We start from the raw sequence: 111,849 nt of genomic DNA on the forward strand, positions 1-111,849 counted from the left end.
GCGGACCACCACCACACCGGTCCGCAACCACAAAGCCCACCGACCCCGCAAGGTCGACCATGTTTCCTAGGGCATCTGTAAAGCATCACCTGGGATCAATCCGTCAAGCATCAGGTGGGACTAGACATCGCTGGGTAGTTCAGCGCTGCATGCTGAGGAGGGCGCGCATCGTTTCGGCAGGGGTTATGCAGCGGAAGCCGGTGTCGTCGTCGAGCATGTCGGCTGAGGCGTCGTTGAAAGTGGAGGGTGTGCAGCGTAGGAACGGGCTGGTGAAGGCGCTGCCCTTCAGTTCGTGGCGGCCGGGGGTGGGTTCGGTAGAGCACCATTCCCAGGTGTTGCCGCACATGTCGTAGATGCCGTAAGGGCTGACACCGGAGGCGTAGCAGTCAACGGGGGTGGTGCTGCGGATGCCGTGTTCGCGGCAGTTGACCTTGGCCGGGGTGCGCTGGCTTCCCCAGGGGTAGATGTCGCCTCGGGTGCCTCGGGCCGCTTTCTCCCATTGGTGGCTGGTGGGAAGGCTCTTGGCGGACCACTGGGCGTAAGCTGCGGCGTCGTGCCAGGTTACGAAAACAACCGGGTGATTGAGCAGGTCGGCGGATGGCTCGCCGTTCTCCCAGTGCTGCGGCGGCTTGTGGTCCGTGGCGGCCACAAAGCGGGCGTAGTCAGCGTTGGTGGTCGGGAAGACGTCAATGTAGAAGCCGGGCACGTAGACGGGCTCATTGTCAGCACCAGAAAAGAACACTCCAGCCTCGACAAGGGCCATGAGCTTGCCGTCGATCGGGTGGCGTACCTGGTGCTCGTCACCAACGGGGATGTCGGTTTCGGAGGAAGAATTCGAGGGGCTCTCAGCAGAGGACAACGAGTGCTCCTGTGTTGACGCGGTCGGCACGGTGAGACCGATGCTCTCGGCAAATCTGGCCTTCTCCTCGGGGGTACAGGCTTCAAGGAAGGTATCCAAGGCGCGCTGGTTAACCGGGCGGGGAGCGATCTTCTCGCCTCCGGCCTCCCACTTGGAGACCATCCGTTCACTGACTCCTAGCTTGGCGGCGAAATCTTGGAGGGTATGGCGGCCTGCGTCGCGTAGTGCGCGGATCTCTAGGCCGGTCCATCGCTGCACGGTGATGCGCATCTGGGGGGCTCCGTTGGGGAACGGGTCGTCAGAGTGCTTCGGGCGGGATTTCTTCGTACTCCTTGCGGAGCGTGTCGAAGATGGCGTGCTCGGCGGGGAACTCCACATCGTTGACGACCGTGATCGCGCGTACGCCGACGGTCGTGTTGGTGGCGAATGCCGCTTGCATGCGGGGCAGGTCGGAGACGTTGACCGGGCCGAGCGAGGTTCGGTCATGGACCTGCTGGAGCAGGCGCATGGTGACGCCTTGAAGTACTTCGGCGTTGGGCCATATGACCTGGTCGCCGTCGAAGAAGCCGATGTTCCAGGTTGCGCCTTCGGAGACGAAGCCGTCGTAGTCAGTGAAGAGCGAGTCGTCAAAGCCGTCTAGCTGGGCGTTGCGGCGATGCCAGATGGCGCCGAACAGGCCGACGTGCTTGACCTCGGGTAGATCGCGGAGGTAGGTCGCTGTCTGCACGCGTTGCGGCGGCATGGGCAAGGCGCCAGCAGGACGAGTGGTGACGAGCACGTTGGGCTCGGCGTCGGCGCCGGGGCGGCCAAGCTCAAGGTCAGGGTCGTAGACGGTCACGCGGGTAACGAAGGAACCTCCCCGGCCCGAGATCGCCTGACGGATGAGCTCGCGGACGTGTTGGCGGTCCAACTCGGCGCCAAAGAGCGTGCGGCAGTCGCGGACGAGCCGTTCAAGGTGGTGGGAGAACCCGCGAATTCGCTGGTCGTCCACGCGCATCGACGTGAAATGGCCGTAGTTGACCAGGGCGAGCGATTTCAGCTCATCCGTTGTAACTGGGGCACCGTTGAGTTCCGCCATGGATCCAGTTTGTCAGTTGGCTGGGGCGTGTCCACAACCCCGGACGCATTGGTCCTGGTCAGGAACGTGGGTGCGGTGAAAGTTCAGTGCTGAGGCGGTGCCGGGGCGTGGGAAAGCGTTCGTTCAGCGACGAGCCTAATCAGCATGAGCAACGACCAGCAGGTTGACAACTGCCGCCATTGCAGCGGGCGGGGCTGGAAGTTCATCAGCGCTCGGCGGGGTGTCCTTGTCGGTCTACCTCGTCCGGCTCTGGGGCCGGGGCCTGAGCGGGTTGATTGCCCGTGGTGCAGGCCGGGGCGGCGGGCTTCGGCGGCGTGATGAAGCTGCGGGACCGGTGACGGCGGGCGGGTTGCTGATTTACGGCCTGACCCCCGTGCGGGCCGTTGGGTGCGTGCCTTTCCCGCGTCACCGGTCCCGCTTCCCTTCCTGGAGGTATGGACGATGAACACGACGGCGGGTCTGGGGCCTGCGGCTGGCAAGGTCAGGGACGAGCAGGATCGTCGCATTCTGGGTGAGCTTCGGGCGGATTTCGCGGGTTGGCGGATCTGGCGTGCTCGGCGCAGTAGTGACGGCCTTCCGGGTGAGTGGCTGGCGACGCTGCATGACCCCCAGGTTGGGATCACGCCCACGGTCATGGAGCGAACCCCGGACGAGCTCCGCGCGGCGCTGCTGCGGGAGGCGAACCTCGCGCAAGCAGGGCACACGCACAGCTACCTGTGAGCCTGCGCCCCATCACGACAACAAGGAGGAGAGACGGGCATGAGTGTTGAGCGCAGGCGCCGGACGAGGTTCGATGCACCGGAAGTGAGCGACCCTCGGCGTGAGCACCTGCAAGAGCTGTGCCGGGCGATCACCGCGTATCCGAAGCTGGCTGCTGGGGTGGTGGAGCGCTACGGCGTTGCGGTGGTGAACGTGACCTACCTCAGCGCGGCCGGTGGGCCGGTCCTGGCTCAGGACATCGGCTGTGATCGGTTCGGCGATACCTGGTGGTTTGTGTGGGCGAACGACGGGGCCAGGATCGCTCCGGTCTCGGAGTTGGAGGCGGCGGTCCGGGAGATCGCTTACGAGATGGGGGCCGACTCGTGATCGGCTTGGGGAGTGAGCTGTTGCCGATGGCGGCGGGGCTGCTCGGCTACGGGGCGGTCTGCCTGGTGTCCGGGTTGGTGTGGGGCTTCCTGCTGGGCGGTGGCTGACATGGCCAGGTCAGCCCGCCACAGGAAAGCGCAAGGACCACGGCGCAGGAACGTGGGTCGCCTGGACGGGGCTGAGGGGATGCTGACGCTTGTGTGCGGCATCAGCGAGGGCCTAACGGGCCTGAATCCGTCGAGCGGGTTTCCCTTCGTGCATCTGATCGCTGTGCCTTACACACCGGCTGGGACCCGTCAGGCACGGAAGCTGATGGCGAGCTATCTGCGTGTGCCGGGGATGGTGGTAGGTGAGGTGAACCGGTCCCCGGACCTGGACCGGCTGCCCTTCTCAGTTGACCTGGTCGGCGTCGACCGGATCGTGTTCACCCTGGAAGGGCACCACTTCGAACGGGCGGCTGATCCGGGCTGGGTGCAGTTCGCCCGCGAAACCGGCGCGTGCTGCCTGGAAGTCGTCGCCCGTCCCTGGCCCTGGGAGTCCGCGCGGCGACACGACCCCCGATACACCAAGTTGTTCCTCAACGATCCCCAGACCCGGCCACGCGCGGGCGTCATCATCCCCATCCCACGTGCCCAGTCCTGATCCCACGTGCCACCTATGCCACCGTGACGAGGACCGCGACGACGGCGAACGCCGTAACGATCGGAACCGCCAGCTTCGGATCTTTGTGGACCGCGTACGCGACCACCAGGGCGATGAAGATGACCAGCAGCGTCGGTGTGCTGATTGACAAGGTGTCCGACGGCTGCGAGCCGTCCAGGAACGGGCGTACGCTCATAGCGAGCTCGACCTCCATGCAGGGGACTCGGGTTCGATCCAGACGGCCCCAGGTGCACCACCACCAGGGGCCGTCGCATTTCTGTCACGGCCTAACCGGGCCGTCTGCGAGCGGTTCACAGAATATGGACGGGGAGCGTAGTTGTCTCCCAGGTGCGGTCCGCTGAAGTACGGGATTGCCCCACTTCCGGGGTAGGTTCACTCCCACGCGGGGGAAAATCCTCTACCTGGGGCACTCCTTGCCAGAGGCCCGTGACCTGCGGATTCAGCTAGCGCGTTGGATTCGGCGCGGTGATTAAGTCATTTAGAGGGTGGAAAATATGCCCATACCCTTGAGAAATCCTCTCGGTGACGATGAGCGTCACCGGATTCGCCAACTCCCGTACCGGATCGCGAACGGAAATCGGCTGCTCGGGCTCCGGTGACCACCGACATGAGCGGGCTGCCGTCCAATGCCGTAGGCACCCCTAGGGCGAGCAACGCGAGTTGGCCGGCGGCCTGCGCCCGTTGACCGAAAGCGTTGACAGCGGAAAGTAGGAGCTGGTGGTGGATAGGGGCGTGCCGCATCCGTAGGCGGCGGCTATCCTCCTGCTAGTGCACTCATGCACTCAAGTAGCGGAGTCGTCAGGCGGTCGAGATGTCGAACCTGGAGTTTGAACCCCCGAAGTACGCGCGTGTCGTGCTGGAGCTGCGGCGGCGTATCGAGAACGGGGACTACCCACCTGGCTCGACGCTGCCGTCTGAGACGCAACTTGTGCGGGAGTTCGCGGTCGGCCGGACCACCGTGGTGCGGGCCTTGCAGATGCTTCAGCAAGACGGGTGGATCGAACGTGAGCACGGGCGCGGCTCGTTCGTGAAGGGTGTGCCGGGCACGGAGCGCGGCACCCGTCCGGGCCTGGCCGTCCTGGACCAGCCCGAAACGCGGGACACAGTAACCGTGGTCGAGGTCGGCGAGGCAGAACCCCCGCCGCCGGTCGCGGCCGTGCTCGCCGGTGGTACCCGGGCGGTCATGCGGCGGTGGGTGGATACCCGGGACGGCGTTCCCTCGGAGCTGGTGACATGCTGGTTCCCGCCAGAGCTGGCCTACGGCACCGATCTTAGCCAGGCGGCTCCGCTGCCAGTCGGCGTGCGCGCTCACCTGCGCACGGTCAAGGGCCTGCGCCTGGACCACATCACCGAGCGGCTCACCGCCCGGCTTCCCGACGCGGACGAGAGCAAGACCTTGAAGATCCGCAAGACAGAGCCCGTGATCGGCATTGTGGCCACCGTGCATGACGCGACCGATGCGGCGCTCTTCGTTGTCGAGGTCGTGATGCCGGGCGCCGTCCACGAGTTGGAAGACGTCTACCAGGTCACCAACTGACTCTCTCGAAAGTGTGACCCAGGTCACACCACTCCACCACTTGTCCGGACGAGCGTGCGATGTATTCTCATTACATGAACTCGTCCGGACAAGCGGTCGGGTGGTCGAACGGAAGAGGTGATCGTGCATGGCGATTCTGGGTCGGATCCCGGTGGAGTTCGGTGCGGTGTTCCCGCACGGGGTGTACGCGACAGGTGCGGCTGAGCCGCAGACCAACTTCGAGACCAAGCGGCAGGAGATCGACAAGGTCACGAACCTGCCGGTGTGGGTGGTGGACGTCTACGACGCCGACCCCGAGGCGGGCGGCAAGTCGGCGGCGATCCGCGTCAAGGTCATGGCGAAGGTGTGCCCGGTCCTGCCCGAACCGGCGTGGGGTCCGTTCCGCCCGGTGGAGTTCTCCGGCCTCACGCTCACGCCGTATGTCGAGGAGATGGGCCGCGACAACAACGGCAACATCCGGACGCGCGTGGCCTACTCCTTCCGCGCAACGGGCGTCGGCCCGGTCGGTGGCGCGAACAAGGCTGCTCGTCCGGCTAAGGACGCGGCCTGATGGCGGCGCCGAACGCGGGTCGGATGTCGGCGCTGTCGCTACCGGTCGGCCAGAACGCGGCCACTCAGTTCCGCTCGTTCGCGGCTCGGACGCCGTTGCTGACGGTGTCGGCGGGCGGGGTGCTGGTCACCCTGACGCTCCCCGAGCGGCTGCGGGCCGAAGACGTGGAGTTCGCGCGTGGGCTGGCTGAGCAGGCGGCGGCATACGCGGTGGAGGTGGAGCGGCTGTTCCGCTCGGGCCGTCGTCTCTCGGGCAAGCGGCGGGCTGCCTGATCTGGGTGGGGCGGCTGGAGCTGGTCCCTCCGGCCGCCCCGCTTGTTCCTCTCCCCTCGAAATCCCTCAAGCGAAGAGGTGTCTTCATCATGGCATGGGAGTTCCGCAAGGTCGGGCCGGGCGAGAACGTCGCGGTCGAGGCCCAGAAAGATCCGTTCTCGATGCCCAAGTGGGCGCCTCCGGTGTGGCACATGCCGGAGGTCCTGGTTCTGCTCGTCAACCTGGTCCGGGGCCTGGTCGCCCTGGTCGGCTTCACCGTCCGCAACATCGTCCCCGTCTCGGTCCTGTCTGGGCTGGGCTGGCTCGGCTACGCCTACGGCTGGCGGGTCCCCGTCCTCGTCCTGGCCTTCGTCTTGGTGTGTCTGGGGACCTGGGTGCTGGCGGACTGGGACTCGTTCGTCCGGGGTGTGGTCCGTCCGGCTCGCGCCAGGTGGCGGTATCTGGCGGTGTACCGGCGGGACTGGCAACCGGTCCTGGTCACGGCCGGGCTGACCAAGACGCACAAGGGCCGCGAATACCTGCCCGCAATCAAGCGCGTCCGCTGCGGACCAACCTCTGATCGGGTCCTGGTCCGCATGCTCAAGGGCCAGGCACCCGGCTCATGGGAACAGGTCGCGGTCAACCTCGCGCACGGCTTCGGCGCTCAGCTCGTCCGCGTCCGCCAGGGCACCGGTAACCGGTGGTCCTGGGCTGATGGTCGGCCGGTCCGGCGGACGGTCCCGCGCCCCGGTTCGGTGTGGCTGGAGTTCGTCCGCAAAGACGCCCTGGCCTCCCTCGTCCCAGCCTTCCCCTTCCAAGAGCGCACGGAGGTGGACCTCAAGGCGTTGCCGGTCGGGCGGCGGGAAGACGGTGCGCTGTGGCGGCTGCGGCTGCTGGGTACCCATGTGCTGATCGCGGGGGCGACGGGGGCCGGTAAGGGGTCGGTGCTGTGGTCGATCGTCCGCGCGCTGCTGCCCTGGATGCTGGCGGGCCTGGTCGAGGTGTGGGCGATCGACCCCAAGCGGATGGAGCTGGCCTACGGGCGGGCGCTGTTCGAACGCCACGGCCGCTACTCCGATGATCCCAAGGGCGGCATGGTCGAGCTCCTCGAAGCGGCGGCCCAGGACATGAACGCTCGCGCCGCACAGTTCGCCGGTCACACACGCTCGTTCACCCCGACCCATGAGCACCCGTTCCGGGTGGTGATCGTGGATGAGCTGGCGTTCCTGACCGCCTATTGCCCCGATCGGGATCTGCGGCGGCGGGCCGAGTCAGCGATGGCGATCCTGGCCTCACAGGGCCGCTCGGTCGGGTACTGCCTGATCGGCGCTCAGCAGGACGCCCGAAAAGAGGTCAACAACCTGCGCAACCTGTTCCCCGACCGCATCGCCCTTCGCCTGGACGAATCCGAGCAGGTTGACATGGTCCTCGGTGACGGGGCGCGGGACCGTGGCGCGCTGGCCGATCAGATCTCCTCCATCCCCGAGATCGGCGCTGGGGTCGGCTACATCAAGCTCGAAACCACCCCCGACCCTGTGCGGGTCCGGGCCGCCTACGTCTCTGACGACGACATCCGCGACATGGTCGCGCTCGGTGTCCCTGAGGTCGGGGAGGCAGCGTGAACGTCCCCAAGATTCAGCGACGTGAGCGGGCTGCCGTCCAATGCCGTAGGCACCCAAAGGGCGAGCAACGCGAGTTGGCCGGCGGCCTGCGCCCGTCAACTCCAAGCGATGGCGACGCCGAATCCATCGACGGTCAGGTGATCGCATGACCGCGCGCAAGCCTCGTCCGGAAGTCGGCAACTGGGTCGAGATCACTAGCGGACCAGACAAGGGCACGCACGGCCGAGTGACTGCCATCGACAAGACCGATGGGCGCACGGTGGTCCAGGTCCGTGCGGCCAAGCAGAAGAAAGCACGGCCCTACCCGCTGCGGTCGGTGACCGTGCGCGCCGTGCAGCTCGCCTTCGACGTCCCGGGGGAGGCATGACCGAGACCCAACCGGCCGCGCCGGTCAAGACCCTCCCGCCGCTCGCCCAGGGCGTGGTCGAGGCGGTCGCCATTGACCATGGGGTGTGCATCCGCCCGGTACCGATGCGGCGCGTTGACCTGGAGACCGGAGAGTCAGAGGTCGTGTCGGTGCCGTGCGGGCACACGCGCGCTTCGGTGTGCCCGCCGTGTGCGGAGAACAAGCGGCGCATCCGCGCGCAGCAGTGCCGGGAAGGCTGGCACCTGGAGACCGAACCGATCATCCAACGCGCCGACCCGGACGCCACGCAACGGCACCTGGTCGAGCTGCGGGCACAGGCCCAGGGGCGGCGTGATGTTGCGGCCGAGAGTGGCGCGGCCGATGGCGAGGGGGTCGAGTTCTGGGATCGGCTGATCCGGGACCTGGAGAACGAGATCGAACGGGCCGGGGTGGCGGGCACCCTGAAGACCGCTACCGACGATGATGACGGCGGGCGGCGTACCCGCTCCACCCGGCGGCGCCAGGATGTGCCGGACCTGCCTCGGCGGCCGGTCGAGAACCGCACGGTGGGCAAGGCGTACACGGCGCCGGATGGCAAGACGTTCCGGCCGTCGCTGTTCCTGACCCTGACGCTGGACTCCTACGGCCGGGTCCGCTCGGACGGCACCCCGGTTGACCCGGCGACCTACGACTACCGGCGGGCGGCTCGTGATGCGTTGCACTTCGGCAAGCTGATCGATCGGTTCGTGCAGAACCTGCGGCGGTTCGTCGGCTATGAGGTGCAGTACTTCGCGGCCGTTGAACCGCAACGGCGGCTGGCGCCTCATCTGCACATGGCCATTCGCGGGACGATATCGCGCGCTGAGCTTCGTCAGGTGGTGGCGGCGACCTATCACCAGGTGTGGTGGCCCTCGACTGATCGCGTCGTCTACCAGGGCGACGGTCTACCGGTCTGGGATGACTCGGCCGGAGACGACGAGCAGGGCGGCTATGTCGATCCCGATACGGGCGCGGTGCTGCCGACGTGGGATGACGCGCTCGACAAGCTCGGCCAGGACGATGACGCCGAACCGCTGCATGTGGTGCGGTTCGGCCGTCAGGTGGATGCCCAGGGGGTCATGGCGGGCGGCGCCGACAGTAACCGGTGTATCCGGTACCTGACCAAGTACCTGGTCAAGAGCGTCGCGGAATGCCATGAGGCGGAGACCGACAGGCAGCGTGCTCATGTGGATCGGCTGGCTGAGGCGCTGCGGTATGAGCCGTGCTCGCCTACCTGCTCCAACTGGCTGCGGTACGGCGTGCAGCCCAAGAACGCCCGTAAGGGCCTGGTGCCTGGGTTCTGCAAGGGCAAGGCACACCGGCGTGAACACCTGGGCTACGGCGGCCGTCGCGTGCTGGTGTCGCGCAAGTGGTCCGGCAAGACCATGGCCGATCACAAAGCCGACCGCACAACTTGGGTGCTCGCCCGGCTGGCGGAGGCCGGTATTTCGGCAACCGGTCCTGCGGCGGGTGATCGACGGTTCCTGTGGGAACGGGCCGGGCCTGGTGACCCGGACGTCAAACCGGTCACGCATCGGTTGCTGCTGCTGATCGAGGAACGCACCCGGCGACGCGACCAGCTCGCCCAAGCCCTCAACGACACTTCGGCAAATGGGGAGGCAGCGTGAGCATGCGGCGGGACGATCTCCTCACCGTCGATCAGGTGCTCGAAGAACTCGGCGGGATCTCCCGGCGGACCTTCTACCGCTGGCGTGAGATCGGCCATGCTCCCGACGCAATCCGACTGCCTAACGGCGAACTGCGCATCTGGCGTAGCGAACTCATGAGCTGGCTCAACACCCTGAGGGATGCAGCATGACCATGTCTCGTAAGGTCCGGTTCTGGGAGATCCGTCAGAACACCTCCAGCAAGCGCAAGAAGACGTACGAGGTGCGGTGGAAGGTTGACGGTCGGGAAAGGTCCCGCACCTTCGCGGGGAAGACACTGGCCAAGAACTTCCTTCTTGACCTTGAGCTTGCCGCCAAGCGGGGTGAAGAGTTCGAGGTCGAGTCCGGGCTTCCTGAGTCGATGCTCAAGGCCAAGAAGTCTGCGACCTGGCTGGAGTTCAGCTTGGCCTATGTCGATATGAAGTGGCCGTACGCGGCTCCGAACAGCCGGGACGGGCTCACGGAGACTCTGGCCACGGTGGCGCCCGTTCTCGTACGTGACGACGCTCCAGAGGCACCGGAAGCAAACGTCATGCGTACCGCACTCCGCGCGTACTACCTCGCGCCCAAAGATCGGAAACGGCCTCGTCCGGCCGAGATCTCGGAGGCTCTCAGCTGGCTGGAAAAGTCTTCGCTCACGCTCGATGAGGTGTACGAGCGGCGGAACGTCCGGGCCGCTCTGAACGCGCTCACGCTCCGCTTGGACGGTTTGCCTGCGGCGGCCTCGACGGTGGCTCGAAAGCGTGCCGTCCTCTACAACGCCTTCGAGTACGCGGTCGAGCTGGAGGAGTTTGAGCGCAACCCGATCGACAAGGTCAAGTGGACGGCGCCGAAGCTCGCCGAAGAGGTTGACTGGCGAGTGGTGATCGGCCCTCGGCAGATGCGGGAGTGCCTGACGGCCGTCACCTACGTCGGTAAGCGGGGACGGGGTCGGCGCCTGCGTGCCCTGTACGCCTGCATGTACTACGCGGCGCTTCGCCCTGCTGAGGCTGTGGCGCTGCACAAGGATGACTGCCATCTTCCGGCAACGGGCTGGGGGCGGCTGGTCCTCACTCGGTCTCTGCCTGAGACCGGATCCCGGTGGACGGATAGCGGCTCGACTCACGAACAGCGTGGGCTCAAGCTCCGTCCGGCGAACGAGATCCGCACGGTTCCGATCCCCCCGGTCCTGGTGGAGATCCTCCGGGAGCACATGGCGGAGTTTGGGACGGCTGAGGATGGACGGATCTTCCAGACTGAGCGGGGCGGCATCGTCGGCTCGACAGCCTATGGCGACGTCTGGGCGGCGACTCGGGCTCTAGCGCTCATGCCTGACCAGGTTGTCTCTCCCCTGGCTCGGCGGCCGTATGACCTGCGCCACGCGGGCGTTTCGCTGTGGCTCAACTCCGGTGTTCCGGCAACCGAGGTCGCCGAACGGGCTGGCCACAGTGTCAAAGTCTTGCTCCAGATCTACGCGAAGTGCATCGACGGCCAGCAGGACAGGGCAAACAAGCGGATCGACGATGCTCTCGACGACTGACAGGCCGTACAGTGAAGGGGCTCCGGTTCATCCCGGGGCCCCTTGCTCGTTTCGGCTCCGACGTGCGGAAACGCTTCGGATTCCATCCCGTGGATATCCCGCGACCACTGACAAATGGCTGCGCACGGTGGCATCTAGCTGCACATGCCCGATCTTGGAACGAGGACGGCCCCCGACCATATCGCCTGGTCAGGGGCCGTTTTCAAGGGTGTGGCGGGTGCAGGGTTCGAACCTGCGTAGGCTAAGCCGACGGATTTACAGTCCGCTCCCATTGGCCACTCGGGCAACCCGCCGTGGCGTCGCTCTCGCGACGGCAATGGAAAGAATAGCGGACACCGGCGGTGCTCGTGACATCGGCGTGGGCGGTTGTGGATCAGGCGGCGAGGCCTGTCGTCTCGCTACGCTCGGGGGACTACCAGAAGAAGCAGACGAGAATGGTGTCCCATGGGTGACTCATCGTTCGACATCGTGAGCAAGCTGGACCGGCAGGAGGTCGACAACGCCCTGAACCAGGCCGCCAAGGAGGTGGCCAACAGGTTCGACTTCCGGAACGTGGACGCCGGGATCAAGTGGTCCGGCGAGGCCATCGAGGTCCAGGCCAATACGGAGGAGCGGGCGAACGCCGTTCTGGATGTCCTCAAGGACAAACTGGTCAAGCGGAGCATCTCGCTGAAGGCCATCGACCCGAGCGAGCCCAAGCTGTCGGGGAAGGTCTACAAGCTGACCGTGGCCCTGAAGGAGGGCATCGCCCAGGAGGACGCCAAGAAGATCGGCAAGATAATCCGGGATGAGGGGCCGAAGGGGATCAAGGCCCAGATCCAGGGTGACGAGCTGCGGGTGAGCTCGAAGAAGAAGGACGACCTCCAGGACGTCATCTCGCTCCTGAAGGGCAAGGACCTCGACGTGGCCCTGCAGTTCGTCAACTACCGGTGACTTAGCGCGGAGCGCGCCGGCCGTCTTCCCCCGCAGAAGGCGCCCGGCGCGCCCGCACTACTTATGACGGGGGAAGGCGCCCGGAGGTTCAGTCCGATTTTCAGACGAGGGCTGGAGAACGCCGTCAGGGCGAGATCGAGCACGCGGGCCAGGGCCGCGACGGTGAAGAACGCGGGCGCCGCGTTCCATCTTGCGCAGGGTGCCGAGCGAGATGCAGCCACTGCGGCCGCGCCGCGCTTGACGCGGTCACACCATGGCTGGAGCCCGTGGTGACTTAGTGGGCACGCAGGCGCGAGGCCCCGCTGGCACCCGGGCTGAGGGCTTCCCTGACCATCGCGATCGAGCCGATGTTCCATGAGGGCGGAACGGCACGTGCGTCCTGCCTCGGTCACCACTGTGCATGGCGCTTCGAGCATTCGGTCGCCATCACTGCGGACGGCCCGATGGCCCTGACTTGCAGTAGTCGATGACTACTGTTAGTAGTTACCGGGTGATCTACGGGAAGGGCCCGTCACCCCGGAGCGACCCGTTCGCCCGAGGCAACCAGATCACCGAATTCGGGGGAGACCATGCTCAGCAAGAAGCTGTTCGCGTCCCTGACTCTCAGCGCGTTCGCCGTCGGTGGTGCGATGGCCATGGAGGGAGTGGCGCAGGCAAGCGCTGCCGAGACCGCGACGGCGGTGGCCGCCGTGCCCATGTGCAAGTTCAAGGTCCGCAACAAGCCCGCCCGTGTGCAGGTGCGTAAGGCCGTGAAGAAGGGTGATCGCCTCAGTCTCGGCAAGCCGATCGGTTACATGAAGGCGCAGGAGATGACCATCGGCACCTGCAAGCAGTACGACGGCTGGCACGTCATCGGCGGTCGCGTAGCCGGCAAGAAGCAGGTGGTGGCCGGCGCCATATGGCACGCCCACGTGGCGAACGTGGGCAGGGCGTAGCGAGACCTGGCTTGAACACCGCCATCTGATGCCCGGCGACCTCATGGTCGCCGGGTATCACGCACGTGTGGTCAACGGGAGAGGCCGGCCATCCGCTCCAGGCGGGCGATGCGCTCGGCCGTCGGTGGGTGAGTGGAGAAGAGCTTGCCCATGCCGCGGCCGCGGAACGGGTTAGCGATCATGAGGGAGCTGGTGGTGGCCAGTTCGGGGTCTTGCGGGAGCGGCATCGCCTTCGTACCGGCGTCGATCTTGCGGAGCGCGCTGGCCAGGGCGAGCGGGTCGCCGGTGAGCTGCGCGCCCGCGGCGTCGGCGGCGAACTCGCGGGTGCGGCTGATCGCCATCTGGACGACCGCGGCGGCGATCGGGCCGAGGATCATCATCAGCAGGGCACCGAGGAGGCCGGGGCCGTCATCGTCGTCGGAACGCCCGATCGGCAGGAAGATCGCCAGGTGGGACAGGTAGGTGATGACGGTCGCGATCCCGGCGGCCACCGACGAGATGAGGATGTCCCGGTTGTAGACGTGCGACAGCTCGTGGCCGAGCACCGCCCGCAGCTCCCGCTCGTCCAGCATCTGCAGGATGCCGCGTGTGCAGCAGACCGCCGCGTTGCGCGGGTTGCGCCCGGTGGCGAACGCGTTGGGCTGCATGGTCTCCGACACGTACAGCCGGGGCATCGGCTGCCGCGCCGAGGTCGCCAGCTCGCGGACCAGCCGGTAGAGCACCGGCGCCTCGACCTCGCCGACCGGATGGGCGCGCATGGAGCGCAGCGCGATCCGGTCGCTGAAGAAGTACGCGATGCCGTTGGTGACCAGCGCGATGACGAGCGCGATGAAGAGGCCCGCGTTGCCTCCCAGCACCCAGCCCACCGCGAGCATCAATGCGGACAGCGCACCGATCAGAGCCGCCGTCTTGACGCCGTTGAACTGCACTTCTGTCCAGCCTCCCCGTGTTCCGTCCCCCTCTAAAAACGGTTTGACCTGCCCGAATGTTCCACGGTCAGAGGTCATCAAACGCGGGCCAGGCTTGCAGGTGAGCGCGGGGCGGTCAGCTCACTGAGGTCACCGTTTGCAGGACGACCTGGGGCGCCACTGACAGGACGACGGCACCGGCGGCGGTCGCCGCTATCGCGGCGCGCACGGGGAAACCTCCTGGTCCGGCGGCGATCAGGTACGGACGGCCCTCAGGTGCGGCGAACAGCCGGACGGCCCAGACCAGGTAGTAGTAGAGCCCGATCACGGTGTTGATCGCCATGACGACCGCCAGCCACGTGACGTCGCCTGCGACCACCGCGCGGAACACCACCACCTTGGCGAAGAGCCCCATCACACCCGGCGGCAGTCCGGCCAGGCAGATCAGGAAGAACGCGAGCGCCGCACCGATCGCCGGGCTGCGCCGGGCTAGCCCGCGATAGTCGTCCAAGGAGTCCCACTCGGCGCCGCCATATTCGGCGTATCCCTGGTGCATCCGCGCACGGAAACCGATGACCACGGCGAACGCACCGAGGTTCATCACCGCGTAGAGCGCCACGTACGCCGTCGTGGCGGCGACCGCCTCCGGCAGGCGGTGCGTGCCGACCGCCAGCGGCGCGAGCATGTACCCCGACTGGGCGACCGACGACCAGGCCAGCAGGCGGATCGCGGTGCCCTGCCGCAGGGCCATCAGATTGCCGAGGGTCATCGTCAGCGCGGCGAGCAGCGCGACCACCGGACCCCAGACGTGGGCGTACGCGGGGAAGCCGAGCGCCAGCACGATCGCCAGCCCGGCGAACCCGGCCGCCTTGGAGACCACCGAGAGGAACGCGGCGACCGGCAGCGGCGCGCCCTGGTAGACGTCGGGCGCCCAGAAATGGAACGGCACCGCGGCGACCTTGAAGCCGAAGCCCACCAGCACGAGCACGATGCCGACGCCCACGACCGGGTCGTACTCGCTGGGGAGTTTGTCCAGCGCGAGGGCGATGCGATCGAGGTGCATCGCGCCGGTCGCCCCGTACACCAGGCTGATCCCGAACAACATCAGCGCCGCCGAGACGACCGAGATCAGGAAGAGCTTGAGCGCCGCCTCCGAACCCGTGCCGCTGTACCTCTTCAACGCGACGAGCGCGAACACCGGCAGCGACAACGTCTCCAGCGCCACGACCAGCAGCACCAGATCACGCGCGGCCACCAGGCTCAGCGCCCCGACGATCGCCGAGAGCAGCAGGAAGTGGTACTCCCCCACCGGCATCTCAGCCTCGGCGATCTCACGCAGCGACAGCAGTACGACGATGACGGCGGCGGCCAGCACGACCCCTTGGAAGAGGAGCGTGAAGTCGTCTGCCACGTACGAGCACGACCGCGGGCCGTTGCCGCGCAGATCACCCGGCAGGCAGAACGTGGCGCGACGGTCGCCGAACGCCAGCAGCACGACGCTGAGCAACGCCACCGCGAGCGCCCCGCCGCTGAGCAGGCCGATGAAGCGGCGCGGCACGTCGAACGCGTCGGCCAGCAACACCACGATCGCGGTCACCGCCACGATCAACGCCGGCGCGACGGCGGCGTAGTCGATGCTCTGGATCACCTGGCCCATGACATCACCCGGCCCATGATCAGCCACCTCCCAGCAGTGCCCGCACGGGGGCGGTGGTCACTTCGAGCAGAGCCTTGGGCCACAGGCCGACCAGCAGCGTCAGCACGATGAGCGGCGTCCACGCCGCGTACTCGTACCTCGAGATCCCGGCCACCGACCGCGCCGCCACCACCTCGGACGGCGGCCCGTGAGTGATCTTGGCGAGCATGCGCAGGAAGTAGGCGGCGGTCAGCACCGCGCCGAGCCCGCCGATCGCCATGAACGTCACGAACGTCTCGCGCGGCAGGTCACCGTGCGGCTTGTACGCGCCGAGCAGCGCGAGCATCTCGCCCCAGAAGCCGGCCAGCCCGGGCAGCCCCAGGCTCGCCACCGAGGCGAACGTGAGGATCGAGGCCAGCCTGGGGGCCTTCGCCAGCATCCCGCCGCCGAGCGCGTCGAGATCACCGGTGCCGTACCGCTCCTTGACCGCCCCGGCCAGGAAGAACAGCAGTCCCGTGATCAGGCCGTGCGCGATGTTGCCGAACAGCGCCGCGTTCAGCCCGACCGGTGTCAGCGTCGCGATGCCCAGCAGCACGAAGCCCATGTGCCCGACCGACGAGTACGCGATCATCCGCTTGAGGTCGCGCTGCGCCAGGCAGGCGAGGGCTCCGTACACGATCCCGATGACGGCGAGCAGTCCCAGCCAGGGCGCCCAGAACTCGGCCCCTTCCGGCGCCCCGGGCACCGCGATCCGGACGAAGCCGTACGTGCCCATCTTGAGCAGCACTCCAGCCAGCAACACCGAGCCGACCGTCGGCGCCTCGGTGTGCGCGTCGGGCAGCCAGGTGTGCAGCGGCCACATCGGCGCCTTGACCGCGAAACCCAGCCCCATCAGCAGGAACGCTGTGATCTGGATGCCGTGGGTGACCCCGGCGCCCTGCCGCGTGGCGAGCTCGGTCATGTCGAGCGTGCCCGCGTTCACGGCTATGAGCAGCATGCCGACCAGCAGCAGGCCGGAGCCGAGGAGCGTGTAGAGGATGAACTTGTACGCGGCCGCCCGGCGCCCCGCACCGCCCCACAACGCGATCACCACGTACATGGGGATGAGGACGACCTCGAAGAACACGAAGAAGAGCACGAGATCGAGCGACACGAACGTGCCGAGCAATCCCACCTCGAGCACCAGCAGCAACGCAGTCAACAATCGCGCCGAGCCGCCGGCGGGCGGGTGTTTGATCGTGTAGAGGAAGCACAGGAACGTCAGCAGCGCGGTCAGCACGACCAGCGGCAGCGAGATCCCGTCCACGCCGAGGTGGAAGCGCAGCCCGACGGACGGCGCCCACTCCTCGTTCACGCCGAACTGCATCCGCGTCGGGCTGCCGAAGTCGAACGCGGCGAGGGCGACGGCGGCGACCAGCAACGTCACCCCGGAGACGGCCACTCCGTACCGGCGCACCGCCACGTCACCGGGCAGGAAGCGCCCCGCCGGCAGGAGCAGCAGCAGCGCTCCGGCGAGCGGTGCCCCCACCATCAGCAGGAGGATCACAGGAAGATCACCACCCCGGCGACGATCACGACGGTCCCGGCGAGGACGCCGGTGAGATAGGCCTGCGGGTTGCCGTTCTGCGGCAGCCGCGCCAGCTCGCTGAGCCGCCGCGCCGCCCGCGCGGTGCCGACCACCGCGGCGTCGATCCCCCGGTCGTCGAACGTGACGACATACCGGGCCAGCGCCCGTACGGGCCGCACGATCACCGCGTCGTACACCTCGTCCACGTAGAAGGCCCGCAGGAAGACCGGCCGCGCCGGACCGAGGACGCGGGCGGGGTCGAGCGCCGGGTCGCGGTTCCAGACCAGGAACGCCGCGCCCGCCCCGGCGATCACGAACAGCAGCGCCAGCACCGCCGAGCCGACGTGCGGCCGCAGCTCCGCCTCGCCGCCGCCGAAGAATCCGATGAGCGCCGACGGAACGGCGAGCACGGTCACCGTGCCCGCCATCAGCATCGGCGCCTCCTTGAGCTCGTAGGCGCCCTGACCTCGGTTTTCACCGAAGAACGTCATCAGCCACAGCCTGGTCGCATACGCCGCCGTCACCGCCACGGTGACCAGCAACCCCACATAGACCAGCCAGTCGGCGGCCGACGCGTCACCGCGTGTGGCGGCGTGCTGAGCGGACTCGATGACCGCGTCCTTGCTGAACCAGCCGCTGGTGGGCGGGACGCCGACGAGCGCGGCGAGGCCGACCGTCATCGTCCAGAAAGAGATCGGCATGCCCTGCCGCAACCCGCCGTAGTCGCGCAGCATGTTGGAGCCGGTGACCACGATGACGCAGCCAGCGGCGAGGAAGAGCAGTGCCTTGAACGCGCCGTGCGTGAGCAGGTGGAAGATCGCGCCGTTCTTGGCTCCCACCGCGAGGCCACCGGCCATGACGGCGAGCTGGCTGACGGTGGAGTAGGCGAGCACGCGCTTGATGTCGTCCTGTGCGAGCGCCGCCAGCGCGGAACCCAGCATCGAGATGACGGCGAGGATGCCGAGGACGGTGAGTGCCGCAGGCGCCGCGACGAAGACGTCGTAGACGCGGGCGACGACGTAGATGCCCGCCGCGACCATCGTCGCGGCGTGGATGAGGGCGCTGATCGGCGTCGGGCCCGCCATCGCGTCCGGCAGCCAGGTGTGCAGCGGGAACTGCGCGCTCTTGCCGGCGACTCCGGCGAGCAGCAGCAGCGCCGCCACCGTGACGGTCGTGTGCGGCATCGACGGCGCCTCGTCCAGCACGCGTTCGATCGAGAACGACCCGGCGCCGATGCCCAGCACGAAGATGCCGAGAAGGAAGCCGACGTCACCGAGCCGCGTCACCAGGAACGCCTTGACCGCCGCCCGCGAGTTGGCCCGCTCTTCCCAGTGGTGGCCGATCAGGAAGTACGAGCAGACGCCCATGATCTCCCAGCCGACGTACAGCAGGAGAAGGTCGCCCGCGAACACGACCAGCAACATCGCGGCGGTGAAGAGCGAGATGAACGCCGCGTACGACGAGTAGCGCGGGTCCTTGCTCATGTACGCGACGGAGTAGACCTGCACCGCCAGCGCCACACAGCAGACCATGAACGCCACGACGGCCGACAGCCCGTCGATCTGCAGGCCGAGCTCGATCGGGACGGTGCCTGTGGGGATGCTGGTGAGGACGCCGGTCCGGTCGCCCGGGTCGCCCCACACGGTGAGCCCGATGATGGCGGCGAGCACGGTCGACACGGCGATCGGCACGCATGCGATGAGCGCCGGGCCGTTCTTGAGGAACGAACGTTCGGCCTCGGTGGCGGCGCCCTGCCACGCCTCAGCGCCCGCCTCCGGCCCGCCGCCCGGCACGGGATCGGGCGCGGGTGCGGCGGTGGTGCGTGCGCCGAGGAGGCTGCTGAGGCGCGGTCCGAGCAACATCCCGGCGAACGCGGCGAGGAACGGCAGCAGGATGACCGCCGAGGCGAGCCCGATCACGTGGTGCTCCCCTCGGAGTGCACGACGGGCGCGCCCTCCCCGTCCCTTACAGCTTCGCCTTCACCCTCGTCGCGAACGTCCTCGCGAACGCCGTCGCCGGTCTCCTCGGCGAGCGTGCGCAGCCGGTCGACGTCGATCATCTGGCGGTTGCGGTACACCAGCAGCACGATCGCCAGGCCCAGCCCGACCTCGGCGGCGGCGATCACGATCGTGAACAGCGTCAGCACCTGGCCACCGTGCAGCCGGTCGCGCCACCAGATGTCGAACGTGACGAGGTTGAGGTTGACGGCGTTGAGCATGAGCTCGACCGACATCAGGACGAGGATGGCGTTGCGGCGCGCGAGCACCCCGTACACGCCGATCGAGAACAGCAGCGCGGCGACCACCAGCGGATAGGCGAGGTGCATCAGCCGTCTCCCTCTCCGCGGCGGCCGTCTCCCTCTCCGCGGCGGCCGCGTCCCGGGCCGAGACGGCCGCCCACCGGGCCGATGTCCGAACGCGACAGGACGATCGCCCCGACGAGCGAGGCCAGCAGCAACACCGACAGGACTTCGAACGGCAGCACCCACGTACGGAACACGCTGGCACCGAGCTCTTCCGCCGATCCGCCGCCCGGCTTCAACGGGGTGTGCGCGTCACGGAAGCCCATCACCAGCACGCTCACGAGCACGGCCGCCGTCGCCACCGCGACCCCGGCCGCGACCCAGCGGTTGCCGGAGTCGAGGTCCATGGACTGCCCGATCGGCGCGCGGGTGAGCATGATCCCGAACAGCAGCAACACCACGATGGCGCCGACATAGATGAGCACCTGCACCCACGCGACGAACTCCGCCGTGAGGACGAGGTAGCCGCCCGCCAGCGCGCCGAACGACACCACCAGCCACAACGCCGCGTGCACCAACTGCCGGGTGGTCACAACGAGCAGCCCGGACCCGACCGCGACGATCCCGAGGAGCGTAAAAACGATCTCCTGTCCACTCACGTAGATCCTCCGGGAGTCCGTCTGGGACGGGCGGCCGCCTTCTCCGCGGTGGCGACCTCCTTGGGCGGCTCCGCACCCGGATCATGGGCCTGGGGCGGCGGCACCGTCCACATCCACTCCCGCAGCCGGTCCTTCTCGTGAGTGAGCTCGTTGATGTCGTATTCGGCGTACTCGAACTCCGGGGACCAGAACAGCGCGTCGAACGGGCACGCCTCGATGCAGATGCCGCAGTACATGCACAACGCGAAGTCGATCGCGAACCGGTCGAGCACGTTCCGCGTCCGCGCGCGGCCACCACCCTCCGCCGGCAACGTCTCCTTGTGCGAGTCGATGTAGATGCACCAATCGGGGCATTCACGCGCGCACAACATGCAGACGGTGCAGTTCTCCTCGAGCAGCGCGATCACGCCCCGGCTGCGCGGTGCCAGGTCAGGCTGCACTTCCGGGTACTGGCGCGTGATCGAACGCCGCGTCATCGTCCGCAACGTGACCGCGAGCCCTTTGGCCAGTCCGCTTCCTGGTAGCCGTCCCACGCGCCCCATGATTCCTTACGAAGCGCCGCGGGGGAACGCGCAGGGAACGGAAGCCGGGTCACGTTCGTCCAACCAATCGTGAGCTACGGCGTCGACGGCCCGTACGACCCCGGTGAGGATGACCCGCCGGTACGACGGCCACGCCCGCACGCCGGGCGGCCCTACCATCACCCCGGACGCCCTCCCTATCCACCCGGATGGCGACCTCCGTACCCGGTGCCTCCCGTACCGCCGATGCAGCCGACACCGCCCATCCCGCCGCCTCCGCCGGACACTCCGAGCGGGGTCCTGTGGGCATTCGTACCCTTTCTGACCTTTGGTTTTGGCACACCCTTCTCGTTCATGTACGCCGCCGTCCGGCGCGGCTCGGCGAAGCTCGGGGCGACCGCGGCGGGCTACGGCATCGGGCTGGGCATGGCATTGATGCTGGCGAACCTGGGCGACGCGGTGGTGGGCGCGCTCGGCGGCTTCATGATGATGATGTTGTGGATCGCGGGCACGGTGCACGCGTTCGCCGTCCGGCCGTCGGTGTTCCCGCGCTCGGGCCCGCGAAGCCGTCAGAACGAGTACGCCATCCACGTCGCGAAGTACCGCCGGATGCTCCGCGAGGACGCCCGGCAGCTCGTCGCCGAGGATCCCGCGCTGGCGCACGAGCTGCGCATCGGCCGTCCCGATCTCCCGCGCGCGTACGACGACGGCGGGCTGATCGACGTCAACCACGCCCCGCCCGCCCTCCTGGGCACCCTGCCCGGCATCACCACCGAGCAGGTCGAGCGGATCATCCGCCGCCGCGAGGACCAGGGCGGTTTCATCTCCGCCGAGGAGCTCGCGGTGGACGCCGACCTCCCGCCCGACCTCCTCCCGCACCTGACCGAGTTCGCGATCTTCCTGCCGTGACCGGGACGCCTGGCGCCGGGCTTCAGGCGAACGCGACCTTGAGCACGCCGGTGAGGGCGAGCTGTGCCAGCGATAGCGGCACCAGGTAGGCCCAGGCGAGCTTCTGGAGCTGGTCCTCGCGCATTCGCGGGTAGCTGACGCGCAGCCAGATCACCAGGAACGCGAGCACGAAGACCTTGAGGAGCGTCCAGAGCCAGCCGAGCTCGGTGTCCAGGAACGGGCCCTTCCAGCCGCCCAGGAACAGCACGGTGGTCAGCGCGCAGAGCACGATGATCCCCGCGTACTCCGCCAGAAGGAAGAGAGCGAAGCGCAACCCGCCGTACTCGGTGTACGGGCCGAAGATGATCTCGGAGTCGGCGACCGGCATGTCGAACGGCGGCCGCCGCAGCTCGGCGAGCCCGGCCACGAAGAAGACGACCGCGCCGACCGCCTGCCATGGCAGCCAGTACCAGCGCCACTCCTCGGCGATGCCGGAGAGCGACAACGTGCCCGCCGCCATCGCGACGGACGAGGCCGCGAAGACCATCGGCAGCTCGTAGGACATGAGCTGGGCGGCGACCCGCATGCCGCCGAGCAGGGAGTACTTGTTCGCGCTGGCCCAGCCGGCCATGATCGCGCCGATCACGCCGACGCCCATGACCGCGAGCGCGAAGAAGAGCCCCACCCCTAGATCGAGCACGACCTGGCCGTCCGGGCCGACCGGCACGACGATGAGGACCAGCAGATACGGGACGAGCGCCACGCCCGGGGCCAGCTTGAACACCCAGCGGTCGGCCGCCTGCGGGATCACGTCCTCCTTCTGGACGAACTTCACCCCGTCGGCGACGAGCTGCGCCCAGCCGTGGAAGCCGCCGGCGTACATCGGCCCCAGCCGACCCTGCATGTGCGCCATGACCTTGTGCTCGGCCTGCCCGACCAGCAGCGGCAGCAGCGCGAACGCGCCCGCGACCAGCGCGAGCTTGACGACGATCTCAAGCATCCGGCTCCGCCTTCCTGGGTGCGGCGCCGGGACCCCAGTCATCGGGCACCCCGGGCGGGCGCACCCGGCGGCGGCTCGGCGCGCCGTGCCCCGACTCGCCGGGTTCCTTGGCGCCCGGCCACGGCTTGGCGACACGGGCGGCGAGCACGAACTCCTTGCGCAGCGGATGCCCCTCGAATCCATCCGGCAGCAGCAACGGCAGCGGGTTGGGGTGGCCCTCGAAGACCACGCCGAACATCTCCTGCGTCTCGCGTTCGTGCCAGTTGGCACCCCGGTAGACACCCGTGGCCGTCGGCAACACCGGCGCCTCGCGCGGGATCCGCGTACGGATCAGCAGATGGTGGCGCCTCTCCAGCGAGTAGACGTGGGCGACGATCGCGAAGCCCTCGGCCAGCTCGTCGACGCCGGTCAACCAGTCGAAGAAGCCGCAGGACAGCTCGTCCCGGGCGAACGTGAGGGCTTCGATCCACACCTCCGGCGGCACGCCCACAGCCAGCCCACCGAACGTCTCCTCGGTGGCCACCTCATCGCCGAACCGGTCGGTCCAGGCGGCGGTCAGCTCCGCGCTCACCGCTCCGACCGCCCGATCTCGTCGTCACCCTCATGATCGGCCAGCCCCGGGATGATCGACGGATCGTGCTCCCGCCGCCCAGACCGCCTCCGATCGTTGGGGCCCGCGGCTTCAGGCTCGACCGGCGTGACCGGCCGTGTCTCGTCCTCAGGCCCAGGCACGTCGCGTTCGCTCGCCACAGGCACAGGCCGCGTCTCATCGTCCGGCGCAACCGGGACAGGCCGCGTTTCGTCGTCAGGAGCAGGCGCCGACTCGGATCCAACAGTCGTGACCGGGAACGTCTTATCGTTCGGCCCCGGCGTCTCTGGCTCCACGCTCGTAACAGGCCGAGTCTCGTCATCGGCCCCAGGCGCGTCGCTTTGCGGAACAGCCACTGGGCGCGTCTCGGCGTCCGGGCTGGGGGCGTCACGCTCCACCTGCGGGACCGGGAGCGTCTTGTCGTGCGGGCTCGGGGTCTCCGACTCCACGGTCGAGACCGGGCGGGTCTCGGCGTCCGGGCTGGAGGCGTCGGGCTCCACAGGCGGGACCGGAAGCGTCTTATCGTTCGGGCTCGCGGTCTCCGACTCCACGGTCGAGACCGGCCGGGTCTCATCATCGGGCCCGGGTGCCTCACCTTGAGCCGTGGGAACCGGGCGGGTCTCGTCGTCCGGGCCGGGGGCGTCGGACTCCACTGGCGGGACCGGGAGCGTCTTGTCGTTCGGACTCGGGGTCTCCGGCTCCACGGTCGAGACCGGGCGGGTTTCGTCGTCGGGGCCGGGTGTTTCGGGGCGCTGGGCGGGTTCCTCGTCGTGGAAGAGGTTGTCCGGGACGTGGGGCAAGGGCGGGGGCTGGAGGGGGCGGCGGAGGACGGTGGCCGATAGCGGTCGCGGCGGTGGCGGCGGGGTGACGGGGTCGGCGGAGCCGTTGTAACGCTCGCCGAGCGACTCGGCGGCGATCTTCTCCTGGAGCCGGATGATGCCGTGCAGGAGCGCCTCGGGGCGGGGTGGGCAGCCCGGGACGTAGACGTCCACCGGGATGATCTGGTCGACGCCCTTGGTGACGCAGTAGGAGTCCCAGTACGGCCCGCCGCAGTTGGAGCAGGCGCCGAACGAGATCACGTACTTGGGCTCGGGCATCTGCTCGTACAACCGCTTGACCGCGGGGGCCATCTTGTCGCTGACCGTGCCGGAGACGACCATCAGGTCGGCCTGGCGCGGGCCGGGGGCGAACGGAATGACGCCGAGCCGGATGAAGTCGTGGCGGCTCATCGACGTGGCGATGAACTCGATCGCGCAGCAGGCCAGCCCGAAGTTGAAGACCCACAGCGAATAGCGGCGGCCCCAGTTGAGCACGAACTTGATCGGCTTGGGTGCCAGCCGCGACAGCGGCCCGACACTTGGCGGAGGCAGGTCGACAGTGCTCACATAAGCATTCTTACAGGCCGTGCCGATCTCGCCATCGCCTCAGGCCCACGAATCGCCTCAGACCCACGAGAGCACACCCTTCTTGCCCGCGTACGCGAGTCCGGCGGCGAGGAAGCCCAGGAAGACGAACATCTCGCCCAGGGTCGTCATGCCGTAGCCGGGCGCCGAGAAGACCGTCGCCCATGGGAAGAGGAACACCGCGTCGACCGCGAAGACCACGTACAGATACGCGAACACGTAATAGCGGACGTAGGACTGCGCCCAGTTGTCGCCAACGGGATCGACGCCGCACTCGTAGGTGGTCAGTTTCTCGGCCGTGGGCCGGTGCGGCCGGAGCAGCCGGTTGGCCGCCAGACCGCCGCCCACGATGCCGCCGCCCACCAGCAGCAGCACCACCAGGACGACATACGAGTCGAAATAGTCCGCCACGATGTCCTTCCAACCTCGCGGAGCGCGTCCCGTCAAGTATCTCCCATGGGAAGATCCGACACACCCGAGCCCATGGGCGTAAATGGCCACACACAAAGTCCGACGGGTGCTGCACACTAGAGGTGATTTGGGGTCACTTGACCTGGAAGGACGTGACCGGATGAGCAATCCTCCACCGCCCCCGGGCTGGGAACCCCCGGGCGGTTCCTCCTGGCCACCTCCACCGCCTCCGGGGCAGGGTGGACCTCCTGGTCCTGGACCAGGCGGACCAGGTGGTCCTGGAGTGCCGGGTGGGCCCGGCGGATTCGGCGCGCCGCCCCCACCGGGGCCGGGCATGCCTCCTCCCGGTGGTTACGGCGGGCCGGGAACACCACCTCCGTTCTTTCCGCCGCCCGGCGGGCAGCCACCGCGCGGTTCGAGCCGCGGCCTGGTGATCGCCCTGCTCGGCGGCGCCGGGCTGGTCTTCGTGGTCGTGATCGCCCTCGTGCTGGCGTTCACGGTCTTCAAAGAGGACAAGATGACGCCCTCGGAACGGCTGTCCGCGGCGGCGACCTCGGTCTCGACCGCGCGGGCGCTGACGTTGAAGGGCACCCTCTCCGGCGGCGGCGACACGCTCCAGGGTGAGATGAAGGTCACCAAGGGCGGCCGCGCGGTCGGGGAGGTCTCCTGGGACGGCGACAACGTGACGATGTTGTCCGCCGACGGCAAGCTCTTCGTCAAGGCACCCAGGACGTACTGGTCGACCAAGGTCACCTCGTCCTCGGCGATGCTCAAGGACGGCGACCAGTGGGGCAAGGTCAGCTCCAGCGACCTGAGCCTGGACGTCGACAAGGACCTCACCCCGGCCGCCCTCTCGCGGGCGCTGCGGACGGCCTCCGTCTACAAGAACACGCTCAGGGAGACCAAGACCACCGTCCAGGGCCGCAAGGCGCTGCGGATCGGCACCTCGTCGGTGACCTTCTACGTCACCGACTCCAAGACGCCCGAGCTGCTGCGCTACGAGAGCTCGTTCCCGCGTGTGCAGGTCGACGTCACCGCGCACAGCGCCGCGGCCTCCACCACGACGGTCAGCGAGATCCGCAGCATGATGGGCGAGCTCAAGGACGCGTTCGACAGCGAGGCGCGGGTGACGCTGATCGACACCAAGAAGGGCCTCTGCACGACCAACAGCTCCAGCTGCCGGGTCCGCGGTCAGGTCCGGCCGCCGGTGCTCACGTCCGGCTCCACCAAGATCGAGATCAAGTTCAAGCTGACCGCGGGCTCCACCACGGGCCGCAGCCTCGGCGACTGCTCGACCTCGGTCAACGTGTCCTCGTCCAGCCCGACCTGGGCCGAGTGCCGGGTCACGAGCAGCGCTTGGTCGAGCTGGTCGCGCAGCGGCCAGACGCGCTACTACACGCAGGCGGAATACCGCGTGCAGGGGGTCACCGACTCCGACATCCAGGCCCTCCAGAGCGGTCTCGACCGCGAGTGATCTGACGTCCACCGGGGCCGACGAGTGCCGGACGATGCCCAGTCCTGCTGCGCAGGCGGGTATCGTCCGGCAATCTATGTCTGGCGCCGGTGCCGCTATGTCTGGCGCCGGTGTGGCTGTCCATGTCTGGCATCGGTGTGGCTGAATCGGTTGTCGTGAGCGGAGTTCTACTGCGTGAGCGTTGAATATGAGGAGTCGTCTGTGACGGGTCCTCTTCCCCCCGTACCGCCCACGCCCCAGGAATCCCCCGCCCAGGGCGCGGCGGCCAAGGGCAGCGGCAAGAGCCGGCGGACCCTTGGGTTGCCGGTCCCCCGGGTGGTGCTTGCGGGCGGCCTCGCGGTGCTGCTCCTCGTGGTCGCCGCCATCGCCTACGTGGTCTTCTCCGGAGAGGACGGCTCGACCGGCGAGACCCGCGGGAAGGGCAGCATCGCCGTGAAGTGGTCCGAGCAGGCTGCGCAGCAGCTGCGGGCGGCGCCCGGCTTGCAGTACGACGGCACGCTGTCGGCGGACGGCCAGCCCGTCCAGGTGCGGCTCAGGGTAACCCGGGCCGGATCGGCCTCCGGTTCGCTGACCGTGGGCGGCCAGCGGGCCGACCTGGTCTCGGTGGACGGCCGGACGTTCGTCAAGGCGAGCGTGGCGTTCTGGCGCTCGTACGGCGGCGAGAGCTCGCACCCGGAGAACTACGCCGGCCGCTGGAGCAAGGCGCCGGCCACGCTGTTCCGGCTGAACGTGGCGGACGTGCTCGGTGCGGGCGCGATCGCCGACCTGCTGGCCAGGACCACCGCCCAGCCCGCCAGGGAGACGATCGGCGGCACGGCCGCCTACCGGCTCCGCACGCAGCGGGCCGACTACTTCGTGACCGAGGCGGCCCCGCACCGGCTGCTCCGCGTTCATCCGGCGGGTCCTGGTGATCCGCGGCTCTCGGCGACGGCCCTGGCCGCAACCGGCCCGCTTCTCGCCGAGTTGCGCCCGCGGGTGGCGGCGCTGGGCGGCGCGGCCGATCCCGGTCTGCGGTTCCGGCCGGGCAAGCTGACCTTCAGCAACTGCGAGGACAACATGAGCGGCTGCACGGTGCGGGTGCCCGCGTCGCTGACCTCGCCCGACGGCGCCGTGCCGGCCGATGCACGGGCCGCGCTCCGCGCGACGATCGTCGCCGAGGGGCGGCGGCTCGGCTCCTGCACCGGGTCGGGACCGGTTCCGGACAATCGCGAGCTGGTGTTGCGCTGCACGGTCGGCGGTCGTGCCTGGAGGGCGTGGATGAGCCGGGTGCGCGACACTCCCGGGGCGCATCCGTACGGAGCGACCGCGCGGGTCGTCGGCGAGGCCGTGGCCAGCGCCGACGTCGCCGGGCTTCTCCGCAAGATCGACCGGGAGCGCTGACGGGTCTGCGGCCCCCAAATCAAGGGGCCGGTGAATCCGAACGGAATTCGTGCTGTCTATAGTGCGGTGCGTGAACTCCGTGCCCCAGGCAAGTCCCGGCACCTCGGCGAACCTTCCGCGGCTCGTCCGGCGACTCCATGTCGACCTGTGCCGCTTGGCCAGCTGCCTGTGTTCCCCTGAGCGTTCTCCCTGAGCGTTTCTCCCTGGGCCCATGAACTCGGGTTTCCGATGAACCCAGGGGAGGCCTAGGTCGTACCTCTGGTTAGGACCTGCCCGAATCCGGCGAGGACGCGTGAACCTCTGGTCAAAGTGATACGTCTTGTGTTACGGGGTCAGACCTCCCTGGAAGAGGGATGTCACATGACGGGCGGAACATCGGCCACGGCTGATCCTCTTAACTGCGGCCGAACGGTGACCACGCCGGACGCAAGCCTGCCTTTGGCGTCACGGCGCATGATGGCCGTCACGCCGGCCTCGGCAGCCCCCAACCCCCCGGAACAAGCAGTACATACCGGACATACCATGAAGGTAAGCCTAAGTAGCATCACGGTTCTGGGAGCCTCCCCCGGGACCGGTGCTGCGCGTCGAGGAGGTCTTCCTCTGTGACCAAACAGGTCCAGCAACTCGACCGCGTCATCATCCGCTTCGCCGGTGACTCCGGTGACGGCATGCAGCTGACCGGTGATCGCTTCACACAGGAGACGGCGGCGTTCGGCAACGACTTGTCGACGCTTCCCAACTTCCCCGCCGAGATCCGCGCCCCGGCAGGGACCCTCCCCGGCGTGTCCAGCTTCCAGTTGCACTTCGCCGACCACGACATCCTGACGCCCGGCGACGCGCCCAACGTCCTGGTCGCCATGAACCCCGCCGCCCTCAAGGCCAACGTCGGGGACCTGCCCCGGGGCGCCGACCTGATCGTCAACACCGACGAGTTCTCCAAGCGCGCCCTGGCGAAGGTCGGCTACGCCGGCAACCCCGTCGAGGACGGGTCGCTCAGCGAATACCACGTGCACGCGCTGCCGCTGACGTCGATGACGGTGACCGCCCTCGCCGACTTCGACCTGTCCAAGAAGGACGCGGAGCGGGCCAAGAACATGTTCGCCCTCGGGCTGCTGTCGTGGCTCTACCACCGGCCCACCGAGGGAACGATCGCGTTCCTGGAGAAGAAGTTCGGCAAGAAGCCCGAGATCATGAAGGCCAACATCGCGGCCTTCCAGGCGGGCTGGAGCTTCGGTGAGACCACCGAGGCCTTCTCGGTCTCGTACGAGATCAAGCCGGCCGAGCAGAAGCCGGGCCTCTACCGCAACATCACCGGCAACGTCGCGCTCTCCTACGGGCTGGTCGCGGCGGGGGTGCAGAGCGGGCTGCCGATCTATCTCGGCTCCTACCCGATCACCCCGGCCTCCGACATCCTGCACGAGCTGTCCAAGCACAAGCGCTTCGGGGTGCGGACGTTCCAGGCCGAGGACGAGATCGCCGCGGTCGGTGCCGCGCTGGGCGCCTCGTTCGGCGGTTCGCTCGGCATCACCACCACGTCCGGGCCCGGCCTGGCGCTCAAGAGCGAGACCATCGGCCTCGCCGTCGCCACCGAGCTGCCGCTGCTGGTGATCGACGTGCAGCGGGCGGGCCCCTCCACCGGCCTGCCGACCAAGACCGAGCAGGCCGACCTGCTGCAGGCCATGCACGGCCGCAACGGCGAGGCGCCGGTGCCGGTGATCGCGCCCCAGTCGCCCTCGGACTGCTTCGACGCGGCGCTGGAGGCGGCTCGGATCGCGGTCGAGTACCGCACTCCGGTCATCCTCCTCTCGGACGGCTATCTGGCCAACGGCTCCGAGCCGTGGCAGCTGCCGGACGTGGACACCCTGCCGAAGATCCACCCTGGCTTCGCCGAGCCGAACCAGGAGGACTTCCAGCCGTTCAAGCGCGACCCGGAGACCCTGGCTCGGCCGTGGGCGATCCCGGGCACGCCGGGGTTGGAGCACCGGATCGGCGGCCTGGAGAAGGCCGACGGCTCGGGCAACATCTCCTACGACCCGTCCAACCACGACCGGATGGTCCGGCTCCGCCAGGCCAAGATCGACGGCATCGCGAACAACATCGCCCCGCTCGCTGTCGATGACCCGTCTGGCGAGGCCAAGGTGCTGGTGCTCGGATGGGGCGGCACCTACGGGGCCATCTCCGCGGCCGTACGGCGCATTCGCAAGGCCGGCAACACGGTCGCGCAGGCCCACCTGCGCCACCTCAACCCGTTCCCGGCCAACATCGCCGAGGTACTCCGCTCGTACGACAAGGTGATCCTTCCGGAGATCAACCTGGGTCAGCTGGCGCTGCTGCTGCGCGGCCGCTACCTCGTCGACGTGATCAGCTACAACCAGGTCCGTGGCCTGCCCTTCAAGGCCGAGGAACTCGCGGGCGTCATCCAGGATGTGATTGACAGTGAGTGACAACTCCGTGAACGGCGTCAACGGCCATGGCGGCGACTCTTCCAACGGCGCTGCCATCGGCACCGCCAACGGCACCGGGCGGACCGCGCTCTCGCTCGTGCCCAAGACGGACCAGAAGCAGACCCTGAAGGACTTCAAGACCGACCAGGAGGTGCGTTGGTGCCCCGGCTGCGGTGACTACGCGATCCTGGCGGCGGTCCAGTCCTTCCTGCCCGAGCTCGGCCTCCGCCGAGAGAACATCACGTTCATCTCCGGCATCGGCTGCTCGTCGCGTTTCCCGTACTACATGAACACGTACGGATTCCACTCGATCCATGGGCGCGCGCCGGCGATCGCGACCGGCCTCGCCACATCCCGCCCCGACCTGTCGGTCTGGGTGGTGACCGGTGACGGGGACGCGCTGTCGATCGGCGGCAATCACCTGATCCACGCGCTGCGCCGCAACGTCAACCTGAAGATCCTCCTTTTCAATAACCGGATCTACGGGCTGACCAAGGGGCAGTACTCGCCCACCTCCGAGATCGGCAAGATCACCAAGTCGACCCCGATGGGCTCGCTGGACGCGCCGTTCAACCCGATCTCGCTGGCGATCGGCGCGGAGGGCACGTTCGTCGCCCGCACGATCGACTCCGACCGCAAGCACCTGCAGTCGGTGTTGCGGGAGGCCGCCCAGCACGAGGGCACCGCGCTCGTCGAGATTTACCAGAACTGCAACATCTTCAACGACAACGCGTTCGAACCGCTGAAGGACGCCGAGGTCCGCGACGACATCACGATCCGGCTTGAGCACGGCCAGCCGATCATCTTCGGCGCCGACCAGCAGAAGGCTTTGCGGCGTACGCCGGGCGGTTCGTTCGAAGTGGTGAACGTGGCGGACGTCGACCCGGCGGAGATCGCGGTGCACGACGCGCACAACCCGGATCCGTCGCAGGCGTTCGCGCTGTCGCGGCTGGACTCACCCGCCTTCGAGCACACCCCGATCGGCGTCTTCCGGAACGTCGACCGCCCGTCGTACGACCAGGAGATGCGCGCCCAGATGGACGACGCCGTCGAGCAGCAGGGCAAGGGCGACCTCGCCGCACTGCTCGGCAGCGGCGACACCTGGCGGATCGACTAGCAGGGCGGATCAGCTGGCAGTCGCCGGCATGCTCACACATTGATAAAAGCGGATGTATGAACGAGGTCGACAACCGCATGATCACGCCAGTTCTCGCGCGATCATGCGGTTGTTCGCGTTCCAGGCTGGTGGGCCGGGCAGGACGCGACTAAGTTGCCGTTCGTTACCGCCGTCGCCGGCTGGACGACTGCTTGGACGATCGATGATCATGCACACGGGGAGATGAACGATGCGGGTCGTTCCGCGCCGGACCAAGGGTCGCCAGCGCCCGGAGGCCGTGGAGCCGCCGGTCAAGGACGGCGGCACCCTCGCCGGGGAGGAGGCGGCGCGAACACCCCCGAAGCCTCCGGAGAAGGCGCCCGAGGCCCCGGAGCCTACGGAAGGTGCCCCGGAGCCTACGGAAGGTGCCCCGGAGCCTACGGAAAAGGCGCTTGAGCCTACGGAGAAGGTGCCTGAGCGGACGGCCGTCATGCCTGCTGCCGCAGCTGCAAACGAACCCGTGCCGCCCCGTTCGGGAAAGTTGCCGAAACAGACCCGGGCCACCAGGCGGGCCGCCAAGAAGGCGGCCAAGAAAGGGGTTGGCGCGCCCAAGAAGGAAGCTGGCGCGGGCAAGGAAGCCGCGCCGCTCCCGGGGGCTGCCGCGGCCGGTGCGGGCACCGAGGCAACCGACGATCCAGACCAGAAGCGACGCGCGCGATCCGTGGCGCGCCAGCACCAGGCCGCGCAGGTCAAGCGGGACCGGAGTGGCAAGACGCGGCCGCAGACCGCGACGGTCCGCGAGAACCGGTCCGCCCTGCTGGTCATGATCCTCACCCTCGGGCTACTGATCGCGACGGTGGCCGTCACCGGTGGCCTGATCGCCTCGTCCATGCGGACCCGCCCGGTCACGCTGGCGGCGCCGCTGCACATCTACCCGGTCGCGGCGACGGTCCCGGGCCAGTGCCAGGCGGGTACGCAAGGAATCAGCTGGCCCACCGCCACCGGCCCGACCTGCTACGTGCTGACCCAGGGCATCGCCATCCGGCGCGTCGCCGACCTCCGGCTCCAGCGCAGCAAGGCGAAGGGGGCGTACGACGTGGCGCTGACCCTGCGGACCACCGACCGGAAGGCGTTCGCCGACCTGACGCGGGCGATGGTGGGCAAGGACCTGGCGTTCGTGGTCCGCGATCGCCTGGTCACGGTGCCCCGCGTCGAGATGCCGATCTCCGACGGCAAGGTCGTCATCACCGGCACCAACTCCAAGGGAGACGCCGACAAGCTCCTGCGCGAGCTAAAGGGGAAGTGACCCGCCTCAAGAGCCGGCGTCAGCACTCGGACAGGCGCTCACCCTCCGGCTGCGGTCGAGGCTCCGGCCGGGGCGGCCGGCTCGGGGCGATCGCCGCCGTCCGGCTTGGCGTGCTTGGCGGTGGCTCCGCGCAGCGGTAGCTCCTTGAGCAGGATCACGGCTAGGAATCCGAGGATCGCGATAGGGATGCCGACCGTGAAGACCGACTCCAGGGCCTTGGTGAAGGAGTCCAGGACGAGGCCCTTGAACGGTTCGGGCAGGGCGTGCACCTGGTCGGGCGAGCCGAGGCTCGTACCGCTGGCGGGCGCGGCGACGTGCGCGGAGGCCATCGCGTCCTTGAGCTCGGCGGTGAGCCGGTTGGTGAGGATGGCGCCGAACGCGGCCACGCCCATGGCGCCGCCCAGGTTGCGGAAGAACGAGACGCCCGCGGTCGTCGCCGCCAGGTCGGCGGGGGCGGCGGCGTTCTGCGCGGCGAGGATCAGGATCTGCAGCGTGAGGCCGAGCCCGATGCCCAGCACGGCGACGTCCGCCCCGATGACCAGCTTGCTGGAGTCGGTGTGCAGCTGCGAGAGCAGGAACATCGAACCGCCCACGAAGACCAGCCCGAGCACCGGGAAGATCTTCCAGCGGCCGGTCCGGGTGACGATCTGGCCGGAGCCGGTCGAGGTGACGAACATGCCGATGACCAGGGGCAGCGTCATCAGGCCGGAGGCCGCCGGGCTCATGCCCTTGACGATCTGCAGGTACTGCGGCAGGTAGATCATGCCGCCGAACATCGCGCTCCCGATGCACAGCGAGGCGATGCCGGCCAGCACGAACGTCCGGTTACGGAAGAGCCGCGGCGGAAGGATCGGCTCACTCGCAAGCCGTTCGGCGAAGATCGAGGCCACCAGGAGCAGGGCGCTGATCGCGCCGAGCACGTACGTCCAGTTCGAGTGCCAGTCGAACTCCTGGCCGCCCAGGGAGAGCAGCAACATGAGCGCGGTGGCGCTGCCGGTGATGGTGAACGCGCCGAAAATGTCGATCCGGGTGTCCCGCCTGACCCGGGGCAGCGTGAGCACTTTCTGGATCACCAGGAACGCGATCACCGCGAGCGGGATGCAGACGTAGAAGCACCAGCGCCAGCCCAGGCCGTCGGTGTCCACGATGAACCCGCCGAGCAGCGGCCCGGCCACGGTGGCCACGCCGAACACCGCACCCATGTAGCCCGCGTAACGGCCGCGTTCGCGCGGCGGGACGACGTCGCCGAGAATGACCTGGGCCAGCGCCGAGAGGCCACCGACGCCCAGGCCCTGGAACGCGCGGGCCGCGATGAGCTCGGCCATGTTCTGCGACATCCCGGCGCCGATCGAGGCGAGCACGAAGATCAGCAGGGCGCTCTGGAACATCAGCTTGCGGCCGAAGATGTCCGACAGCTTGCCCCAGAGCGGCGTCGAAGCCGTCATGGTCAGCAGCGACGCGCTGGCCACCCAGGACAGCTGGTCCTGGCCGCCGAGATCACCCACGATCGTCGGCAGCGCCGTGCCGACCACCGAAGTGGAGATCATCGCGGTCAGCATCGCCATCATCAGCCCGGCCAGGATCTCCAGGATCTGACGATGCGTGTAGACCGGCCGCGCCTGGTCGTGGGTCGCCGTCGTCCCCGGATTCTGGCTCGCCACGCCTGCCTTCGACACCCCTGCCCCCTCACTAACCTATTAGCTGTGTTTTGCACATATCGTATGTAGTCACGTGTTTACTTGCAACCGAGGGATACTGGAAGAGTGCTGAGGCAGCCTGATCAGGAGCGGACGGACCCGGCTCGGGCCAAGCGGCCGAAGCGTGACCGGGAGGCGACCCGGCGACGGCTGCTGGTGGCCGCCCGCGACCTCTTTCGCGAGCACGGCTACGACCACGTCTCGGTACGGATGATCGCGGCCGCCGCCGGTGCCAACGTGGCCCTGGTCAACCGCTACTTCGGCTCCAAGGCCGCCCTCTTCGGGGAGATCCTCGCGGGCGAGTCCGCCCTGGAGAAGGTCGTCCGCGGTGACCCTGCGGATCTCCCCCGCCGCCTCGCCGAACATGTCGTACGCCAGGCGCGGCGCGACCCTTCCAGCCCCGTGCTGCGCATGCTCGACCGCTCGATCGGCAACCCGGAGATCCTCCCGATCCTCCAGCAGCACATGGAGAAGATGCTGGTCACCCCCCTGACCGAGCAGCTCACCGGTCCCGACGCCCGCGCCCGCGCCACGCTGGCCGCCATGATCATCATGGGCGGCGGCCCGGTCCGGCGCCTGCTCGGCCTGGACGACCTCCGCACCGCCGACCCGGCCGACCTGATCGACCGCCTGACCGTCATGTTCGACACGGCCCTGTCCCCCGGCATCAGGGTCTCTGACGGCTCAGACCCGGACCGCTAAAGCTCAGTACCGGACCGCTAGAGCTCGTTGGCATTTGGCGCCGTTCTACACCTTGTGGCGTAAGGAGGAGCCGGGTCGTACGGCAGCGGGCGCAGGCGGGCTCCACACCGGGGCGGAGGATCGCCCTCCTATGGCCGCATATGGTTATTGACCATGAGGCTGTGCCACACAAGGCAGGGAAGCCGCATGCGAGCGCGCTACCTGAGCATGGAGCGAACCGCGGGCGGAGCTCCAAGTAAAGATCGCGAAGCGATGTCCAGCGCGCCGCTTTCGCCGTGCGGGTCCGGGCCGGAAGGCAGGGTCTCCAGGTCGTGAAGGTGACGAGCACATTTGAACGGCTGCGGAAGCGGTGGGACAGGGCGGGTCGTACAGCTCGGCGGGTGACCGCGGCGAGTGGCGCGATCGTCCTCGTGGGCGGCGGTGGCCTGGCCTGGGGCGTCGCTGCGAGCGGGGACGCGCCTGTACGGACGCTGCAACAGCGCATCCAGGTGATGGACGGCCCGAAGGACGACCAGCGGGTGACGTTGGACACCACGTTCTACCGTCCGGTCGGCCGCGCCAAGGGCCCGGCGATCATGCTCGGGCACGGCTTCGGCGGCTCGAAGGACGACGTCCGGTCGGAGGCCGAGGACCTGGCGCGCGACGGGTATGCCGTGCTGGCCTGGTCGGCCCGCGGGTTCGGCAAGTCGACCGGCGAGATCGCGCTCAACTCCCCCGACTACGAGGTCAAGGACGTCCGGCAGCTGATCGACTGGCTGGCGAAGCGGCCCGAGGTGCAGCTCGACGGGCCGGGCGACCCGCGAGTCGGCATGGCGGGCGAGTCGTACGGCGGCGCCATCGCGTTGCTCACCGCCGGGCACGACAAGCGGGTGGACGCGATCGCCCCGCAGATCACCTGGAACAACCTGGCAGACGCGTTGTTCCCCAATGCCACCGGCGAGGGCCCCAGCAAGGGCGTCTTCAAGAAGTTGTGGGCGGGGATCTTCTTCTCCAGCGGCATGGGTGAAGGCCCCGCGGCACAGGAGAACGCCTGCGGGCGGTTCATGCCTGCCGTGTGCGACATGTACCAGGAGATCGCTGAGACCGGGCGGCCCACGCCTGCGGCGGTCGAGATGTTGCAGCGGTCAAGCCCGGCCGCCGTCGCAAGTCAGATCAAGGTCCCCAGCCTCATCGTCCAGGGGCAGTCCGACTCGCTCTTCCCCCTCGACCAGGGTGACGCCAACGCCAGGGCCATCGCTCGCAACGGCGCCCCGGTCTCGGTCGTCTGGTTCCAGGGCGGGCACGACGGCGGAGACCCCGAGACGGGCCGCGTACGGGGTCTCGTACGCGACTGGTTCGACCGTTACCTCGAACGCAAAGCGCCCTCAGGCGGCACGGACAACGACGGGTTCACGGTCACGCGCGCCGGAGGCATCGATTCCTCGACGCAGTCCGTGGTCATCGAGGCCGCCGGCACCCGCACGTACCCGGGACTGGCCGCAGGCACCCGCACCCTGGCCCTCACCGGCCGCGAACAGACGATCCACAACCCGGCGGGCGGCTCGCCCGCCTCGATCTCGGCGCTGCCCGGCCTCGGCGCCCTCGGGAGCCTCGGCGACCTGGGCGGCGCGGGGCTGACAAGCCAGCTGCCGGTCGACATGCCCGGGCAGTCGGCCACGTTCGACACGGCTGCGCTCGCCGACCCGGTCAAGCTCACCGGCGCCGCCACCGTCCGGATCAAGGTGACCGGCAAGGGCGACGTTCCGCTGTTCGCCAAGCTGTACGACGTCGCACCGGGCGGCGCGACACCGGCGCGGCGACTCGCCGCTCCACTGCGCGTGGAGAAGGCCGACGCGGGCCGTGAGGTCACCGTGTCGCTGCCCGCCATGGACTACCGGTTCGACCGTGGTCACCGCCTGCGGCTCGTGGTGGCCACGACCGACATGGGCTTCGCGACGCCGCCGCAACCCGCCTCGTTCAAGGTCGCGGCGGTGTCCGGGCTGACCGTGCCGACCGTTCCGTCACTGCACACGACGGCCGCGCCGCTGCCCACCTGGATCTGGGTCCTCCCCGCCGTCGCGCTCGCGGTGGCCGCCGGGATCCTGGTCACCGGCCGTGGCCGGCGCGGAAGGACGGCCGAGACGTTCGACCCGGCACGGGCCGGCGTACCGCTGCAGATCATCGGCCTGACGAAGGCGTACAAGAACGGCCATCTCGCCGTCGACGACCTGAGCTTCAGCGTCGAGAAGGGACAGGTCCTCGGGCTGCTCGGGCCGAACGGCGCGGGCAAGACCACGACGCTGCGCATGCTCATGGGCCTCATCCACCCGGACGCCGGCGAGATCCGGATCTTCGGGCGCCGGGTGACGGCGGGCGCGCCGGTGTTGTCCCGGCTGGGCTCGTTCGTCGAGGGTCCCGGGTTCCTGCCGCACCTGTCCGGCCGCGACAACCTCGATCTCTACTGGCGGGCCACCGGACGACCGGCGGACGAGGCACACCTTGACGAGGCGTTGAAGATCGCCGACCTCGGCAGCGCGCTGGACCGCGCCGTCCGGACGTACTCGCAGGGCATGCGGCAGCGCCTCGCGATCGCCCAGGCCATGCTGGGCCTGCCCGACCTGCTGGTGCTGGACGAGCCGACCAACGGCCTCGACCCGCCCCAGATCCGCGAGATGCGCGACGTGCTGATCCGGTACGCGGCGGAGGGGCGGACGGTCATCGTCTCCAGCCACCTGCTGTCGGAGGTGGAGATGACCTGCACGCACGCCGTGGTCATGTCGCGCGGCCGGCGGGTCGCCGCCGGGCCGGTGGCCGAGATCGTCGGCTCCGGCCGCCGGCTGGAGGACGCGTTCCTCGAGATCATCAGCACCGGGAACGGCTCAGGCGCCGAGAACGGCTCGGGTACCGGGAACGGCTCGGGCGTCCAGAACGGATCGGGCACCGAGGGCACCGCGAAGGTCGCGGGCAACGGAAAGGGGGAGGCGTGATGAGCACGACCACGGCGCTCAACGGCCGCCAGGACGCCGCCGCCCCGGAGACCGGGCCCGGCTATGACAAACGGCGGACGCTGCCGCTGCGCGTGGAGATCGTCCGGCAGTTCCGCCGGCGGCGCACGCTCGTGGCGTTCGGCATCCTGCTCGTCCTCCCCTGGATCCTGGTCGCCGCGTTCAAGCTCGGTGGCGATCCGGGACCCGACGGCATCCCCAGCCTGGTGGACGTGGCGACCTCCAGCGCCCTCAACTTCGCGTTGTTCGCGCTCTTCGTCTCGGTGGGCTTCCTGCTGGTGGTCGCGGTGGCGCTGTTCTGCGGTGACACCGTGGCGAGCGAGGCGGGGTGGTCATCGCTGCGCTACCTACTGGCCGCGCCGGTCCCGCGGGCGCGGCTGCTGAGGCAGAAGCTGATCGTGGCGCTGGGATACGCGGCGGTGGCGGTCGTGAGCCTGCCCCTGATGTCGCTGGTGGCGGGCACGGTCGCGTTCGGCTGGGGATCGGTGGAGCTGCCCACGGGGGGCTCGGTCGCGGTCTCGACCGCCCTCGGCCGGATGGGCATCATCGTCGGGTACGCGCTGATCAGCCAGCTCGTGGTCGCCGCGCTCGCGTTCCTGCTGTCGGTCACCACCGACTCGCCCCTGGGTGCGGTCGGCGGGGCGGTCGGGCTCGTGATCGTGAGCAACATCCTGGACGCGGTCACCGCGCTGGGTGACTGGCGTGACTTCCTGCCGACGCACTGGATGTACTCGTGGATGGACGCCCTGCAGCCTGAGATCCAGTGGACGGGCATGGCGAAGGGCACCGCGATCTCGATGTCCTACGCGCTCATCCTGTTCGCGCTGGCCTTCCGCCGCTTCCGCACCCGCGACGTCGTCTCCTGACAGCGCCGGCCGAAGCCGTGACAGGCGCCGGCCGAAGCCGGGTCGTTCAGCCGGACGGAGCGGGTCGTTCAGCCGGACGGAGCGGGTCGTTCAGCCGGACGAGGCCGGGGCGTTGAGCCCGGACGGAGGCGGGCCGTTCAGCCCGTCTTCGTCCGGAGCGCGGGCAGGATGTCGTCCGTCGTGCAGACCGTGCCGAGCAGCGGGAAGATCTTCTCGACCGCGAAGTCGTGCATCTCCGCGCTGAACGAGGCCATGGCGTCGCGCGCGAACAGCAGGTCGTAGCCGTAGTCGCTCGCCGTACGGGCGGTGGACTCGACGCCGGCGTTGGTCATCAGCCCGCACATGACGACGGCGCTGATGCCCTGGCCCCCCAGCTTGTCGTGCAGCTCGGTCTCGTGGAACGCGTTCCACGAGCGCTTGGTGATCAGCAGATCGCCCGGTCCGGGCTCCATCTCGCTGACCAGCTCGTTGCCCGGCGGCTGCTCGGGGACACCGGGTCGTTCCGTCTGGACGATCACCACCAGGCCGCCGTTCTCCCGGAAGCCCTCGGCCAGCCGCATCGCCTGCCGGACGACGTTCGCGCCCGTGGAGGGGCCGGTCTCCATGCCCACGATGCGGACCTGGAGATCTATGACGATGAGCGCCGTACGCGGTGCGTCGATGGTCAAGTCAGTCATGTAGCGGCATTCTAGAGAGCGTGTCGGAAGCCCAGACCGTACGAGAGATAGCACTCTCTCTTCCTGGCGCCCAGGAAAAGCTGGCCTGGGGGCAAGTGACCTTCCGCGTCACCAAAGGCATCTTCGCCAGTCTGTCGGACGACGAAACCTCGATGGGGTTCCGCTTTCCCAAAGATGAGCGGACCGAAATGATCGCGGCGGAGCCCCGGAAGTTCTTCGTTCAGCCAGGGCATGACGACAGGTACAACTGGTTTCGGGTGCATCTGGCCGCGCTGGACGACGACGAGTTGCGCGACATCATCGTCGACTCGTGGCGGCAGCTGGCCTCCAAGCGGCTCGTGGCCGAGTACGAGGGCGGCTGAACCGGCACTGGCCAGGTTCGGCCGCACCATCTCCTCCTCTTCCGGAAGACACCGAACGTACACACGCGGATACGCATGGCGATATCCGCTTCCGTAAATTCGGTCGAAGAGGTCGAGGTTGTCGCATAAGCTCAGCGAACCTCACCGAGGGCGCCACCGTCATACAGAGTGAGGGCGACATCGGCTCGATACGCGGGTTAACTCCGCCCGCAACGGGGGAGATGATCACCATGGCACGGCAGCAGCTCATCAAGCGCCCACGACCCCCACGTCAACCGAGCCCGCTCGACCTCCGGACGCCAACCGGTCGTCTTCTGCCTTACTGAGCGCCTCTTGACGTACTGACGCCATAACGACAGCTTCCTCCGCCTCGCGAGCGGAGTCAGACAGGACGCAGGGCCCCCTCGATGGCGAGGGGGCCCTGCGGCGTTCTGTCACCGGTGTCCGAGCACATTGATCACATGTCCGTCGGGATCCCGGACGAAGAACCTGCGCACGCCCCAGGGCTCGTCGCGCAGCTCGTACACGATCTCCGATCCGGCCGCCAGCATCGCCGCGTACGCGACGTCCACATCCTCCACCTCGATGCTCACGGCGGGCTGTGGCGCCGGCTCATCGTGCCGTATGAGGATGATCTGGGCCGTGGGGTTGTCCGGTGCGGCGAGCGTGGACACCCATCCCATGTTCATGACCTCCTCGAATCCCAGCCGCGCGTAGAACGCGCGCCCGGCCTCGAGATCGGCGGACCGCAGATCGGGCACCGCCCGTCGGATCGTCATCTCACACCTCCAAGATCGTTTTGGATGCTTGTCGAGCTTCGTACCATGATCGGGTGGAACTCCGGCAGATGAGGTACTTCGTGGCGGTGGCCGAGGAGCTTCATTTCGGACATGCGGCCGGGCGGCTGCACATCTCCACGCCTACCCTCAGCCAGCAGATCAAGGCCATGGAACGCGAGATCGGCGCGCCGCTGCTAATCAGGCACAGCCGGGGCGTACGGCTGACGCCCGCGGGCGAGGTCCTCCTCCGTACGGCCCGGGAGACGCTCCGGACGGCCGACCACGCGATCAGGGAGACCCGGCGGGCCGCGGGGGTGGCCGGACCGATGTTGCGTTTCGGCTTGCTGAACGGAGTGCCTCCCTGGTTGCCGGAACGGGTCGAGGAGCTGGTGACCGAGCTGGTCCCCGGCGGCCGGATGACGATGCGCGGCGGCACGACCGCCGACCAGCTGCGGATGCTGGCGAACGGCGAGGTCGATCTTGCGCTGATCCGCGTTCCGGCGACCTGCCCACCGGGCGTTCGGCACATGGAGATCGCCACGGAGGAACTCGGCGCGCTGATGTCCGGAGACAGCCCGCTGGCGGCCAAGGAGTTCCTGGGGCCTGGAGACCTGGCGGGACGGGAGCTCATCCTGTTCGCGCGCGAGTTCGCGCCCGAGGTGCACGACGCCCTGGTTGCCGGCGTCAGGACGATGACCGCCGAGGTCACGATCAGCGAGAGCGCCATGCCCCATGCCCAGCTGCGATCCGTTCTCCCGCTGCGCCCGGAGGCGTTCAGTCTCAGCTCGGTGCGCGCGGCCGCACCGCCGGAACTGGTGTGGCGCCCGTTCCAGGGCCGGAGTATGACCATCGCCTACGCGGCCGCCTGGCGCTCTGGCGCCCGCAACCCCGCACTTCAGGCAGTGCTTCCAGCCCTGATCGGGAGTATTAGCAAGGGGCTAATGAACGTTTGATAACGCGTCGTGGACGGACGATCACCCTCAATGATGTCGTGATCTCCATGACCGAACACATCGTCATCGTCGGAGGCAGTTCCGGAATGGGACTCGCCCTCGCCGAAACCATGATCGCGCGGGGTGCCGAAGTCACCGTCGCCGCCCGCTCCCCCGAACGCCTCGCCGCGGTCCGTCAACGCCTGTCCGTCCACACCGTCCCCATCCACACCGTCCCCGTCGACATCACCCGTGAAGAAGACATCGAACGGCTCTTCCTCGCGACGGGTCCGGTGGACCATGTGGTGACGACCGCGGTCGACGTCAACGACGCCTACCGTCACGTCCAGGACCTCGACCTCCAGGCCGCCAGGCGAGTGATCGACGCCAAGCTCCTCGGCGCGCTCCTGCTGGCCAAGCATGCGGTGATCCGCCCTGGCGGCTCACTCACCTTCACCTCGGGCGTCGCCGCCGAACGCCCCAGTCCGGGCGGCTCGGTGATCGCCGCTGTGAACGGCGCGCTCGCCTCGTTCGCCCGCGCGCTGGCCCTGGAACTCGCCCCGGTCAGGGTGAACGTGATCTCGCCCGGCTGGGTCGAGACCCCGATGTGGAACGCCATCGCCGGCGACGCCGCCCCAGAGCGCCTGGCCGCCATGGCCGAACGCCTGCCGGTGGGGCGCATCGGCCGCCCCGAGGACATCGCCGACGCCGTGCTGGCGCTGATGCGGAACGGCTACATCACCGGCACGGTCCTGGAGGCCGACGGCGGCCACCGCCTGGTCTGAGGATCACGCACGAGCGAGCAATACGGACATGCGTCACATGCCCTTGGTGGTCCGTCTCAAGATCCACATACTGGTGCCATGCTCGAGACGGAACGCTTGATCCTGCGCCCCCTGGTCGGCGGCGACTTCGACGACTACGCCGCGATGATGGCCGATCCCGATGTGGGGGGCGGCCTTGCCGAGCCGGTCGGCAGCTCCCCCGAAGACGCCTGGCGCAGCCTCGCCACGTTCATCGGCCACCGCGAGATCCGCGGCTACTCGCACTGGGCGGTCGTCGAGAAGTCCACGGGTCGCTTCGCCGGCCGCGCCGGGCCGTGGAGCCCGCACGGATTCCCGGGCCTGGGCGTGGGCTGGTGCCTCGCCCGCGAACACTGGGGCAAGGGATACGCCACCGAAGCGGCCCGTGCCTCGCTCGCGTACTGCTTCAGCGCCCTGGACGTGGACGAGGTCATCTCGTTGATCGTGCCCGGTAACACGCGTTCGATCGCGGTGGCCGAACGCATCGGCCACCGCCACCTGCGCGACACCGAATACCGCGGCAAACCCGTCCACATCTACGGCCAGCAGCGGGCATCAGCGGGAGCCCGCCCAGACTGAACGGAGGGGGTGGGTGTCGTAGACGATGGTGAGACGGGCGATCTTCCAGTCGTCGTCGAAGTCGATCACATCCACGCAGTCGAACGTGGTGGGACTCCCGTTGGCGAGCGTCCAGTCGTACCGGAAGCGCACCGCCACGCGACGCGGATCGGTGTTCGAGGTGAACGTGTCGATGGGTGTGATCTCGGAGCGTTCGGTGTCCTCGAACAGGCCCGTATAGAAGTCGGCCGCGGTCATCTGCCCGTACAGCGGCGACTCGATCACCGCGTCGCCGTTGAAGAGGGACAGCACTCCGTCGAGGTCACCCGCCACGAGCTGTTCCAGATAGGCAGCCACTCTGTCTTCAGGCATTCCCAATCCTCGAAAGAAACGTCGCCCGATCGACCACTGCACGTTCGATCCGGCCCTCACCGATCACGGTCCCATGCTCGTCCACCGCCTTGACGGCGAAGGCCAGCCGCCGGCCGTCGGCCTCGACGAGCTCGGCACTGATCGTCAACCGCGTCCCGACCGGGCTCGCCGCCCGGTGCTCCAGCTCGACCCGCGTACCGACGGAGGTCTGCCCCTCCACCAGCACGGGTGAAGCCTTCAGGGTCGCCGCCTCTGCCCATGCGAGCAATCGGGGCGTGGCCAGCACCGGGACGTCACCGCTCCCGACTCGTTCCGCGGTGTCGTCCCGTTCCACCACAACGACCATCTCGGCGCGGCTCATTCCAACCGCCCGGAAGCACGGAGGTCGTCGAAGATGATCTGATCGACCGGCGAGACCCGCTCACGATCGGCGTACGACAGCCAGACGACCTCGTCGATCCCACTACTGGCCTCAAGCGATCCGGAGTAGTCGCCGGTATAGCAGGTCATCCGTACCATCACGCCGTCCGCGTGCCCGTGCGCCTGCGCCTCGTACACCCCGAGGAGCTCGACGGAGTCCGGGGCGAGCGCCACCGTCAACTCCTCCTCGATCTCCCGGAGCAGCGTCTGCTGGTCGGTCTCCCCGGGTTCCCTCTTACCTCCAGGCAAGTAATAAGTGTCCTTGCCCCGCGACCGCGTGCTGAGGACCTTGCCGCCTTCCAACCGCACCCACGCAACCTTGTCGATCATCCCCCATTCTTACCTGCGAGGGCGCGTGCGGGCTACAAGGGCGAGAACCGTCCCGGAATATGAATGCAAGACAAGCGCGAGATTCAATCCATGGCGAACGAGTTCGCGAAGCACCTTCATATTCGCTGAGATATTTCTCTAACCGCCAAGGGTAGGTGCCTTCAGGAGCACACGGGAACACCACCTAGATGAACATCCCCAGGTTCGTCTCGGCAATCACCTTGATCACTCTTACCTCTTGCGCCGTCAATTCGACACCCGGCGATGGAGCCGGCCTGGCAATACGGCCGGCCAAGGCGGCGATGATAGGGGATGCGGTCGATATCACCGACAAGTACCGGGACATCGCCCTGCAGGTGACACTGACCAAGGTCATCGATCCAGCACCACCAAGCAGGCCGACGACCGGAAAGCGCTTCATAGCAGCACGGTTCCGCATGAAGAACAACGGCGCAAAGGAATACAAAGAAGCGCCGGGTGCGCGCCTGATAGACAAATCAGGTGAGGCGTACGACAGCACGTTCAACGTCGGGTGCAAGGAGCTCGGGAGCCGCAAAATCCGCCTTACGAGTGGCGAGATGCAGATCGGCTGCATAACGTTCGAGGTGGACAAGGACGCCAAGCCGGAACGAATCCGCTTCGGCGCCCCATCTGGTTTCAGCACCGCAGTGTGGCGAATCAAATAGCTGGGCCGGGCTGCGTGTTCTTGGCAACGATCCGGGAGCCGCCCACCCGCACCTGAACATCCTTGCCCTTGTCAATGCGGCGAGCGCCATCGATCTTGCCCCGAACGACGCTCACCGTCAGCAGTCCACGAGCCAGGGGCCACGAGGGTGAGCCACAGGAAGAGGATGTTGGGAGCACCCACGAATCTGTTATCGTTGGCCCGGTCAACGTTGGCACGACCAGCGTTTTCTCTGCCCGTGCCAACCCGTAAGGAACCCCATGACCGGCACCACCCACGACACCGACCTCACTCAGCTCCAGCGGCAGTTCCAAAAGCTGAGCGATCGCGTCGAGATCACTGACCTGGTCCGCCGGCTCTATCGGTGGCTGGACGAAGGCATCGGCGACCCGCGATCCCTCTTCGCCGACGACGCCCGCGCCGATAGCCCCGGCGGCCAGGTGCAGGGCATCGACCGCGTCATCGCGCTGGCCACTCGCAACCACACACCCGACCAGCATCAGCAACACCTGGTCACCAACATGTTGGTCGAGTTGGACGGCGACCACGCCACCCTCTACACCAACATGCTGCTCACCTTTGCGCCCAGCACTCCCGAACCCGGAACGCTCGCCCCCGAAGCCACCGCCCAGATTGGTGGACGCTCGCGTTTCGAGGCGACCCGAACGGCCGAAGGTTGGCGGCTGTCCATGGTCCACCATCGACCGATGTGGTTCTCCGGCTCCCTGGAGGGCGTCACGCCCCCACCGCCAAATGCCTCATGAGACGCGGTTCGGGCAGCAGGTGAGGCGAAGCACGCCGACCCACCCCTGTAGAACGCGACGAGCGAGTCCTCTCAACGCGCGGGGATGGTGCTCAACGTTGTGATGATGTCTTCCCAGCGGGGCATGGGCTCGGCGGGATCGAAGAGCACGTGGACGCCCATGGAGCGGAGGGCGTCCAGATTTGGCTTGAACGCCACGTGACTGGCCAGTTCGGCTTTGACCTGCGGGACCGCCAGCGTTGGGACACCCATACCGACGAGCTCACAGAGCATGCCGACAGCCACTGTGTCCGCGATGCCCAGCGCCCACTTGTTGATCGTGTTGAACGTGGCCGGGGCGACCACGACGGCGTCAGCAGGAGGCAGCCCGTTCGACGTCTCGTGCGGCAGCCGGAAGTCGGTCCGCACCGGCCCGGTCAGAGCTGCCAGCCGTTCGACGTCCAGGAACTTGACCCCCATCGGGGTCGCGATCACCCGGACGTGCCAGCCCGCATCCTGCGCCAGCCGCACAAAGGTCACCAGATCGGACGCCGCCGGAGCGCCGCACGCGATCGCGTAGAGGACCTTCGTCATCGCCGTGACCCCGTCAGCCTTCTTGGTCGTCAGTTGGTGGTGGAGTGATGCCGTGGCCTTCGAACCAGAGGCGACCGCGCCGGGCCTCGCGGATGGCGACGAAGACGGGCGGGATGAAGATGCCGCCCACGAACATGCCGATCGCGATCCTGTAGTGAACGGTGTCCACCGATTTGCGGGCGTCCCCGACGAAGGCGTACTCGCTCTTCGGATCATAGAGGATCTCGATCGTCTCACCGAGCTTCGGCCTGGTGGCCCAATCCAAGGCTTGCGCCCCAACTCGCGTCCGCAGTCTCGTACAGCCGCCCAGCGCGACCGTCGCCTACTTGCATCATGCAAGCTCCTTGGATTAGCGTCGCGCTAGCAGATGCACGACAGCGATGATCTTCGGCTCTCTGTGGTCCGTGCGGCGGTCGTCCGTCGGGGGTGCCGCCGAACGCGCCGTCGTTCACCTTCACCACAGCTACCGGCTGCACACCGAGAGCGAGCATCCCCGCATGAGAACCTCAACGGTCCAGATACGCGGCTTCCAGGCAGAGATCACCGACGCGCAGATCGCTGATCTGCGCGACCGGCTGGCCCGTACCCGCTGGCCGGAGCGGGAGACAGTGGACGACTGGTCGCAGGGCATCCCACTGAGCTACACCCGCGAGCTATGCGAATACTGGGCCGACGAGTACGACATCCAGCGGCTGGCCGACCGCCTGAATGCGTTCCCCCAGTTCCACGCCACAATCGGCGATCTGGGCATCCACTTCCTGCACGTCCGCTCCCCGCATGAGCAGGCCCGTGCGCTGATCATGACGCACGGCTGGCCGGGCTCGGCCGTGGAGTTCCTGGACGTGATCGGTCCCCTGACCGACCCCGAGTCGCACGGCGGCTCAGCGGCCGACGCGTTCCATGTGGTGGTCCCGGCGCTGCCCGGCTTCGGATTCAGCGACAAGCCGTCCCGGGCCGGTATCGGGATCGAGCGGATCGCCAGCGCCTGGCACGAGCTGATGGGTCACCTCGGATACCCGCGCTACTACGCGCAAGGCGGTGACTGGGGCTCGGCGGTGACCACCGCAATGGCCGCCCGCGCCTTTGAGGGCCTGCTGGGGGTGCACCTGAACGTCGCGGTGGTCTCACCAGAGGCGCTTTTTCAGCTCGGCGAGCCGACCGAGCAGGAGCAGGAGATGCTGGCAAGGGCGCAGCGATTCTGGGCCGAGGAGAGCGGCTACTCCGCCGAGCAGTCCACCCGTCCGCAGACGATCGGGTACCCGCTCACCGACTCCCCAGCCGGCCAGCTTGCTTGGGTCATGGAGAAGTTCTACGCCTGGACGGACTGCGGCGGTCACCCGGAGAAGGCTGTGTCGCGGGACAAACTGCTGGACAACGTCATGATGTATTGGCTGACGAACAGCGCCGCATCGTCAGCCCGGATCTACTGGGAGAACGCCCAGTACCTCAAGACCGAGCCTGAACGACCAGTGCGGATCCCAACCGCGTACACGCAGTTTCCTGAGGAGATCTTCGCGTTCAGCGAGCGTTGGCTCAAGACGCGGTTCAGCGACCTCCGCTACTACCACGCCGCCGAGCGTGGCGGGCACTTCGCGGCCTTCGAACAGCCCGAGATCTTCGCCCGTGAGGTTCGCGCCGGCATCGCTTCACTAGCGGCGTGACCGATGTCGGGGTGCGTACCCAGCAATCCGGCCGTTCGTCGAGGCAACCTCAAGGAGGAGTAGAGGATGAGCACCCAGCAAGCGCCGCTGAGCAAGGGGAGGGCGAACCTCGTCCTTGCCACGCTCTTCCTCGGAATGTTCGTCCTCGGCAGTGCCGAGCTGCTCGTGGTCGGGGTGCTGAAGCTGATCGCGGCCGACCTCCGGGTCTCCATCCCCGCGGCCGGCACGCTGGTGACCGCCTACGCGGCGGGCCTGGCCATCGGCGGACCGATCCTGACCGCATTGGCGATCAAGCTGGACAGGCGGCTCGTCCTCGTCGGCTCCCTCCTCCTGTTCGTCGTGGCCAATGCGGTCGCGGTGCTGACCACCGACTACGGCCTGTTCCTCGCCGCACGTGTCGGCGCCGGCGCGTTCCAGGGCCTGTTCATCGCCGGCGCCTTCGCGGCCGGGACGGCAGTCGTGCCACCCGAGCGCAGGGGCCGGGCGATGTCGGTGGTCTTCTCCGGTGTCGCGGTGTCGGCGGCGCTGGGCGTGCCGCTGGGCACGCTGGTCGGCCAGGCGCTGGGATGGCGCGGCTCGTTCGTCGCGATCGTCGTGCTCAGCGTGATCGCATTGATCGCCGCGCTGGTCGTGGTGCCGTCCGTGCCGAGCACGGGTGGCGGCGCGGGTGACCAGGCCCGGCACGCGTTCGCCCCGCGGGTGCTCGCGGTGCTGCTCCTGGCCGTCCTGGTGTTCGGGGCGGTGTACTCGGCGCTGACCTACATCGTCCCGTTCCTTGAGAGCGTCACCGGCGTCTCCGGCGCACTGATCAGCGCGTTCCTCCTGGCATACGGCGCCGCCACGGCGACCGGCTCGTTCGCAGGCGGACGGTTCGCCGATGCCAACGCTGCGCGCACCTTGGTCGTCGGGACCACCGGCGCAGTGGCAGCCCTGCTGGCGCTGTACCTCGTCGGCGCGCTGGCGTTCCCCGTGATGCTGGGACTCGCGGCACTGGGCCTGTTCGTCGGCGGAATGGCGCCCTCACTCCAGTATCGGGTGGTGAGCCTGGCCGGCCCCGGTGGCTCGCTCGCACAGTCTCTGCCCGCCTCCGCCGCCAACGTGGGCGTAGCGTTCGGCTCGATCGCCGGCGGGAGGGCGATCGAGACCTTCACGACCTCGGCCGCTGTGCTCACCGGCCTCGTGGTCGCCGTGATCGCCGCCGTGGTCGCATGGGCAACCGGCTTCCTGAAGCCACCGATGGTCGAAGAAGCGGTGAATCCGTCGCCCGAGCAACCCTTGACCGCGATCAAGCCGTAGGTCGGCATCCTTCACCAGCCAGGGGGGAATTCGTCAGGGCACCGGGTCCACCACCAGCGGAGCTCTCGCCCCTCAGCCAGAGGGCGGTAGTAGTACGACAGCTCCGTTCCGCCATCCTCGTGCGTAACGGCTCGATAGCGTGCGTCGAGCCGCCCTACACAGCGATCGATCTTGGTGCGCAAGGCTGGCGGCATGGCGTCGAGGAGCTCCTCGATCCCGTCTCTGACGGTGAGGATGTTCATGTACTCGTACACCATGTAGTAGTCCTGGTGACGCCAACCCTGCTCCATGCGGAAGATCAGAAGCTCCCAGAAACGCAAGCAGTTGAGGACGCCGTAGAGAGCCTCGTCGGCCTTGAAGCCCCGTCCTTCGTTCTCCCGTGCCAAAACTTGCAGATCAAGGAGCGCGATCGTCTGCCTGTCTTCATGAGTGAGCGCACAGACCAGGCGGTCTGTCTCCTCCGCGCTCACTCGGCCGGAGCAACTCCGATCGGGCAGGACAAGCCGGTGCCGCCTAGGCCGCAGTAGCCGTTGGGGACTTTGTGGAGGTACTGCTGGTGGTAGTCCTCGGCGAAGTAGTACTCGGTGGCTGGGGTTAGTTGGGTGGTGATGGGGCCGTAGCCGGCTGAGGTTAGGACGTTTTGGTAGGCGTCGCGGGAGGCTTCGGCGGTTTTTTGCTGGGCTTCGTCGCGGTAGAAGATGGCCGAGCGGTATTGGGTGCCTACGTCATTGCCCTGGCGCATGCCTTGGGTGGGGTCGTGGGCTTCCCAGAAGACGCGCAGGAGGTCCTCGTAGGAGACCTTGGCGGGGTCGTAGACGACACGGACCGCCTCGGTGTGGCCGGTGCGGCCGCTGCAGACCTCTTCGTACGTGGGGTTGGGGGTGTAGCCGCCCTCATAGCCGACGCTTGTGGAGAGGACACCCGGGGTCTGCCAGAACTTGCGTTCAGCGCCCCAGAAGCAGCCCAGGGCGAACTCGGCGATCTCTGCTCCGTCGGGGTACGGGGGCGCCAGGGGGCCGCCCAGGACCTCGTGGCGCGGCGGCACCGGCATGGGCTCGTCGCGGCCCGGGAGAGCCTTGTCGGGGGTGATCATCTCGGTCTTCGCGAATCCGAACACGTCTTCAGGCTACGCGGTGGGCCAGAAGGTAGGACCGGGTGGTCTCGACCTCCGTGGGGTAGTGGTGGCGTTCGATGTAGGCATCTATGGCGAAGTTTGCTTCTTCCAGGGCGGACTCGATCTCGGGCCGCAAGTAGAACTGGAAGTCGAGCGACACGGGGTGTTCCCACATCTCGTCCAAGTGCCGGACCTCGTCTCCCAGGTGGAATGAGATCAGGGCTACCCCGCCGGGTTTGAGGACTCGGTGGAACTCAGCGAAGGTGGCCGGAATCTCGGGTGGTGGGATGTGGATGATCGAGTAGAACGCGACCATGCCGCCCCACGCCTGGTCGGGGACGTGGAGTTCGCACATGTCCGCGGTGTGGAAGCCGATGCCGGGGTGGGTGGATGCGGCGATCTCCACCATGCGGGGTGACAGGTCGATGCCGAGCGTAGGGACGCCGCGTTCATGGAGGTAGCGAGCCACGTGGCCGGGGCCGCAGCCGAGGTCGGCGACCGGGCCCAGGCCGTTGACTTGAGCGACGACGAGGTCGAGCAGCGCGCGGTCGAGCGGCTTGCCCGAGAGTTCGTCCATGAACCGTTCGGCGTAGGCCTCCGCGATCTCGTCGTAGCTGTCGCGCGTGCTCATCGGATCCCCCGTCATGACTGTGTCTGTTTTGACTAATTACACACTGATACTGTGCAGCTTGTGGTGAACCGTCGCGGAATGCTCTTCGGCATTACGGCCTACGTCCTGTGGGGCCTCTTCCCCCTTTACTGGCCCTTGCTGAAGCCGGCGGGCGCGATGGAGATCCTCGCGCACCGGATCATGTGGTCCCTGGTCGCGGTGTTCGCCATCCTGGCCGTCCGCCGCAACTGGGCCTGGATCCGGAGCCTCACGCCCCGCAAGCTCGGCATCCTGGCGGTGGCAGCGGTGGTCATCACGGCCAACTGGGGCACGTACATCTACGCGGTCAACACCGGGCACACCATCGAGGCGGCCCTCGGGTACTTCATCAACCCTCTGATCAGTGTGCTCCTCGGTGTGGTGATCTTCCGCGAACGGCTCCGCCCCTGGCAGTGGCTCGCCGTGGGCCTGAGCGTGGTCGCCGTCGCCGTACTGACCGCCGACTATGGCCGGTTGCCGTGGATCGCACTGGTGCTGGCCTTTTCGTTCGGTACGTACGGGCTGTTCAAGAAGTTCGCCAACATGCCGTCGGCGGAGAGCCTGGCGGTGGAGACGACCCTGCTCTTCCTCCCAGCCCTCGGGTTCGCCTTCGTGCTCCAGGCCCAGGGTGACGCCGCGTTCGGCCACGAGGGCGCCGACAACATGGCGCTGCTCGCCGCCGGCGGGATCGTGACCGCGATCCCCCTCATGCTCTTCAATGCCGCCGCGGTCCGGATCCCGCTGAGCACGATCGGCATGCTGCAGTACCTCGCTCCGGTGCTGCAGTTCCTCATCGGCCTGCTGGTGCAGCACGAGGAGATGCCGCCCAGCCGCTGGGCGGGCTTCCTCCTGGTGTGGGCCGCGCTGATCATTCTGACGACCGACGGTGTACGCGCTGGACGCCGCACCCGGCGCGAGGCCCGGCTGGAACGGATCACACCCGATCCCGTTCCCGAGTCGGCCTGACCGGAAGCCGGCCAACTTTCTTGCGTTTCCGCGCATCTCTATTGTGAAACACCGCAGAGCCACTAGAGTGCCGGACGTCACACCCCCCGCCACCTTGATCCGAGGAGTACCCTTGCGTCTGCTCAGCCTCAGCGCCTTGGGAGCGGCCCTCATCTCGGCCGGTCTCGTCGCCCCTGCATTGGGCGAGGCGACGGTCGGCAGCGCGAACGGGGTCAAGACCACCCCGAGCGTCGCCCGACCCGGACAGCGGGTCGACCTGACGGTTCCGGACTGCTCAGCCGGCCGTGCGCGCCACTGGGCAGCCTCCAAGGCCTTCGCCAAGGACGTGACGCTGGGCGGCAAGGCCGACAGCGGCCACGGCACCGCCACCGTCAAGCACGGCCTCAGCTCCGGCACCTACGACATTGTCGCTCACTGTGACGGCCGCAAGGTCTCCGGACGGCTGAAGGTCTCGACGAAGCGCTCCTGGCCGGTCCTCGTTCCCACCGGCCTGAAGCGCCCCGAGGTCACCCTGGGCAAGTAACACCCGGCACCCCAGCCCCATTCGAATGCTTATTCGAATGGGGCTCTTTTCGTGCATCAAAGCCCTTTACAAGTAATTACACAATCCCGCGTAAAGGCCCGAGTGCACACAAGATCCAATCCCGCCGCCGCTCGGCCGCCAAGATCCTCAACCCTGACTCGTCTCAAAAAGCGAGACAAATGCGCAGTCACGTAGCGTGATTACGATCGGCAACACGGACCGGCGACAAAGGGCGACGAGAGTGACGAACGCCACTCTCGTCAATGTGAATTTTCTACGATCTCAGCCCTTGAACATTCATGTTTGATCATGTGATACTTCCGTCAAATCCCCACATAAGGCACAGTCGTTAAGAAATCGCAAGGAATGCCCACCTGAGCCCAGCCGGTCTCATCGTCCGCCCATCCCACCCGGTGTACTCATCTCCGCCTAGTTTCACACTGAGGGACAGTCGAGAATGTCCACCGCTGTCATGGCATCCATGCCAGGAGGCCTGAGCCTCCGCCTGCCTTCCGAAGACACGCGCCCTCCACCTGAACCCCCCGTTCACAACGGCCCCGGCCACCGCGTTCGGGCCCCCGCCACAGCACCGGCACTCGGCTGACGACCGAGGTTTCATCCAAGCAACTTGTTCAACGCCGACCGCCCTGATCAGGGACGGCCGGTCATCGGCCTGCGCGAATTTCACCCTTGAGCGCATCGGTGGTCGAGTCACCGGATCACCGCAGGCCGCGGGCAAAGGAGAGCACGGAATGGCCGTCGACCACGAAATACGTTCTGCACGAAAAGCCATCGGCCTCCCCGCCCGCCGCGTCGTTCCCCGGCTCGTCCGCGATCCGCTCAGCACCCTCGAAGAGATCAATCGCGAGGCCGCCGGTGAGATCACCCGGCTGCATCTCGGTGCGTTCCGCCCGTACCTCGTCACCCGACCGGAGCACATCCAGCACATCCTCAGAGACAACGCGGACAACTACCGGCGCGAAGGCCTGATGTGGAAGCCCTTGAGCAGGCTCGTCGGCGAACCTTCAGGAGCGGACCCGGCCTGGCCGCTGAAGCGCCGGATCTTCCAGTCCATGCTCACCGGCAAGAGCATCGAGGCGGTCACCGACGACATGGCCGCGACGATCGCCTCGAACGTGGACGAGCTGGGGCAGCGCGTCGGAGCCGGCGTTCCGGTCGACACCGCGGACGAGCTCACGCGAATCGTCTACCGTGCGATCCTCCGCATCTTCATCGGTGACAAGCTCTCGCTCGCCGACGCCGACCGGCTCGGCGAGGCCATCATGGTGGCGACCACCTCGTCGTTCCGTTCGCGGATGCTCCTCCCCTTCGTTCCGCACGCGATCCCGCTGCCCGGGGACCGTGCTTTCCACCGGGCCGTGCAGGCCGTGGACGACATCGTGTTCCCGATCGTCCGCGAAACGCGCCGGCTGCATGCGGAGGGACTCGAAACCCCCGGGCGCGACATCGTGTCGTTGATGTTGCAGGCCAGGGACGCGGACGGAGCCGGTCTCGACGACCAGGGAGTCCGTGACGGCGTCGTCTCACTGTTCGTCGCCGGTACGGAGACGACGGTGACCGCGTTGAGCTGGCTCTGGGTCGTCCTGGCCGAGCGCCCGGACGTGGCCGACACCTTGCGCGACGAGATCGACCGAGTTGTCGGGACGGACGCGCCCGGCCGCCGGCACCTGCCTGAACTGCGATACACGAAGATGGTCCTGCAGGAGCTGCTGCGGATCTACTCCGTTGGCTGGATCATCCCGCGCACCGTCGTGGCGGACGACGTCATCGACGGCGTGCGGCTCCAGCGTGGTGCAATCGTCGCGGTCAGTCCTTATCTCACCCACCGTGTTCCGGACGTGTGGCCGGAACCGGAGGTCTTCGATCCCGAACGCTTCGCGCCCGGCCGAACCCGCCATCGGTTCTCCTACCTCGCTTTCGGCGCCGGACCGCATCAGTGCGTGGGCAGCGTTTTCTTCACGGTCGAGGCACAGCTGATCGTCGCGAGCATGATCAGCCAGTTGCGTCCCGCGCTCGACGGGCCACCCGACATCAAGCCGCAGGCAGGGCTGACCCTGAAGCCCCGACGCCCCATCCGGATCGTGTTCCAGCCGCCTGAGAGCAGGTAGCGCGACATGAGCACACCCGTCAGCCCCTTGCAGGAGGACGGCATCCAGATCGCCGCCGAGCACGGCCGGATCTGTGCCCTGGCCACGGACTGCCAGCGCGACCTGCAGCAGTGCACCGCCGAACACCAGTCGCTGTTCAGCGGCAACCCCTTCGACCCTCGGCTTGTCAGCGGAGTCGCCCTGGCCAACGCGTTCGGATCTCCGTGGGCCACGGCCGACGAGCTGCGCATCGCCTGCCGTTCATCGCTCTGGGTCTTCGCAGCCGACTGGCTGGTTGACTATGTCGCGAAGTCGCGGGAAGAGGTAGACGCCCTGGCCCACGGATGCCTCGCCGTGGCGGACGGATCTCCTCCGTCGCCGGAAATTCCCCTCACCGTGTTCCTGGCGCAGATCCGGGACGATCTGGCCGCCGCCCCAGCCTTCGCCTCGCTCCACCCCAGGTGGTGTACACAGCTCGAGCGCTATCTGACCGCGATGGCCACCGAATGGGACTGGCAGGCCGCCCGGAGCAACGGCGGAGCGCCTCCACCCACATTCGACTCATATCTCGACAATGCCGACAACTTTGGCTCCACCTTCGTCAACGTCTCGCACTGGATCATGACCTGCGAGCCCGACTCACTGGAGCACTTCGATCGCCTCTGGTCCGCCAGCGGCATCGTCCAGCGGGTGCTCCGGCTGCTCAACGACCTGGCCACCGCCGAACGCGAAGTGACCTGGGGTGATCTGAACGCGCTCGCCCTCGGGGTAAGCCGCGAAGCCGTCCGGCGACGCATCACGGCGCTGGTCGCTGAATTCCGCGATCTCGCCGCGTCCCTGCGCGCGGACTGCCCACGGGAAACCGCCTACCTAGAGCGCCAGATCGGCTACAGCACCGGGTTCTACAGCCGTACCGACTACTGGGGTGACCTGTGAGACGGCTGGAGGCCACCGAGACCACGGCCGGTCCCGGAACACACAAGACCGGTATCGCCACCCAGGCCGACACCAGCACCGAGGCCGGCACCGTCACCGAACCCGACATCGTCACCGAGGCCGACGCGCTCGTCGCAGGGCTCGCCGCCCAGCCCTGGGGGCAGGTCTCGTCCTCGCTCTACGAGACCGCACGGCTGGTCAGCCTCGCCCCCTGGCTCCTCGGACATGGTGAACGGCTCGGTCATCTGCTGGCCGCGCAGCGTGCCGACGGCGGATGGGGCGGCCCGGACGGCTACGGGCTGGTCCCGACGCTGAGTGCGACCGAGGCGCTCCTGTCGGTGCTCCGTCATGGCGCTGGAGGAGCCGACCGGCGCGTCCTCGGCAAGGCTGCGGAGAAAGGGCTCTGGGTGCTGTCCGGCTGGTTGGACGGGACCTCCAGCCCCACTCCGCCGGATATGCCCGCGATAGAGCTGATCATGGCTTCGCTGATCGAGTCCATCAACCTGCATCTCGACGCTTTGACCTCCCCTACCGCAACGGGTCCCGCCGCGGCCCCCACCGGGCTGTGCGCGTGGCCGACTGCGGCGCGGCTCCCCAACCACCCCGGCTGGGACGCCGCCTGGCTAAAGCCGGTCCGTGCTGTTCTGGCCACTGGCCAGAACGTCCCAGAAAAGATGATCCACGCCCTGGAAATCGCCGGCCCAATGGCACACCGCTTCCGCGCCGCCCAGCCCGGTCCGCTGACCGGGGTGATCGGAGCTTCGCCCGCCGCGACGGCGGCCTGGCTCGGCCCAAACGAGCCCTCTGCGGCAGACCCTTCGCGTCGTTTCCTGGAGGCGGTGGTGGAGCGCTACGGCCCCGCGGTCCCGTGCGGTGTGCCCGTCACGGCCTTCGAACGTTCGTGGGTCCTGAGCGTGCTCCACCGCGCGGGCATCAAGGTCTCCGTCTCCAACGACATGCTCACCGGCCTTTCCTCGATGTTCGGACCGAACGGGACTCCGGCCGGAGAGGGACTTCCGGCGGACGCCGACACCACGTCCGTAGTCGTCCACACGCTGGCCGCGCTGGGTGTCCCCCGTTCGCCCGACATCCTGCTCAATTATGAGTTGGACACGCACTTCTGCACCTGGCCTGGCGAGCAGGGTTCCTCAGTGAGCACCAACGCCCACGTGCTCGACGCCTTCAGCCAGTACGTGGCGTGCCGTCCCGAAACCGCCCCCCGATACGCGGCCGCCATGGCGAAGACCCGCGCATGGCTGCGGGGGCAACAGCGGGACGGAAGCTGGACGGACAGGTGGCACGTTTCGCCCTACTACGCGACGTCATGCGCCGTGCTGGCACTGACCGGGTCCGGGGCCCAGAACGGTCGGGAAGGCAGCGGCAACCGGGAAGACGCCCACCATGTACGAACAGCCGTGCACTGGACACTGGCGGGGCAGCAGACGGACGGTTCGTGGGGCGTTTGGGGCGCGACCGCCGAGGAGACCGCGTACGCGCTTCAGATTCTGCTCGCCACACCTCCTGCGCCTGAGGACGCCGTTGCCGTGACGAACGCTGTCGCGCGGGGCCGGGCCTGGCTCCTCCACGCCCTCGACCTGTCGGAACATCCGGCTCTATGGCACGACAAGGATCTTTATCTTCCCAGCGCAATTGTGCGGGCGAACGTCCTGGCTGCGCTGCGCCTCACTCATAACCAGATAGTGAGGTCGTGAGTCAATCGCGGCGAGATGATGGAAGCGTGAATTATGCCACACGGTGCTCACCACCGCTCGTGGCCAGAATGACGTCAATTTTGCACCTTTAGGCAAAGCGGCGTTGCTAAGGTACTTCCTGCGTGGAGCAGTCCACCCCCGGACGCTCCGCGCTCCCCCCACCAAGGGCTGGCAACCGTTCATCCACCACGGGATTGCGGGTCCGACCAAACTCCCAGGACGGGTCAATGCGCTTCCGCAACTCACGCCTGCGGACCAAAATCGCCGCTCTGCTCCTCTCACTCGCGGCTCTCTGGGCCTTCGCCGCTTGGGTGACGCTGCGCGAGGGACTGGGCCTGCTCTGGGCCAGCACCCTCGACGAGAAAGTCAGCCGGCCGACGGTGAGCCTGGTGACCGCGCTTCAGAAGGAACGCCGACTTTCGCTGATCTACCTGGGCAATCCAGGCATTGCGCAGCGAGAGGCGCTCAATGCGCAGCGAATGCGCACGAATGCCGAGGTCACGAAGGTACGCAAGTCGGTGTCCGGGGGTGACGTCTCGCTGGCGGGCAGCGACACGCTCGAAAGACGCATCAGGGAAATGCTCCATGAGCTTGACGCCCTCAATCCAGACCGAGGCGCGATCGACTCACGGCGAACGGACAGGCTCCGAACCGCGGAGAGCTACAACGGCTTGGTAGATGCGGCCTTTCGAGTCTTCGGCTCGACCGGCGCGGTACTCAATGACGAGGAGATCTCCAAAGACAGCCGGACGCTGACCGCCCTCATCAGAGCCAAGGAGATCCTGTCGCGCGAGGACGCGCTGCTCGCCGGCGCGATCGCGGCGGGCCGCTACGACCCCGGCGAACTTGCGCGGTTCACCCAGATCGTGGGCACCCAGCGGTTCCTCCACGCCGAGGCGGCGGTCGAGCTCCCCGGAGCCGACCTTCGGCGTTACAAGCAGGTCATGACGGGTCCGGCGGGACTGCGTCTCCGCAGTCTTGAGGACCGCACGATCCAGCAACGCACGGCCCGCCGCCCTCCGGTCGAAGCCTCTGAATGGCAGGCGACGACGGCGCCGGCGCTCGAGCAGCTGGAGAAGGTCGTACTCGACGGCGGTGACGACCTCGTGGAGCGTGCACAACCGGTCGGCATCGGCATCATGGTCCGGCTGTTGCTGGCCGGTGGCCTCGGGCTGCTGGCGGTCATCGCGTCGATCGTCGTGTCGATCACGACGGCGCGAGCGCTGGTGCGGCAGCTCGAACGGCTCCGGAACGCGGCTCTGGAACTGGCCGAGCGGCGACTGCCAGGGGTGGTCGAGCGGCTGGGACATGGCGAGGAAGTGGACGTCGCCAAGGAGGCTCCGCCGCTGGAGTTCGGCTCGGACGAGATCGGGCAGGTGGGACACGCGTTCAACGCCGTCCAGGAGACCGCGATCCGGACCGCCGTCGAGCAGGCCGAGCTGCGGCGCGGTATCCGGGACGTCCTGCTGAGCCTGGCCCGGCGTACGCAGACCCTCGTGCACCGGCAGCTGAGCATGCTCGACCAGATGGAGCGCAAACGCGACATCGACCCCAAGGACCTGCAGGAGCTGTTCCGGCTCGACCACCTGGCCACGCGCATGCGGCGGAACGCCGAAAACCTCATCGTGCTCTCCGGCTCCATCCCAGCGCGTGGCTGGCGGCGTTCGGTGCCGATGGTCGACGTCGTCCGGGCCGCGGTCGGCGAGGTCGAGGACTACACGCGGGTACAGGTCCTGCCGATCGGCAACGTCGAGCTGACCGGACGCGCGGTCGGCGACGTCACCCACCTGCTGGCCGAGTTGATCGAGAACGCCGTGACGTTCTCGCCGCCCGACACGGTCGTCCAGGTCGGCGGCCACGCCGTGGCCAACGGATTCGCGCTCGACATCGAGGACCGCGGGCTCGGGATGGGCGACGAGAAGATAGCGGAGCTGAACCAGCGGATCGCCGACCCGCCGGAGTTCAACCTGCAGAGCTCGGTGCAGCTCGGCCTGTTCGTGGTCGGCAAGCTGGCCGAGCGCTACAACCTGCAGGTCTCGCTCAAGCGCTCGGCGTACGGCGGCACCACCGCCGTCGTCGTGATCCCGCGCGAGCTGGTCGTGGACGGATCCGAGGCTGACGACGAACGGAAGTCCACCGCCACGACCCAGAACGGGCTGGAGGTACGCCAGCCCGCCCTGACCGCCGCCACGGCGGCCCCGGAGACAGCGAAGGGACCCGCGCTGGTTTCGGTGATCTCCACCCCGCCGGCCACCTCCACCTCGCCGGCCACCTTTGCCGAGGAGGCCCTCGAAGATGAGGAAGCTCTCGGTGACGATGAACCGGCCCCGGAACTCCCCTCGGAGGCGGACGTCCCCAGCACCCCCGGTGGGCTGCCGGTGCGGGTTCCGCAGGCGAGCCTGGTGCCCGCTCTGAAGGCCGAAGAACCGGCCCCCGCGCCGGAGCCGGAGGATGAGCCCGGGCGATCGCCGGAGGAGATTCAACGGATCATGGGCTCGTACCAGCGCGGCACGGTACGGGGGCGGACTGTGGCTGCGGCCAAGGGCGCGGCAGAAGGCGAGGACGAACAGTGACGCAGAAGACGGGTTCGGCGGCGGACTTGAGCTGGTTGCTGGACGATCTGATCGGCCGCTTGCCGCATGCCAGGCACGCGGTGGTCCTGTCCGCTGACGGACTGCTGATGGCCTCGTCGCGCGACATGAGCCAAGACGACGGCGAGCATCTCGCGGCGGTGGCGGCCGGCATCCAGAGTCTCGCGAAGGGCGCCGGGACGCGCTTCGGCGGCGGTCCGGTGCGGCAGACGATCGTCGAGATGCAGTCGGCGTTCATGCTCGTCAGTGTGGCGGGGAAGGGTGCCTGCCTCGCGGTGCTCAGCGATGAGGAGTCCGATGTGGGACTCATCGCGTACGAGATGGCGGTGCTCGTCACCAGCATGGGTGATCACCTGACGAGCCCGTCGCGAACGGAAGAACAGGCCTCGTCATGATGCCCCCCGAGGAGCCGCCGCCCCACGAGCGATGGCTCGACGACAGCGCCGGTCCGATGGTCCGGCCGTACGTGATGACCAGTGGCCGGATCGAACCCACGCGCGGCAAGTTCGACCTGATCACGCTGGTGGTGGCGGTGGCCCCGGAGGCGGCAGGCGAGGTGGGGCTGGGTCCCGAGCATCTGGCGATCACGCGGCTGTGCCAGTCGGTGATGTCGGTGGTCGAGCTCACCGGCCATCTCGACCTGCCGGTGGCCACCGTCCGGGTCCTGCTGGGCGACCTCCTCGACAAGGGCCTCATCACCCTGCAGGAACCCCAACCGGAGGCGGACATGCACGACATCACTCTCTACAAGGCGGTGATCGATGGTCTCCGGGCCCTCTAACGAGCGCCGGCTCCCGACGGCGGTCAAGATCGTGATCGCGGGCGGTTTCGGGGTGGGCAAGACCACGATGGTCGGCACCGTGTCGGAGACCGCGCCGCTGCGGACCGAGGAGATCCTCACCGACCAGGGCGTGGGCGTCGACGACGTGTCCGGCGTCGAGAGGAAGCAGACCACCACGGTCGCGATGGACTTCGGCCGCATCACGATGCGCGACGAGTACGTGCTCTACCTCTTCGGCACCCCGGGCCAGGAACGTTTCTGGTTCATGTGGGACGAGGTGTCGCTGGGCGCGCTCGGTGCCGTCGTGCTCGCCGACACGAGACGCCTCTCGGAGTGCTTCCCGTCGGTCGACTACTTCGAGCGCCGAGGCACCCCGTTCATCGTGGCGGTCAACTGCTTCGAGGGGGCCCGCCGGTTCGACCTGGAGGAGATCCAGCAGGCCCTCAACCTGGGCCCGAGCGTGCCGGTCATGCTCTGCGACGCCCGCAGGCTCGACTCGTGCAAGGAGGTCCTGGTCAACCTGGTCCTCCACGCCATGAAGGTCCGCGGCCTCCCCTCAACCGAGCCGCAGAATGCCTGACGACGACCGTCATGTGCACCGCGAGCGCGCGGCGCTGAGCGGAGAACGAGCCGAAGGCGATGTTCTCCGCGAAGATCGCGAAGCGATGTCGCGCTCGCCGCTTTTGCGGTTCGGGTCCGAGCCGCCAGGCGAGGGCCCGAGGCCGCGAAAGCAATAAGCACTGCGCCTAGCCGGTGCGGGAGACGACGTAGTCGCAGAGGCCGGTGAAGGCGGCGCGGACGGGGATGTCGGGGAGGGTCTCCAGCTCGGCGCGGGCGTCTTCGGCCCAGCGGCGGAGGTCGGTGCGGGCGCGGTCCATGGCGGGGTGGGCGCGCAGGAGCGCGAGGGCCTCGGCGTGCAGGGCGTCGTCGGTGAGGTCCTGGGCGAGGAGCTCGCGCAGCCGGGCGTCGTCGGGGCCCGAGCCGTTGCCGGCGAGGACGAGGTGCATCGGCAGGGTGCGGATGCCCTCGCGCAGGTCGGTGCCCGGGGTCTTGCCCGACTGCTCGGCGTCCGAGGCGATGTCGAGGATGTCGTCGGAGAGCTGGAAGGCGACGCCGATCTTTTCGCAGGCGGAGGTGATGGTGTCGACCACGTGCGGGGGGGCGCCGCCGAGGAGGGCGCCGAACTGGCCGGAGACGGCGATGAGGGACGCGGTCTTGTCGGCCACGACCTGCAGGTAGTGCTTGAGCGGGTCGGCGTCCTGGGTCGGGCCGACGGTCTCCTGGATCTGGCCGCGGACCAGGCGGGCGAACGCGCGGGCCTGGATGCGGACGGCCTCGGGGCCGAGGTCGGCCAGCAGGTCGGAGGCGCGGGCGAAGAGGTAGTCGCCGGTGAGGATGGCGACGGTGTTGGTCCACCGGGCGTTGGCCGACGGCGAGCCCCGGCGCACCGTCGCCTCGTCCATGACGTCGTCGTGGTAGAGCGTGGCCAGGTGGGTCAGCTCGACCACCACCGCGGCCGGGACGACGCCGGCTGCGGCGGGGTCGCCGAAGTGGGAGGCGAGCAGCACCAGCATCGGGCGGAAACGTTTGCCCCCGGCCTCGACCAGGTGCTTGGAGGCCTGGGTGAGCAGCGGATCCTCGCTGTGGACCGACTCGAGCAGCAGGCTCTCGACGGCCGCGAGCCGCTCCAGCATGTCGGAGGCGAGGCCGTCGTCCACGGCCAGACCGAACGGAACGGCGCTGCTACTCACCCAAACCCCCTACCGGAGCACTACCGGACGAACATCTGTGTCGCGGCTTGTCCTGCGAGGTCCAGCATGGGCTGGGGCAGGACGCCGAGTACCACAGTAGCCGTCAGCCCGAGGGCGACCGCAGCCGCGGTCGCCGGTCCGGCCACGACCGTCGGCCCGTCGGCCTCCGGCTCGCTGAAGAACATGACCACGATCACCCGGACGTAGAAGAACGCGGCGATGGCCGAGGACAACACGCCGACCACGACCAGCGGGGTCGCACCGCTCTCGATGGCCGCCTTGAAGACCGCGAACTTCCCGGTGAATCCACTGGTCAGCGGGATACCGGCGAACGCCAGGAGGAAGAAGGCGAACACCCCGGCGACCACCGGGGAACGTTTGCCCAGGCCAGCCCAGCGGGACAGGTGACCGGCCTCGCCGCCCGCGTCCCGGACCATGGTGATCACGGCGAACGCGCCGATCGTGGTGAAGCCGTAGGCCGCCAGGTAGAACAGCGTGCTCGACAGGCCGTCCCGCGAGGTCGCGATCACACCGGTGAGCAGGAAGCCCGCGTGTGCGATCGAGGAGTACGCGAGGAGCCGCTTCACGTCGGTCTGCGTGATCGCGATGATCGCGCCCGCGACCATTGTGAGAATGGCCACACCCCACATGACCGGCCGCCAGTCCCACCGCAGGTTCTCGAACGCCACGTAGAACACCCGCAACATCGCACCGAACGCCGACACCAGCGTGCAGGACGCCATCAGCGCGGTGATCGGGGTCGGGGCACCCTGGTAGACGTCCGGCTTCCACATGTGGAACGGCACCGCGCCCAGCTTGAACAGCAACCCGACGGTCAGCAGCGCCGCCCCGGCCAGCAGCAGGGTCTCGCTGCCCGCGTTCTTGCTCAGCTGGTCGGCGATCACCGACAGCCGCACGGAACCGGCGTAGCCGTACAGCAGCGCCACCCCGTACAGGAAGAACGCCGAGGAGAAGGCGCCCAGCAGGAAGTACTTGACCGCGGCCTCCTGCGACAGCAGCCGCCGGCGCCGCGCCAGCCCGCACAGCAGGTAGAGCGGCAGGGAGAGGATCTCCAGCGCCACGAACATCGTGAGCAGGTCGTTCGAGGCAGGGAAGGCCAGCATGCCGCCCACCGCGAACATCATCAGCGGGAACACCTCGGTCTGGGTGATCCCCGCCGCCATCGTCTCCTGCTCGGCCTCACTGCCCGGCAGCGCCGCGGCCTGCGGCGCGAAATGGGCCTTCGTGCCGCGCTCGGAGATCAGCAGGAGGGAGATCAGGGCCAGCACCAGGATCGTGCCCTGCAAGAACAGGGTCGGCCCGTCCACCGCCAGCGCGCCTTCGGCCGCGACATGGAAGGGCTTGTCCGTGTACGCCAGCACGCACGTCCAGGCAAAGGCGCCGATCAGCCCGAGGAAGGCCAGCGGCACCTGCACCGAGTAGCGCCAGGTGCGCCCGACGAACGCCTCGACGAGCACGCCCACGACCGCGACGCCGAAGACCAGCAACATCGGAGCGAGCTGCCCGTACTCGATGTGCGGCGCGGAGATGTCCCCCTGCGCCAGCACGGCCTTGGCGATCATGGGCGCGCTCCGTTCTCAGCGACGTTGCCGGTGGGGGCCGGATCCTTCTTGTCGACCCGGCTCAGGGTCTGTTCCACCGACGGGTTGATCACGTTCAGCACCGGCTGCGGGAAGAAGCCCATCACCACGATGAGCGCGATGATCGGCCCGACCGCCCACACCTCGCGGCGGGACAGGTCGGCCATGCCCTTGACCTTCTCGGTGGCAGGCCCGCCCATCGTCCGCTGGTACATCCACAGGATGTAGATGGCGGCGAGGACGACACCCGTCGTGGCGATCAGGGCCGGCACCTTGTAGCGGGTGAACGTCCCGGTCAGCACCAGGAACTCCGACACGAACGGCGCGAGGCCCGGCAGCGACAACCCCGACAGCCCGGCGATCAGGAACATCCCGGCGAGCTTCGGGGCCTCCTTCTGGACGCCGCCGTAGGCATCGACCCGGGCCGACCGGCGCCGGACGATCATAAAGCCGACGATCAGGAACAGCGCGCCGGTGGAGAAGCCGTGGTTGACCATGTAGAGCGCGGCACCCGACTGCCCCTGCGAGGTCATCGCGAAGATGCCCAGCACGATGAACCCGAAGTGCGAGATCGAGGTGTAGGCGACCAGCCGCTTCAGGTCGACCTGGCCGATCGCGAGCACCGCGCCGTAGATGATGCTGATCACGGCCAGCGTGAGCACCACCGGGGTCGCCCAGTTCGCCGCGCCCGGGAAGAGCTCCAGGCAGAACCGCAACATCCCGTACGTGCCGACCTTGTCCAGCACGCCCACGATCAGCACCAGCGCACCCGCCGGGGACTGCCCGGCCGCGTCCGGCAGCCACGTGTGCACCGGCACCATCGGCGCCTTGATCGCGAACGCGATGAAGAAGCCCACGAAGAGCCACTTGGCCGTGGTCGGGTCGATGTTGAGCTTGCTCAGCTCGCTGAAGAGGAACGTGCCCTGCCCGAGCCCGCCCTCGCTCGCCGGCTTGGCCGACAGCGGGTAGAGCCAGATCACCGCGACGAGCATGACCAGCCCGCCGAACAGCGAGTAGAGCAGGAACTTCACCGCGGCGTACGAGCGCTGCGCGCCGCCGTAGGACCCGATGATGAAGTACACCGGGATCAGCATCGCCTCGAAGAAGACGTAGAAGAGGAAGACGTCGGTCGCCGCGAAGACGCCGATCATCATCGACTCCAGCACCAGGATCAGCACGAAGTACGTCTTCACCGAGCGCTTGGCGGGCACGTCGACGCCGCCCGACCGGTCAGCGTCGTTCCACGAGGCCAAGATGACCAGCGGGACCAGCACCACCGACAACAGCACCAGCGTCAGCGCGATGCCGTCGACGCCGACCGCCCAGTGGACCCCGAAGTCCTTGATCCACCAGTAGGTCTCGTCGAACTGGAACCGCGCCCCGCCGGTGTCGAACTGCGACGCCATCACACCGGCGACCACCGCGACCACCAGCGAGACGCCGAGCGCGACCCGCTTGACCAGCTCTTCGCCCCCGCGTGGCAGCAGCCCCACGATCAGCGCGCCGAGCAGCGGCAACGCGATGAGGAGGCTCAGCCAGGGAAAGTCTTCCATCAGACGTTCACCACCAGGAGCGCCGCCACCACGAGGGCCGCGCCGAAGAACATGGACAGGGCATACGAACGGGCGAAGCCGGTCTGGACGCGCCGGACCCGGCCCGAGGTGCCGCCGATCCCGGCCGCGAGGCCGTTCACCGCGCCGTCCACGCCCCGGTTGTCGAACCAGACCGCCAGCCGGGTCAGCCACTGGCCGGGCCGCATGAGCAGCGACTCGTTCAGCGCGTCGCCGTAGAGGTCCTTGCGTGCGGCGACCGTGGCGAACGAGCCCTTCGGCGCCTCACGCGGCACCGGCCGCGCCCCGTACTGGCGCCAGGCGATCCCGACACCGATCAGCATCAGCACGAACGTCGCGATGCCCGGACCGGTGATCGGCTTGAAGCCGTGGTGCTCGGGCTCGCCCACGACCGGCGCCAGGAAGTCGGAGAACCCACCGAGGATCAGGAAGCCGCCGGCGAACACCGACCCGACCCCCAGCAACATCAGCGGCACGGTCATGACCTTGGGCGACTCGTGCGGATGTGCGTCCTCGTCCCAGCGCTTCTCGCCGTAGAAGGTCATGAACATCACGCGCGACATGTAGTACGCGGTGATGCCCGCGCCGATCAGCGCGCACGCGCCGAGGATCATCCCCGAGGTGCCGCCCTTCGCGAACGCGGCCTCGATGATGCCGTCCTTGGTGAACCAGCCCGACAGCCCCGGGAAACCGATGATCGCCAGGTAGCCGAGCCCGAACGTGGCCCACGTCAGCACCATCATCGAGCGGAGCGCGCCGTAGTGGCGCATGTTGACGTCGTCCTTCATGCCGTGCATGACCGAACCGGCGCCGAGGAACAGCCCCGCCTTGAAGAAGCCGTGCGCGATGAGGTGCGCGATGGCGAAGGCGTACCCGGCCTTGCCGAGCCCGGCGGCCAGGTGCATGTAGCCGATCTGCGACATCGTCGAGCCGGCCAGCGCCTTCTTGATGTCGTCCTTGCCGGTACCGATGATCGCACCGGCGAGCAGCGTGGCGGCTCCGACTATCGTCACGACCAGCTGCGCGGTGTCGGACATCTCGAAGATCGCCGCGGACCGCACGATCAGGTAGACACCGGCGGTCACCATGGTCGCCGCGTGGATGAGCGCCGACACCGGGGTCGGGCCCTCCATCGCGTCCAGCAACCAGGACTGCAGCGGGAGCTGGGCCGACTTGCCGCACGCGCCCAGGAGCAACAGCAGGCCGATCGCGGTCGCCGTCCCGGTGCCGAGCTTGGAGGCGAGCCCCACGTGCTCGGCGCCCGTGCCCAGGATCTGGTCGAACGAGACGGTCCCGAACGTGGCGAACATCAGCATGATCGCCGCGACCAGGCCGAAGTCACCGACCCGGTTGACCACGAACGCCTTCTTGGCCGCCGTGGCCGCGGTCGGCTTGTACTGCCAGAACCCGATCAGCAGGTACGAGGCGAGACCGACGCCCTCCCAGCCGATGAACATCGCGACGAAGTTGTCGCCGAGCACCAGCAGGAGCATCGCCGCGACGAACAGGTTCAGATAGGCGAAGAACTTCCGCCGCTCCGGATCGTGGGCCATGTAGCCGATGGAGTAGATGTGGATCAGCGAGCCCACACCGGTGATCAGGAGCACGAAGCTGATGGACAGCGGGTCCACCAGCAGTCCCATGTCGACCTTGAACGAGCCGACGTCGAAGAACTCCCAGAGGTGCAGGGTCCGGCGGCGCTCCTCAGCGCCGTAGCCGAGCATCTGGACGAACATCACCGCGCCGACCACGAACGAGCCGAGCGACATCAGCACGCCGAGGAGGTGCCCCCACTTGTCGGTGCGGCGTCCGCCCAGCAGCAGGATCGCCGCGCCCGCCAGCGGGAGCGCTATGAGGAGCCAGGCGAGCGCCTGGACTCCTTCTGCTTCCAATCCAGCCTTCACCAGCGCACCTCAGTACTTCAGCAGGTTCGCGTCGTCCACCGACGAGGACCTGCGGGTCCGGAAGATGGTCATGATGATCGCGAGGCCCACCACGACCTCGGCCGCCGCCACGACCATCACGAAGAACGCGATGATCTGGCCGTCGAGGTTGCCGTGCATGCGGGAGAACGACACGAACGCGAGGTTCGTGGCGTTGAGCATGAGCTCGACGCACATGAACACCACGATCGCGTTGCGGCGCACGAGCACACCGATCGCGCCGATGGTGAACAGGATCGCCGAGAGGGCCAGGTAGTGCCCGGGACTCATCGACCAGCCTCGCCTTCGTTCGACGGGAGCACCGGTGTCCCGGCCTTGACCTCCCGCGCCTCGGACTCCGCGCCCTCGGCCTCCTCGGTCACGGCCTTCACGGCGGCCACGTCCTGCCCGAGCGCCTCCTCCTCGGTCCCGCCGTACAGGTCGGCGTGCCGGGAGGCGGTGTCGGTGCGGGCCGCGATGACCGGGTTGACCGACAGCTCGGACGGCGTCCCGTCGGGCAGCAGCGCGGGCATGTCGACCGCGTTGTGCCGCGCGTACGTACCCGGGCCGGGCAGCGGGCCGGGGTGCTGACCGGACACACCGGCGGCCCCCGCGGCGTAGGTCTCGAACCGCTTCTTCGACAGGTCCCGCTGGGTCGGCTTGGGCGTGGTGCGCTCGCGGTGCGCCAGCACCATCGCGCCGAGCGCGGCGGTGATCAGCAGCGCGCTCGTCGCCTCGAACGCGAACACGTACTTGCCGAACAACAACCGCGCCAGCCCGACCACGTTGCCCTCGCCGTTGGCCTGCTTGAGGCCCGCCGAGTCGCTCAGCGCCGCCTCCCCGAGACCGAAGACCAGCAGCACCAGGAAGCCGATCCCGCCGATGCCCGCCCAGAGCCGCTGCCCGCGGATCGTCTCCACCAGGGAGTCGGTGGAGCTCACCCCCACGAGCATCAGCACGAACAGGAAGAGCATCAGCACGGCACCGGTGTAGACGATCACCTGGACGAACGCGAGGAACGGCGCGTCCTGGATCGCGTACAGCGCGGCCAGCGACAACATCACGACCGCCAGCAGCATCGCGGAGTGCACCGCCCGCCGCATGAAGACCATGCCGAGTGCGGCGAGCACCGACGCGATCGCCAGCACCCAGAAGAAGAACGGCTCGCCCGGCTGCGCGTCGGCGACCTGGGCGGCCGTGACCACGTCCGCCCTCACTTCTTGTCACCCTCTTCGCGACGCTTCTTTCGGGCACCCTTCTCACGGGCCACCGCGGCGTCCATGCTCGCGCGCCCGCCGCCCTCGCTCGGGATGCCCGGACCCTCGTCCGGCTGGAGGCCCAGCCGGTAGTAGTCCTCCTCGGTCTCGCCGAGGCGCATCGCGTGCGGCGGGGTCTCCATGCCCTCGCGGAGCGGCGCCAGCAACATGTCCTTGGTGTAGATGAGGCTCTCGCGGCTGTCGTCGGCGAGCTCGTACTCGTTCGTCATCGTGAGCGCCCGCGTGGGGCACGCCTCGATGCACAGCCCGCAGAGGATGCAGCGCAGATAGTTGATCTGGTAGACGCGGCCGTACCGCTCACCCGGGGAGTAACGCTCGTCCTCGGTGTTGTCGGCGCCCTCGACGAAGATGGCGTCGGCGGGACAGGCCCAGGCGCACAGCTCGCAGCCGACGCACTTCTCCAGCCCGTCAGGCCAGCGGTTGAGCTGGTGCCGGCCGTGGAACCGCGGTGCGGTCGGCTTCTTCACCTCGGGGTACTGCACGGTCTCGCTCTTGGTGAACATCTGGTGGAACGAGACCCCGAACCCTTTGACCGGGTTCAGGAAGTCAGTGAAGCCCACTGGTGACCTCCTTACGAGAGGTAGTGGTCTTTCCGTGGTAGTGGGGCGCGTCCATGGGCGGCACCGGGAATCCGCCCGCCGCGGCCACGTCGGCAGGAGCAGCGGGCTGGCCGCCGACTCCCCCGGCACCACCGCCCGCCACATCCGGGATGATCTGCTTCTCCTTGCCGCCGTCGCCGCGGGCGGTCTCCCAGACCAGCGTGACGATGATGATCACGCCCAGCGCGACGGCGGAGTAGATCGAGATCCGGCCCATGTCGTAGCCCTCGTTCTTGAGGGCCCGGATGGTGGCGACCAGCAGGATCCAGCCCAGCGAGAAGGGCATCAGCACCTTCCAGCCGAGCTTCATCAGCTGGTCGTAGCGGACCCGGGGCAGCGTGCCGCGCAGCCAGATGAAGAAGAAGATGAACAGGACGAGCTTGATGACGAACCAGAGCACCGGCCACCAGCCCTGGTTGGCACCCGCCCACACCGTGGAGATCGGCGCCGGGGCGCGCCAGCCGCCCAGGAAGAGCGTGGTGCACAGCGCCGACAACGTCGCGAGGTTGATGTACTCCGCGAGGAAGAACATCGCGAACTTCAGCGACGAGTACTCGGTGTGGAAGCCTCCGACGAGCTCGCCCTCACCCTCGGGGAGGTCGAACGGGATGCGGTTCGACTCGCCCATCATCGTGATCACGTAGACCAGGAACGACGGGAACAGCAGGAGCACGAACCACTTGTCGGCCTGCGCGTTGACGATGCCGGTCGTCGACATGGTCCCCGCGAAGAGGAACACCGCGACGAACGACAGTCCCATCGCGATCTCGTACGAGATGACCTGCGCCGATGAGCGCAGCCCGCCGAGCAGCGAGTAGGGCGACATCGACGACCAGCCCGCCAGCACGATCCCGTAGACGCCCATCGACGACATCGCCAGCACCAGCAGGACCGCCACCGGCAGGTCGGTGCCCTGCAGCGCCGTCTGGTGACCGAAGACCGAGACCGTCGGGCCGAACGGGATGATGGCGAACGAGATGAACGCCGGCACCGCCGAGATGATCGGCGCCAGGACAAAGACGATCTTGTCGACCTGGCGGGGGACGATGTCCTCCTTGAGCGCCAGCTTCACGCCGTCCGCGAGACCCTGCAGCAGGCCGAACGGGCCGGCGCGGTTGGGACCGACGCGCAGCTGCATCCGGCCGATGACGCGGCGTTCCATCCACATGGACATCAGCACGGTGACCACGAGGAAGACGAAGATGACCAGCACCTTGCCGCCGATCAGCCACCACGGATCCTTGCCGAAGGTGCCCAGCGTCGGGTCGGTGGCGGCCGGTCCGGCGGCGGCGGTCACTTCGGTGGCGGCCGTGGCCAGGGTGGCGTGCAGACTCATCGGGAGCCTCCAGAGGAGATCTTGACCACGGTTCCCGCGGCCACGCCCAGATCGCGGTAGAGGGCACAGCCGGCCGAGTTCGTCGGCAGCCAGACCACCCGGTCCGGCAGGTCGGCGGTGATCTCCAGCGGCAGCGTGACCTCGCCGTGCCCGGCCGACACGGCGACCGAGGCACCGGAGCCGTTCGCACCGATCTCGGCGGCGGTCGCGGGCGACAGCCGGACCACCGCGGGCTTGGCCGTGCCGGCCAGGTACGGCTCGCCGTCCTGCATGCTGCCCTTGTCGAGCAGCAGCCGCCAGGTGGCCAGCAGTGCCTCGCCGCGCTCGGGCTGCGGCTGGGCTCCCTGCGCCACGTTCGGCGCCGCGGGCCGCTCGCCCCGGTAGGCGCCGAGCCCGGCGAGCTCGCGCCGCGCGGCCTCCGGCCCCGGCAGCGCCAGGTGCACGTCCATCTCGTTCGCCAGCGCGTCCAGGACCCGCAGGTCGGACATGCGACCGGTGGACTTGAGCACGACGTCGAACGGGCGGCCGCGGCCCTCCCAGTCGACGAACGTGCCGGACTTCTCGGCGACGGCCGCGACCGGCAGCACCACGTCGGCCCGGTCGGTGACCGCGCTGACCCGCTGCTCCAGGCTCACCACGAACGGCGCGGCCTCCAGGGCGGCCAGCGCCGCCTTCGGGTCCGGCAGGTCGTACGGGTCGAAGCCGCCGACCAGCAGCGCCTCCCGGTCGCCCGCCGCCGCTGCCGCGAGGATCTCACCGGTGTCGCGTCCGGGTGCGGACGGCAGCTCGGCGACACCCCACGTGCGCGCCACCTCGGCGCGCGCGTCGGCGTCGGTGACCGGGCGGCCGATCGGCAGCAGCCCGGGCAGCGCCCCGGCCTCGATCGCGCCGCGTTCACCGGCCCGGCGCGGTACCCAGACCAGGCGGGCACCGGTCACCTGCGCCAGCCTGACCACGCTGGAGAGCGCGCCCGGGCTGGCAGCCAGCCGCTCGCCGACCATGATGATCGACCCGACCGGCAGCGCGTCGCCGGCGGAGGTGACCAGGTCGCCGAGCACCTCCGCCTCGGCGCCCGGCCGGGCCGGCAGCAGCGTGCCGCCGACCTTCTCCAGACCCCGGGTGGCGTAGGGGGCGACCGCCAGGACCTTCAGCCCCTTCTTGCGGAACGCCTTGCGGAGCCGCAGGAAGACGATCGGCGACTCCTCCTCCGGCTCGAACCCGGCCAGCAGGACCGCGGGCGCGTTCTCCAGATCGGAGTAGGAGACCTCGATGTCCCGGCCGGCGACCGACGAGGCCAGGAACTCGGCCTCCTCGCGCGAGTGCGCCCGGGCGCGGAAGTCGACGTCGTTGGTGCCGAGCGCGATGCGGGCGAACTTGGCGTACGCGTAGGCGTCCTCCAGGGTCACCCGGCCGCCGGTCAGCACGCCCGCCTTGCCGCGCGCCCGGGCGAGGCCCTCGGCCGCGAGGGTGAGCGCCTCCGGCCAGGAGGCGGGCTCCAGCACGCCCTCCTCGTTGCGGACGAGCGGGTGGGTGAGGCGGTCGGGCTGGGTGGCGTAGGTGAACGCCCACCGGCCCTTGTCGCAGTTCCACTCCTCGTTCACCTGCGGGTCGTCACCGGCGAGCCGCCGCGTGATCTTGCCGCGCCGGTTGTCGGCGCGGATCGCGCAGCCGGACGCGCAGTGCTCGCAGGTGGTCGGCGTCGACACCAGGTCGAACGGCCGCGACCGGAACCGGTAGGCCGCGCCGGTCAGCGCGCCGACCGGGCAGATCTGCACGGTGTTGCCGGAGAAGTAGGACTGGAATGGCTTGTCCTCGGCCGCGCCGACCTGCTCCTTGGCGCCGCGTTCGAACAGGTCGATGAACGCGTCACCGGCGATCTGGTCGGAGAACCGGGTGCACCGGGCGCACTGGATGCAGCGCTCCCGGTCGAGCAGCACCTGGCTGGACAGCGGGATCGGCTTGGGGAACGTCCGCTTGGTCTCGGTGAACCGCGTCTCTCCCCGTCCGTTGGACATCGCCTGGTTCTGCAGGGGGCACTCGCCGCCCTTGTCGCAGATCGGGCAGTCCAGCGGGTGGTTGATGAGCAGCAGTTCCATGACGCCGTGCTGCGCCTTGTCGGCCACCGGCGACGTCAGCTGGGTCTTGATGACCATGCCGGGCATCACGGTGGTCGTGCAGGACGCCGCCGGCTTGGGCATCCCGCGCCCGTTGCCCGCGTCCGGGATCTCCACCAGGCACTGGCGGCAGGCCCCGACGGGGTCGAGCAGCGGGTGGTCACAGAAGCGCGGGATCTGGATGCCGAGCAGCTCGGCGGCCCGGATGATCAGCGTGCCCTTGGGCACCTCGATCTCGAAGCCGTCGATGGTGACCGGCACCATCTCCGTGTCCTTTGCCACCGCCTTCTTGTCATCGGTGACAGTCATCGGGCGGCACCTCCCCACAAGGTGGACTTGGCCGGGTCGAACGGGCAGCCGCCGTGCTCGAAGTGCTGGAGGTACTCGTCGCGGAAGAGCTTGATGGACGAGACCACCGGGCTCGTCGCACCGTCGCCCAGCGCGCAGAACGAGCGGCCGAGGATGTTCTCCGACAGGTCGAGGAGCGTCTCCAGGTCCTCTTCCTTGCCGTCCCCGGCCTCCAGGCGCTTGAGCATCTGCTTGTACCAGTAGGTGCCCTCGCGGCACGGCGTGCACTTGCCGCACGACTCGTGCGCGTAGAACTCCGACCAGCGCAGCACGGCCCGGACGACGCAGGTCGTCTCGTCGAAGATCTGCAGCGCCCGGGTACCGAGCATCGAGCCCGCGGCCCCCACCGACTCGAAGTCGAGGGGAACGTCCAGGTGCTCGTCGGTGAAGATCGGGGTGGAGGACCCGCCCGGCGTCCAGAACTTCAGCCGGTGGCCCTCGCGGATCCCGCCCGCCATGTCGAGGAGCTCGCGCAGCGTGATGCCGAGCGGCGCCTCGTACTGCCCGGGCTTGGTCACGTGCCCCGACAGCGAGAAGATCCCGAAGCCCTTGGACTTCTCGGTGCCCATCGAGGAGAACCAGTCCGCGCCGTTCTCCACGATCGAGGGAACCGAGGCGATCGACTCGACGTTATTGATCACGGTGGGACCGCCGTAGAGTCCCGCGACCGCCGGGAAGGGGGGCTTCAGCCTGGGTTGGCCGCGGAACCCCTCCAGCGAGTCGAGCAGCGCCGTCTCCTCACCGCAGATGTACGCCCCGGCGCCGGTGTGCACGACCAGTTCGAGGTCGTAGCCGCTGCCGAGGATGTCCTTGCCGAGGTAACCGGCCTCGTATGCCTCCGCGACCGCCGCCTGAAGGCGCCGGATCACGTGCAGCACCTCGCCGCGCACGTAGATGAACGCGTAGTTGGAGCGGATGGCGTAGGAGCTGATGATGACGCCCTCGACCAGCACGTGCGGGTTGGCCATCATCAGCGGGATGTCCTTGCACGTGCCCGGCTCGGACTCGTCGGCGTTCACGACCAGGTACCGCGGGTTGGGGCTGGTCGGCGGCAGGAACCCCCACTTCATCCCGGTGGGGAAGCCCGCGCCGCCGCGGCCGCGCAGACCGGAGTCCTTCACCGCCTGCACGATGGTGTCCGGCTCCATGCCGAACGCCTTGCGCAGGGCCTTGTAGCCGCCCTCGCGTTCGTACGCGGCGCGCGTGAAGGAGTCGCTCTGGTCCCAGTTCTTTGTGAGAACGGGAGTCAGCGTCGTCACTTGTTCTCACCTTCCTGGCTGCCGGGCTTGACCGCGCCGCCGATGGGCTTGCCCGGCTCGTTCGGCGGCGGATCGGTGATCTCGCTCGGCCTGACCGGCTCGTGCGGCTGCGGCTCGTCGTCCCCGTTCGGCTCCGGGGCGGTCCAGCCGCGCTCCTTGGCGAGCGCGAGACCGACCAGCGACTCGGCGCCGGCTTGGAGTCCCTCGCCGGCCCTGCCGTCCGGGAACCCGGCCAGCACGCGGGAGGCCTCCTTCCAGCTGCACAGGCTCGTGGGCCCGCGTGAAGGAAGTACTTCCCCACCGGAACGCAGGTCGTCGACCAGCTCCTTGGCCTTGCCGGGAGTCATGTTGTCGAAGAACTCCCAGTTGACCGTCATCACCGGGGCGAAGTCGCAGGCCGCGTTGCACTCGATGCGTTCCAGCGAGACCTTGCCGTCCGGCGTGGCCTCATCGTGGCCGACGCCCAGATGGTCGCTGACCTCGTTCCAGATCTGGTCGCCGCCCATCACCGCGCAGAGCGTGTTGATGCAGACACCCACGTGGTACTCGCCGACCGGAGCCCGCTTGTACTGCGTGTAGAAGGTGCTGACGCCCGTGACCTGAGCGGGGGTGATGCCCAGCTGCTCGGCGCAGAACTCGATGCCGTCCTGGGTGATGTGCCCGTCCACCGACTGCACCAGGTGCAACATCGGCAGCAGCGCCGACCGGGGCTTGGGATAGCGCCCGATGATCTCCTTGGCGTCCGCTTCGAGGCGCTCACGCACGTCGGGTTCATAAGCCATTAACGGTCCACTCCCCCCATGACCGGGTCGATACTGGCGACGGCCGCGATCACGTCGGCGATCATGCCGCCCTCGGCCATCGCCGGGGCGGCCTGCAGGTTGGTGAAGGACGGGTCGCGGAAGTGCACGCGGTAGGGGCGGGTGCCGCCGTCGCTCACCACGTGCACGCCGAGCTCGCCGCGCGGCGACTCGATGGCCGCGTACGCCTGCCCGGCCGGGACCCGGAAGCCCTCCGTCACCAGCTTGAAGTGGTGGATGAGGGCCTCCATGGAGGTGCCCATGATGTGCGCGATGTGGCGCGGCGAGTTGCCCATGCCGTCGGCGCCGATGGCCAGCTGCGCCGGCCAGCCGATCTTCTTGTCCTCGATCATCACCGGGCCCTTGACCGACTGCAGCCGCTCCACGCACTGCTCGACGATCTTCAGGGACTCCTCCATCTCCTGCATGCGCACGAGATAGCGGCCGTAGACGTCGCTGGTGTCCTGCGTGGGCACCTCGAAGTCGTAGGTCTCGTAGCCGCAGTAGGGCTGCGACTTGCGCAGGTCCCACGGCAGGCCCGTCGCGCGGAGCATGGGGCCGGTGATGCCCAAGGCCATGCAGCCGGTCAGGTCCAGGTACGCGATGTCCTTGGTGCGCGCCAGGTAGACCGGGTTGGAGTCCATCAGCTTCCGCAGTGCCTGGATGCGCTTCGGCATGCGGTCCAGGTAGTCGCGGATGGAGCTCAGGGCCCCGCTCGGCAGGTCCTGTGCGACGCCGCCGGGACGCACGTACGCCATGTTCATGCGCAGGCCCGTGATCTCCTCGAAGAGGTCAAGGGTGTACTCGCGCTCGATGAACCCGTTGAGCATGACCGTCGTGGCGCCCAGCTCCAGGCCGAACGTGGCGATCGCGACCAGGTGCGAGGAGATGCGGTTGAGCTCCATCATCATCACGCGGATGATCTGGGCCCGCTCCGGCACCTGGTCGGTGACGCCGAGCAGCTTCTCCACACCCAGGCAGTACGCCGTCTCGTTGAAGATCGGCGCCAGGTAGTCCATGCGCGTGCAGAACGTGGTGCCCTGCGTCCAGGTGCGGAACTCCATGTTCTTCTCGATGCCGGTGTGCAGGTAACCGATGCCCACCCGGCACTCGTTCACCGTCTCGCCGTCGAGCGTCAGGATGAGCCGGAGCACGCCGTGTGTGGACGGGTGCTGCGGGCCCATGTTGACGACCAGGCGCTCGTCGCCCAGGTCCTCCGCGGCGCCCACGACCTTGTCCCAGTCCTGGCCGCCGACGTCGAAGACCTTGCCCTCGGCGGCCTCTTCGGCGGCGTACGCGTCGTATTCGGTGTACTTCGTGGACGGACTCATGCTGCACCCCCCGCTCGGCTCCGGGGCGCCTTCCGGCGCCGCCTTCCCTCGTCGCTCTGGTCGCTGCGCTCCCGGCGCTCCTCAGTCCAGGCGACGCCGCGCCCCTGCACCTCGCTCATACGTAGGACCTCCGCTCGTCTGGCGGCGGAATCTCGGCGCCGCGGTACTCGACGGGGATGCCGCCGAGCGGGTAGTCCTTGCGCTGCGGGTGGCCGACCCAGTCGTCCGGCATCTCGATGCGGGTGAGCGCCGGATGACCGTCGTAGACGATCCCGAAGAAGTCGTAGGTCTCCCGCTCGTGCCAGTCGGCGGTCGGGTAGACCGGGACGAGCGACGGGACGTGCGGGTCGGCGTCGGGGCAGGTCGACTCCAGCCGGACGCGCCGGTTGTGCGTGATCGAGAGCAGGTGGACCACCGAGTGCAGCTCGGCGCCGGTGTCCTGCGGATAGTGCACGCCGGAGACGCCGGAGCACAGCTCGAACCGCAGCGACGGTTCGTCCCGCATGGTCCTGGCGACCGTGGCCAGGTGCTCGCGCTTGACGAAGAACGTCATCTCGCCCCGATCGACCACGACGCGCTCGATCGCGTCGCCGAAGTCCGGGAGGGCGCGTTCCAGCTCGTCGGCGACCTCGTCGAAGACGCCCGCCTCGGTGGCGCCCTCGGGCCCGCCGTAGGGGCGCGGCGTGGAGACCTTCGGCGACTGCCGGACGACCAGGCCGCCGTACCCGGAGGTGTCGCCGGTCGTCTTGGCGCCGAACATGCCCATGCGGGTGACCGGCTGCTCCTTGCGCTCCTCCTCGGAGTGCGCAGGCAACTGGTCGGCGGCCTGCTCCGCCTTCTGCTCAGGATGCTGAGAGCTCATTAGATCCCCTGTCCCAGCAACGGCAATTGACGCCGCTTGGCCTCTTCCAGCTGCTCGATCTGCTTCTCGCGCTGCGGGCCGAGCTTGGTGTTCTGGATCTTGTCGTGCAGCTTGAGGATCGCGTCCAGGAGCATCTCCGGCCGCGGCGGGCAGCCGGGCAGGTAGATGTCCACCGGGACGATGTGGTCGACGCCCTGCACGATCGCGTAGTTGTTGAACATGCCGCCGGAGGAGGCGCACACGCCCATCGCGATGACCCACTTGGGCTCGGTCATCTGGTCGTAGATCTGCCGGAGCACCGGGGCCATCTTCTGGCTCACCCGGCCGGCAACGATCATCAGGTCGGCCTGCCGCGGCGTCGCCGACGCCCGTTCCATCCCCCAGCGGGAGAAGTCGTGGCGGGGGTCGCCGGTCGCCATCATCTCGATCGCGCAACACGCGAGACCGAAGGTGGCGGGCCACACCGAGCTCTTACGAGCCCATCCGGCCACCTGCTCGACGGTCGTCAGCAGGAAGCCGCTAGGGAGTTTCTCTTCAAGACCCATATCAGTCCCACTCCAGACCACCGCGCCGCCAAATGTAGGCGTACGCCACCAGCACGGTGAGGATGAACAGGACCATCTCCACAAGACCGAAAATTCCCAGGTGGTCGAAGGCGACCGCCCAGGGATAAAGGAAGATGATCTCAATGTCGAAGACGATGAAGAGCATCGCCGTCAGGTAGTACTTCACCGGGAAACGCCCGCCGCCGGCCGGCTGCGGGGTCGGCTCGATGCCGCATTCGTAGGCGTCCAGCCGGGCCCGGTTCCAGCGCTTGGGACCCGTGAGGGCGGCCATCGCCACCGAACCCCCCGCGAAAACGAAGGCGAGCGCTCCAAGCACGATGATCGGAACATAGAGATCCATGCCTCTACAGCCCCTCCTCGGTTCGTACGACGTTGTACGTGGCGCGCCGCGAGTCCAGCCCGGAGGCATTTCCCGGACACGTCTCGATGGCGTATCCCAGTTCATGTCCGTGACGTCCGTCACGATTACGGGTCGCCACCTTAGCCAAGGCGATCAATAGCACTCCCCTCCGGGGGGTCGGTCTCAAGCGGCGGGAGCCACCTTCTGCATCGCGTTGATGACCCGGTCCATCGCGTCACCGCCCTTGGGATCGGTGAGATTCGCCAGGAGCTTGAGCGTGAACCGCATCAACGTGGGGTGCGGCAGGCCGTGCGTGGTCAGGAACTTCATGACCCGCGGGTCGCCGATGGCCTGGACGAAGACACGGGCGAGGGTGAAATAGCCGCCGTGGTCGTCCTTGAGAATGCGCGGGTACTCGTACAGCGTCCGCTCCCGCTGCGCGGGGGTCCGCCGGGCGAGCGCCTGAACGATGATGTCGGCGGCGAGATGGCCGGATTCGAGGGCGTAGTCGATGCCCTCCCCGTTGAACGGGTTGATCATCCCGCCGGAGTCGCCGACCAGCAACATGCCGCGTGTGTAGTGCGGCTGCCGGTTGAAGCCCATGGGGAGCGCCGCGCCGCGGATCGGGCTGGTCGCGTGCTCCTCGTCGAACTGCCATTCCTCGGGCATGTTGGCGCACCAGCGTTTGAGCATGCCCCGGTAATCGACGTTTTGGAACGACTTACTCGTGTTGAGGAGGCCCAATCCGACGTTGCAGGTGCCGTCGGCCACCGGGAAGACCCAGCCGTAGCCGGGTAGCAGGCGCTGGCCGTCCCACAACTCCAGCCAGGCCTCCATGTACTCGTCGGTGTGCCGGGGGCTCTCGAAGTAGCGCCGGACGGCCACGCCCATCGGCCGGTCCTCGCGCCGCCGCAGGCCCATGGCCAGCGACAACCGCGACGAGTTGCCGTCGGCGGCCACGACGAGCGGCGCGTGGAACGAAAGGTCCTCGCCCTCGTACTTGGCGGTCACACCGATGATCCGGTCGGTCCGCTCGTCCAGGATCGGTGCCTGGACGTTGCAGCCCTGCAGGAGCTTGGCCCCGGCCTTCACCGCGTGCTCGGCCAGCAACTGGTCGAGGTCCATGCGCGTCCGGACGAGCCCGAAGTCGGGGAAGCTCGCCAGCTCCGGCCACGGCAGCTCGATCTTGACGCCGCCGCCGTAGATCCGCAGGCCCTTGTTACGGGCCCATCCGGGGGCGTTGATGTCGACACCCATGCTGACCAGTGCCCGCACGGCGCGCGGCGTGAGCCCGTCGCCGCAGATCTTGTCGCGCGGGAACGTCGCCTTCTCCAGCAGCAGCACGTCCAAGCCGGCCTGCGCCAGCCAGTAGGCGGTCCCGGACCCGGCGGGGCCGGCCCCGACGACGATGACGTCTGCCGTACGGGTGGAGTCGGTCACAGCTTTCCTCTTTAGCTCGTTCGCTTGTGAAGTACTTCACAAGGATCCGTTGGGGAGTCTATTCCTTATTGGCGGCCCGTGGGTACCTCTGGGCATCCAGAGATTTGGACCGGTCCCATGACGTCAGCCCGGGTTGATGGCGTGATGGAGGGCCACCACCCCGAACGTCAGATTGCGCCAGCGGACCTTCTCCCAGCCCGCCTTCTGGATCAGCCCCGCCAGCGCCGCCTGGTCTGGCCACTCCAGTGTCGATTCGGCCAAGTACCTGTAGGAATCGGGGTTTGAGCTGACTCTGGCCAGTAGCGGCAGCCCGTACCGCAGGTGCATCTTGTGACCCGTCGCCAGCACCCCGTTCGGCGGGTGGCTGACCTCACAGACCAGCAGCCGTCCACCCGGCTTGGCGACCCGCCGCAACTCCTGGAGAGCGCGAACCGTGTCCGCGACGTTGCGCAATCCGAACGAAATCGTCACCGCGTCGAACGCCCCGTCCGCGAACGGAAGCTTCAACGCGTCCCCCGCCACGAACCGCAGCCGCTCCACACCCGTCTGCCGCCGGACACCGACCCGCAACATCCCCAGCGAGAAGTCGCAGGCCACCGTCTCGGCCCCGGCCTCGGCGAACGGCACCGACGACGTCCCCGTCCCGGCGGCCAGGTCGAGGACCCGCTCTCCCGGCCGGGCTTCCACGGCCTTGACGACCTCTCGCCGCCACCGCCGATCCTGCCCGCCGGTCATGAGGCTGTTGAGCAGGTCGTAACGCTCGGCGGTGCTGTCGAACATCGCAGCGACGTCGGCGGGCTGCTTGTCGAGTGAGGCACGGGTCATGCCCCTAACCATAGAAGGACCTGCCACCCGCCATGCGAAGGCGGGGCCCGTTGGTCATCTCATGGCGACCGGGGATCAGCATGGCGACCGGGCGATCAGTTCGCGCGTCAGGGTGGTCCAGCGGGTGGCGATCAGATCGGGGTCGTACGCGCGGGATGAGCGGCGGGCCTGGTCGCCGATGCGGTGGCGGAGGGCTGCGTCCGCCATGAGCTTCCGGAGGGCGGCGGTCAGCGCCTGAACGTCCTCGGCCGGCACGAGAACGCCGTCCACACCGTCGGTAATCATCTCGGCCGGGCCGGTGGGGCAGTCGAAGGCGACGACCGGGAGGCCCTTGCTCATGGCCTCGATGATGACCATCGGCAGCCCCTCGAAGCGCGACGAGAGGACGTGGATGGAGGCCCGGGTCATCTCATCGGCGAGGTGAGGGGTGCGGCCGCGGAGGGCGATCTGGGCCTTGAGGCCCATCTCGGCGACCAGGGTCTTGAGGTGGGCCCGCTGCGGGCCCGAGCCGAAGATGCGGAGGGTCCAGTCGGGGAACTCGGCGGCGAGCGGCTCGTACGCCTGGATGAGGAGGTCGAACCCCTTCTGGGTGGTCAGGCGGCCCGCGGCGAGGATCACCTTGGCATCGCGGGGCGACGGGCCCCCGGCCAACTTGGGCACGGCGTTCGGGATGAGCTCGACCCGTACCCGCGAGCCCTGGAGCAATGACGTGTAGGCCGCACGCGAATGTTCGGTCAGGACGGAGAGGGCGTCCAGGCGCCGGTAGGAGCGCGTGATCTCACGGCGGACGTTGGAGTGGTAGGCGTCGAGGTTCATGTGGTCCTGGCCGATCGAGACCGTGCCGCGCGGTGCGAGTTCGGCGGCCAGGAGATTGAGTGACGGGCGCGTACCCACCAGGACGTTCGGGGAGCGTCCGCAGAGGATGAGGAGAAGGCGGAGGTCCGTGTAGAGATTCATCCTCTTGAAGGTGGGGTCGCCGATGGGCGTGATCACACTCGGCAGACGGGACAGGAGCCGGGCGAAAAGTGTCGGGGGAACGGTGCGGTCATCGGCGAAGCGGACGTGAACGTTCGGTGGGATGGGGAAGAACGGATCCGGCTTGCTGCGGACCACGCTGACGATCTCGATGTCGTGGTCGCCGGCGAGGTGGCCGCTGAGGTTGAGCACCGTGCGGATGGTGCCGCCCATCCCGTGCGCGTGCTGGAGAAGAACACGCACCCGCGGTCGTTCTCCGGGCCTGGGCACCCGGCGCAACAACAGCAGGTGCCGCACCGTGAGCAGCACCATCCGGCGCAGAATCCGGTGAAGTCGTCGTCGCATGAATCAGCTCCGTCTGAATCAGCTCTGTCCCAGGTCGCTGACTAATACATGCTCGGCGTGGGGCAAAGGTTGCCTGGCGGAGCCGATTCATGCGTGACGATCAGCGCAGGGCGTAGGCGCGGAGGACGGTTTGCTCCACTGAGGCGGCGTCGCCGTCGGAGGCGCGGAGGCGGAGTGACACGTGACCTTGGTGGGTGGCCGGGTGGACGAGTTGGGCTTGCCAGCGGTTGGTGCCGTCAGCGGTCACCTTGGTCTCGTGCCAGGTCTTGCCGTCGTCGTACGAGACCTCGACCGCCAGCGTCCGCAGATTGGGCAAGGGGTGGGTCTGGGTGTCCAGGCGTGTGTCGACGACACCGACGGTGAGGCGGAACGGGCCGGAGGGTGCGTGGTTGGTGAGGTCGAACGGGCCGGTGGCGCGCAGGGAGTAGAGCGGCGGCTCCTCGAACGCCTTGGGCGCCGGGGTGTAGGGGAATGTCCAGCGGGCCTCTGACCTGGTGCCCAGCGCCGTCCACGCGACCTTTCGGGTGGCGGTGGCATGCACCGAGTAGGAGGCTCGGCCCGGCGGAGTGGTGACCAGGACCGTGTCGGAGTCGGCGGAGCCGAGCAGCTGCCCGTCCCGGTGGACGGTGACGGTGGTCTGGGTTTCGGGCTTCGCCTGCCATGAGGCGTTCGCCGACTCGAAAGGCCCGGCGCTGATCGCCACCGGGCACCTGGCGCACTTGCGGTTGCCTCGCAAGGACGTGGTGAAAGCCGCTTTGTTCCAGTCGGCGCGCAACGAACGTCCGGCGCGCATCGGCGGGTCGATCGCGTTCTCCTCGAACCCTGTGTTCGACTCACCGGATACGAGATAGCGAGCCCAGTTCACGTTTTGTACTGGCGAGTAGAACTCGATGCGACGGCCGGGCAGCGAAACAGCGTATTCGCCTCCTCCACTCGGGAAGAACTGACCGGGCAAGACCACGCCCGTAATGCGGAGGCCGGAGAGCGGTTTGTCAGAGTGATAGCGAGAGTCCAGCTTCGCGAGTTGACGGTCCCGGATGCGGAATGTGAGATTGGCCGGGATTCGCTTCTGGCTGAGCAGCGCGAGGTGGTAGGCGCGAGGTCCGTCCGGCTCGACGCGGGTGGTCACGAAGTAGAAGGTGTACGGGTGATCGGTGGTCTTCGCGGACGGCTCCGCGAAGAGTCCGACGGCCGGACCGTCGGAGCCGATGCCGAAGGCCACGGGGCTTCCGGCGACGGTTTCCGACACCCCTGCCTCGTCGAATCCGCTCTGCACGGCGGTGCGGCTGTCCAGGCGGGTGGAGACGCGCTTGCCACGGCGGGCGTCGGCGTTGATCGTGATGTCGCGGTCGACGTCGAGCGCGGGCCGGGAGAAGAGCGTGCTGTCCTTGAACGTGCCGTCCGCGGCCAGGGTGTTGACGGCGGCGGTCAGCCCGTACCGCCCGGCTGGGACGCGGGCGACGACCTTGCCGCCGCTGACGAACGTACTGGCGTATTCACCGGTCTTCAGGTCGATGAGGCCGACCCAGGGCAGCGACTCGATCGTGCCGCCCACAGGCCGGCCCGTCCGGTCGATGCCGCTCAGCGTCACGGTGTGGAGGGGCGGCTCCAGGAGGGCTCCGACCGGCAGCGTCAGCTGACCGGCGGTGAGCCGGCCGCTGTACGAGCCTGTCGCGGAAGATTTGGCGGGGTCGACGGTGACGGAGGCGGAGGCCGTTCCGTTGGCCGGGACCTCGATCTTCGCGGGGCTGACCTCGAACATGCCCTCGGGCGCTGGTTCGCCGGATGGGTTCTGGGAGGTGAGGCCGAGGTCGAGGGTCACCGGGGCCGAGGAGTCATTGCGGAAGGTCACGGTCTTGCTGACCTTCTCCTTGACGTGGAAGGACAGGCTGCCCTCCTCGGTCCAGATCCGCTGGGAGACTGCCCGGCCGACGTCGACGCGGCCTGCGCCCTGCCGGTAGACGGTGTCGGTGTCGTTGGGTTTGGCGGTGTTCATCAAGGCGGCCTTGAGACGTGCGGGCGCCCAGGCGGGGTAGGCCTGGGCGAGGAGGGCCGCGGCACCCGCCACGTGCGGCGCCGCCATCGACGTGCCGCTGGCGCGCACATAGTGGTCGCCGACCGGCTCACCGAGCTCGGTGCCCTGCGCGCGGGCGGCGGCGATCTCGACGCCGGGCGCGGTGATGTCGGGCTTGACGGCGCCGTCGCCCCGACGCGGTCCGCTGCTGGAGAACGGGGCCCGGTTGTCGTCTCCGTCCACGGCGCCCACGGTCAGCGCGGCGTCGGCCACGCCGGGCACGCCGACGGAGCCGTCGGCGCCCGCGTTGCCGGAGGCGACGACGAAAAGCGTGCCGGTGCGTTCCGTAAGGGTGTTGACGGCGGTGGAGACCGGATCCGTGCCGTCGCTGGGCAGGGACGCGCCAAGGCTCAGGTTCACGACGCGGAGACGTTGCCCGGCTGCCCACTCCATGCCCGCGATGACCTGCGACATGGAGCCGCTGCCATCGTCGCCGAGCACCTTGCCGACAGCCAGCTTGGCGTCCGGTGCCACGCCCCGGAAACGCCGGTCGGCGACGCCGTCACCCGTGATGATCGAGGCGACATGGGTGCCGTGGCCGTTGCCGTCCTGCACGCCCTTGGTGTTCCCGGTGAAGTCCTTGGACGCGGCGACGGCGTCCGCGAGGTCCGGGTGGCCCGCGTCGATGCCCGTGTCGAGGACCCCGACCGTCACGCCCTTGCCCGTGCTGCCCGCCTGCCACGCCGCGGGCGCCCCGATCCGCGGCACGCTCTTGTCGAGGCTCGCCCGGACGCGCGCGTCGAGCCACACCCTGGAGTTCCCGGTCTTGACCGAGGTCCAGAAGGTCGCGGCCTGGTCCTTGCGGGTGCTGACGGCCGCCCCGTTCAGCGCTCCCAGCGTCCTCGTGACCCGGGTACCGGCAGGCCGTGCCGTGCCCGCGACGATCAGAGGCAGGTCGCTGCGGTTCCTGTCGTCGTACCGGTCGCGGACGAGGCGGCTGACGTTGAAGAGCCCGGCGTCCAGGCGTCCTGCGGTCACCAAGGGCGCCGCGTCGGCCGGGACGATGGTCAGCTCACGCCGGTGCACGCGGCGGAAGAACACCAGGCTCTTACGGCCCGGGCCTGGCTCGATCCGTACGGATCGCCCGTTCAGGTGCACTTTGTCGCCGGTAACCAAAGTCACGCTCACGCGCTGGCCGGGGGACGGATCTGGCTCCTCGGCGGCTGCGGAGTCCGCCGTCAACGGTGACAGCGCGGTGGCGAGCGTCGCCACCATGACGGCACCGGCCGTTCTTGCTTTGCGGACAGGGGGTCGCATCGTTGGGCTCCTCCTTGTGATCATTCACAGGGAAGTGGCCCGGCGGGGCGGAACGTTGCAGCCCTCGAAGCAATTGATGCCGGCTAGTTGGTCTGGCCGTCCTCTTTGGTGCGTGCCTGCTCGAACTTCTTGCGGCGCGTCTGGAAACCGGAGGTGACGGCGGACGACATCGCGTCGCGCTGGCCGGACAGCAGGACGAAGCTGATGATCCCGCTGATCAGCAGGGCCAGCAGGAGCAGCAGCACGCCGCGGGCGCCGAAGAGCGCGAGGAGGGCGGCGGTGGCGGCGAAGATGGCCAGCCGCGCGGCGGTGTAGAGAATGACGGAACGCATGGCGCCTCCGAGACTACCTGGGCCTGCTCGCAGCCCGTCCGCGACCTGGTCGTTATGCGAGCGCTGCCTTCAGGCGAGCACCTCCAGGAAGAGCGCCGGGTCCACGTTGCCTCCGGACAGCACCGACACGTAGGTCTCCGCGGACGGGAGCTCGTGGCGGTGGAAGAGGTAACCCGCGGTCGCCACGGCGCCGCCGGGCTCGGCGATGAGCCGGGCCTGGCGGGCGAGCCGGCGCATCGTCAGCCGGATCTCGTCCTCGGTGACCGTGATGATGTCGTCCACGTACTCGTTGATGTGGGCGAACGTCAGATCGCCGAGCCGCTGGGCGCGGAGCGCGTCGGCGATGGTGCGGCTGGTCTCCTCGGCCGACCAGGCGACCGGCTTGCCCGCCCGGAACGAGGCGCGGGCATCGGCGGCGAGCTCGGGCTCCACCCCGATGACCTTGGTCTCCGGGCTCAGCTGCTTGACCGCGGCGGCGACGCCCGCGATGAGCCCCCCGCCGCCGACCGGGACCAGCACGACCCCGGCGTCTGGACAATCTTGGACGATTTCCAGTCCGACGGTGCCCTGACCCGCAATGATTCCTGCATGGTCGAAGGGCGGCACGAGCGTGAATCCGTGCGCCTCGGCCAGCCGTTCGGCGGTGGCGACCCGGTCCTCCATCGTGGGCTCGACGTACACGATCTCCGCGCCCAGTGCGATGCACGCGTCGACCTTCACACCGGGGGTGGTGTGCGGGATGACGAGCACCACCGGAATGTCCAATGCCCGTGCCGTATAGGCGACCGCTTGCGCATGGTTACCACTGGAATGCGTCACCACACCCTTCTGCCGCCGGTCTTCCGGCATCGCGGCGATCGTCGCGTATGCACCGCGCAGTTTGAACGCGCCGATCGGCTGCAGCGACTCGGCCTTCACCAGGAGCCGTGGATCGCTCAGCGGAAAGGGCACGAGCGGGGTTCGGAGGGCGACACCCGCGATCCGTGCGGCGGCGCGTTCGACCTCCTCCAGAGGCACAAGATCGGACATGCCTCCGAGCCTACGGGGATGTCCTCTGAGGTGGTTAAGGGGCGGTTCCGATCGGGACACGGCGGGGTTATAGAGATCGACGTGACCACTGTGCCCAATGCCATGTTTACTTCACGTTATTTCTGCTGTTCGCGCGATCACTCACGGTGATGTTTTGCGAAAACAAGGGAGAAATCGGTCTTGACCCGCCACACTAGGAAACAGTCCACCCGCACCGAGAGCGGGACAAAGGGGGAGAGATAACGTGGAAAGCACGAGCGAGCGTCTGCTCACCCCAGGAGAGGTCGCAGCCCTCTTCCGGGTCGATCCCAAGACCGTGACGCGCTGGGCCGCGGCCGGCCGGATCAGTAGCATCCGCACTCCCGGCGGTCACCGCCGTTTCCGCGAGTCCGAAGTACACGCGCTGCTGCGCGGGGAAGAGCCGGTAGCCGAGCACGTGCGCTGAGCATCTGAGATCCGACTCGGTCCGCCCTTCCCCCGCGGCGGCCCTCTTCTCCTTCACCGCCCGCCACGCTCCATCCCTCACCGGGACTGGTCCTCCCTGCCCGCCTTCCACTCCTCGAACTGACGGAGCAGGTCGGCGTCCCCGTCACGCCAGCTGCGGCGCTTCTCCTCCAGCTCCGCTTCGGTCAGCGACTGGCCGAGCAGCCGGTCGTAGTCGGGGTCGCCGGGGCCGATCTCCACGTACGCCTGGGCGATGACCCGTCCCTCGTCCGTGCCCTCGTCGGGGTTGAGCAGAACGCTCTGGGGCACCCGGAGCGTTCCGTCGGGTAGCCGGATCACGTACATCGTCGATCACCTTCGGTGCTGGTCGTGCAGCCTTGAGGTTCCGTTCGTGGCTTCCATCGCTGGTGGTCCGTCAGATTCCGTATCTTCGGTTGAAGAAGAGCATGACGTCGAGTGCGGCGCGAATGTTGCCGGCGAGCATATCGACCAGGGCAGGGCGTTGCCGGGCGGAGATCGCTGCGAACGCGTCGGCGAAGAACTCCCGGCGACCGAGATCATCCGGCTGCAGGTGGAAGTCGCTGGCGAGGAACGGCCGGCACTGGTCGTACAACGCCCGGAACGCAGGGCTGTCGGACTGCCAGCCGCCGCCCTCGCCGTCGATGTCGTCGAGGGCGTGGCCGACCTCGTGCATCATCACGTCGGGGGTGGGCGAGGGGCGGTCCCCCACCACGATCTTCCGGTCGCCGTACGCGCCGGCGCAGATGTCCCAGGTCGCGCGGCCGGACGGCAGCGGCCGGTCGCGCAGGTGACCCATGTCGTCGAGCTGCGGGACGCCGCCCGGCCCCACGTAGATGCCGTCGAGCCCGCTCGCCAGCTTTTCCTTGAGCGAGTCGGGCAGGCCCGCGAGGCTCTCGACGGCCCGGACGACCTCGGGGGTCGGCGGCCCCTGCCGGGCATCCCACTGGCGGTAGAGAATCCCCTCCAGCGCACCGCAGTGCAGGCGGCCGTCGGCGGCGGGATTCGGTATGCCGGGAGGGTGCGGCTCGGCTCGCGGCAGCTCGTCGTCGAGCTCGAAGTCACGCCACGAATAACCGACCGGGCGCGCGTCCTTACGGGCGCTCCCGGGGCGCCGGGGCCCGACGGCGGCATCCGAGGCCGCGTCGGCCGCGGCCCGCACCGCGAAGTCGTCGTCCCGCCCCGCCTTGCGGAACCTGCCGAACCGATCCCGCGGCTGGTTGCTGCGCGGGCGGAACTGCCGGGTCTCCTGACGCTGCCCCGAGTCCGGAGGCGCGGGCGACGGCGAGTACGAGGTGTCCCTCAACTCCCGGGACTTGCGGTGGATGCCTCTGAAGCGCATCGGGCTCCTCTGTCAGCGGGCCCCCCGAATCATCAAGCGACAGGGCCCCCGTGGCAGGGTAAGCCGGAACCCGACACCGCGTCATCCCCACGAGTCACGGACTAATCTCAAGGGATGGCGTTTGTGCTGCTCGTGCTCATCCTTGTAGGAGTTTGGCTGTTCTGCCTCTTCGAGGTCCTCGGCACCGATGAGACCGACGTACGGCACCTGCCCAAGTTCGGCTGGTTCCTTGTCGTTCTGCTGGGGTTCCTCCTCGGTGCGGGGGCGTGGCTGCTGTTCGGCAGACCACGGCGCGCACGCGAGGAGACGGTGTGGCCGCTGCCGGGTGCCTCCGGGGCACCGAAGGGCCCGGATGACGACCCGGCGTTCCTGGAGGACCTCGACCGCCGCCTCCGCGACGATGAGTGAGATCCCTGTTGACAGTGAGTGATGTCCTGCTTACGCGTACGAGTGCAGGCCGGAGAACATGTAGTTCACGCCGAAGAAGTTGAACAGCAGGCACCCGAACGCGACGAGTGAGAGGATCGCGGCCTTCCGCCCGCGCCACCCGGCCGTCGCGCGCGCGTGCAGGTAGGCCGCGTACGCGATCCAGGTGATGAACGACCAGATCTCCTTGGGGTCCCAGCCCCAGTAACGGCCCCACGCCTCGTCCGCCCAGATGGCGCCCATGATGATCGCGGCGGTCCAGATCGGGAACGCGAACATGGTGACGCGCAGCGCCAGCCGGTCGAGGTTGTCAGCTGAGGGCACCCTGGCGAGGAAGCCGCCCGCCGCGTCGGTGGGGGCCAGCTTGGGGCCTCCGGAGCCCGCCGCCACCGCCACGCGGGCTTCCTGGCGGGCTTTGAACAGGTAGAGGATCGTCGAGGCGCCGGCGACGGTGAACGCGCCGGTCGCGATGATGGCGGCGCTGACGTGGATGGCGATCCAGTACGAGTTGAGGGCGGGCACGAGCGGGCCGACCTTGTCGTACAGCCAGATGTTGGCGATGCCGAGCGCGATGACCGCGGCGAGCATGACGAACGCGCCGAGGAAGCGGGCCTTGTAGCGGAACATCACGACGAGGTAGGCGCTCACGGCGGCGAACGCGATGGCGGTGAGGAACTCGTACATGTTGCCCCACGGCCAGCGTTCCGCGGCCAGCCCGCGGGTCACCATGAATCCGAGGTGCGCGCCCCAGCCGAGCACGTTCAGCAGGACGGCAAGCCGCCCCCAGTCCCTGGCCTCGGGCTCTTCCTCCTCGACGGCCGTGCCCTTGGCGGGGACGCCGTCGGCCACTTCGGCGCCACCCGCGCCGACGAGGACCTTGGCCTCGGCCTCGGTCCGGGCCTCGGCCCGCCGCCGAGGCAGCCCAAAGCCCAGATCGGCCGCGTAGGCGACCATGGCGACGATGTAGAGCACGACGGTGCTCAGCATGAGCTTGTCGCTCAGTTCCGCGAGGTCGGCAGTGCTCACCCTCGTCACTCCTCAGATTCGGTTGCCGAAGCGGCGGCCTGGTCGGTGCCGGACTTCTCTTGCTCGCCGCGGAGCGCGGCCACGATGTCGTCGAACTCGGAGGTCGGGTTGCCGAGCGTCAGCCCGCCGACCTCGACCACGGTACGCCCGCCCTCTCCGGCGCTCGCACGGACCCACACCCTGCGGCGGCGGACCATGAACGAGGCGACCACGCCCGCGATCGCCAGGATCGCCGCGATCAGCGCCGGCATCCGGCCCGGGTCGCGGTTGACCGACAGGCTGGCCCACTCCTTGAGGCCCTCGAACTTGACGGTCCCGGCGCCGTCCGGGAGCGTGAACGTCTCTCCCGGCTTCATGATCTTCTGGCCGTCCCGGCCGAGGGGCTGCAGCGTCTTGCCGATGCCCTCGAGCTTGTAGACCGACTGCGGGGTGCCGGAGTCCAGGCCGAGATCGCCCTTGAACGAGGAGACCGTGATCACCGGGTTGAGCGGCGCCGGGAAGGCGGACACGATCTGTTTCTGGTCCGCGGTGGCCACCGCGGACGGCCACAGGATGGCGTAGAAGGCCAACTGGTCCGGCTCGGCGTCGGGGACCTTGACGACGCCCTCGGAGGTCTGGTTGCGGGTCTCCATCTGCAGGAACGGCACCGCGTCCCGGAAGGCGACGTTCCCCTTGGCGTCGCGCACCGTGAAGACGGGCGAGTAGCCGTGGTTGAGCAGGTAGACCTTGGCGCCGCCGACTTCCAGCGGGTGGTTGACCTTCAGGTCGTACGACTTCTCCGGCGAGGCCGGCGTCTCGCGGTAGCGCACCTTGGCCAGGTAGTCGGTGGCCTGGCCGCGCTTGGCGCCCTGCGTCTCGTACGTCGCCTTGAAGTCGTCGAGGGTCATCGTGAACGGCGGCAGATCGTCCGAGTCGAACTCGCGCCCCGGCATGAACTGGTCGTACCGCGACAACGAGTTGGCGAAGGTGTTGCCCTCCGTCAGCAGCACGTTGCCCCGGTAGCCGAACGACGAGCCAAGGCCGAGCGCGAACAGCAGCGCCAGCAGGGCAAGGTGGAAGACCAGGTTGCCGGTCTCCCCCACGTAACCCTTCTCCGCCGCGACCGAACTCTCACCCACGTCCACGCGGAAGCGCCGCCTGCGCAGCAGTTTGCGTGCTTCGGCCAGGACCTCGTCCGGCTCGGCGTCCGTCTCGTACGACTCCGACTGCGGCAGCCGCATCAGGTTGCGGGGTGCGGCCGGCGGGCGGGCGCGCATCGCGCGGTAGTGCTTGAACGCGCGCGGGATCACGCATCCCGCGAGCGACACGAACAGCAGGATGTAGATCGCCGCGAACCACGGCGCGCCGAAGACGTCGAACAGGGAGAACCTGTCCAGCCACGGCGCGAGCGACGCGTGGTCGGTGAAGTACTGGTCGACCTTCTCCGGGGCCTGCGCGCGTTGCGGCAGGATCGAGCCCGGCACGGCGCCCAGCGCGACCAGGAAGAGCAGGATCAGCGCCGTGCGCATCGTGGTGAGCTGGCGCCAGGACCAGCGCAGCCACCCGATCGGGCCGAGCCCCCTGGGCCGCGGCACTTCCTCGGCGGCCTGCCGTTCTGGGGGCGCCGCGACGCCGGGTTCCGTGTCGGTGGCGCTGTCGGTGTCGTTCAACTCAAATCACCGGTTCGAAGCCGCTGATCCACGACTTCAGTTGAATGGTCAGGTCGTTCCACATGCCGGTCACCAGCAGCAACCCGAGCACGACGAGCATGCCGCCGCCGATGCGCATGACCAGCCGGTAGTGCCGCTTGACCGCCCCGAAGGCCCCGAGGGCCCGCCGGTACGCCAGCGCGGTGATCACGAAGGGAAGGCCGAGTCCCAGGCAGTACGCCAGCGACAGTAGCGCGCCGCGGCCCGCACTCGCCTCGGTGATGGACAGTGCCTGGACGGCGCCGAGCGTCGGGCCGATGCAGGGCGTCCAGCCGACACCGAACAGCACGCCCAGCAGCGGCGCGCCCACCAGCCCGGCCGCGGGCAGCCTCCCGGACTTCATGGTCCGCTGGAGTCCCGGCACGAAACCCATGAACGCCAGCCCGAAGACGATCGTGACGGCCCCCAGCACACGGGTGATCGGCTCCTGGTACTCCAGCAGCCAGCGCCCGAGGCCGCCGAACACCAGCCCGTAGCTCACGAAGACCAGCGTGAAGCCCGCGATGAAGAGCGCGGCCCCCGCCACCAGCCGTCCGCGCCGCTGGTCAGCCAGGTCCGCACCGCTCATGCCGGTCACGTACGAGAGGTAGCCGGGCACGAGCGGCAGCACGCACGGCGAGGCGAACGAGACCAGCCCGGCCAGGGCGGCCAGCGGCGCAGCCACCAGCAACGACCCGCTGGTGACGGTCTCGTTGACCTGGGCCAGGGCGCTCACTGCCTCGCTCCGCTCGGTGTCACTGGTTCGCTCCGCGCGATGTCACTGGTTCGCTCCGCTCGGGGTCACTTCTCAGCCGCGACCTTGGCGACGAGCGGGCCCAGCTTCGAGTAGGTCGTCGCACCCACGATGCGGGCCGCGACCCGGCCCTGCCGGTCGAGGACCAGCGTGCTGGGAATCGCGTTCGGCGGCACGTCCCGGAAGGCGAGCGTGATCTGCCCGCTCTCGTCGAACAGGCTCGGGTACGTGATCTTGAACTTGCGCTCGAAGGCCTTGGCGTTGTCGCGGCTGTCCTTGAACCCGACGCCGACGAACTCCACGCCCTTGGCCTTGTTCTCCTTGTAGACCTGCTCCAGGGAGGGCGCCTCGCCCCGGCAGGGGGCGCACCACGAGGCCCAGAAGTTGACCACGGTGACCTTGCCGCGGAGCTCGGCGAGCTTGAGGGGCTTGCCCTCCAGCGTCGTGCCCTCCGCCTGCGGGGCGGCCTTGCGGTCGGCGGCCTTGATCTCCTGCGCGTTGCCGTCGCCCCCGACGAAGCGGTTGCCGCTCCCGTCGGGGCCCGACGCCGACGATCCCGCGCAGCCCGCCAGCGCCATGGACGAACCGACCGACAGGGCGACCACGGCGGCGAACAGCCCGGGGGAGGTGCGGGGGTTCAACGGACCCTCCTACAACTACAGCTTGTAGTACTCAATCTAGCGGCCGGGTCAGGCACCCGCGACACTGGGGCCCTTGGCGATCCCGGCGGCGGGCTCGTGGTAGGAGACCTCCACCAGCCGGCTGCCCTCGAAGGCCAGGGAGGTGACGCTCGCCAGATCACACTGGCGCTTGGCGGGATGGTGCCACAACCGCCGGTGCTCGGCCCGCAGCCGCAGGATCCAGACGGGCAGCTGGTGGCTGACGCAGACGGCCTCGTGCCCGCTGGCGGTGTCCCTCGCCCGGATCACCGCCGCCTTCATCCGGGCCGCGATCTCCTTGTACGGCTCGCCCCACGAGGGGCGGACCGGGTTCACCAGGTAACGCCAGTGCTCTGGCCGCTTGAGCGAGCCCGATCCCACCCCGAAGGTCATCCCCTCGAAGTGGTTGTCGGCCTCGATGAGCCGGTCGTCCACCGTCACCGGCACATCCAGCGCGTCCGCCAGCGGCGCAGCCGTCTCCAGGGCGCGCTGCATCGGCGAGGAGAACACCGCGGTGACGTCCCGCTCGGCGAACCACCTGGCCGCCGCCTTGGCCATGAGGACCCCGTCCTCACTCAGCCGGTATCCCGGCAGCCGCCCGTACAGCACACCCTCGGGGTTGTGCACCTCACCGTGCCGCAGCAGGTGAACGATCGTCTTATCAGCAGTCATGGCGTCGCCAGGTTACCCGCGCGCCTCTTGTGTACCCGCCCCCGACCTCCCGCTCCAGACTCAGGAGCGGATGATCTCTATCTGCCTGTCCGGGCGGAGGGTCTCGCGGGCGCCGGGCGGGCAGGCGGGGAGGGTGACGGTGACCACCAGGCCTCCGCCCGGGCGCGGGCTCGCGGCTATCCGGCCCGAGTGGGCGCCGACGATGGAACGGACGATCGAGAGGCCGAGACCGGCGCCCTTGGCGGTGACCAGACGGTCACTGTCGAAGCGGTGGAAGGGTTCGAAGAGGGCGGGGATCTCGTAGGGCGGGACGGCGGGACCCGAGTTGCTGACGGTCAGCTCGACATGGCCGTCGCCGGCGCGGCTGGTCACCTCCACCCAGCCGCCGGGGCCGGAGTTGTGCCGGATGCCGTTCTCGACGAGGTTCTGAACGAGGCGTTCCAGCAGGAGGGCGTCGCCCGAGGTGAGCGCCTCGCCGGGCTCCTCCCGGACGGTGATCTCGGCAAGCGCCGCCTCGCGGGCGGTCTGGGCGGTGACGTGGCCGACGACGTCCGCCAGGTCGACCGGGGCACGGTCGGTGATCTCGTTCTCGGATCTGGCCAGCAGCAGGAGGCCGCCGATCAGGCGTTCGTGCCGGGAATTGATCTCCAGCAGGGTCTCGCCCAGCTGGATGACGTCGGGCGAGGCCGCCTTGCGGTGCATGGCGACCTCGACCAGGGCGCGGCCCAGCGTGAGCGGGGTGCGCAGCTCGTGCGAGGCGTTGGCGACGAAGCGGCGCTGCCCGTCGAAGGACCGGTCGAGCCGTTCGACCATGGTGTCGAAGGTGTCGGCGAGTTCCTTGACCTCGTCGTTCGGGCCATGGAGCGCGATCCGTTCATGCAGGTTGTGATCGGCGGCGGGCGCGCTCGCGATGCGCCGCGCGGTGTCGGTGACCTTGTGCAGCGGGGCGAGCATGCGGCCGGCGATGAGCCAGCCGAAGCCCACCGACAGGCCGCCGACCGCCAGCAACGCCAGCCCGCCCTGCGTGACCAGGGAGGTCACGGCGGCGTCGTGCAGCTTGTCCCGCTCCTCCTCGAGGAAGCGCTCGGTGTCGGCGGACATGAGCCGGTCACCCGGGCGCGCCTCGTTCGGTGGTTGCGGCGCCACCGTGATCCTCCTGCCGGACGGATCCGTCTGGGTGATCGCGAGGAACTTCTGGCCGCGCTGGGCGAGCTGCTGGTCGAAGAGAACGTAGGTGACGCCGAGCAGCAGCAGCCCGGCGACGAAGAACAGCCCGCCGTAGGTCAACGTGAGCCGGACGCGGAGGGAGACGCGGCGTTGCCGCAGGCGCTTCAGCTTCATGAGATCCGGTACCCCACTCCCTTGACGGTCTCGACCACGGGCGGGTCGGCGAGCTTGCGGCGCAGCTTGAGGATGGTGAGGCGGACCGCGCCGGTGAACGGGTCGGCATGCTCGTCCCACGCCTTCTCCAGCAGCCGTTCCGCGGACACGACGGCCCCCTCGGCGCGGAGCAGTTCCGTCAGCACGGCGAACTCCTTCCGGGCCAGCGGAACGTAGCGTCCGTCCCGGAACACCTCTCGGCGCGCCGGGTCGAGCGTGATGCCGGCGCGGCGCAGCACCGGCGGCGCGGCGGGGCGGGACCGGCGGCCGAGCGCCTGCACGCGGGCGGCCAGCTCGGGGAAGGCGAAGGGCTTGGTGAGGTAGTCGTCCGCACCGAGGCCGAGACCCGCGACCCGGTCGGTGACCTCCGCGGCGGCGGTCAGCATGAGGACACGGACCGCCGTCTCCGCCTCGGCGAGCTCCCGGCAGATCTCGTCCCCGTGCACGATCGGCAGGTCACGGTCCAGGACGACGACGTCGTAGTCGTTGACCGCGACCCGTTCGAGCGCCGCCGCCCCGTCGTAGGCGAGATCGACCGCGTGCGCCTCGTCCCGCAGCCACTCCGCGATCGCGTCCGCGAGCAACCGCTCGTCCTCCACCACCAGCACCCGCATCTGTCCCGTCCCTCCGATGACTCCCAGCAGCCATCCTGACGATCCGGCTGTTTCTTTTCCGTTAGGGCCGCGAGAAACGGAGGGGAAACGCGGGGCCCGGTTGCATGCCCGTCATTGGCCGGAACCGATCCGGTCCGATCGAGGAGAAGACATGCGACTGCAGAAGATCAGTGTGCTGGCGGCCCTTCCGCTGGCGCTGGCCCTCACACTCACCGCGTGCGGCGGCGACGAGGAGAAGCCCGGCGTCGCGACCGTCAACAACGGCAAGCAGGCGGGCAGCACCGGCGGCGCGACGCTCAGCCCGGCGGAACGGGGGGCCAAGTACGCCGAGTGCATGCGCAAGAACGGCATCCCGATGGACGACCCGAAGCCGGGCGGCGGCATCCAGCTCAAACTCGACGGGAAGATCCCCAGGTCCACGCTGGACAAGGCGCAGGAAGCCTGCCGCGAGTTCAACCCGATGCAGGACGCCGCCCCCGGCTCGGACCCCGAGGCCGAAAAGCGGGGCCTCAAGTTCGCCGAGTGCATGCGCGAGAAGGGTGTGGAGAAGTTCCCCAACCCCAAGCCGGGCCAGCGCGGCGTCATGATCAACAAGGACGACATCGGGGACGACCCTGACCTTGAGGCCGCGCAGAAGGCGTGCATGCCCATCATGCAGCGCGGCGGCGCCAACGGCGGCGGCGGGGCCGGGCAGTGACGGCAGTGGGCGAACACGGGGGCGGCCCCCGGCCGGCACCGGCCGTCGACGGGCAGGCCGCCGACAGGCAGAGCGCCGACGGGCAGGCTGCCGGCGGGCAGGCCAGGCCGGTCCCGCCCGATGAGCCGCCCCCTCCGGGCGGACGGGCTGCGGAGCGGCGGCCACGCCGGCGACGCTCCCGGAAGAAGATCATCGCGGCCGTCGCCGTAGTGATCGGCGGGAGCGTGGCCGTCGCGGCGGCGTTGGCCCTCGGCCAAGGCAACGGCTCCGGCGGCGCGACGGCGAGCAACCTGCCGCCGAAGACCGCCAAGGTGTCCAAGGAGACGCTCAAGGACACCCAGGAGGCCGACGGGCAGCTCGGCTTCGGGACGACCAGCACCGCGACCAGCAGGCTGTCAGGCACGCTCACGGCCCTGCCCGACAGCGGCAGCGAGATCGGCCGGGGCAAGCCGCTCTACAAGGTGGACGACGACCCCGTCCTGCTCATGTACGGGTCCAAGCCCGCGTACCGGCCCCTGCGGTCGGGCGTCGAGGGCTCGGACGTCCTGCAGCTGGAACGCAACCTGAGCGCCCTCGGCTACGACGGGTTCACGGTGGACGACGAGTACACCGGGGACACCGCCGACGCGGTCCGCGAGTGGCAGGACGACAAGGGACTGGAGGAGACCGGCGAGGTCGAGCTCGGCCGCGTGGTCTTCGTCTCCGGCGAGATCCGCGTGGAGAGCCTGCACGCGGGCGAGGGCGATGCGATGCGTCCGGGCGGCAAGGTGCTGTCCTACACCGGGACCGACAAAGCCGTCACCGTGGAGCTGGAGACCACCGACCAGCGCCTGGCCAAGAAGGGCGCGACCGTCGAGGTGACGCTGCCCGACGAAACCGCCGTGCCCGGCCGGATCGACGAGGTGTCCACGATCATCCAGCCGGCGAGCGGGAACGAGGACGCGACGACCAAGGTCGAGGTCATCGTCGAGCTCAAGGGCGCCAAGGCCCAGAAGGAGGCTGCGGACTACGCCATGGCCGCGGTGGACGTCACGTTCACCGCCGGGACCCGCAAGGACGTGCTGACCGTGCCGGTCGCGGCGCTGGTGGCGCTCCAGGAGGGCGGCTTCGGCGTGGAGGTCGTGAACGGCGGCACCACGGCCTACGTGCCGGTCAAGACCGGGCTGTTCGCGGACGGCAAGGTCGAGGTCTCCGGCGCGGGGATCACCGAGGGCACGACCGTGGGGATGCCGAAATGATCTCCCTTCGGGACGTGACCAAGCACTACTCCGGCGGGGTGACCGCGCTCGGCGGCGTCTCGCTGGACATCGGCGCGGGCGAGCTGGCCGCGATCGTCGGCCCGTCCGGATCGGGCAAGTCGACCATGCTGAACGTGCTCGGCACCCTGGACCGGCCCACGTCGGGCACGGTGCACATCGACGGCTACGAGGTCGGCAAGCTGTCGGACGCCAAGCTGTCGGCGCTGCGGGCGAGCCGGATCGGCTTCGTCTTCCAGCAGTTCCATCTGGCGCCGGGCACGCCGGCACTGGACAACGTGGCGGACGGGCTCCTCTATTCGGGCTACCGCCCGTCCGTCCGGCGCCGCCGCGCGGCGGCGGCGCTGGAACGCGTCGGGCTGGGGCATCGCATGGATCACCACCCGCACGAGCTGTCGGGTGGTGAACGGCAGCGCGTCGCCATCGCGCGGGCCGTGGCAGGCGAGCCCGCGCTGCTGCTCGCCGACGAACCCACCGGGGCACTCGACTCGGTCTCGGGCGCGGGGGTGATGTCGCTTCTGCGCGAGCTGCACGCCGCCGGCACCACGGTCCTGATCATCACGCACGACCGGGACATCGCGGACGCGCTCCCCCGGCAGGTACGGATGCGCGACGGCCTGGTGGTGGCGGACTCGGGACAACCCGGTCTGGTCACGGCGGGGGTGGGCTGATGGCGGCGATCGGTCCGTCGCTCAGGCCGGCCCGGATGTGGCCGGGCGACGTGGTCAAGGTCGGCGCGGTGGGCCTGCGCACCCGCCCGATGCGGGCGTTCCTGTCCGCGCTCGGCATCGCCATCGGCATCGCGGCGATGGTCGCCGTCGTCGGCATCTCCTCGTCGTCGCGGGCCGACCTCGACCGCACCCTGGCGTCGCTGGGGACCAACCTGCTGAAGGTCACGCCCGGCAACACCCTGGCCGGCGACGAGGCCCAGCTGCCGAACGAGTCCGAGGCGATGGTCGCCCGGATCGCGCCGGTTCACACGGTGTCGGCGATCGGCCTGATCGACGAGGCGAAGGTCTACCGCAACAGCAAGATCGACGAGGCGGAGACCGGCGGGATCGCGACGTACGCCGCCCGGACGGGGCTGCGCGAGGCGATCGGCGCACGGCTGCGTGCCGGCACCTGGCTGAACGAGGCGACGAGCAGGTACCCGGCGACGGTCCTGGGCGCGACCGCGGCGGAGAAGCTCGGCGTCAGCCAGGCGGGTCCCGGCATCCAGGTCGTGATCGGCGGTGAGCTGTTCACCGTCGTCGGCATCCTCGAACCGGCGCCGCTGGCCGAGGAGCTGAACAGCGGGGCGCTGGTCGGCTGGCCGGTGGCGACGTCGGAGCTGGGCTTCGACGGGCATCCGACCACGGTCTTCACCCGTTCGGACGACGCGAGCGTCGAGGCGGTGCGGTCCGTGCTCGGGGCCACCGCCAACCCGGCGGCGCCGAACGAGGTCGAGGTCTCCCGTCCCTCGGACGCGCTCGCCGCCAGGCAGGCCGCCGACGAGGCCCTCACCGGGTTGCTGCTCGGGCTCGGCGCCGTGGCGCTGCTCGTGGGCGGCGTCGGGGTGGCCAACACCATGGTCATCTCGGTGCTGGAACGGCGCTCGGAGATCGGGTTGCGCCGTTCGCTCGGGGCGACGAAAGGGCAGATCCGTACCCAGTTCCTGGCGGAGTCGTTGCTGCTCTCCGCGCTGGGCGGGGTGGGCGGCGCGCTGATCGGCAGCCTGGTGACCGGCGGCTACGCGATCTACCAGGGATGGCCGGTCATCATCCCCGCGTGGGCCGTGCTGGGCGGAATCGGCGCCACGCTGGCCATCGGCGCGCTGGCCGGTCTTTACCCGGCGGTCCGTGCGTCCCGGCTCTCGCCGACAGAGGCGCTCGCCACCCCGTGAGCGGGTGATTCAGGGCCCCCACTCCCCCGAGGGCCGCCTCCCCTCGGGCCCTGGATCACCCCTCCCAGGTGTGGCGATCGAGGAAGGCCCGGTCGTCGCGCGCGTACTCGTCGAAGGCCCGCTGGACCTCGGCGAGATCGGTCACCTGAGTCCGGTAGAGCTTGTTCTGGCGGCTGTCCTTGTACTCGAGTTCGTAGCCGCCGGGTTCCGGCGCGGCCTGGACGAAGTGCTCACCGAAGACGACCAGGGCGGCGAACGGGTTCTGTTCCGACAGCCGTTCCAGGACGTCCCGGATGAGGCCCAAGTCGGGATCGACCACCTGAACGCCGTCGCCCGTGTGGAGTTGCATGCCCTCGTACACCCCGGTCGGCCCGAGATTGTGCACCAGCCCACGGTAAGGGTCGTAGCAGGTCAGCCCGTGTGCTCGTGCCAGCGCGTAGACCTGTGCGGAGACCTCGTCCGCCCGTTCCGCATCCATCCGCACGCGAGCGAAGCGCTCATCCTCGCCGGACACCTCCACGTCCGGGAAGCGGTCGGCGAACTCCTTGACGAACGCGGCGACCGCCGGATGCGGAGCGGCCTGCTCGAACGCCGTCGCGGCGCGCTCACGCGTGACCGGTGCGTCCTCGTTCCAGATGACCAGCTCGTACGTCACCCGGCCATGATCCCATCAAAGGTCCTGCGGCTGCTGCTCGGCGGGCTCGGGGGCGCTCTGGGGGGCGGCGGCTCGCAGGGCGTCCATGGCGGCGCGGATGGCGGGGCGGCGGGCCGCCTCCTCCCGCCAGACCGCGTAGACGCGGCGGGACAGGGAGGTCTTCAGCGGCACGATCCGCACGCCCTCGGGAACGTCACAGCGGCCCAGGCGGGGCAGGATGGCGTTGCCCAGACCGGCCTCGACCAGGGCGAGCTGGGTGGCGAACTCGTAGGCCATGTGGTCGATGCGCGGCTCGGCGTCGATCGAACGCAGCGTGTGCGTGAGCCAGTCGCAGCAGATGCTGCCCGGTGTCGAGCTGATCCACGGATCGCCCGCCAGCTCCTTGAGCTCCACCTGGTCGCGATCGGCCAGCGGGTGGCCGGCCGGCAGCGCGACGTCGGCCACGTCGTAGCAGATCGTGCCGCGGAGCAGGCCCTCGGGGATCGGCAGCGGCTCGTTGTTCCAGTCCTGGACGACCGCCATGTCGAGATCTCCGCGCACGACGCGCGGGATGCTCTGCATCGGGTCCTCCTCGCCCACGATCACACGGAGGTCGGGATGGTCCGCGCGCAGGCCGCGCAGCGCGGCCGGCATGAGACCGCGGATGGCGGTCGGGAAGGCCGCGACGGCCAGCTCGCCCACCACGGCGCCCCGGTGGGCCTCCAGATCGGCCTGTGCCCGTTCGACCAGGGACAGGATGCGGTCCGCGTGGGTCACGAGCAGCTCGGCGGCGTCGGTCAGCCGGACGCCGCGTCCGTTGCGCTCCAGCAGCTTCTGCCCGGTCTCGCGCTCCAGCTTGGCAAGCTGCTGGGAGACGGCGGAGGTGGTGACGTGCAGCACGTCGGCTGCTGCGCTCACCGAGCCGTAGGTGGCGACCGAGTGCAGCGCGCGGAGGCGTTCCAAATCGAGCATGAAGTAACTCTAAAGCGAGCTGTCAACTAATTCTAGATTGTCCTAAAACGAGGTGACCGCGACCATAAGTGCATGTCACCGCGCCATCTGCTCCTCGCCGTCATGATCGCCGCGATCTGGGGCTTCAACTTCGTGCCGATCAAGACCGGGCTGGACACCTTCCCGCCGCTGCTGTTCGGCGCCCTGCGGTTCGTGGTGTCGGCGCTGCCCGCGGTCTTCTTCGTGCGGCGGCCTCCGGTCGCCTGGAAATGGATCCTGTTGATCGGCCTGGCGATCGGGGTCGGCCAGTTCGGGATGATGTTCATCGGCATGCGAGAGGGCATGCCCGCCGGGCTGGCCTCGGTGCTGCTGCAGTCGGCCGCGCTCTTCACGACCGTCTTCGCGTTCGGGCTGCTGGGCGAGCGGCCCCGGCCGATCACGGCGGCCGGCATGCTGGTCGCCCTCTTCGGCGTGACGCTGATCGGCGTCGACTTCGGGCACGGCAGCCCGATCCTGGCCTTCCTGCTGACCATCGGCGCTGCGGCCTCCTGGGGGCTGGGCAACGTCCTCATGCGGATGATGAACCAGTCCACCGAGGAGCCCGTCGACGGCTTCGCGTTCATGGTGTGGATGTCCCTGGTGCCGCCGCTGCCGCTGCTCACGCTCTCCCTGATCTTCGAGGGACCGGCCGCCGACCTGGACGCTTTCACCGACGTGCCCTGGGAGGCCTGGGCGTCCCTGGCCTACATCGCCTACCTGTCGACCCTGGTCGGCTTCGGCGCGTGGGGGTGGCTCATGCGGCGGTACGAGGCGGGCACGGTGGCGATGTACGCGCTGCTCGTCCCCCCGTTCGGCATCGTCTCGACGGTCGTGGTCCTCGGCGAGAGCGTCAGCGCCCTGCGGCTCTTCGCCGCGGCGCTCATCGTCGGCGGCGTGGCCCTCGGCAGCGTCCGGCGCCGCCGTCAGGACGAGCCCGCCCCCGCCGCCGAGCCGCCCCTCCCCACGCCCGAACCCGTGCTGTCCAAGTGATCCCCCGCGCTTTCAACGAGGTGAGAATCATGCATGGCGTCCACGCGTCGCTCGTGACCCCGTTCAGCCACTCCGGCGAGATCGACACCAAGTCGCTCGATCGCCTCGCCCGGCACTGCCTGGAGCAGGGCGCGGCCGGGCTGGTCGTGCTCGGCACCACCGGCGAGGCCGCCCTGCTGACCGCCGCCGAGCAGCGGGCGGTCCTGGAGACCTGCCGTGCGGTGTCCATCGAGCATGGCACCCCGCTGATCGTCGGCGCCGGGACCATGGGCACCGAGCCCTCGATCGAGCAGGCACGCGAACGCGCCTGCCTGGCCGACGCGCTGCTCGTGGTGGTCCCCTACTACCTGCGGCCGTCCGACCAGGGCGTGCTGGACCACTTCGCCGCCATCGGCGCCGCCGTGGACGTGCCGCTGATCCCGTACAACATCCCGTACCGCACCGGGAAGCATCTCCCGGCCGGCACCCTGCTCCGCCTGCTCGCCCTCGACTGCGTCGCCGGGATCAAGCACTGCGCCGGCACGATCGACGCGGACACGCTGCGGCTCCTCGCCGCCCGGACCGGCAAGGCGGTCCTTGCCGGGGACGACGCGTACGTCTACCCGATGCTGCAACTGGGCGGCGCAGGCGGGATCACCGCGTCGGCCTGCCTTGCGCCTGCCGCGTACGCCGCGATGGCCGAGGCCGTCCGCGACGGCAACCACGCCCGCGCCCTGGCCCTGCACAACGCCCTGTTGCCGCTCACGGACGCCCTCTTCAGCGAGCCCTCGCCCGCGGTCCTCAAAGCCGCGCTGGCCGACCGGGGCATCATCGACTCACCCTCGGTCCGGGCTCCGCTCCACGCGCCCGGTCCCGAACCTGTAGCCACCGCCCTGTCGGCCTTGGCCGGGCTGAGATCCCTGGTCTCCTGACCGTCGTCTCCTGACCGTCCCCGGGCGAGCGCTACTCCGCCGACCTGGCCTCCGCCGCCGCGCGCGCGGCATGCGGCAAGGCGTCGGTGATGCGCTCCAAAGCCGCCTCGTCATGCGCGGCCGACAGGAACCACACCTCGTACGAGGACGGCGGCAGGTAGACGCCGCGGTCGAGTGCCTCGTGGAAGAACGCTGCGTAGGCCTTGGAGTCCTGGCGCTGCGCGGCTGCGAAGTCCCCGACCACCTCGTCCGTGAAGAAGATCGAGAAGAGGTTGCCCGCGGTCTGGAGGCGATGCGGGACGCCCTCCTTGGCCAGTGCGGCCGACGCCGCCTCGGCCACCAGCGCGGCCGACCGGTCGATCGTCTCGTACACCTCGTCCGTCGCGTTCCGCAGCGTGGCCAGGCCCGCAGCGGTGGCGAGCGGGTTACCCGACAGCGTGCCCGCCTGGTAGACCGGCCCGGCCGGGGCCAGGTGATCCATGATGTCGGCGCGGCCTCCGAAGGCCGCGGCGGGCAGCCCGCCGCCCATGACCTTGCCGAACGTGACGAGATCGCCGGGCACGCCCTCGATCCCGTACCAGCCCGATCGCGAGGCACGGAAACCGGTGAGCACCTCATCGATGATCAGCAGCGCCCCGCTGCGCCGGCACTTCGCCTTGAGCAGCGCGTTGAAGTCCGGCAGCGGCGGGACGAGGCCCATGTTGCAGGGCACCGCCTCGGTGATCACACAGGCGATCTCGTTCCCGTACTCGGCGAACGCCTCCTCGACCGCGGCGACGTCGTTGTACGGCAGCACGATCGTGTCGGCCGTCGTGGCGCCGGTCACACCCGGGGTGTCGGGGAGCCCGAGCGTGGCGACGCCGGATCCGGCCGCGGCCAGCAGCGAGTCCACGTGCCCGTGGTAACACCCGGCGAACTTCACGATCTTGGTCCGGCCGGTGAATCCCCGTGCCAGCCGGATCGCCGACATCGTGGCCTCGGTACCCGAGTTGACCAGCCGGACCTTCTCGACCGGGGTCCGGGCCACGATCTCCTCGGCCAGCTCGACCTCGCCGGGAGTCGGGGCGCCGTAGGACGTGCCACGCCCGGCCGCCTGCTGGACCGCCTCGACGACGGCGGGGTGGGCGTGCCCGAGGATCATCGGGCCCCACGAGCAGATGAGATCGACGTACTCGTTTCCGTCGGCGTCCGTGAGGTAGGGACCCTTGGCCGACGTCATGAACCGCGGCGTCCCGCCCACCGCACGGAAGGCCCGTACCGGGGAGTTCACCCCTCCAGGGACCACCTCGTTCGCGCGCTCGAAAAGCCGTTTGGAGTCTTCGATGCCAGTCACGCGGCCAGTCTCTCAGTTCCAGTTTGGCGACAGCCCTTGACCTCGCCCGTAACCGGCCGATATTCCACCAAGTACACCGGCGTCACGGGCTGATACCCGACGCCTCGTTCGTAGCGGCGCCGGCCGTATCGGAGGGATGGGCTCTCAACGTGGTTGACGGCTGGACTGTCCCGGGCTTCACGCACGTCCGGGACCTGGGGAGCGGCTCGTCCGGGCGGGTCGTGCTGGCCGTCGACGACCTGACCCAGACCAAGGTCGCGATCAAATATCTGGACCGGAAGCTCCGGAGCGATGACGCGTTCCTGGCTGATTTCCGGACGACGGCACAGCGGTTGTCCCAATTGGAGGACCCCAACGTCGTCGACTTCTATGACTTCGTGGAGGCCCCAGAGGGGGCCGCGGTCGTCATGGAACGCGTCGACGGGGTCAGCATGCGGTGGATGCTCGCCGCGCAGGGTCCGACCGGCCCGCTGGCCGCGCTGGCGCTGCTGGGCGGGATCCTGGCCGGGCTGGCCGCCGGGCACGACCGCGACGTCGTCCACGGCGCCGTGCGCCCCGGCAACGTCATCGTGGACGGCGCGGGCAACGGGCGGCTCACCGACTTCGGGCTCGCGCACGCCGGGTCGATCGCGCAGTCCGGACCGGCGTACGCGGCACCCGAGCTGTGGAACGGGGGGCCGGCGACCGTCGCCACGGACCTCTACGCGGCCGCGGCGATCTTCTTCGAGTGCCTGACCGGGCGGCCGCCGTTCAACGCCCGCAGCCAGTCGGGACTGGCCAAGGCCCACCGCGAGGCGGCCATCCCGGTGGAGGAGGTGCCCGGTCCGCTGCGCGACCTGATCGCGCGGAGCCTGGCGAAGGACCCGGCAGAACGGCCCCGGACCGCCGCCGACATGCTCGGCGCGGTCGAGGAGGCCGCGGTCGCCGCGTACGGCCTCTCGTGGGAGGCGCAGGGCCGGAGCCGGCTGACGGAGCTGGCCGCGCAGACCGCCGAGCGCCCCGAGCCGAAGCCGAAGCCGTCCCGGATCACGACGCCCCGCGGCCTCCCCATCTCGCCGCCCGTCCGTACGTCGCGGTCACGGCTGGTCGCCGCCCTGGTGGCGGGCGTGGTCATCATCGGCGGCGTGCTGGGCGCCGCGGTGGTCCACGCCAGCCAGGACGAGGATCCGCCGCGGCCCGATCCGTCCCCGGCCGGCAGCGGCTCGCCCGCCCCGACCACCCCGGGCACCACATCGGCCGCGGCCCTCGCCGACAGGGTCGGCAAGGCGACCGCCGAGACCCCGGGCGCCTCGTTCTCCTTCCGGCGCACGGGATGTTGCGGCGGCTCGGCGTGGGCTCAGGGCTCGTTCCAGATCGTCCAGGGCGCCGCGCCCTCGTACACGATGACCGTCACCGGCAGCACGAAGGCGCTGCGCAAGCGCACGCGGGCGGTGCTGGTGGGCGGTTCGGCGTACGTCCAGGCAGGGAAGCGGTGGCAGAACGCGTCGCTCGCCGGCGGCGGGCGCGGGTACGCGGCGCTCGCCGGTCAGGTGAGGGCGGGTTCGGCGGCCGGCAACGTGGTGGCGCTGCTGCAGGCCAGCACCAGCCTCAAGGAGGCAGGCGGGATCTATCGCGGCACCGTGCCGGTGAGCGCGCTGAGCCAGAACCCCGAGCTGACCCAGCTCGCCTCGGCCGTCAAGGCCAAGCAGGTGGCGTTCGCGCTGCGGCTGGACCAGACCGGGCTGCCGGTGCAGATCCGGATCAAGGTCGGGCAGGGCGGCCGTTCTCAGGTGCTGCAGACGTCCTACTCGAACTGGGGCAAGGTCGGCTCGATCAACGCCCCGCAGTGATCGCCCCGCGGTGATCGCCCGGCAGTGATCGCCCCGGAGTGATTACTGCCCGACGGCCTCACAACTGTCGGAGAGGACTTCAAGGAGCCGGAGCGGGTCGGGCAGCGGCCCGCCGTCCGGCGTCCTGATCCAGGCGATCTCACGGTCGTATGGGAGCACCGACGGCGGGGCGACCACATAGCTGTCACGGCAGTGCCAGCGCATGCCGGGCGTCTCGGCGATGCTCTCGGGCGAGCAGTCCAGATGGCACGACCACCACTCGTGCTCGTCGGCGGGGGCGCCACGGGTGGCCACGAAGAAGAGGTAACGGTCCTCGCCGATGGCCGCGACCGGGCCGACCTGCAGCCCGTCCCGGTCGATCCGCTGAAGGGCGGCTCTTCCGGCGGCGGCCGGTACGTCGAAGACGTCGAACACCCGCCCGGTGGGCAGGATGATGTTGGCCTGAGGGCGCTCCGACCACCAGCGCTTCACCACTTCGGGGTCGGTCGTGGCCTGGATCGCCCAGGCGGCCGACACGGGGTGCGCTCCAGGGTCGGGACACCCGATCCGGTCGCACGAACACGCTCTGTCACCGCCGACCGGGGGATGGGCGCCGAGACAGGTGGGCCACCCGAGCTCCGCGTATTCGAGCGCGGCCGCGACCATCCGGTTTCTTGCCTTGTGCCGTCTTCCGCCCGATACAGCCAGCATCATGCGCCCCCCTGTGGTCGAACGTTGCTCCCTTCCTAACGATGATGCAGGTAAGCGGAAGGGACGGACACGCCAACCCCCGTGAAACGACCCTAAGTGACTAGACGCACGTGATCACCAGCAAAGAATCACATCAGCAGCCGGTGACTTCGTGATCGCCTGACGTAAGCATGATCACAGCGCGCGTCTCTCGTCAGAAACCGAGAACGCCCGCCACGCACCGTGACGGACGCTCTCGGCGCTGAACACCCAGACTCAGCCCGTGTAGGGGCCGGTGTGCGAGCTCAGCTTGTCGTTCGCACTGCCCGTCTCGCTGCCCCACCAGTCGGACGAGGCCAGGTTGCTGTCCCAGGTGTTCCCATTGATGTAGTAGATGGAGCCATCCTGGTTGACGTAACGGTAGGCCAGGTAATCAGCCCAGTGCCTGTTGTTGTACGAGGAGATCGTGTTGTTGAGGGCGACAGTGCCACTGGCATAGTCGTAGTAGTCGTTCGTGTAGCGCTTGTCCTCTCCGGTGAAGGCGCGCGACCCACCGCTGTAGTCCTTGTTCCGGTAGTAGCAGACCTCCAGGTAGTCGAAGGCCGGGTCGCCGCACTTGTGGGAGGCGGAGGCCTGCGGGGCCAGCGCCACCATGGACCCGGCCACCGTCGCGCCGACCATGGCGATCTTGACGGCGCTGCCGCCGAGGGCTTTGCGATACGACCGCATGAGCACACTCCTGTTCTTCGATGTGGTGATCATCTGTGTTGCTCCTCTTCGGTCACCCGCCGGTCGAGGGGTGCCGGTCAGGAGTCTGTGGAGGTCGGCGGGGGTCACCGGCGCAAGGCCTCGATGGGTTCGATGCGGCTCGCCCGCCAGGCGGGGTAGAGGCCGGCGAGCAGGCCGGTGACCGCGCCGACGGCCGGGGCGGGCAGGACGGCGAGGGGTTCGAGGATCGGAGTCCAGTCCTTGCTGATCGCGACGCCCACCACGGCGGCGACGCCGAGGCTGGTGCCGACCAGCCCGCCGAGCAGGCCAAGGGCCGCGGACTCGGTGAGGAACTGCGCCGCGATGTGCCGGCCGCGGGCGCCGAGAGAACGGCGCAGCCCGATCTCGCCGGTGCGTTCGAGCACCGCGACCAGGGTGGTGTTGGCGATGCCCACGGCCCCGATGACCAGGCAGATCCCGGCCAGGGCGAGGAAGAGCGTGCCCAGGTCGGTGTCGACCTGCTCCTTGAGCTGCTTGGGATCCGGCGGCACCGTGACCTTGAAGCGTTCGGGCTGGTCCGGCCGGATCGCCAGGGCGGCCTGCCGGCCGATCAGCGGCGCCGCACCGAGCCGGGTCTCCACCAGCACCTTCGGCGGCTCCCCCTCCAGACCGCCGGGAACGCCCCAGAGGTCGGTGGCCGTCACCGAGGGCACCAGGACCGACAACAACGTGGCGGACTGCCGGTCGACCTCGTCGATGATCCCGATCACGGTCAGCGGGGTGGGCCCGATGAAGATCGCGGGCTGGCCGTCCAGCCGGGTGATGCCCAGCCGGGACGCCGCCGCACGGCCCAGCAGGCACACCCGTTGCCCGGTCCGCTCGTGGAAGGAGTCGAAGAGCCGTCCGGCACCGGCCCTGGCGTGCACGGCCTCCAGATATCCAGGGGACACCGCGGTCACCGTGAGCGGCTCACCCTGGCCCGCCGAGATCGACGGGGGACGCGCCGAGACGAGGGCGCCGGACTCGCTCCCCTCGGACTTGGGGATGGTCGGCCGCCAGAACACGCCGGCGGCCCGCACCCCGTTCAGCGCGGTGAGCCGCTGCTCGGTGTCGGAGGGGAACGCGAAGTCCGCCGTGGCGCGGTCTTCGGGCGCGTCCTCCACGGTGATCTCGGTGGCCGCCAGCGCGGTGAAACGTTGGGAGATCTGGCCGCTGGCGGTGGCGGTCAACCCGAGTACGGCGACGAACGCGGCCACGCCGAGCAGGGTCCCGAGGACGGTCAGGGCGGCCCGGGCCGGACGCGCCAGCATCGCCGCGGTGGCCTCCTCCAGCGCGTCCCGGGCCGCGAACCGTGTCTGTTCGACCGGCGCGGTCTTGCCCCGGCCTCTCATCGGACACACTCGGTCTGCACAACCCGAACGGCCTGCACATCCTGAACGGCATGCGCGTTCCGAACGGCCTGCACATCCCGGACCTGCACATCTTGGACGGCCTGCACTGCCTCTGCGGTCAGACCCGCCGGGTCGGTCTCCCGGAGCACGCCGTCGCGGATCACCACGGCACGCTCGCCGCGCGATGCCACGCCGGGGTCGTGGGTGACCACCAGGACCGTGAAGCCGTCCGCGTGCAGTTCGTCGATCAGGGCCAGCACGGTGTGCGCGGTGGTCGTGTCGAGGTTTCCGGTCGGCTCGTCGCACAGCAGCAGGCTGGGCCGGTTGACCAGGGCGCGGGCGATCGCGACCCGCTGGCGTTCCCCGCCCGACAGCCGCCCGGCCGGCGCGTGCGCGCGGTGCCCGAGGCCGACCCGTTCCAGCGTCTCCAGCGCGCGTGCGCGGCGTTCCTTGCGCCGGGCGCCGGTGTAGAGGAGGGACAACATCACGTTCTCCATCGAGCTGCGGTGCGGCAGCAGATGGAAGGACTGGAAGACGAACCCGATCCGGCGCCCGCGCAGGGCCGTCCGGTCCCGTTCGTTCAACGTGGCGGTGTCGATGCCGTCCAGCCGGTAGACGCCCTCGCTCGGCCGGTCCAGCAGTCCCGCGACGTTCAGGAACGTCGACTTTCCGGATCCGGAGGGGCCGACCACGGTCACGTACTCGCCGCGCCGGATCACCAGCTCGGCAGGCCGCAGCGCGGGTACCGGCGGCGGACCCGGGTACGTCCGGCCGACCCCGGCGAACTCGATGACCGGTTCCCGCGCGCTCACTTGCCGACCACCACGCGGTCGCCCTCGGCCAGGCCGTCCCCGCGCACCTCGACGAATCCGCCGCCCGTCGCGCCGGCGGTGACGGCGATCCGCTCCTGGGCGCCGCCCGGCGTGAGCTTGATCACCTGGGTGGACCCGTCCGCCGCGCCGTAGACCGCCGAGGCGGGCACGACCAGGACCGGCCCGTCGGTGGAAGCCGCTTCGATCGTCAGCCGCACGTCCTGACCGGCGAACCCCTCCGGCAGCTGGGACTTCCCGGCCACCCTGACCGCGTGCCCCGCGCCGGCGGTGCCGCCGTCGGCGGTGAACGCCCCGATGCTCCGCACGCGTCCCGGTGCGGACCGCCCGGACTCCTCCGAGAAGATCGTCACGTCCATGCCGGGCTTCACCAGCTTGCGGTCGGGCGCCGTCAGCGTGCCCCGGACCTCCAGCTCGCCCGTGGCCAGTTTGAGGATCGTGCCGGTCACCTGAGCGCCCAGGGTCGCCTTCACCTCGGTGGCCCGCGCGGGGAACCGCGGAACGTAGACCACCTCTCCAGCCTTCAAATACACGCTCGGCTTGCCCGCGGTTTGGGCGGCTGGGGGCTCGTAGCCACGGTCCTCGTACAGCTTGCGGACCGCCGCCTGTGTGGCCGAGCCGTAGATCCCTTTGGCGTCACCCACGGAGTAGCCAAGGCCGCGCAGCGCTCGCTGCAGTTGCTTCACGTCCGGCCCTTTGCCGCCTGGCCGGATGTCCCGGTACGCGGGAATGGCACCGGCCAGGACCATCATCGGGCGCCCCGAGACCTCGGCGACGACCTCGCCCGCCTTGATCCGCTGCCCCTTCTTCACCGTGGCCCTGGTGATCACGGACCTGCCCTCGGCCGACGCCGCGGGAGTCACCTCGATCGTCCGTCCCGGCGCCACGGTGCCACGAAGGATCACCGACTCCTTCAGCACACGGCGTTCCACCGGCGCGGAGATCACCGAGGCCCGCGGTGGACCGGCGTCCGCCGCCACCTGCTGCGGCGATTTGATCAGGGTCGAGGCGCCCAGGCTGGCGACCGACGCCACCACCGAGGCCGCCACGATGCTGAGCAGGAACCGTCGGCGGGAACGCAGCGGCCCGTCGTCAGAGGAGGACGACATCGACGGCCCGGCTCTCAGGGCGCCGCAGGGACGGCTTCATGGGTTTCCCTCTCGCTGGAGAAAGGTGACCGGGACCGGGCAGGTCCACCCGCGGACGCCTCAACGCGTTCAGCGGCGCGTCCGCGGGCGGTACCCACCGGGAGGTGGTGGCGGCCACTGGGTCGGGGGTTAGCGGCCAGCCACCTTGCGGGGTGTGCTACTAGGCAATCGGTGGCGCGGCCCGCCCTGCCACAATGGGCGGCATAACTTGAAGCCTCCTTAACATTTCGCCCCGGTGCGCGACCGGCTCGTCACCCAGCTGGTGTCATCGGAGGCCACACCTCATGAGGCGGAGCCGGCGGCCATCACTTTCGACTCCTGGTAGTACTTGGCCGCGCCGGGGTGCAGCGGCACGGGGAAGGTGACGAGAGCCGTGCGGTGGTCCAGGCGCCTGGCCTCGGCGTGCGCGGCGTTCAGGGTGGTCTTCGCTTCGAACAGCAGTGCGGTCAACGCCTGGGCTTCCGCCGCCGACATGTCCGCGCGTACGACCAGCACGTTGGCGATCCCGACGGTCGTGACCTCCCCGGCGAGCGAGTAGAGGTTCGCCGGGATGGAACGCGGCTGGTACACCTCGCCGTACCTGGCCTGCAACCCGCCGACCATCTGGCCCACGGGCAGGATGCGGATCTGGTGTCTGCGGGACAGCTCGGCCACCGCCGGCGTCGGCAGGCCGCCGGTGAAGAAGAAGGCGTCGATCTCGCCCCGGCCGAGCGCGGCGGCCGACGCGGACGCCGACAGGCGATGCCGGTCGATCTCCCGGTCGAGGTCGAGCCCTGCCGCCTCCATCACCCGCGCCGCCACGATCTCGGTGCCCGACCCGGCGGACCCGGTGGACACCCGCCGGTCGCGCAGGTCGGCGATCGCTTGGATGGGGCCGTCCGCGCTCACCACGATCTGCAGGTAGTCGTCGTAAAGCCCCGCCAGCGCGACGATCGGCAGGGCCTGGACGAAGGGCCCCTCGCCGCGCACCGCGAGCGCGGCCGAGTCCACCGTCGCGAAGCCCAGATGCGCCCTGCCGTCGGCGATCAACCGCAGGTTCTCCACCGAGGCCGCCGTGGTGAGGACGGCGGTGTCGGCGGCCCAGCGGCGCCGCGCGGCGCCGGCGAACGCCGTGCCCAGCGCGTGGTAGACACCGCCTTCGCCACCGGTGGCGATCACCAGGCGGCTCACCGGCGC

General features: G+C 68.9%; 112 protein-coding genes, 1 tRNA gene and 1 pseudogene (1 of these 114 only partly in view). 49 read left to right on the plus strand and 65 right to left on the minus strand.

The window, feature by feature from the left end; genetic code table 11:
- Window positions 1-139: 139 nt before the first annotated feature.
- Entirely contained in the window at window positions 140-1,129 is a 990-nt protein-coding gene (locus ACH34W_RS42615; RefSeq protein WP_395966914.1) for an SUMF1/EgtB/PvdO family nonheme iron enzyme, read from the minus strand.
- 28 nt (window positions 1,130-1,157) lie between these two features.
- Window positions 1,158-1,937 (minus strand): aminotransferase class IV family protein, encoded by a 780-nt coding sequence (locus ACH34W_RS42620; RefSeq protein WP_395966915.1) that lies wholly within the window; start codon window positions 1,935-1,937, stop codon window positions 1,158-1,160.
- A gap of 441 nt (window positions 1,938-2,378) precedes the next feature.
- Between ACH34W_RS42620 and ACH34W_RS42625 the strand changes: the two genes are divergently transcribed.
- The 3 genes from ACH34W_RS42625 (at window position 2,379) to ACH34W_RS42635 (ending at window position 3,665) form a co-directional block, all read left to right on the plus strand.
- Window positions 2,379-2,657, plus strand: a complete 279-nt coding sequence (locus ACH34W_RS42625) for a hypothetical protein (protein WP_395966916.1) — start codon at window positions 2,379-2,381, stop codon at window positions 2,655-2,657.
- Window positions 2,658-2,696: 39 nt separating this feature from the next.
- Entirely contained in the window at window positions 2,697-3,023 is a 327-nt protein-coding gene (locus tag ACH34W_RS42630) for a hypothetical protein (protein WP_395966917.1), read from the plus strand.
- A 186-nt stretch (window positions 3,024-3,209) separates the two neighbouring features.
- The gene (locus ACH34W_RS42635; protein WP_395966918.1) at window positions 3,210-3,665 is read left to right on the plus strand and encodes a DUF5949 family protein; all 456 of its coding nucleotides are present in this window, start codon (window positions 3,210-3,212) and stop codon (window positions 3,663-3,665) included.
- Between the two features lie 13 nt (window positions 3,666-3,678).
- Here ACH34W_RS42635 and ACH34W_RS42640 read toward each other — a convergent pair whose 3' ends face one another.
- Window positions 3,679-3,861 (minus strand): hypothetical protein, encoded by a 183-nt coding sequence (locus tag ACH34W_RS42640; RefSeq protein ID WP_395966919.1) that lies wholly within the window; start codon window positions 3,859-3,861, stop codon window positions 3,679-3,681.
- Between the two features lie 636 nt (window positions 3,862-4,497).
- Here ACH34W_RS42640 and ACH34W_RS42645 point away from each other — a divergent pair.
- The 8 genes from ACH34W_RS42645 to ACH34W_RS42680 all read left to right on the plus strand — a co-directional run bounded on the left by ACH34W_RS42645 (window position 4,498) and on the right by ACH34W_RS42680 (window position 11,217).
- Window positions 4,498-5,223 carry a GntR family transcriptional regulator gene (locus tag ACH34W_RS42645; RefSeq protein WP_395966920.1) on the plus strand — a complete coding sequence of 242 codons (726 nt, stop codon included), beginning with the start codon at window positions 4,498-4,500 and terminating at the stop codon, window positions 5,221-5,223.
- 127 nt (window positions 5,224-5,350) lie between these two features.
- A complete protein-coding gene (locus tag ACH34W_RS42650; protein ID WP_395966921.1) occupies window positions 5,351-5,773 on the plus strand; it encodes a plasmid replication, integration and excision activator in 423 nt (140 codons plus the stop codon).
- A complete protein-coding gene (locus ACH34W_RS42655; RefSeq protein WP_395966922.1) occupies window positions 5,773-6,045 on the plus strand; it encodes a hypothetical protein in 273 nt (90 codons plus the stop codon). Before ACH34W_RS42650 ends, ACH34W_RS42655 begins: the two co-directional genes overlap by 1 nt.
- Before the next feature lie 89 nt (window positions 6,046-6,134).
- Window positions 6,135-7,646 carry an FtsK/SpoIIIE domain-containing protein gene (locus ACH34W_RS42660; RefSeq protein WP_395966923.1) on the plus strand — a complete coding sequence of 504 codons (1,512 nt, stop codon included), beginning with the start codon at window positions 6,135-6,137 and terminating at the stop codon, window positions 7,644-7,646.
- 145 nt (window positions 7,647-7,791) lie between these two features.
- Complete coding sequence (locus ACH34W_RS42665) at window positions 7,792-8,013, plus strand: KOW motif-containing protein (RefSeq protein ID WP_395966924.1); 222 nt, start codon at window positions 7,792-7,794, stop codon at window positions 8,011-8,013.
- Window positions 8,010-9,659 (plus strand): replication initiator, encoded by a 1,650-nt coding sequence (locus ACH34W_RS42670; RefSeq protein WP_395966925.1) that lies wholly within the window; start codon window positions 8,010-8,012, stop codon window positions 9,657-9,659. Before ACH34W_RS42665 ends, ACH34W_RS42670 begins: the two co-directional genes overlap by 4 nt.
- A 2-nt stretch (window positions 9,660-9,661) precedes the next feature.
- Complete coding sequence (locus ACH34W_RS42675; protein WP_395967095.1) at window positions 9,662-9,850, plus strand: helix-turn-helix transcriptional regulator; 189 nt, start codon at window positions 9,662-9,664, stop codon at window positions 9,848-9,850.
- Complete coding sequence (locus ACH34W_RS42680) at window positions 9,847-11,217, plus strand: tyrosine-type recombinase/integrase (RefSeq protein ID WP_395966926.1); 1,371 nt, start codon at window positions 9,847-9,849, stop codon at window positions 11,215-11,217. Before ACH34W_RS42675 ends, ACH34W_RS42680 begins: the two co-directional genes overlap by 4 nt.
- A 211-nt stretch (window positions 11,218-11,428) precedes the next feature.
- Here ACH34W_RS42680 and ACH34W_RS42685 read toward each other — a convergent pair.
- Window positions 11,429-11,510: transfer RNA gene (locus tag ACH34W_RS42685), tRNA-Tyr, on the minus strand.
- Window positions 11,511-11,661: 151 nt separating this feature from the next.
- Here ACH34W_RS42685 and ACH34W_RS42690 point away from each other — a divergent pair.
- Both ACH34W_RS42690 and ACH34W_RS42695 read left to right on the plus strand, forming a co-directional pair.
- On the plus strand, window positions 11,662-12,150 hold the full coding sequence (locus ACH34W_RS42690; protein ID WP_395966927.1) for a YajQ family cyclic di-GMP-binding protein: 489 nt from the start codon (window positions 11,662-11,664) through the stop codon (window positions 12,148-12,150).
- Window positions 12,151-12,719: 569 nt separating this feature from the next.
- On the plus strand, window positions 12,720-13,085 hold the full coding sequence (locus tag ACH34W_RS42695; RefSeq protein WP_395966928.1) for a hypothetical protein: 366 nt from the start codon (window positions 12,720-12,722) through the stop codon (window positions 13,083-13,085).
- A 71-nt stretch (window positions 13,086-13,156) separates the two neighbouring features.
- Here ACH34W_RS42695 and htpX read toward each other — a convergent pair whose 3' ends face one another.
- The 7 genes from htpX to ACH34W_RS42730 form a co-directional block, all read right to left on the minus strand.
- Window positions 13,157-14,014, minus strand: coding sequence for a zinc metalloprotease HtpX (htpX, locus tag ACH34W_RS42700; RefSeq protein ID WP_395966929.1), 858 nt, complete (start codon window positions 14,012-14,014; stop codon window positions 13,157-13,159).
- 115 nt (window positions 14,015-14,129) lie between these two features.
- Window positions 14,130-15,650, minus strand: coding sequence for an NADH-quinone oxidoreductase subunit N (locus ACH34W_RS42705; protein ID WP_395966930.1), 1,521 nt, complete (start codon window positions 15,648-15,650; stop codon window positions 14,130-14,132).
- Between the two features lie 19 nt (window positions 15,651-15,669).
- A complete protein-coding gene (locus ACH34W_RS42710) occupies window positions 15,670-17,175 on the minus strand; it encodes a NuoM family protein (protein ID WP_395966931.1) in 1,506 nt (501 codons plus the stop codon).
- Window positions 17,172-19,115 carry an NADH-quinone oxidoreductase subunit L gene (locus ACH34W_RS42715; RefSeq protein ID WP_395966932.1) on the minus strand — a complete coding sequence of 648 codons (1,944 nt, stop codon included), beginning with the start codon at window positions 19,113-19,115 and terminating at the stop codon, window positions 17,172-17,174. The genes ACH34W_RS42710 and ACH34W_RS42715 overlap by 4 nt, the downstream gene beginning before the upstream one ends.
- On the minus strand, window positions 19,112-19,522 hold the full coding sequence (gene nuoK / locus ACH34W_RS42720) for an NADH-quinone oxidoreductase subunit NuoK (protein WP_395966933.1): 411 nt from the start codon (window positions 19,520-19,522) through the stop codon (window positions 19,112-19,114). Before nuoK (ACH34W_RS42720) ends, ACH34W_RS42715 begins: the two co-directional genes overlap by 4 nt.
- On the minus strand, window positions 19,522-20,097 hold the full coding sequence (locus ACH34W_RS42725; RefSeq protein WP_395966934.1) for an NADH-quinone oxidoreductase subunit J: 576 nt from the start codon (window positions 20,095-20,097) through the stop codon (window positions 19,522-19,524). Before ACH34W_RS42725 ends, nuoK (ACH34W_RS42720) begins: the two co-directional genes overlap by 1 nt.
- Entirely contained in the window at window positions 20,094-20,573 is a 480-nt protein-coding gene (locus ACH34W_RS42730) for a 4Fe-4S binding protein (protein ID WP_395966935.1), read from the minus strand. Before ACH34W_RS42730 ends, ACH34W_RS42725 begins: the two co-directional genes overlap by 4 nt.
- Before the next feature lie 399 nt (window positions 20,574-20,972).
- Here ACH34W_RS42730 and ACH34W_RS42735 point away from each other — a divergent pair, with 399 nt between their 5' ends.
- A complete protein-coding gene (locus ACH34W_RS42735) occupies window positions 20,973-21,527 on the plus strand; it encodes a helix-hairpin-helix domain-containing protein (protein ID WP_395966936.1) in 555 nt (184 codons plus the stop codon).
- Between the two features lie 22 nt (window positions 21,528-21,549).
- Here the strand turns inward: ACH34W_RS42735 and nuoH (ACH34W_RS42740) are convergent, their stop codons facing one another.
- The 4 genes and pseudogenes from nuoH (ACH34W_RS42740) to ACH34W_RS42755 form a co-directional block, all read right to left on the minus strand.
- Window positions 21,550-22,506: an NADH-quinone oxidoreductase subunit NuoH gene (nuoH, locus tag ACH34W_RS42740; RefSeq protein ID WP_395966937.1), complete on the minus strand. Its 957-nt coding sequence runs from the start codon at window positions 22,504-22,506 to the stop codon at window positions 21,550-21,552.
- Window positions 22,499-23,077: an NADH-quinone oxidoreductase subunit C gene (locus tag ACH34W_RS42745; protein WP_395966938.1), complete on the minus strand. Its 579-nt coding sequence runs from the start codon at window positions 23,075-23,077 to the stop codon at window positions 22,499-22,501. Before ACH34W_RS42745 ends, nuoH (ACH34W_RS42740) begins: the two co-directional genes overlap by 8 nt.
- A 920-nt stretch (window positions 23,078-23,997) precedes the next feature.
- Window positions 23,998-24,441, minus strand: a pseudogene (locus ACH34W_RS42750) (NADH-quinone oxidoreductase subunit B); the annotation flags it as partial.
- Between the two features lie 96 nt (window positions 24,442-24,537).
- On the minus strand, window positions 24,538-24,909 hold the full coding sequence (locus ACH34W_RS42755) for an NADH-quinone oxidoreductase subunit A (RefSeq protein WP_151559087.1): 372 nt from the start codon (window positions 24,907-24,909) through the stop codon (window positions 24,538-24,540).
- 283 nt (window positions 24,910-25,192) lie between these two features.
- On the opposite strand from ACH34W_RS42755, the gene ACH34W_RS42760 reads away from it, so the two are divergent.
- The 6 genes from ACH34W_RS42760 to ACH34W_RS42785 all read left to right on the plus strand — a co-directional run bounded on the left by ACH34W_RS42760 (window position 25,193) and on the right by ACH34W_RS42785 (window position 32,609).
- Window positions 25,193-26,383: a hypothetical protein gene (locus tag ACH34W_RS42760; protein WP_395966939.1), complete on the plus strand. Its 1,191-nt coding sequence runs from the start codon at window positions 25,193-25,195 to the stop codon at window positions 26,381-26,383.
- Window positions 26,384-26,584: 201 nt separating this feature from the next.
- Complete coding sequence (locus ACH34W_RS42765; protein WP_395966940.1) at window positions 26,585-27,763, plus strand: hypothetical protein; 1,179 nt, start codon at window positions 26,585-26,587, stop codon at window positions 27,761-27,763.
- A 79-nt stretch (window positions 27,764-27,842) separates the two neighbouring features.
- A complete protein-coding gene (locus ACH34W_RS42770) occupies window positions 27,843-27,956 on the plus strand; it encodes a putative leader peptide (RefSeq protein ID WP_395967096.1) in 114 nt (37 codons plus the stop codon).
- Between the two features lie 409 nt (window positions 27,957-28,365).
- Window positions 28,366-30,207, plus strand: a complete 1,842-nt coding sequence (locus tag ACH34W_RS42775) for a 2-oxoacid:acceptor oxidoreductase subunit alpha (RefSeq protein ID WP_395966941.1) — start codon at window positions 28,366-28,368, stop codon at window positions 30,205-30,207.
- A gap of 55 nt (window positions 30,208-30,262) precedes the next feature.
- Window positions 30,263-31,324 carry a 2-oxoacid:ferredoxin oxidoreductase subunit beta gene (locus ACH34W_RS42780; protein WP_395967097.1) on the plus strand — a complete coding sequence of 354 codons (1,062 nt, stop codon included), beginning with the start codon at window positions 30,263-30,265 and terminating at the stop codon, window positions 31,322-31,324.
- Between the two features lie 520 nt (window positions 31,325-31,844).
- On the plus strand, window positions 31,845-32,609 hold the full coding sequence (locus tag ACH34W_RS42785; protein WP_395966942.1) for a SecDF P1 head subdomain-containing protein: 765 nt from the start codon (window positions 31,845-31,847) through the stop codon (window positions 32,607-32,609).
- Window positions 32,610-32,647: 38 nt separating this feature from the next.
- Here the strand turns inward: ACH34W_RS42785 and ACH34W_RS42790 are convergent, their stop codons facing one another.
- The gene (locus tag ACH34W_RS42790; RefSeq protein WP_395966943.1) at window positions 32,648-34,285 is read right to left on the minus strand and encodes an MDR family MFS transporter; all 1,638 of its coding nucleotides are present in this window, start codon (window positions 34,283-34,285) and stop codon (window positions 32,648-32,650) included.
- A gap of 87 nt (window positions 34,286-34,372) precedes the next feature.
- Between ACH34W_RS42790 and ACH34W_RS42795 the strand changes: the two genes are divergently transcribed.
- From ACH34W_RS42795 to ACH34W_RS42805, 3 genes are all read left to right on the plus strand, one after another.
- A complete protein-coding gene (locus ACH34W_RS42795) occupies window positions 34,373-35,008 on the plus strand; it encodes a TetR/AcrR family transcriptional regulator (protein ID WP_395966944.1) in 636 nt (211 codons plus the stop codon).
- A gap of 380 nt (window positions 35,009-35,388) precedes the next feature.
- A complete protein-coding gene (locus ACH34W_RS42800) occupies window positions 35,389-37,974 on the plus strand; it encodes an alpha/beta fold hydrolase (protein ID WP_395966945.1) in 2,586 nt (861 codons plus the stop codon).
- Window positions 37,974-38,858, plus strand: coding sequence for an ABC transporter permease (locus ACH34W_RS42805; protein WP_395966946.1), 885 nt, complete (start codon window positions 37,974-37,976; stop codon window positions 38,856-38,858). Before ACH34W_RS42800 ends, ACH34W_RS42805 begins: the two co-directional genes overlap by 1 nt.
- A 137-nt stretch (window positions 38,859-38,995) precedes the next feature.
- Here the strand turns inward: ACH34W_RS42805 and ACH34W_RS42810 are convergent, their stop codons facing one another.
- Entirely contained in the window at window positions 38,996-39,535 is a 540-nt protein-coding gene (locus tag ACH34W_RS42810; protein ID WP_395966947.1) for an isochorismatase family protein, read from the minus strand.
- A 20-nt stretch (window positions 39,536-39,555) separates the two neighbouring features.
- On the opposite strand from ACH34W_RS42810, the gene ACH34W_RS42815 reads away from it, so the two are divergent.
- Window positions 39,556-39,897 (plus strand): MmcQ/YjbR family DNA-binding protein, encoded by a 342-nt coding sequence (locus tag ACH34W_RS42815; protein WP_395966948.1) that lies wholly within the window; start codon window positions 39,556-39,558, stop codon window positions 39,895-39,897.
- Between the two features lie 434 nt (window positions 39,898-40,331).
- Here the strand turns inward: ACH34W_RS42815 and ACH34W_RS42820 are convergent, their stop codons facing one another.
- Complete coding sequence (locus ACH34W_RS42820; protein WP_395966949.1) at window positions 40,332-40,676, minus strand: VOC family protein; 345 nt, start codon at window positions 40,674-40,676, stop codon at window positions 40,332-40,334.
- A gap of 53 nt (window positions 40,677-40,729) precedes the next feature.
- Between ACH34W_RS42820 and ACH34W_RS42825 the strand changes: the two genes are divergently transcribed.
- From ACH34W_RS42825 to ACH34W_RS42835, 3 genes are all read left to right on the plus strand, one after another.
- On the plus strand, window positions 40,730-41,629 hold the full coding sequence (locus ACH34W_RS42825; protein WP_395966950.1) for a LysR family transcriptional regulator: 900 nt from the start codon (window positions 40,730-40,732) through the stop codon (window positions 41,627-41,629).
- A 47-nt stretch (window positions 41,630-41,676) separates the two neighbouring features.
- Window positions 41,677-42,393, plus strand: coding sequence for an SDR family oxidoreductase (locus tag ACH34W_RS42830; protein ID WP_395966951.1), 717 nt, complete (start codon window positions 41,677-41,679; stop codon window positions 42,391-42,393).
- A 78-nt stretch (window positions 42,394-42,471) separates the two neighbouring features.
- Window positions 42,472-42,990, plus strand: coding sequence for a GNAT family N-acetyltransferase (locus ACH34W_RS42835; protein ID WP_395966952.1), 519 nt, complete (start codon window positions 42,472-42,474; stop codon window positions 42,988-42,990).
- On the opposite strand, the gene ACH34W_RS42840 is transcribed toward ACH34W_RS42835, so the two are convergent.
- Genes ACH34W_RS42840 through ACH34W_RS42850 form a run of 3 tightly spaced genes read right to left on the minus strand, consistent with a single transcriptional unit; the run spans window position 42,967 to window position 44,091 of the window.
- Window positions 42,967-43,341 carry a nuclear transport factor 2 family protein gene (locus ACH34W_RS42840; protein ID WP_395966953.1) on the minus strand — a complete coding sequence of 125 codons (375 nt, stop codon included), beginning with the start codon at window positions 43,339-43,341 and terminating at the stop codon, window positions 42,967-42,969. The genes ACH34W_RS42835 and ACH34W_RS42840 overlap by 24 nt on opposite strands.
- Window positions 43,334-43,702 (minus strand): thioesterase family protein, encoded by a 369-nt coding sequence (locus ACH34W_RS42845; RefSeq protein ID WP_395966954.1) that lies wholly within the window; start codon window positions 43,700-43,702, stop codon window positions 43,334-43,336. The genes ACH34W_RS42840 and ACH34W_RS42845 overlap by 8 nt, the downstream gene beginning before the upstream one ends.
- Complete coding sequence (locus ACH34W_RS42850; RefSeq protein WP_395966955.1) at window positions 43,699-44,091, minus strand: NUDIX domain-containing protein; 393 nt, start codon at window positions 44,089-44,091, stop codon at window positions 43,699-43,701. The genes ACH34W_RS42845 and ACH34W_RS42850 overlap by 4 nt, the downstream gene beginning before the upstream one ends.
- Window positions 44,092-44,279: 188 nt before the next feature.
- On the opposite strand from ACH34W_RS42850, the gene ACH34W_RS42855 reads away from it, so the two are divergent.
- Both ACH34W_RS42855 and ACH34W_RS42860 read left to right on the plus strand, forming a co-directional pair.
- Window positions 44,280-44,777: a DUF4352 domain-containing protein gene (locus tag ACH34W_RS42855; protein ID WP_395966956.1), complete on the plus strand. Its 498-nt coding sequence runs from the start codon at window positions 44,280-44,282 to the stop codon at window positions 44,775-44,777.
- Between the two features lie 259 nt (window positions 44,778-45,036).
- Complete coding sequence (locus tag ACH34W_RS42860; RefSeq protein ID WP_395966957.1) at window positions 45,037-45,540, plus strand: nuclear transport factor 2 family protein; 504 nt, start codon at window positions 45,037-45,039, stop codon at window positions 45,538-45,540.
- A gap of 71 nt (window positions 45,541-45,611) precedes the next feature.
- Here the strand turns inward: ACH34W_RS42860 and ACH34W_RS42865 are convergent, their stop codons facing one another.
- Together ACH34W_RS42865 and ACH34W_RS42870 are read right to left on the minus strand one after the other, a co-directional pair.
- On the minus strand, window positions 45,612-46,112 hold the full coding sequence (locus ACH34W_RS42865; RefSeq protein WP_395966958.1) for a flavoprotein: 501 nt from the start codon (window positions 46,110-46,112) through the stop codon (window positions 45,612-45,614).
- Between the two features lie 13 nt (window positions 46,113-46,125).
- The gene (locus ACH34W_RS42870; protein WP_395966959.1) at window positions 46,126-46,377 is read right to left on the minus strand and encodes a hypothetical protein; all 252 of its coding nucleotides are present in this window, start codon (window positions 46,375-46,377) and stop codon (window positions 46,126-46,128) included.
- Window positions 46,378-46,609: 232 nt separating this feature from the next.
- Here ACH34W_RS42870 and ACH34W_RS42875 point away from each other — a divergent pair, with 232 nt between their 5' ends.
- Together ACH34W_RS42875 and ACH34W_RS42880 are read left to right on the plus strand one after the other, a co-directional pair.
- A complete protein-coding gene (locus ACH34W_RS42875) occupies window positions 46,610-47,773 on the plus strand; it encodes an epoxide hydrolase family protein (protein WP_395966960.1) in 1,164 nt (387 codons plus the stop codon).
- A gap of 66 nt (window positions 47,774-47,839) precedes the next feature.
- Entirely contained in the window at window positions 47,840-49,069 is a 1,230-nt protein-coding gene (locus tag ACH34W_RS42880) for an MFS transporter (RefSeq protein ID WP_395966961.1), read from the plus strand.
- Window positions 49,070-49,080: 11 nt separating this feature from the next.
- Here the strand turns inward: ACH34W_RS42880 and ACH34W_RS42885 are convergent, their stop codons facing one another.
- The 3 genes from ACH34W_RS42885 to ACH34W_RS42895 form a co-directional block, all read right to left on the minus strand.
- Entirely contained in the window at window positions 49,081-49,455 is a 375-nt protein-coding gene (locus ACH34W_RS42885; protein ID WP_395966962.1) for a hypothetical protein, read from the minus strand.
- 80 nt (window positions 49,456-49,535) lie between these two features.
- Window positions 49,536-50,186: a peptide-methionine (S)-S-oxide reductase MsrA gene (gene msrA, locus ACH34W_RS42890; RefSeq protein WP_395966963.1), complete on the minus strand. Its 651-nt coding sequence runs from the start codon at window positions 50,184-50,186 to the stop codon at window positions 49,536-49,538.
- Window positions 50,187-50,190: 4 nt separating this feature from the next.
- Entirely contained in the window at window positions 50,191-50,814 is a 624-nt protein-coding gene (locus ACH34W_RS42895; RefSeq protein ID WP_395966964.1) for a class I SAM-dependent DNA methyltransferase, read from the minus strand.
- 78 nt (window positions 50,815-50,892) lie between these two features.
- Here ACH34W_RS42895 and rarD point away from each other — a divergent pair, with 78 nt between their 5' ends.
- From rarD to ACH34W_RS42940, 9 genes are all read left to right on the plus strand, one after another.
- Window positions 50,893-51,798 carry an EamA family transporter RarD gene (gene rarD / locus ACH34W_RS42900; RefSeq protein WP_395966965.1) on the plus strand — a complete coding sequence of 302 codons (906 nt, stop codon included), beginning with the start codon at window positions 50,893-50,895 and terminating at the stop codon, window positions 51,796-51,798.
- 112 nt (window positions 51,799-51,910) lie between these two features.
- Complete coding sequence (locus tag ACH34W_RS42905) at window positions 51,911-52,321, plus strand: hypothetical protein (protein WP_395966966.1); 411 nt, start codon at window positions 51,911-51,913, stop codon at window positions 52,319-52,321.
- A gap of 752 nt (window positions 52,322-53,073) precedes the next feature.
- Window positions 53,074-54,450, plus strand: coding sequence for a cytochrome P450 (locus tag ACH34W_RS42910; RefSeq protein ID WP_395966967.1), 1,377 nt, complete (start codon window positions 53,074-53,076; stop codon window positions 54,448-54,450).
- 6 nt (window positions 54,451-54,456) lie between these two features.
- The gene (locus ACH34W_RS42915) at window positions 54,457-55,365 is read left to right on the plus strand and encodes a terpene synthase family protein (protein ID WP_395966968.1); all 909 of its coding nucleotides are present in this window, start codon (window positions 54,457-54,459) and stop codon (window positions 55,363-55,365) included.
- Window positions 55,362-57,077 carry a hypothetical protein gene (locus ACH34W_RS42920; RefSeq protein ID WP_395966969.1) on the plus strand — a complete coding sequence of 572 codons (1,716 nt, stop codon included), beginning with the start codon at window positions 55,362-55,364 and terminating at the stop codon, window positions 57,075-57,077. The genes ACH34W_RS42915 and ACH34W_RS42920 overlap by 4 nt, the downstream gene beginning before the upstream one ends.
- Before the next feature lie 227 nt (window positions 57,078-57,304).
- Window positions 57,305-59,650 (plus strand): nitrate- and nitrite sensing domain-containing protein, encoded by a 2,346-nt coding sequence (locus ACH34W_RS42925; protein ID WP_395966970.1) that lies wholly within the window; start codon window positions 57,305-57,307, stop codon window positions 59,648-59,650.
- Window positions 59,647-60,063 carry a roadblock/LC7 domain-containing protein gene (locus tag ACH34W_RS42930; RefSeq protein WP_395966971.1) on the plus strand — a complete coding sequence of 139 codons (417 nt, stop codon included), beginning with the start codon at window positions 59,647-59,649 and terminating at the stop codon, window positions 60,061-60,063. The genes ACH34W_RS42925 and ACH34W_RS42930 overlap by 4 nt, the downstream gene beginning before the upstream one ends.
- Window positions 60,060-60,449, plus strand: a complete 390-nt coding sequence (locus tag ACH34W_RS42935) for a DUF742 domain-containing protein (protein WP_395966972.1) — start codon at window positions 60,060-60,062, stop codon at window positions 60,447-60,449. The genes ACH34W_RS42930 and ACH34W_RS42935 overlap by 4 nt, the downstream gene beginning before the upstream one ends.
- Window positions 60,430-61,029: a GTP-binding protein gene (locus tag ACH34W_RS42940; RefSeq protein ID WP_395966973.1), complete on the plus strand. Its 600-nt coding sequence runs from the start codon at window positions 60,430-60,432 to the stop codon at window positions 61,027-61,029. The genes ACH34W_RS42935 and ACH34W_RS42940 overlap by 20 nt, the downstream gene beginning before the upstream one ends.
- Window positions 61,030-61,195: 166 nt before the next feature.
- Here the strand turns inward: ACH34W_RS42940 and ACH34W_RS42945 are convergent, their stop codons facing one another.
- The 21 genes from ACH34W_RS42945 to ACH34W_RS43045 all read right to left on the minus strand — a co-directional run bounded on the left by ACH34W_RS42945 (window position 61,196) and on the right by ACH34W_RS43045 (window position 86,403).
- Entirely contained in the window at window positions 61,196-62,143 is a 948-nt protein-coding gene (locus ACH34W_RS42945) for a polyprenyl synthetase family protein (RefSeq protein ID WP_395967098.1), read from the minus strand.
- A gap of 77 nt (window positions 62,144-62,220) precedes the next feature.
- Window positions 62,221-63,783: an NADH-quinone oxidoreductase subunit NuoN gene (gene nuoN, locus ACH34W_RS42950; protein ID WP_395966974.1), complete on the minus strand. Its 1,563-nt coding sequence runs from the start codon at window positions 63,781-63,783 to the stop codon at window positions 62,221-62,223.
- Window positions 63,780-65,354, minus strand: a complete 1,575-nt coding sequence (locus ACH34W_RS42955; RefSeq protein ID WP_395966975.1) for an NADH-quinone oxidoreductase subunit M — start codon at window positions 65,352-65,354, stop codon at window positions 63,780-63,782. Before ACH34W_RS42955 ends, nuoN begins: the two co-directional genes overlap by 4 nt.
- Window positions 65,354-67,264 (minus strand): NADH-quinone oxidoreductase subunit L, encoded by a 1,911-nt coding sequence (nuoL, locus tag ACH34W_RS42960; protein WP_395967099.1) that lies wholly within the window; start codon window positions 67,262-67,264, stop codon window positions 65,354-65,356. Before nuoL ends, ACH34W_RS42955 begins: the two co-directional genes overlap by 1 nt.
- A 21-nt stretch (window positions 67,265-67,285) precedes the next feature.
- Window positions 67,286-67,585, minus strand: coding sequence for an NADH-quinone oxidoreductase subunit NuoK (gene nuoK, locus ACH34W_RS42965; protein WP_395966976.1), 300 nt, complete (start codon window positions 67,583-67,585; stop codon window positions 67,286-67,288).
- Window positions 67,582-68,511, minus strand: coding sequence for an NADH-quinone oxidoreductase subunit J (locus tag ACH34W_RS42970; protein WP_395966977.1), 930 nt, complete (start codon window positions 68,509-68,511; stop codon window positions 67,582-67,584). Before ACH34W_RS42970 ends, nuoK (ACH34W_RS42965) begins: the two co-directional genes overlap by 4 nt.
- Window positions 68,508-69,131, minus strand: coding sequence for an NADH-quinone oxidoreductase subunit NuoI (nuoI, locus tag ACH34W_RS42975; RefSeq protein WP_395966978.1), 624 nt, complete (start codon window positions 69,129-69,131; stop codon window positions 68,508-68,510). The genes ACH34W_RS42970 and nuoI overlap by 4 nt, the downstream gene beginning before the upstream one ends.
- Entirely contained in the window at window positions 69,118-70,506 is a 1,389-nt protein-coding gene (gene nuoH / locus ACH34W_RS42980) for an NADH-quinone oxidoreductase subunit NuoH (protein ID WP_395966979.1), read from the minus strand. The genes nuoI and nuoH (ACH34W_RS42980) overlap by 14 nt, the downstream gene beginning before the upstream one ends.
- Window positions 70,503-72,929 (minus strand): NADH-quinone oxidoreductase subunit G, encoded by a 2,427-nt coding sequence (locus ACH34W_RS42985; protein ID WP_395966980.1) that lies wholly within the window; start codon window positions 72,927-72,929, stop codon window positions 70,503-70,505. The genes nuoH (ACH34W_RS42980) and ACH34W_RS42985 overlap by 4 nt, the downstream gene beginning before the upstream one ends.
- Entirely contained in the window at window positions 72,926-74,227 is a 1,302-nt protein-coding gene (gene nuoF, locus ACH34W_RS42990) for an NADH-quinone oxidoreductase subunit NuoF (protein ID WP_395966981.1), read from the minus strand. The genes ACH34W_RS42985 and nuoF overlap by 4 nt, the downstream gene beginning before the upstream one ends.
- On the minus strand, window positions 74,224-75,009 hold the full coding sequence (gene nuoE, locus ACH34W_RS42995; protein WP_395966982.1) for an NADH-quinone oxidoreductase subunit NuoE: 786 nt from the start codon (window positions 75,007-75,009) through the stop codon (window positions 74,224-74,226). The genes nuoF and nuoE overlap by 4 nt, the downstream gene beginning before the upstream one ends.
- Window positions 75,009-76,358 carry an NADH-quinone oxidoreductase subunit D gene (locus tag ACH34W_RS43000; RefSeq protein ID WP_395966983.1) on the minus strand — a complete coding sequence of 450 codons (1,350 nt, stop codon included), beginning with the start codon at window positions 76,356-76,358 and terminating at the stop codon, window positions 75,009-75,011. The genes nuoE and ACH34W_RS43000 overlap by 1 nt, the downstream gene beginning before the upstream one ends.
- Before the next feature lie 115 nt (window positions 76,359-76,473).
- Complete coding sequence (locus ACH34W_RS43005) at window positions 76,474-77,220, minus strand: NADH-quinone oxidoreductase subunit C (RefSeq protein ID WP_395966984.1); 747 nt, start codon at window positions 77,218-77,220, stop codon at window positions 76,474-76,476.
- Window positions 77,220-77,765: a NuoB/complex I 20 kDa subunit family protein gene (locus ACH34W_RS43010; protein ID WP_395966985.1), complete on the minus strand. Its 546-nt coding sequence runs from the start codon at window positions 77,763-77,765 to the stop codon at window positions 77,220-77,222. The genes ACH34W_RS43005 and ACH34W_RS43010 overlap by 1 nt, the downstream gene beginning before the upstream one ends.
- A gap of 1 nt (window position 77,766) precedes the next feature.
- Entirely contained in the window at window positions 77,767-78,126 is a 360-nt protein-coding gene (locus ACH34W_RS43015; RefSeq protein ID WP_395966986.1) for an NADH-quinone oxidoreductase subunit A, read from the minus strand.
- A 183-nt stretch (window positions 78,127-78,309) separates the two neighbouring features.
- A complete protein-coding gene (locus ACH34W_RS43020; protein ID WP_395966987.1) occupies window positions 78,310-79,566 on the minus strand; it encodes a geranylgeranyl reductase family protein in 1,257 nt (418 codons plus the stop codon).
- Between the two features lie 123 nt (window positions 79,567-79,689).
- Window positions 79,690-80,391, minus strand: coding sequence for a demethylmenaquinone methyltransferase (locus ACH34W_RS43025; RefSeq protein ID WP_395966988.1), 702 nt, complete (start codon window positions 80,389-80,391; stop codon window positions 79,690-79,692).
- 75 nt (window positions 80,392-80,466) lie between these two features.
- On the minus strand, window positions 80,467-81,711 hold the full coding sequence (locus ACH34W_RS43030) for a glycosyltransferase family 4 protein (protein WP_395966989.1): 1,245 nt from the start codon (window positions 81,709-81,711) through the stop codon (window positions 80,467-80,469).
- Window positions 81,712-81,811: 100 nt separating this feature from the next.
- Complete coding sequence (locus ACH34W_RS43035; protein WP_395966990.1) at window positions 81,812-85,042, minus strand: S8 family serine peptidase; 3,231 nt, start codon at window positions 85,040-85,042, stop codon at window positions 81,812-81,814.
- 83 nt (window positions 85,043-85,125) lie between these two features.
- Entirely contained in the window at window positions 85,126-85,374 is a 249-nt protein-coding gene (locus tag ACH34W_RS43040; RefSeq protein ID WP_395966991.1) for a DUF4229 domain-containing protein, read from the minus strand.
- Window positions 85,375-85,443: 69 nt separating this feature from the next.
- Window positions 85,444-86,403 (minus strand): threonine/serine dehydratase, encoded by a 960-nt coding sequence (locus tag ACH34W_RS43045; RefSeq protein WP_395966992.1) that lies wholly within the window; start codon window positions 86,401-86,403, stop codon window positions 85,444-85,446.
- A gap of 244 nt (window positions 86,404-86,647) precedes the next feature.
- Between ACH34W_RS43045 and ACH34W_RS43050 the strand changes: the two genes are divergently transcribed.
- A complete protein-coding gene (locus ACH34W_RS43050; protein WP_151559136.1) occupies window positions 86,648-86,848 on the plus strand; it encodes a BldC family transcriptional regulator in 201 nt (66 codons plus the stop codon).
- A 77-nt stretch (window positions 86,849-86,925) separates the two neighbouring features.
- On the opposite strand, the gene ACH34W_RS43055 is transcribed toward ACH34W_RS43050, so the two are convergent.
- Together ACH34W_RS43055 and ACH34W_RS43060 are read right to left on the minus strand one after the other, a co-directional pair.
- Window positions 86,926-87,192, minus strand: coding sequence for a hypothetical protein (locus ACH34W_RS43055; RefSeq protein WP_395966993.1), 267 nt, complete (start codon window positions 87,190-87,192; stop codon window positions 86,926-86,928).
- 70 nt (window positions 87,193-87,262) lie between these two features.
- Complete coding sequence (locus tag ACH34W_RS43060) at window positions 87,263-88,207, minus strand: hypothetical protein (protein ID WP_395966994.1); 945 nt, start codon at window positions 88,205-88,207, stop codon at window positions 87,263-87,265.
- A gap of 114 nt (window positions 88,208-88,321) precedes the next feature.
- Between ACH34W_RS43060 and ACH34W_RS43065 the strand changes: the two genes are divergently transcribed.
- A complete protein-coding gene (locus tag ACH34W_RS43065; protein ID WP_395966995.1) occupies window positions 88,322-88,615 on the plus strand; it encodes a PLDc N-terminal domain-containing protein in 294 nt (97 codons plus the stop codon).
- 30 nt (window positions 88,616-88,645) lie between these two features.
- On the opposite strand, the gene ccsB is transcribed toward ACH34W_RS43065, so the two are convergent.
- The 7 genes from ccsB to ACH34W_RS43100 form a co-directional block, all read right to left on the minus strand.
- On the minus strand, window positions 88,646-89,659 hold the full coding sequence (ccsB, locus tag ACH34W_RS43070; RefSeq protein WP_395966996.1) for a c-type cytochrome biogenesis protein CcsB: 1,014 nt from the start codon (window positions 89,657-89,659) through the stop codon (window positions 88,646-88,648).
- Window positions 89,660-89,664: 5 nt separating this feature from the next.
- Window positions 89,665-91,308, minus strand: a complete 1,644-nt coding sequence (locus ACH34W_RS43075) for a cytochrome c biogenesis protein ResB (RefSeq protein ID WP_395966997.1) — start codon at window positions 91,306-91,308, stop codon at window positions 89,665-89,667.
- A gap of 1 nt (window position 91,309) precedes the next feature.
- Window positions 91,310-92,062 carry a cytochrome c biogenesis CcdA family protein gene (locus tag ACH34W_RS43080; protein WP_395966998.1) on the minus strand — a complete coding sequence of 251 codons (753 nt, stop codon included), beginning with the start codon at window positions 92,060-92,062 and terminating at the stop codon, window positions 91,310-91,312.
- A 65-nt stretch (window positions 92,063-92,127) separates the two neighbouring features.
- Window positions 92,128-92,721 carry a redoxin domain-containing protein gene (locus tag ACH34W_RS43085; RefSeq protein WP_395966999.1) on the minus strand — a complete coding sequence of 198 codons (594 nt, stop codon included), beginning with the start codon at window positions 92,719-92,721 and terminating at the stop codon, window positions 92,128-92,130.
- A 48-nt stretch (window positions 92,722-92,769) separates the two neighbouring features.
- Window positions 92,770-93,411, minus strand: a complete 642-nt coding sequence (locus tag ACH34W_RS43090; RefSeq protein ID WP_395967000.1) for a histidine phosphatase family protein — start codon at window positions 93,409-93,411, stop codon at window positions 92,770-92,772.
- Between the two features lie 60 nt (window positions 93,412-93,471).
- Complete coding sequence (locus ACH34W_RS43095) at window positions 93,472-94,752, minus strand: sensor histidine kinase (protein WP_395967001.1); 1,281 nt, start codon at window positions 94,750-94,752, stop codon at window positions 93,472-93,474.
- Window positions 94,749-95,405 carry a response regulator transcription factor gene (locus ACH34W_RS43100; protein ID WP_395967002.1) on the minus strand — a complete coding sequence of 219 codons (657 nt, stop codon included), beginning with the start codon at window positions 95,403-95,405 and terminating at the stop codon, window positions 94,749-94,751. Before ACH34W_RS43100 ends, ACH34W_RS43095 begins: the two co-directional genes overlap by 4 nt.
- 151 nt (window positions 95,406-95,556) lie before the next feature.
- On the opposite strand from ACH34W_RS43100, the gene ACH34W_RS43105 reads away from it, so the two are divergent.
- The 4 genes from ACH34W_RS43105 to ACH34W_RS43120 are packed head-to-tail and all read left to right on the plus strand — an operon-like array spanning window position 95,557 to window position 99,240.
- The gene (locus tag ACH34W_RS43105; RefSeq protein WP_395967003.1) at window positions 95,557-96,102 is read left to right on the plus strand and encodes a hypothetical protein; all 546 of its coding nucleotides are present in this window, start codon (window positions 95,557-95,559) and stop codon (window positions 96,100-96,102) included.
- A 5-nt stretch (window positions 96,103-96,107) separates the two neighbouring features.
- A complete protein-coding gene (locus ACH34W_RS43110) occupies window positions 96,108-97,340 on the plus strand; it encodes an efflux RND transporter periplasmic adaptor subunit (protein WP_395967004.1) in 1,233 nt (410 codons plus the stop codon).
- A complete protein-coding gene (locus ACH34W_RS43115; protein ID WP_395967005.1) occupies window positions 97,337-98,029 on the plus strand; it encodes an ABC transporter ATP-binding protein in 693 nt (230 codons plus the stop codon). Before ACH34W_RS43110 ends, ACH34W_RS43115 begins: the two co-directional genes overlap by 4 nt.
- Entirely contained in the window at window positions 98,029-99,240 is a 1,212-nt protein-coding gene (locus tag ACH34W_RS43120; RefSeq protein WP_395967006.1) for an ABC transporter permease, read from the plus strand. Before ACH34W_RS43115 ends, ACH34W_RS43120 begins: the two co-directional genes overlap by 1 nt.
- Window positions 99,241-99,295: 55 nt before the next feature.
- On the opposite strand, the gene ACH34W_RS43125 is transcribed toward ACH34W_RS43120, so the two are convergent.
- Together ACH34W_RS43125 and ACH34W_RS43130 are read right to left on the minus strand one after the other, a co-directional pair.
- Window positions 99,296-99,895, minus strand: a complete 600-nt coding sequence (locus ACH34W_RS43125; protein ID WP_395967007.1) for a hypothetical protein — start codon at window positions 99,893-99,895, stop codon at window positions 99,296-99,298.
- 15 nt (window positions 99,896-99,910) lie between these two features.
- The gene (locus ACH34W_RS43130) at window positions 99,911-100,846 is read right to left on the minus strand and encodes a LysR substrate-binding domain-containing protein (RefSeq protein ID WP_395967008.1); all 936 of its coding nucleotides are present in this window, start codon (window positions 100,844-100,846) and stop codon (window positions 99,911-99,913) included.
- Window positions 100,847-100,918: 72 nt separating this feature from the next.
- Between ACH34W_RS43130 and ACH34W_RS43135 the strand changes: the two genes are divergently transcribed.
- The gene (locus ACH34W_RS43135) at window positions 100,919-101,854 is read left to right on the plus strand and encodes an EamA family transporter (RefSeq protein WP_395967009.1); all 936 of its coding nucleotides are present in this window, start codon (window positions 100,919-100,921) and stop codon (window positions 101,852-101,854) included.
- A 29-nt stretch (window positions 101,855-101,883) separates the two neighbouring features.
- The gene (locus tag ACH34W_RS43140) at window positions 101,884-102,765 is read left to right on the plus strand and encodes a dihydrodipicolinate synthase family protein (protein ID WP_395967010.1); all 882 of its coding nucleotides are present in this window, start codon (window positions 101,884-101,886) and stop codon (window positions 102,763-102,765) included.
- A gap of 31 nt (window positions 102,766-102,796) precedes the next feature.
- Here the strand turns inward: ACH34W_RS43140 and hemL are convergent, their stop codons facing one another.
- Window positions 102,797-104,098, minus strand: coding sequence for a glutamate-1-semialdehyde 2,1-aminomutase (gene hemL, locus ACH34W_RS43145; protein WP_395967011.1), 1,302 nt, complete (start codon window positions 104,096-104,098; stop codon window positions 102,797-102,799).
- A gap of 149 nt (window positions 104,099-104,247) precedes the next feature.
- On the opposite strand from hemL, the gene ACH34W_RS43150 reads away from it, so the two are divergent.
- Window positions 104,248-105,927: a serine/threonine-protein kinase gene (locus tag ACH34W_RS43150; protein ID WP_395967012.1), complete on the plus strand. Its 1,680-nt coding sequence runs from the start codon at window positions 104,248-104,250 to the stop codon at window positions 105,925-105,927.
- 42 nt (window positions 105,928-105,969) lie between these two features.
- On the opposite strand, the gene ACH34W_RS43155 is transcribed toward ACH34W_RS43150, so the two are convergent.
- The 6 genes from ACH34W_RS43155 to ACH34W_RS43180 all read right to left on the minus strand — a co-directional run.
- Window positions 105,970-106,617, minus strand: coding sequence for a bifunctional DNA primase/polymerase (locus tag ACH34W_RS43155; protein ID WP_395967100.1), 648 nt, complete (start codon window positions 106,615-106,617; stop codon window positions 105,970-105,972).
- A gap of 255 nt (window positions 106,618-106,872) precedes the next feature.
- Complete coding sequence (locus tag ACH34W_RS43160; RefSeq protein WP_395967013.1) at window positions 106,873-107,358, minus strand: hypothetical protein; 486 nt, start codon at window positions 107,356-107,358, stop codon at window positions 106,873-106,875.
- Window positions 107,359-107,429: 71 nt separating this feature from the next.
- Entirely contained in the window at window positions 107,430-108,695 is a 1,266-nt protein-coding gene (locus tag ACH34W_RS43165; protein WP_395967014.1) for an ABC transporter permease, read from the minus strand.
- Complete coding sequence (locus ACH34W_RS43170) at window positions 108,692-109,507, minus strand: ABC transporter ATP-binding protein (RefSeq protein WP_395967015.1); 816 nt, start codon at window positions 109,505-109,507, stop codon at window positions 108,692-108,694. Before ACH34W_RS43170 ends, ACH34W_RS43165 begins: the two co-directional genes overlap by 4 nt.
- Window positions 109,504-110,634 carry an efflux RND transporter periplasmic adaptor subunit gene (locus ACH34W_RS43175; RefSeq protein WP_395967016.1) on the minus strand — a complete coding sequence of 377 codons (1,131 nt, stop codon included), beginning with the start codon at window positions 110,632-110,634 and terminating at the stop codon, window positions 109,504-109,506. The genes ACH34W_RS43170 and ACH34W_RS43175 overlap by 4 nt, the downstream gene beginning before the upstream one ends.
- Before the next feature lie 321 nt (window positions 110,635-110,955).
- Window positions 110,956-111,849: the 3' portion of a TAXI family TRAP transporter solute-binding subunit gene (locus ACH34W_RS43180; RefSeq protein ID WP_395967017.1), read on the minus strand. The gene runs 81 nt beyond the window's last position; the window shows 894 of its 975 coding nt (coding positions 82-975); the start codon falls outside the window, past its right edge — the gene reads right to left on this strand; it ends in the stop codon at window positions 110,956-110,958.

Origin of the sequence: Actinomadura sp. 6N118 (genome assembly GCF_044326415.1) — a bacterium.
Classification (GTDB): Bacteria; Actinomycetota; Actinomycetes; order Streptosporangiales; family Streptosporangiaceae; genus Spirillospora.

Excerpts from the sequence above, each read along its gene's own strand:
- ACH34W_RS42650 (WP_395966921.1), top strand. The coding sequence starts at position 5,351 with ATGGCGATTCTGGGTCGGATCCCGGTGGAGTTCGGTGCGGTGTTCCCG.
- ACH34W_RS42645 (WP_395966920.1), top strand. The coding sequence starts at position 4,498 with ATGTCGAACCTGGAGTTTGAACCCCCGAAGTACGCGCGTGTCGTGCTG.
- ACH34W_RS42640 (WP_395966919.1), bottom strand. The coding sequence starts at position 3,861 with ATGAGCGTACGCCCGTTCCTGGACGGCTCGCAGCCGTCGGACACCTTG.
- ACH34W_RS43175 (WP_395967016.1), bottom strand. The coding sequence starts at position 110,634 with ATGTCGTCCTCCTCTGACGACGGGCCGCTGCGTTCCCGCCGACGGTTC.
- nuoE (WP_395966982.1), bottom strand. The coding sequence starts at position 75,009 with ATGGCTTATGAACCCGACGTGCGTGAGCGCCTCGAAGCGGACGCCAAG.
- ACH34W_RS43130 (WP_395967008.1), bottom strand. The coding sequence starts at position 100,846 with ATGCTCGATTTGGAACGCCTCCGCGCGCTGCACTCGGTCGCCACCTAC.
- ACH34W_RS42810 (WP_395966947.1), bottom strand. The coding sequence starts at position 39,535 with ATGACTGACTTGACCATCGACGCACCGCGTACGGCGCTCATCGTCATA.
- ACH34W_RS42705 (WP_395966930.1), bottom strand. The coding sequence starts at position 15,650 with ATGGGCCAGGTGATCCAGAGCATCGACTACGCCGCCGTCGCGCCGGCG.
- ACH34W_RS42625 (WP_395966916.1), top strand. The coding sequence starts at position 2,379 with ATGAACACGACGGCGGGTCTGGGGCCTGCGGCTGGCAAGGTCAGGGAC.
- ACH34W_RS42635 (WP_395966918.1), top strand. The coding sequence starts at position 3,210 with ATGCTGACGCTTGTGTGCGGCATCAGCGAGGGCCTAACGGGCCTGAAT.
- ACH34W_RS42875 (WP_395966960.1), top strand. The coding sequence starts at position 46,610 with ATGAGAACCTCAACGGTCCAGATACGCGGCTTCCAGGCAGAGATCACC.
- ACH34W_RS43035 (WP_395966990.1), bottom strand. The coding sequence starts at position 85,042 with ATGCGACCCCCTGTCCGCAAAGCAAGAACGGCCGGTGCCGTCATGGTG.
- ACH34W_RS42895 (WP_395966964.1), bottom strand. The coding sequence starts at position 50,814 with ATGAGCACGCGCGACAGCTACGACGAGATCGCGGAGGCCTACGCCGAA.
- ACH34W_RS42680 (WP_395966926.1), top strand. The coding sequence starts at position 9,847 with ATGACCATGTCTCGTAAGGTCCGGTTCTGGGAGATCCGTCAGAACACC.
- ACH34W_RS43100 (WP_395967002.1), bottom strand. The coding sequence starts at position 95,405 with ATGCGGGTGCTGGTGGTGGAGGACGAGCGGTTGCTCGCGGACGCGATC.
- ACH34W_RS43105 (WP_395967003.1), top strand. The coding sequence starts at position 95,557 with ATGCGACTGCAGAAGATCAGTGTGCTGGCGGCCCTTCCGCTGGCGCTG.
- ACH34W_RS42850 (WP_395966955.1), bottom strand. The coding sequence starts at position 44,091 with ATGATCGACAAGGTTGCGTGGGTGCGGTTGGAAGGCGGCAAGGTCCTC.
- ACH34W_RS42845 (WP_395966954.1), bottom strand. The coding sequence starts at position 43,702 with ATGAGCCGCGCCGAGATGGTCGTTGTGGTGGAACGGGACGACACCGCG.
- ACH34W_RS43055 (WP_395966993.1), bottom strand. The coding sequence starts at position 87,192 with ATGTACGTGATCCGGCTACCCGACGGAACGCTCCGGGTGCCCCAGAGC.
- ACH34W_RS43095 (WP_395967001.1), bottom strand. The coding sequence starts at position 94,752 with ATGAAGCTGAAGCGCCTGCGGCAACGCCGCGTCTCCCTCCGCGTCCGG.
- ACH34W_RS42860 (WP_395966957.1), top strand. The coding sequence starts at position 45,037 with ATGACCGGCACCACCCACGACACCGACCTCACTCAGCTCCAGCGGCAG.
- ACH34W_RS43025 (WP_395966988.1), bottom strand. The coding sequence starts at position 80,391 with ATGACCCGTGCCTCACTCGACAAGCAGCCCGCCGACGTCGCTGCGATG.
- ACH34W_RS42935 (WP_395966972.1), top strand. The coding sequence starts at position 60,060 with ATGATGCCCCCCGAGGAGCCGCCGCCCCACGAGCGATGGCTCGACGAC.
- rarD (WP_395966965.1), top strand. The coding sequence starts at position 50,893 with ATGCTCTTCGGCATTACGGCCTACGTCCTGTGGGGCCTCTTCCCCCTT.
- ACH34W_RS43120 (WP_395967006.1), top strand. The coding sequence starts at position 98,029 with ATGGCGGCGATCGGTCCGTCGCTCAGGCCGGCCCGGATGTGGCCGGGC.
- ACH34W_RS43065 (WP_395966995.1), top strand. The coding sequence starts at position 88,322 with ATGGCGTTTGTGCTGCTCGTGCTCATCCTTGTAGGAGTTTGGCTGTTC.
- ACH34W_RS42615 (WP_395966914.1), bottom strand. The coding sequence starts at position 1,129 with ATGCGCATCACCGTGCAGCGATGGACCGGCCTAGAGATCCGCGCACTA.
- ACH34W_RS42735 (WP_395966936.1), top strand. The coding sequence starts at position 20,973 with ATGTACGCCGCCGTCCGGCGCGGCTCGGCGAAGCTCGGGGCGACCGCG.
- ACH34W_RS42855 (WP_395966956.1), top strand. The coding sequence starts at position 44,280 with ATGAACATCCCCAGGTTCGTCTCGGCAATCACCTTGATCACTCTTACC.
- ACH34W_RS43005 (WP_395966984.1), bottom strand. The coding sequence starts at position 77,220 with ATGAGCTCTCAGCATCCTGAGCAGAAGGCGGAGCAGGCCGCCGACCAG.
- ACH34W_RS43010 (WP_395966985.1), bottom strand. The coding sequence starts at position 77,765 with ATGGGTCTTGAAGAGAAACTCCCTAGCGGCTTCCTGCTGACGACCGTC.
- ACH34W_RS43015 (WP_395966986.1), bottom strand. The coding sequence starts at position 78,126 with ATGGATCTCTATGTTCCGATCATCGTGCTTGGAGCGCTCGCCTTCGTT.
- ACH34W_RS43000 (WP_395966983.1), bottom strand. The coding sequence starts at position 76,358 with ATGAGTCCGTCCACGAAGTACACCGAATACGACGCGTACGCCGCCGAA.
- nuoK (WP_395966933.1), bottom strand. The coding sequence starts at position 19,522 with ATGCACCTCGCCTATCCGCTGGTGGTCGCCGCGCTGCTGTTCTCGATC.
- ACH34W_RS42925 (WP_395966970.1), top strand. The coding sequence starts at position 57,305 with ATGCGCTTCCGCAACTCACGCCTGCGGACCAAAATCGCCGCTCTGCTC.
- nuoN (WP_395966974.1), bottom strand. The coding sequence starts at position 63,783 with ATGATCGCCAAGGCCGTGCTGGCGCAGGGGGACATCTCCGCGCCGCAC.
- ACH34W_RS42840 (WP_395966953.1), bottom strand. The coding sequence starts at position 43,341 with ATGCCTGAAGACAGAGTGGCTGCCTATCTGGAACAGCTCGTGGCGGGT.
- ACH34W_RS42670 (WP_395966925.1), top strand. The coding sequence starts at position 8,010 with ATGACCGAGACCCAACCGGCCGCGCCGGTCAAGACCCTCCCGCCGCTC.
- ACH34W_RS42915 (WP_395966968.1), top strand. The coding sequence starts at position 54,457 with ATGAGCACACCCGTCAGCCCCTTGCAGGAGGACGGCATCCAGATCGCC.
- nuoK (WP_395966976.1), bottom strand. The coding sequence starts at position 67,585 with ATGAGTCCCGGGCACTACCTGGCCCTCTCGGCGATCCTGTTCACCATC.
- ACH34W_RS42690 (WP_395966927.1), top strand. The coding sequence starts at position 11,662 with ATGGGTGACTCATCGTTCGACATCGTGAGCAAGCTGGACCGGCAGGAG.
- ACH34W_RS42675 (WP_395967095.1), top strand. The coding sequence starts at position 9,662 with ATGCGGCGGGACGATCTCCTCACCGTCGATCAGGTGCTCGAAGAACTC.
- ACH34W_RS42880 (WP_395966961.1), top strand. The coding sequence starts at position 47,840 with ATGAGCACCCAGCAAGCGCCGCTGAGCAAGGGGAGGGCGAACCTCGTC.
- ACH34W_RS42910 (WP_395966967.1), top strand. The coding sequence starts at position 53,074 with ATGGCCGTCGACCACGAAATACGTTCTGCACGAAAAGCCATCGGCCTC.
- ACH34W_RS43155 (WP_395967100.1), bottom strand. The coding sequence starts at position 106,617 with ATGCTGGCTGTATCGGGCGGAAGACGGCACAAGGCAAGAAACCGGATG.
- ACH34W_RS43165 (WP_395967014.1), bottom strand. The coding sequence starts at position 108,695 with ATGAGAGGCCGGGGCAAGACCGCGCCGGTCGAACAGACACGGTTCGCG.
- nuoH (WP_395966979.1), bottom strand. The coding sequence starts at position 70,506 with ATGAGTCTGCACGCCACCCTGGCCACGGCCGCCACCGAAGTGACCGCC.
- ACH34W_RS42835 (WP_395966952.1), top strand. The coding sequence starts at position 42,472 with ATGCTCGAGACGGAACGCTTGATCCTGCGCCCCCTGGTCGGCGGCGAC.
- ACH34W_RS42665 (WP_395966924.1), top strand. The coding sequence starts at position 7,792 with ATGACCGCGCGCAAGCCTCGTCCGGAAGTCGGCAACTGGGTCGAGATC.
- ACH34W_RS43030 (WP_395966989.1), bottom strand. The coding sequence starts at position 81,711 with ATGCGACGACGACTTCACCGGATTCTGCGCCGGATGGTGCTGCTCACG.
- nuoH (WP_395966937.1), bottom strand. The coding sequence starts at position 22,506 with ATGCTTGAGATCGTCGTCAAGCTCGCGCTGGTCGCGGGCGCGTTCGCG.
- ACH34W_RS42940 (WP_395966973.1), top strand. The coding sequence starts at position 60,430 with ATGGTCTCCGGGCCCTCTAACGAGCGCCGGCTCCCGACGGCGGTCAAG.
- ACH34W_RS42805 (WP_395966946.1), top strand. The coding sequence starts at position 37,974 with ATGAGCACGACCACGGCGCTCAACGGCCGCCAGGACGCCGCCGCCCCG.
- ACH34W_RS42945 (WP_395967098.1), bottom strand. The coding sequence starts at position 62,143 with ATGCTGGAGCGGCTCGCGGCCGTCGAGAGCCTGCTGCTCGAGTCGGTC.
- ACH34W_RS42630 (WP_395966917.1), top strand. The coding sequence starts at position 2,697 with ATGAGTGTTGAGCGCAGGCGCCGGACGAGGTTCGATGCACCGGAAGTG.
- ACH34W_RS43160 (WP_395967013.1), bottom strand. The coding sequence starts at position 107,358 with ATGATCACCACATCGAAGAACAGGAGTGTGCTCATGCGGTCGTATCGC.
- ACH34W_RS43060 (WP_395966994.1), bottom strand. The coding sequence starts at position 88,207 with ATGCGCTTCAGAGGCATCCACCGCAAGTCCCGGGAGTTGAGGGACACC.
- ACH34W_RS42730 (WP_395966935.1), bottom strand. The coding sequence starts at position 20,573 with ATGACGCGGCGTTCGATCACGCGCCAGTACCCGGAAGTGCAGCCTGAC.
- ACH34W_RS43040 (WP_395966991.1), bottom strand. The coding sequence starts at position 85,374 with ATGCGTTCCGTCATTCTCTACACCGCCGCGCGGCTGGCCATCTTCGCC.
- ACH34W_RS42620 (WP_395966915.1), bottom strand. The coding sequence starts at position 1,937 with ATGGCGGAACTCAACGGTGCCCCAGTTACAACGGATGAGCTGAAATCG.
- ACH34W_RS43115 (WP_395967005.1), top strand. The coding sequence starts at position 97,337 with ATGATCTCCCTTCGGGACGTGACCAAGCACTACTCCGGCGGGGTGACC.
- ACH34W_RS42655 (WP_395966922.1), top strand. The coding sequence starts at position 5,773 with ATGGCGGCGCCGAACGCGGGTCGGATGTCGGCGCTGTCGCTACCGGTC.
- ACH34W_RS43135 (WP_395967009.1), top strand. The coding sequence starts at position 100,919 with ATGTCACCGCGCCATCTGCTCCTCGCCGTCATGATCGCCGCGATCTGG.
- ACH34W_RS42955 (WP_395966975.1), bottom strand. The coding sequence starts at position 65,354 with ATGGAAGACTTTCCCTGGCTGAGCCTCCTCATCGCGTTGCCGCTGCTC.
- ACH34W_RS42830 (WP_395966951.1), top strand. The coding sequence starts at position 41,677 with ATGACCGAACACATCGTCATCGTCGGAGGCAGTTCCGGAATGGGACTC.
- ACH34W_RS43140 (WP_395967010.1), top strand. The coding sequence starts at position 101,884 with ATGCATGGCGTCCACGCGTCGCTCGTGACCCCGTTCAGCCACTCCGGC.
- ACH34W_RS42865 (WP_395966958.1), bottom strand. The coding sequence starts at position 46,112 with ATGACGAAGGTCCTCTACGCGATCGCGTGCGGCGCTCCGGCGGCGTCC.
- ACH34W_RS42660 (WP_395966923.1), top strand. The coding sequence starts at position 6,135 with ATGGCATGGGAGTTCCGCAAGGTCGGGCCGGGCGAGAACGTCGCGGTC.
- ACH34W_RS42985 (WP_395966980.1), bottom strand. The coding sequence starts at position 72,929 with ATGACTGTCACCGATGACAAGAAGGCGGTGGCAAAGGACACGGAGATG.
- ACH34W_RS43045 (WP_395966992.1), bottom strand. The coding sequence starts at position 86,403 with ATGTCCGATCTTGTGCCTCTGGAGGAGGTCGAACGCGCCGCCGCACGG.
- ACH34W_RS43090 (WP_395967000.1), bottom strand. The coding sequence starts at position 93,411 with ATGACTGCTGATAAGACGATCGTTCACCTGCTGCGGCACGGTGAGGTG.
- ACH34W_RS42695 (WP_395966928.1), top strand. The coding sequence starts at position 12,720 with ATGCTCAGCAAGAAGCTGTTCGCGTCCCTGACTCTCAGCGCGTTCGCC.
- ACH34W_RS42820 (WP_395966949.1), bottom strand. The coding sequence starts at position 40,676 with ATGACGATCCGACGGGCGGTGCCCGATCTGCGGTCCGCCGATCTCGAG.